General features: G+C 73.9%; 93 protein-coding genes, 1 tRNA gene and 1 pseudogene (1 of these 95 running past the window's edge). 34 read left to right on the top strand and 61 right to left on the bottom strand.

Features of this window, described 5'->3' with window-relative positions:
- Positions 1 to 480 (top strand): endo-1,4-beta-xylanase (locus Q0840_RS12880; protein ID WP_367183126.1); only part of this gene is annotated, 480 nt, incomplete at its 5' end.
- Positions 481 to 498: 18 nt separating this feature from the next.
- Here Q0840_RS12880 and Q0840_RS12875 read toward each other — a convergent pair.
- The 10 genes from Q0840_RS12875 to Q0840_RS12830 all read right to left on the bottom strand — a co-directional run bounded on the left by Q0840_RS12875 (position 499) and on the right by Q0840_RS12830 (position 9,880).
- Entirely contained in the window at positions 499 to 1,347 is an 849-nt protein-coding gene (locus tag Q0840_RS12875) for an SMP-30/gluconolactonase/LRE family protein (RefSeq protein ID WP_298459950.1), read from the bottom strand.
- A gap of 116 nt (positions 1,348 to 1,463) precedes the next feature.
- Positions 1,464 to 2,195, bottom strand: a complete 732-nt coding sequence (locus tag Q0840_RS12870; protein ID WP_298459949.1) for a 1-acyl-sn-glycerol-3-phosphate acyltransferase — start codon at positions 2,193 to 2,195, stop codon at positions 1,464 to 1,466.
- Positions 2,192 to 2,935, bottom strand: a complete 744-nt coding sequence (gene cmk / locus Q0840_RS12865; RefSeq protein ID WP_298459948.1) for a (d)CMP kinase — start codon at positions 2,933 to 2,935, stop codon at positions 2,192 to 2,194. The genes Q0840_RS12870 and cmk overlap by 4 nt, the downstream gene beginning before the upstream one ends.
- A gap of 14 nt (positions 2,936 to 2,949) precedes the next feature.
- Positions 2,950 to 4,071 (bottom strand): prephenate dehydrogenase, encoded by a 1,122-nt coding sequence (locus Q0840_RS12860; RefSeq protein WP_298459947.1) that lies wholly within the window; start codon positions 4,069 to 4,071, stop codon positions 2,950 to 2,952.
- Positions 4,068 to 5,411: a pseudouridine synthase gene (locus Q0840_RS12855; RefSeq protein ID WP_298459946.1), complete on the bottom strand. Its 1,344-nt coding sequence runs from the start codon at positions 5,409 to 5,411 to the stop codon at positions 4,068 to 4,070. Before Q0840_RS12855 ends, Q0840_RS12860 begins: the two co-directional genes overlap by 4 nt.
- On the bottom strand, positions 5,408 to 6,028 hold the full coding sequence (gene scpB / locus Q0840_RS12850; protein ID WP_298459960.1) for an SMC-Scp complex subunit ScpB: 621 nt from the start codon (positions 6,026 to 6,028) through the stop codon (positions 5,408 to 5,410). The genes Q0840_RS12855 and scpB overlap by 4 nt, the downstream gene beginning before the upstream one ends.
- Positions 6,029 to 6,087: 59 nt before the next feature.
- A complete protein-coding gene (locus Q0840_RS12845) occupies positions 6,088 to 6,867 on the bottom strand; it encodes a ScpA family protein (protein ID WP_298459959.1) in 780 nt (259 codons plus the stop codon).
- Positions 6,868 to 6,955: 88 nt separating this feature from the next.
- A complete protein-coding gene (locus Q0840_RS12840; protein WP_298459945.1) occupies positions 6,956 to 7,843 on the bottom strand; it encodes a ParA family protein in 888 nt (295 codons plus the stop codon).
- A gap of 166 nt (positions 7,844 to 8,009) precedes the next feature.
- Complete coding sequence (gene xerD, locus Q0840_RS12835; protein WP_298459943.1) at positions 8,010 to 8,951, bottom strand: site-specific tyrosine recombinase XerD; 942 nt, start codon at positions 8,949 to 8,951, stop codon at positions 8,010 to 8,012.
- Between the two features lie 11 nt (positions 8,952 to 8,962).
- Positions 8,963 to 9,880, bottom strand: coding sequence for a heme o synthase (locus tag Q0840_RS12830; RefSeq protein WP_298459942.1), 918 nt, complete (start codon positions 9,878 to 9,880; stop codon positions 8,963 to 8,965).
- A 457-nt stretch (positions 9,881 to 10,337) separates the two neighbouring features.
- On the opposite strand from Q0840_RS12830, the gene tkt reads away from it, so the two are divergent.
- The 8 genes from tkt to Q0840_RS12790 all read left to right on the top strand — a co-directional run bounded on the left by tkt (position 10,338) and on the right by Q0840_RS12790 (position 19,234).
- Positions 10,338 to 12,509, top strand: coding sequence for a transketolase (gene tkt / locus Q0840_RS12825; protein WP_298459941.1), 2,172 nt, complete (start codon positions 10,338 to 10,340; stop codon positions 12,507 to 12,509).
- Positions 12,510 to 12,570: 61 nt separating this feature from the next.
- Entirely contained in the window at positions 12,571 to 13,725 is a 1,155-nt protein-coding gene (tal, locus tag Q0840_RS12820) for a transaldolase (protein WP_298459940.1), read from the top strand.
- A 34-nt stretch (positions 13,726 to 13,759) separates the two neighbouring features.
- Positions 13,760 to 13,954: a hypothetical protein gene (locus Q0840_RS12815; protein WP_298459939.1), complete on the top strand. Its 195-nt coding sequence runs from the start codon at positions 13,760 to 13,762 to the stop codon at positions 13,952 to 13,954.
- Positions 13,951 to 15,492, top strand: a complete 1,542-nt coding sequence (gene zwf / locus Q0840_RS12810) for a glucose-6-phosphate dehydrogenase (RefSeq protein WP_298459938.1) — start codon at positions 13,951 to 13,953, stop codon at positions 15,490 to 15,492. Before Q0840_RS12815 ends, zwf begins: the two co-directional genes overlap by 4 nt.
- Before the next feature lie 101 nt (positions 15,493 to 15,593).
- Positions 15,594 to 16,514 carry a glucose-6-phosphate dehydrogenase assembly protein OpcA gene (gene opcA, locus Q0840_RS12805; protein WP_298459937.1) on the top strand — a complete coding sequence of 307 codons (921 nt, stop codon included), beginning with the start codon at positions 15,594 to 15,596 and terminating at the stop codon, positions 16,512 to 16,514.
- A complete protein-coding gene (gene pgl, locus Q0840_RS12800; RefSeq protein WP_298459936.1) occupies positions 16,511 to 17,275 on the top strand; it encodes a 6-phosphogluconolactonase in 765 nt (254 codons plus the stop codon). The genes opcA and pgl overlap by 4 nt, the downstream gene beginning before the upstream one ends.
- A gap of 178 nt (positions 17,276 to 17,453) precedes the next feature.
- A complete protein-coding gene (locus Q0840_RS12795) occupies positions 17,454 to 18,284 on the top strand; it encodes an MEDS domain-containing protein (RefSeq protein ID WP_298459935.1) in 831 nt (276 codons plus the stop codon).
- Entirely contained in the window at positions 18,281 to 19,234 is a 954-nt protein-coding gene (locus Q0840_RS12790) for an MEDS domain-containing protein (RefSeq protein WP_298459934.1), read from the top strand. The genes Q0840_RS12795 and Q0840_RS12790 overlap by 4 nt, the downstream gene beginning before the upstream one ends.
- A 36-nt stretch (positions 19,235 to 19,270) precedes the next feature.
- Here the strand turns inward: Q0840_RS12790 and Q0840_RS12785 are convergent, their stop codons facing one another.
- The 9 genes from Q0840_RS12785 to uvrC all read right to left on the bottom strand — a co-directional run bounded on the left by Q0840_RS12785 (position 19,271) and on the right by uvrC (position 28,705).
- On the bottom strand, positions 19,271 to 19,618 hold the full coding sequence (locus Q0840_RS12785; RefSeq protein ID WP_298459932.1) for an RNA polymerase-binding protein RbpA: 348 nt from the start codon (positions 19,616 to 19,618) through the stop codon (positions 19,271 to 19,273).
- Positions 19,619 to 19,670: 52 nt separating this feature from the next.
- Entirely contained in the window at positions 19,671 to 19,916 is a 246-nt protein-coding gene (gene secG, locus Q0840_RS12780; protein ID WP_298459931.1) for a preprotein translocase subunit SecG, read from the bottom strand.
- A 178-nt stretch (positions 19,917 to 20,094) separates the two neighbouring features.
- Positions 20,095 to 20,865: a triose-phosphate isomerase gene (tpiA, locus tag Q0840_RS12775; RefSeq protein WP_298459958.1), complete on the bottom strand. Its 771-nt coding sequence runs from the start codon at positions 20,863 to 20,865 to the stop codon at positions 20,095 to 20,097.
- 71 nt (positions 20,866 to 20,936) lie between these two features.
- Positions 20,937 to 22,136, bottom strand: a complete 1,200-nt coding sequence (gene pgk / locus Q0840_RS12770; protein ID WP_298459930.1) for a phosphoglycerate kinase — start codon at positions 22,134 to 22,136, stop codon at positions 20,937 to 20,939.
- 122 nt (positions 22,137 to 22,258) lie between these two features.
- On the bottom strand, positions 22,259 to 23,266 hold the full coding sequence (gap, locus tag Q0840_RS12765) for a type I glyceraldehyde-3-phosphate dehydrogenase (RefSeq protein ID WP_298459929.1): 1,008 nt from the start codon (positions 23,264 to 23,266) through the stop codon (positions 22,259 to 22,261).
- 241 nt (positions 23,267 to 23,507) lie between these two features.
- The gene (gene whiA / locus Q0840_RS12760; RefSeq protein WP_298459928.1) at positions 23,508 to 24,488 is read right to left on the bottom strand and encodes a DNA-binding protein WhiA; all 981 of its coding nucleotides are present in this window, start codon (positions 24,486 to 24,488) and stop codon (positions 23,508 to 23,510) included.
- Positions 24,489 to 24,523: 35 nt separating this feature from the next.
- Complete coding sequence (locus Q0840_RS12755; protein ID WP_298459927.1) at positions 24,524 to 25,594, bottom strand: 2-phospho-L-lactate transferase CofD family protein; 1,071 nt, start codon at positions 25,592 to 25,594, stop codon at positions 24,524 to 24,526.
- 13 nt (positions 25,595 to 25,607) lie between these two features.
- Positions 25,608 to 26,552 carry an RNase adapter RapZ gene (gene rapZ / locus Q0840_RS12750; protein ID WP_298459926.1) on the bottom strand — a complete coding sequence of 315 codons (945 nt, stop codon included), beginning with the start codon at positions 26,550 to 26,552 and terminating at the stop codon, positions 25,608 to 25,610.
- The gene (uvrC, locus tag Q0840_RS12745) at positions 26,549 to 28,705 is read right to left on the bottom strand and encodes an excinuclease ABC subunit UvrC (RefSeq protein WP_298459925.1); all 2,157 of its coding nucleotides are present in this window, start codon (positions 28,703 to 28,705) and stop codon (positions 26,549 to 26,551) included. Before uvrC ends, rapZ begins: the two co-directional genes overlap by 4 nt.
- Positions 28,706 to 28,760: 55 nt before the next feature.
- Between uvrC and Q0840_RS12740 the strand changes: the two genes are divergently transcribed.
- Positions 28,761 to 29,234, top strand: a complete 474-nt coding sequence (locus Q0840_RS12740) for an OsmC family protein (RefSeq protein WP_298459924.1) — start codon at positions 28,761 to 28,763, stop codon at positions 29,232 to 29,234.
- Between the two features lie 182 nt (positions 29,235 to 29,416).
- Here Q0840_RS12740 and uvrA read toward each other — a convergent pair whose 3' ends face one another.
- The gene (gene uvrA, locus Q0840_RS12735) at positions 29,417 to 32,410 is read right to left on the bottom strand and encodes an excinuclease ABC subunit UvrA (RefSeq protein ID WP_298459923.1); all 2,994 of its coding nucleotides are present in this window, start codon (positions 32,408 to 32,410) and stop codon (positions 29,417 to 29,419) included.
- A 102-nt stretch (positions 32,411 to 32,512) separates the two neighbouring features.
- On the opposite strand from uvrA, the gene Q0840_RS12730 reads away from it, so the two are divergent.
- Both Q0840_RS12730 and Q0840_RS12725 read left to right on the top strand, forming a co-directional pair.
- The gene (locus tag Q0840_RS12730) at positions 32,513 to 34,516 is read left to right on the top strand and encodes a glycoside hydrolase family 15 protein (protein WP_298459922.1); all 2,004 of its coding nucleotides are present in this window, start codon (positions 32,513 to 32,515) and stop codon (positions 34,514 to 34,516) included.
- Entirely contained in the window at positions 34,500 to 35,210 is a 711-nt protein-coding gene (locus Q0840_RS12725; protein ID WP_298459921.1) for an MBL fold metallo-hydrolase, read from the top strand. Before Q0840_RS12730 ends, Q0840_RS12725 begins: the two co-directional genes overlap by 17 nt.
- Positions 35,211 to 35,270: 60 nt before the next feature.
- Here Q0840_RS12725 and Q0840_RS12720 read toward each other — a convergent pair whose 3' ends face one another.
- Positions 35,271 to 36,452, bottom strand: a complete 1,182-nt coding sequence (locus Q0840_RS12720) for an acyl-CoA dehydrogenase family protein (RefSeq protein WP_298459920.1) — start codon at positions 36,450 to 36,452, stop codon at positions 35,271 to 35,273.
- Entirely contained in the window at positions 36,445 to 37,290 is an 846-nt protein-coding gene (locus Q0840_RS12715) for an aldo/keto reductase (RefSeq protein WP_298459919.1), read from the bottom strand. The genes Q0840_RS12720 and Q0840_RS12715 overlap by 8 nt, the downstream gene beginning before the upstream one ends.
- Positions 37,291 to 37,352: 62 nt before the next feature.
- On the opposite strand from Q0840_RS12715, the gene Q0840_RS12710 reads away from it, so the two are divergent.
- Positions 37,353 to 37,637 carry a YciI family protein gene (locus Q0840_RS12710; RefSeq protein WP_298459918.1) on the top strand — a complete coding sequence of 95 codons (285 nt, stop codon included), beginning with the start codon at positions 37,353 to 37,355 and terminating at the stop codon, positions 37,635 to 37,637.
- A gap of 21 nt (positions 37,638 to 37,658) precedes the next feature.
- On the opposite strand, the gene uvrB is transcribed toward Q0840_RS12710, so the two are convergent.
- From uvrB to Q0840_RS12675, 7 genes are all read right to left on the bottom strand, one after another.
- Positions 37,659 to 39,752, bottom strand: a complete 2,094-nt coding sequence (gene uvrB / locus Q0840_RS12705; RefSeq protein ID WP_298459916.1) for an excinuclease ABC subunit UvrB — start codon at positions 39,750 to 39,752, stop codon at positions 37,659 to 37,661.
- Between the two features lie 88 nt (positions 39,753 to 39,840).
- Positions 39,841 to 40,467, bottom strand: a complete 627-nt coding sequence (coaE, locus tag Q0840_RS12700; protein WP_298459915.1) for a dephospho-CoA kinase — start codon at positions 40,465 to 40,467, stop codon at positions 39,841 to 39,843.
- A 130-nt stretch (positions 40,468 to 40,597) separates the two neighbouring features.
- Positions 40,598 to 42,088: a 30S ribosomal protein S1 gene (gene rpsA / locus Q0840_RS12695; protein ID WP_298459914.1), complete on the bottom strand. Its 1,491-nt coding sequence runs from the start codon at positions 42,086 to 42,088 to the stop codon at positions 40,598 to 40,600.
- Positions 42,089 to 42,269: 181 nt separating this feature from the next.
- The gene (locus tag Q0840_RS12690; RefSeq protein WP_298459913.1) at positions 42,270 to 44,054 is read right to left on the bottom strand and encodes an ABC transporter ATP-binding protein; all 1,785 of its coding nucleotides are present in this window, start codon (positions 44,052 to 44,054) and stop codon (positions 42,270 to 42,272) included.
- Positions 44,055 to 44,058: 4 nt separating this feature from the next.
- Positions 44,059 to 45,003 carry an ABC transporter permease gene (locus Q0840_RS12685; protein WP_298459912.1) on the bottom strand — a complete coding sequence of 315 codons (945 nt, stop codon included), beginning with the start codon at positions 45,001 to 45,003 and terminating at the stop codon, positions 44,059 to 44,061.
- Positions 45,000 to 46,004, bottom strand: coding sequence for an ABC transporter permease (locus Q0840_RS12680; protein WP_298459911.1), 1,005 nt, complete (start codon positions 46,002 to 46,004; stop codon positions 45,000 to 45,002). The genes Q0840_RS12685 and Q0840_RS12680 overlap by 4 nt, the downstream gene beginning before the upstream one ends.
- 27 nt (positions 46,005 to 46,031) lie before the next feature.
- Positions 46,032 to 47,654: an ABC transporter substrate-binding protein gene (locus Q0840_RS12675; protein WP_298459957.1), complete on the bottom strand. Its 1,623-nt coding sequence runs from the start codon at positions 47,652 to 47,654 to the stop codon at positions 46,032 to 46,034.
- Between the two features lie 141 nt (positions 47,655 to 47,795).
- On the opposite strand from Q0840_RS12675, the gene Q0840_RS12670 reads away from it, so the two are divergent.
- Positions 47,796 to 48,602: a class I SAM-dependent methyltransferase gene (locus Q0840_RS12670; protein WP_298459910.1), complete on the top strand. Its 807-nt coding sequence runs from the start codon at positions 47,796 to 47,798 to the stop codon at positions 48,600 to 48,602.
- A gap of 101 nt (positions 48,603 to 48,703) precedes the next feature.
- On the opposite strand, the gene Q0840_RS12665 is transcribed toward Q0840_RS12670, so the two are convergent.
- From Q0840_RS12665 to polA, 3 genes are all read right to left on the bottom strand, one after another.
- Positions 48,704 to 50,362: a cation acetate symporter gene (locus tag Q0840_RS12665; protein WP_298459909.1), complete on the bottom strand. Its 1,659-nt coding sequence runs from the start codon at positions 50,360 to 50,362 to the stop codon at positions 48,704 to 48,706.
- Entirely contained in the window at positions 50,359 to 50,697 is a 339-nt protein-coding gene (locus Q0840_RS12660) for a DUF485 domain-containing protein (RefSeq protein ID WP_298459907.1), read from the bottom strand. The genes Q0840_RS12665 and Q0840_RS12660 overlap by 4 nt, the downstream gene beginning before the upstream one ends.
- Positions 50,698 to 50,850: 153 nt before the next feature.
- Complete coding sequence (polA, locus tag Q0840_RS12655) at positions 50,851 to 53,610, bottom strand: DNA polymerase I (protein ID WP_298459906.1); 2,760 nt, start codon at positions 53,608 to 53,610, stop codon at positions 50,851 to 50,853.
- Between polA and Q0840_RS12650 the strand changes: the two genes are divergently transcribed.
- Positions 53,609 to 54,028 carry a PaaI family thioesterase gene (locus tag Q0840_RS12650; RefSeq protein WP_298459905.1) on the top strand — a complete coding sequence of 140 codons (420 nt, stop codon included), beginning with the start codon at positions 53,609 to 53,611 and terminating at the stop codon, positions 54,026 to 54,028. The genes polA and Q0840_RS12650 overlap by 2 nt on opposite strands.
- Here the strand turns inward: Q0840_RS12650 and Q0840_RS12645 are convergent.
- A complete protein-coding gene (locus tag Q0840_RS12645) occupies positions 53,938 to 54,711 on the bottom strand; it encodes a GNAT family N-acetyltransferase (protein ID WP_298459904.1) in 774 nt (257 codons plus the stop codon). The two genes, Q0840_RS12650 and Q0840_RS12645, sit on opposite strands and share 91 nt — an antisense overlap.
- 319 nt (positions 54,712 to 55,030) lie before the next feature.
- On the opposite strand from Q0840_RS12645, the gene Q0840_RS12640 reads away from it, so the two are divergent.
- The 4 genes from Q0840_RS12640 to Q0840_RS12625 are packed head-to-tail and all read left to right on the top strand — an operon-like array spanning position 55,031 to position 59,225.
- On the top strand, positions 55,031 to 56,458 hold the full coding sequence (locus Q0840_RS12640; RefSeq protein ID WP_298459903.1) for a branched-chain amino acid ABC transporter permease: 1,428 nt from the start codon (positions 55,031 to 55,033) through the stop codon (positions 56,456 to 56,458).
- 13 nt (positions 56,459 to 56,471) lie between these two features.
- Positions 56,472 to 57,458, top strand: coding sequence for a branched-chain amino acid ABC transporter permease (locus Q0840_RS12635; RefSeq protein WP_298459902.1), 987 nt, complete (start codon positions 56,472 to 56,474; stop codon positions 57,456 to 57,458).
- Positions 57,448 to 58,437, top strand: coding sequence for an ABC transporter ATP-binding protein (locus Q0840_RS12630; RefSeq protein WP_298459900.1), 990 nt, complete (start codon positions 57,448 to 57,450; stop codon positions 58,435 to 58,437). Before Q0840_RS12635 ends, Q0840_RS12630 begins: the two co-directional genes overlap by 11 nt.
- Positions 58,434 to 59,225, top strand: coding sequence for an ABC transporter ATP-binding protein (locus Q0840_RS12625; protein ID WP_298459899.1), 792 nt, complete (start codon positions 58,434 to 58,436; stop codon positions 59,223 to 59,225). The genes Q0840_RS12630 and Q0840_RS12625 overlap by 4 nt, the downstream gene beginning before the upstream one ends.
- 154 nt (positions 59,226 to 59,379) lie before the next feature.
- Here Q0840_RS12625 and Q0840_RS12620 read toward each other — a convergent pair whose 3' ends face one another.
- From Q0840_RS12620 to Q0840_RS12600, 5 genes are all read right to left on the bottom strand, one after another.
- Positions 59,380 to 60,654, bottom strand: coding sequence for an ABC transporter substrate-binding protein (locus Q0840_RS12620; RefSeq protein WP_298459898.1), 1,275 nt, complete (start codon positions 60,652 to 60,654; stop codon positions 59,380 to 59,382).
- 206 nt (positions 60,655 to 60,860) lie between these two features.
- Positions 60,861 to 61,493 carry an ANTAR domain-containing response regulator gene (locus Q0840_RS12615; RefSeq protein WP_298459956.1) on the bottom strand — a complete coding sequence of 211 codons (633 nt, stop codon included), beginning with the start codon at positions 61,491 to 61,493 and terminating at the stop codon, positions 60,861 to 60,863.
- A 218-nt stretch (positions 61,494 to 61,711) separates the two neighbouring features.
- A complete protein-coding gene (locus Q0840_RS12610; RefSeq protein ID WP_298459897.1) occupies positions 61,712 to 63,247 on the bottom strand; it encodes an alpha/beta hydrolase-fold protein in 1,536 nt (511 codons plus the stop codon).
- A gap of 451 nt (positions 63,248 to 63,698) precedes the next feature.
- Positions 63,699 to 63,772: transfer RNA gene (locus Q0840_RS12605), tRNA-Leu, on the bottom strand.
- Between the two features lie 79 nt (positions 63,773 to 63,851).
- Entirely contained in the window at positions 63,852 to 64,835 is a 984-nt protein-coding gene (locus Q0840_RS12600) for a LacI family DNA-binding transcriptional regulator (RefSeq protein ID WP_298459896.1), read from the bottom strand.
- A gap of 224 nt (positions 64,836 to 65,059) precedes the next feature.
- Here Q0840_RS12600 and Q0840_RS12595 point away from each other — a divergent pair, with 224 nt between their 5' ends.
- The 6 genes from Q0840_RS12595 (at position 65,060) to Q0840_RS12570 (ending at position 70,497) form a co-directional block, all read left to right on the top strand.
- Entirely contained in the window at positions 65,060 to 66,118 is a 1,059-nt protein-coding gene (locus tag Q0840_RS12595; RefSeq protein ID WP_298459895.1) for a substrate-binding domain-containing protein, read from the top strand.
- Positions 66,119 to 66,265: 147 nt separating this feature from the next.
- On the top strand, positions 66,266 to 67,282 hold the full coding sequence (locus tag Q0840_RS12590) for an ABC transporter permease (RefSeq protein ID WP_298459894.1): 1,017 nt from the start codon (positions 66,266 to 66,268) through the stop codon (positions 67,280 to 67,282).
- Between the two features lie 113 nt (positions 67,283 to 67,395).
- The gene (locus tag Q0840_RS12585; protein WP_298459955.1) at positions 67,396 to 68,133 is read left to right on the top strand and encodes an ATP-binding cassette domain-containing protein; all 738 of its coding nucleotides are present in this window, start codon (positions 67,396 to 67,398) and stop codon (positions 68,131 to 68,133) included.
- On the top strand, positions 68,130 to 69,038 hold the full coding sequence (locus tag Q0840_RS12580; RefSeq protein WP_298459892.1) for a PfkB family carbohydrate kinase: 909 nt from the start codon (positions 68,130 to 68,132) through the stop codon (positions 69,036 to 69,038). The genes Q0840_RS12585 and Q0840_RS12580 overlap by 4 nt, the downstream gene beginning before the upstream one ends.
- Complete coding sequence (locus Q0840_RS12575) at positions 69,035 to 69,676, top strand: nucleoside/nucleotide kinase family protein (RefSeq protein ID WP_298459891.1); 642 nt, start codon at positions 69,035 to 69,037, stop codon at positions 69,674 to 69,676. Before Q0840_RS12580 ends, Q0840_RS12575 begins: the two co-directional genes overlap by 4 nt.
- Before the next feature lie 59 nt (positions 69,677 to 69,735).
- On the top strand, positions 69,736 to 70,497 hold the full coding sequence (locus Q0840_RS12570; protein ID WP_298459890.1) for a deoxyribonuclease IV: 762 nt from the start codon (positions 69,736 to 69,738) through the stop codon (positions 70,495 to 70,497).
- Positions 70,498 to 70,539: 42 nt separating this feature from the next.
- Here Q0840_RS12570 and Q0840_RS12565 read toward each other — a convergent pair whose 3' ends face one another.
- The 3 genes from Q0840_RS12565 to Q0840_RS12555 all read right to left on the bottom strand — a co-directional run bounded on the left by Q0840_RS12565 (position 70,540) and on the right by Q0840_RS12555 (position 73,489).
- Positions 70,540 to 71,058, bottom strand: coding sequence for a cyclopropane-fatty-acyl-phospholipid synthase family protein (locus Q0840_RS12565; protein ID WP_298459889.1), 519 nt, complete (start codon positions 71,056 to 71,058; stop codon positions 70,540 to 70,542).
- A 127-nt stretch (positions 71,059 to 71,185) separates the two neighbouring features.
- Complete coding sequence (locus Q0840_RS12560) at positions 71,186 to 72,865, bottom strand: MASE4 domain-containing protein (RefSeq protein WP_298459888.1); 1,680 nt, start codon at positions 72,863 to 72,865, stop codon at positions 71,186 to 71,188.
- A gap of 93 nt (positions 72,866 to 72,958) precedes the next feature.
- Positions 72,959 to 73,489, bottom strand: a complete 531-nt coding sequence (locus tag Q0840_RS12555; protein WP_298459886.1) for a DUF421 domain-containing protein — start codon at positions 73,487 to 73,489, stop codon at positions 72,959 to 72,961.
- 152 nt (positions 73,490 to 73,641) lie between these two features.
- On the opposite strand from Q0840_RS12555, the gene Q0840_RS12550 reads away from it, so the two are divergent.
- Complete coding sequence (locus Q0840_RS12550) at positions 73,642 to 74,289, top strand: alpha/beta family hydrolase (protein ID WP_298459885.1); 648 nt, start codon at positions 73,642 to 73,644, stop codon at positions 74,287 to 74,289.
- Between the two features lie 27 nt (positions 74,290 to 74,316).
- Here Q0840_RS12550 and Q0840_RS12545 read toward each other — a convergent pair whose 3' ends face one another.
- The 5 genes from Q0840_RS12545 to Q0840_RS12525 are packed head-to-tail and all read right to left on the bottom strand — an operon-like array spanning position 74,317 to position 80,968.
- Positions 74,317 to 75,984, bottom strand: coding sequence for an FAD-binding dehydrogenase (locus Q0840_RS12545; protein WP_298459884.1), 1,668 nt, complete (start codon positions 75,982 to 75,984; stop codon positions 74,317 to 74,319).
- Complete coding sequence (locus Q0840_RS12540; protein WP_298459883.1) at positions 75,981 to 77,267, bottom strand: cation:proton antiporter; 1,287 nt, start codon at positions 77,265 to 77,267, stop codon at positions 75,981 to 75,983. Before Q0840_RS12540 ends, Q0840_RS12545 begins: the two co-directional genes overlap by 4 nt.
- Before the next feature lie 58 nt (positions 77,268 to 77,325).
- Positions 77,326 to 78,030: a hypothetical protein gene (locus Q0840_RS12535; RefSeq protein ID WP_298459882.1), complete on the bottom strand. Its 705-nt coding sequence runs from the start codon at positions 78,028 to 78,030 to the stop codon at positions 77,326 to 77,328.
- A complete protein-coding gene (locus Q0840_RS12530) occupies positions 78,027 to 78,509 on the bottom strand; it encodes a hypothetical protein (protein ID WP_298459881.1) in 483 nt (160 codons plus the stop codon). The genes Q0840_RS12535 and Q0840_RS12530 overlap by 4 nt, the downstream gene beginning before the upstream one ends.
- Entirely contained in the window at positions 78,506 to 80,968 is a 2,463-nt protein-coding gene (locus Q0840_RS12525; protein ID WP_298459880.1) for a molybdopterin oxidoreductase family protein, read from the bottom strand. The genes Q0840_RS12530 and Q0840_RS12525 overlap by 4 nt, the downstream gene beginning before the upstream one ends.
- A gap of 313 nt (positions 80,969 to 81,281) precedes the next feature.
- On the opposite strand from Q0840_RS12525, the gene Q0840_RS12520 reads away from it, so the two are divergent.
- On the top strand, positions 81,282 to 81,830 hold the full coding sequence (locus Q0840_RS12520) for a copper chaperone PCu(A)C (protein WP_298459879.1): 549 nt from the start codon (positions 81,282 to 81,284) through the stop codon (positions 81,828 to 81,830).
- Between the two features lie 75 nt (positions 81,831 to 81,905).
- On the top strand, positions 81,906 to 82,331 hold the full coding sequence (locus Q0840_RS12515) for a PRC-barrel domain-containing protein (protein WP_298459878.1): 426 nt from the start codon (positions 81,906 to 81,908) through the stop codon (positions 82,329 to 82,331).
- Positions 82,332 to 82,368: 37 nt separating this feature from the next.
- Here the strand turns inward: Q0840_RS12515 and Q0840_RS12510 are convergent, their stop codons facing one another.
- The 6 genes and pseudogenes from Q0840_RS12510 to Q0840_RS12485 all read right to left on the bottom strand — a co-directional run bounded on the left by Q0840_RS12510 (position 82,369) and on the right by Q0840_RS12485 (position 89,106).
- Positions 82,369 to 83,592, bottom strand: a complete 1,224-nt coding sequence (locus Q0840_RS12510; RefSeq protein WP_298459877.1) for a YibE/F family protein — start codon at positions 83,590 to 83,592, stop codon at positions 82,369 to 82,371.
- A 121-nt stretch (positions 83,593 to 83,713) separates the two neighbouring features.
- A pseudogene (locus Q0840_RS12505) lies at positions 83,714 to 84,516 on the bottom strand (YcnI family protein).
- Between the two features lie 139 nt (positions 84,517 to 84,655).
- Positions 84,656 to 85,345 (bottom strand): hypothetical protein, encoded by a 690-nt coding sequence (locus Q0840_RS12500; protein WP_298459876.1) that lies wholly within the window; start codon positions 85,343 to 85,345, stop codon positions 84,656 to 84,658.
- A 105-nt stretch (positions 85,346 to 85,450) separates the two neighbouring features.
- Positions 85,451 to 87,793 (bottom strand): bifunctional diguanylate cyclase/phosphodiesterase, encoded by a 2,343-nt coding sequence (locus tag Q0840_RS12495; protein WP_298459875.1) that lies wholly within the window; start codon positions 87,791 to 87,793, stop codon positions 85,451 to 85,453.
- A gap of 165 nt (positions 87,794 to 87,958) precedes the next feature.
- Positions 87,959 to 88,210 (bottom strand): MoaD/ThiS family protein, encoded by a 252-nt coding sequence (locus Q0840_RS12490; protein WP_298459874.1) that lies wholly within the window; start codon positions 88,208 to 88,210, stop codon positions 87,959 to 87,961.
- The gene (locus Q0840_RS12485) at positions 88,207 to 89,106 is read right to left on the bottom strand and encodes an NTP transferase domain-containing protein (protein ID WP_298459872.1); all 900 of its coding nucleotides are present in this window, start codon (positions 89,104 to 89,106) and stop codon (positions 88,207 to 88,209) included. The genes Q0840_RS12490 and Q0840_RS12485 overlap by 4 nt, the downstream gene beginning before the upstream one ends.
- A gap of 69 nt (positions 89,107 to 89,175) precedes the next feature.
- On the opposite strand from Q0840_RS12485, the gene Q0840_RS12480 reads away from it, so the two are divergent.
- Positions 89,176 to 91,191 (top strand): PAS domain S-box protein, encoded by a 2,016-nt coding sequence (locus tag Q0840_RS12480; protein ID WP_298459871.1) that lies wholly within the window; start codon positions 89,176 to 89,178, stop codon positions 91,189 to 91,191.
- 81 nt (positions 91,192 to 91,272) lie between these two features.
- Positions 91,273 to 92,013, top strand: coding sequence for a response regulator (locus Q0840_RS12475; RefSeq protein WP_298459869.1), 741 nt, complete (start codon positions 91,273 to 91,275; stop codon positions 92,011 to 92,013).
- A gap of 36 nt (positions 92,014 to 92,049) precedes the next feature.
- Here the strand turns inward: Q0840_RS12475 and Q0840_RS12470 are convergent, their stop codons facing one another.
- Entirely contained in the window at positions 92,050 to 94,083 is a 2,034-nt protein-coding gene (locus Q0840_RS12470; RefSeq protein ID WP_298459868.1) for an EAL domain-containing protein, read from the bottom strand.
- Between the two features lie 76 nt (positions 94,084 to 94,159).
- Complete coding sequence (locus Q0840_RS12465) at positions 94,160 to 95,983, bottom strand: hypothetical protein (RefSeq protein ID WP_298459867.1); 1,824 nt, start codon at positions 95,981 to 95,983, stop codon at positions 94,160 to 94,162.
- Positions 95,984 to 96,138: 155 nt separating this feature from the next.
- Between Q0840_RS12465 and Q0840_RS12460 the strand changes: the two genes are divergently transcribed.
- On the top strand, positions 96,139 to 97,242 hold the full coding sequence (locus tag Q0840_RS12460; RefSeq protein WP_298459866.1) for a YihY/virulence factor BrkB family protein: 1,104 nt from the start codon (positions 96,139 to 96,141) through the stop codon (positions 97,240 to 97,242).
- Between the two features lie 23 nt (positions 97,243 to 97,265).
- Positions 97,266 to 97,703, top strand: coding sequence for a hypothetical protein (locus Q0840_RS12455; protein ID WP_298459865.1), 438 nt, complete (start codon positions 97,266 to 97,268; stop codon positions 97,701 to 97,703).
- A gap of 97 nt (positions 97,704 to 97,800) precedes the next feature.
- On the opposite strand, the gene Q0840_RS12450 is transcribed toward Q0840_RS12455, so the two are convergent.
- The 3 genes from Q0840_RS12450 to Q0840_RS12440 all read right to left on the bottom strand — a co-directional run bounded on the left by Q0840_RS12450 (position 97,801) and on the right by Q0840_RS12440 (position 101,299).
- Complete coding sequence (locus Q0840_RS12450) at positions 97,801 to 98,292, bottom strand: hypothetical protein (protein WP_298459863.1); 492 nt, start codon at positions 98,290 to 98,292, stop codon at positions 97,801 to 97,803.
- 161 nt (positions 98,293 to 98,453) lie between these two features.
- On the bottom strand, positions 98,454 to 100,289 hold the full coding sequence (malQ, locus tag Q0840_RS12445) for a 4-alpha-glucanotransferase (protein WP_298459862.1): 1,836 nt from the start codon (positions 100,287 to 100,289) through the stop codon (positions 98,454 to 98,456).
- Between the two features lie 236 nt (positions 100,290 to 100,525).
- Positions 100,526 to 101,299: a DUF2382 domain-containing protein gene (locus tag Q0840_RS12440; RefSeq protein WP_298459861.1), complete on the bottom strand. Its 774-nt coding sequence runs from the start codon at positions 101,297 to 101,299 to the stop codon at positions 100,526 to 100,528.
- A gap of 300 nt (positions 101,300 to 101,599) precedes the next feature.
- Here Q0840_RS12440 and Q0840_RS12435 point away from each other — a divergent pair, with 300 nt between their 5' ends.
- Positions 101,600 to 102,805, top strand: a complete 1,206-nt coding sequence (locus tag Q0840_RS12435; RefSeq protein WP_298459954.1) for an aminotransferase class I/II-fold pyridoxal phosphate-dependent enzyme — start codon at positions 101,600 to 101,602, stop codon at positions 102,803 to 102,805.
- Positions 102,806 to 102,864: 59 nt separating this feature from the next.
- On the opposite strand, the gene Q0840_RS12430 is transcribed toward Q0840_RS12435, so the two are convergent.
- The 4 genes from Q0840_RS12430 to Q0840_RS12415 form a co-directional block, all read right to left on the bottom strand.
- On the bottom strand, positions 102,865 to 103,662 hold the full coding sequence (locus Q0840_RS12430) for an amino acid ABC transporter ATP-binding protein (RefSeq protein WP_298459860.1): 798 nt from the start codon (positions 103,660 to 103,662) through the stop codon (positions 102,865 to 102,867).
- Complete coding sequence (locus Q0840_RS12425; protein ID WP_298459953.1) at positions 103,659 to 104,276, bottom strand: amino acid ABC transporter permease; 618 nt, start codon at positions 104,274 to 104,276, stop codon at positions 103,659 to 103,661. The genes Q0840_RS12430 and Q0840_RS12425 overlap by 4 nt, the downstream gene beginning before the upstream one ends.
- Positions 104,277 to 104,416: 140 nt before the next feature.
- Positions 104,417 to 105,208: a transporter substrate-binding domain-containing protein gene (locus tag Q0840_RS12420; protein WP_298459859.1), complete on the bottom strand. Its 792-nt coding sequence runs from the start codon at positions 105,206 to 105,208 to the stop codon at positions 104,417 to 104,419.
- A gap of 137 nt (positions 105,209 to 105,345) precedes the next feature.
- Positions 105,346 to 105,642 carry a hypothetical protein gene (locus Q0840_RS12415; protein WP_298459857.1) on the bottom strand — a complete coding sequence of 99 codons (297 nt, stop codon included), beginning with the start codon at positions 105,640 to 105,642 and terminating at the stop codon, positions 105,346 to 105,348.
- 138 nt (positions 105,643 to 105,780) lie between these two features.
- Between Q0840_RS12415 and Q0840_RS12410 the strand changes: the two genes are divergently transcribed.
- Positions 105,781 to 106,969, top strand: the 5' portion of a protein-coding gene (locus Q0840_RS12410) for a bifunctional diguanylate cyclase/phosphodiesterase (protein ID WP_298459856.1). 1,169 nt of this gene lie beyond the right edge of the window; the window shows 1,189 of its 2,358 coding nt (coding positions 1-1,189); the start codon lies at positions 105,781 to 105,783; its stop codon lies beyond the right edge, outside the window.

Here is a 106,969-nt window from a genome sequence, read left to right as displayed (position 1 = left end):
CTGGAGCGGTTCTCCCGGTACGGCCTGCCCATCCACTTCACCGAGTCCACCCTGCTGTCCGGGCACCTCATGCCACCACACATCAAGGACCTCAACGACTACCAGATCCCCTCCTGGCCGAGCACGCCCGACGGCGAGGCACGCCAGGCCGAGGAGATGGTCCGCCACTACCGCACCCTGGTCTCCCACCCGTCCGTGCAGGCCATCACCTACTGGGGCCTGACCGACGAAGGCGCCTGGCTCGGCGCCCCCGTCGGCCTCGTCCGCAACGACGCCACCCCCAAACCCTCCTACCACGCCCTGCACCGGCTCATCAAGAACGACTGGTGGCTCACCCCCACCACCCAGCGCACCGACACCCACGGCCAGGTACCAGTCACCGGCTTCCTCGGCGACTACCACGTCACCGCCGCCGGCGCCACCGGCAGCCTCACCCTCAGCACGGCCGGCACCACGACGGCCGAGGTGACCCTCGACTGATCGTCCGGGCAGTCGTCGTCAGCCGGCGAAGACCGCCACCGGTGCGCCGGGGACGCCGACGTCGGCGACGAAGACGGCGCCGGCTGCCGGTTCGGGGTCCGACAGGCCGTCCCGCGACGTGGTCACGAACAGCCGGTCGCGGTCCGGCCCGCCGAACGCGCATGCCGTGACCTGCCGGGCCGGCAGCTCGATCACCTGGTCGAGGCGCCCGTCCTGGGTGTACCGGTGCACGGCACCGCCCTGCCACAGGGCGACCCACAGACCGCCCTCCGCGTCCAGGGCCAGCCCGTCGGGCTGGCCCTGGACGGGGTCGACGTGCACGACCGGCCGGCGGTCGGTCAGCGCCGCCGACCCGAGGTCGTAGTCGAAGGCGTCGATGCGTCCGGTCGGCGTGTCGACGTAGAAGACGGTCGACCCGTCCGGGGTCCAGGCGATCCCGTTGGAGATGGTGACCCCGTCCAGCGCGCGGGTCACGGTCCCGTCCGGGTCGAACCGGTACAGCGCGCCCCGGCCCGGGGCGGCGTCGTAGGCCATGGAGCCGCAGAAGAACCGCCCCGCGGGGTCGCAGCCGCCGTCGTTCATCCGCACGTCCGCGTCCGTGAACGCCTCGTGCACGGGGCCGACGTGGCCGTCGGCGTCCACCACGACGAACCCTCGCTCGACGGCGACCACCATCCCGCCGCCCGCGCGCGGCCGGAAAGCCGCGGCGACGTCCCCGACGTGCCGCCGGGCGACGGTGCCCGCCGGCCCGAGGGTCAGGACGTCCCCGACCAGCAGGTCGACCCAGCGCAGCACGCCGGCGTCGGCGTCCCACACCGGACCCTCTCCGTGCCCGGCCAGTGGTTCGGTCAGCTGCTCGGCTCGCACGGCGCTCCTCACCCCCGGACCGCACACCTGCGCGAGGTCCCCCGCCGGTGCGTGGTCCCCTGGTCCGGGCGGTCCAGTATGGCGCGAGCCGCAGCCCGACCAGTCCCGATCCCGTGTCAGGCCGCGCCGCGTCGCCGGCGCCCGGCGAGGGAGGCCGCCCGGTTGGGGTCGTCCGTCGGCAGCACCAGCCCGGTCCGCTCCGACGCGGAGGCGACCAGCGCCGACAGCGCCGCCCGGATCGCCTCGTTCGCGTGCTCGACGGCCTCGCGCCCCGAGACGCCGGCGGTCCGCTCCAGGTGCAGCGGCGCACCGAACTGGACGACCAGGCGACGGCGCAGCCCCGGCACGTGCCCGACGCCCTCGCCGGTGCGGCGGGTGCCGAGCACCGCCACCGGCACGACCGGTGCCCGGCCGTTGACCGCGAGCCAGGCCACGCCCGCGTGGGCGCTGGCGGCGTCGCCGCGGCCCCGGTTGCCCTCGGGGAAGATCCCGACGGCGTCCCCCCGGCGCAGCACGGCGCTGGCCGCGGCCAGCGCCGGCCGGCCACCGGAGCCGTCGACCGGGATGTGACCCGACGCCCGCAGCACGACGCCGACCGGCCACCGGAACACGGCCTCCTTGACCATCATGTGCACGCCGCGGGGGGCGACCCCGACGACGAGCGGCCCGTCGACCACACCGGTGTGGTTGGCCGCCAGGATCACCGGACCGTCCGACGGCACCAGGTCGGCGCCCGTCACCTCGGCGTCCCAGACGCCGAAGGCGAGGAACCGCCCGATGTGGCGCGACCAGGCCGGGACGGACGGGACGTCGGCCCCCGGCGTCCGGTCGGGGTCGCGTCGGGTCACGGCCGCCGTCCGGTGACCCGGGCGACCACCTCGAGCACCGCGTCGACGGTCTGGTCCAGGTCCAGCTCGGAGGAGTCGACCGTCACGACCCCGTCGGCGGCGGTGCGGAACTCGACCACCGTGGAGTCGTCGGCGTCGCGGCGCAGCACGCCGTCGCGCGTGGCCTCCACCGCGGCGGCGTCGTCGGTGCCGTGCACCTCGCGGGCGCGCCGCGCCAGCCGGGCCTCCTCGCTCGCGGTGAGCAGCAGCCGGACATCGGCGTCCGGCGCGATCACGGTGGTGATGTCGCGTCCCTCGGCCACCACGCCGCGCCCACCGGAGAAGGAGTCCGGGCGCGACTCGGCGGCGATCGCGGCGCGCTGCAGCCGTCCGAGCTCCGCGCGCACCGCGAGGTTCGTCGCCACCGCGCTCACCTGGGCGGAGATCTCCTGGCTGCGGATGGGCTCGCCGACGTCGACGGCGCCCACGTGGACGGAGGGCGCCGCCGGGTCGACCCCCATGACCAGCGGCATGCGCAGCACCTGCGCGGTGACCTCGTCGGCGTCGTCCAACCGGACGCCCTGGTCCAGGCACCACCAGGTGGCGGCCCGGTACATGGCGCCGGTGTCCAGGTAGGCCAGCCCGAGCCGCTGGGCGGCGCGGCGCGACACGGTCGACTTGCCCGACCCGGACGGTCCGTCGATCGCCACGACCAGGGCCGGCGGGCCGGCGGAGAGGTCGGTGGGTGCGGGCGTGTCCATGTGGGTGTCCTCCATCAGCTCGCGAGCCGCCATCCTCGGGCGGCCAGCTCTCGTTCCAGGTGCTCGGCCCGGTCGGGCACGACGGACATCGCCGCCATGCCCATCGGGTGACGCGGGGAGTGCTCCATGCGCAGGTCCTCCAGGTTCACCCCGGCGTGCCCGACGTCGGTCAGCAGTCGCGCGAGCTCGCCGGGTGCGTCCGGGACCAGCACCGTCAGCACCCGGTACTCCCGGCGTGCCCCGCCGTGCTTGCCCGGGATCCGGGCGACGCCGGAGTTGCCGTGCGCGATCGCGGCGTGCACCGCGGCGAGCGAACCGGGCGCGACCGTCTCCGGACCGGTCGCCCGGTCGGCGAGCGCGAGCGCGTCGATCACCGCGTCCAGGTCCGCCCGCAGGCCGACCAGCACGTCCCGGACCGGCCCGGCGTTCGCCGCCAGGATCGACGTCCACAGCCGCGGGTTGCTGGCCGCGATCCGCGTCACGTCGCGCACGCCCTGCCCGGCCAGGGCGAGCGCCGCCTCCGACGCGCTGGTGAGCCGTCCCGCGACCAGGCTCGCGGCGACCTGCGGCACGTGCGAGACGAGCGCCATCGCGGCGTCGTGCTCCGCGGCGGTCATGGTGACCGGCACCGCGCCGAGGTCGGTGGCCAGCGTCCGCACGGCCAGCAGCGCGTCGTGCTCCGCCGGCTCGGCGATGACCCAGGGGCGCCCGACGAACAGGTCCGGCAGGGCCGCGACGGGTCCGGCGAGCTCGCGCCCGGCCATGGGGTGCGACCCGACGTAGCGGGTGAGGTCCGCGCCCGCCGCGTGGAGCTCGTCGAGGACGTAGACCTTGACGCTGGCGACGTCGGTCACCACGGCGCCCGGGTGCGCGGCGAGCTCGGCCAGCACGACGTCGGCCGTGATGTCCGGCGGGACCGCGACGACGACGAGCCGCACGGGCGCGTCGTCCGGCGCGGGCGTGCGGCCGGCTCCGAGGTCCCGGGCCAGCGCGAGCGCGGTGCGCGACGCGTCGTGCAGGACGACGTCCACGCCCCGGGTCGCCAGGGACAGGCCGATGCTCGTGCCGAGCAGGCCCGTGCCCACGACGCGCACCGGGCCGCGGGTGGCCACCGGTGCGCCGGACGGGTCCGTCACATGCCCACCTGGGTCATCAGGCTGCCGACCTCGGGCTTGCTCAGCACGCGGGTCTTGCCGGGCTTGAGGTCGCCGAGCCGGATGGGGCCGATCTGGGTCCGCACGAGGCGGTCGACGGGGTGGCCCACGGCGTCGAACAGCCGCCGGACGATCCGGTTGCGGCCCTCGTGCAGCACGATCTCGACGAGCGCCGCCTGCGGTGTGGAGTCGACGACCCGGTACCGGTCGACCTTGGCGACGCCGTCCTCGAGCTCGATCCCGCGCAGCATCTGCTGCCCGATGTGCGGGCCGACGCGACCCTCGACGTGCGCGAGGTAGGTCTTGGCGACCTCGTGCGACGGGTGTGCGAGCCGGTTGGCCAGCTCGCCGTCGTTGGTCAGCAGGATCAGCCCCTCGGTCTCGGCGTCGAGGCGCCCGACGTGGAACAGCCGCTCCTCGCGGTGCGCGACGAACTGCGCCAGCGAGGGCCGGCCCTCGGGGTCGTGCATGGTCGAGACCACGCCGAGCGGCTTGTTCAACGCGAGCGTGATGAGCGAGGCGTCGAGCTGGACCCGCATGCCGTCGACGTGGATGGCGGCGGTCTGCGGGTCGACCCGGACGCCGAGCTCGGTCACCGGGATGTCGTCGACCGTGACCCGACCGGCGGTGATGAGCTCCTCGCACGCGCGGCGGGACCCCAGGCCGGCCGTCGCGAGCACCTTCTGCAGGCGCACGCCGCCCTCGACGTGGACGTCCGGCAGGTCCTGCGCGGGCTGCGGGCGGCGCCCCCCCGGCCGGCGGGCCGGCGGCCACGCCGCACCCGGCCGCCCGGTCCCGGAGCGCGGTGCCCCGCCCGAGGGACCGCCCGCGCGGGACGACGACCCGGCGCCCCGGGCCGGCGACCCCGTGCCCCGGGCCGGTGACCCGCTGCGACCCGACGCGGGCGACCCGGGACGGGCGCCCCGGCCCTGACGCTCGGCGTAGGCGCGCTCGGCCTCGAAGGAGGGACGGCCCGGCGCGGCCGCGGGGCGGCCGCTGCCCGACCGGTCGCGGTCCGCGCGCGACGAGGCCTGCCGGTCGTCGGCGCCGCGCGACCGGCCGGCGCGGCCACCGCCGCCAGCACCGGAGCGCTCCGCGCCGTAGCCGGCTCCACCGGGCCCGCCCCCGCCGTACCCGGCTCCACTGGCCCTGCCCCCGCCGTACCCGGCTCCACCGGACCGGTCGGCGCCCGACCGCTCCCCGCCGGACCGGGCGCCACCGGTGCGCGGGGCGCCCGAGCGCGGACCTCCGGAGCCCTGGGTGGGACGGCCGGTGCCGCGCTGGCCGCGTGCGGGCCTGTCGGCGCCTGAACTGGTGCTCACTGGGGTTCTCCTGCTGCGTCGTCGACCCCGTCGAAGGAGTCCATGTCGGGAAGGTAGGGCGCGAGCGGGGGGAGGTCGTCGAGCGACCCGAGGCCCATCCGTTCCAGGAAGTATCCCGTGGTGCCGTACAGCACCGCACCACTGGACGGGTCGGTGCCGATCTCGGCGACCAGCCCGCGCGCCGAGAGGGTGCGCACGACCCCGTCCACGTTCACCCCGCGGACGGCCGAGACCTGCCCGCGGGTCACCGGCTGGCGGTAGGCCATGACGGCCAGGGTCTCCAGGGCGGCCTGGGTGAGCCGGGCGCTCTGGCCGTCCACGACGAACCGGCCGACCACGTCGGCGTACGCCGGCGCGGTGTAGATGCGCCACCCCCCGCTGACGGACCGCAGCTCGAACCCGCGCGGCCGACCGCCGGCTGCGCCGCGGTACTCCTCGGCGAGCTCGGCCAGCAGCCGCTCGACCTCCCCGGTGGGCAGCGCCAGGACCGTCGCCAGCCGGACCGCGGGGATGGGCTCGTCGGCGACCATGAGCACCGCCTCGAGCACCGAGAGCGCACCGCCCGGCAGGGCCGTGACGTCGAACGCGAGCTCGTCCACGGCGACGTCGGGCGGCACCTCGGGGCCGGCGGCGCCACCGACATCCGGGGTGACGTCCGTACTGCCGTCGGTGCCGCTCACGCGTGGTCCTCCTCGTCGAAGTCGTCGGACACCGTGACGTCCCCGTCGTCGGCGCCGGTCCACCGTACGGTGAGCTCGCCCAGCGGCGTGACCTGGTCGAAGGCCACCGCACCCTCCCGGAACAGCTCGAGCAGCGCGAGGAAGCGCACCACGACGACCGCGGTCGACCCGGCGTCGGCCACCAGGGCGCGGAACGAGGAGGCGCCGCCGCGGCGCAGCCGGTCCACCAGCAGCGCGGCCTGCTCGCGCACGGACACCGGCGGGGCGTGCAGGTGGCTGACGTCGACCGACGGCGGTCCGGCGCGGGGCGCGAGCGCGCGCGCCGCCATCGCGGCCAGCTCGTGCGGCCCGATCCGCCAGACGAGCTCGGGCAGCAGCGCCGCGAACCGCGGCTCGAGCTGGACCGTGCGCGGGAACCGCCGGCCCTCGGTCTCCAGCCGCTCGGCGATGCCCGCGGCGACCTGCTTGTACGCCCGGTACTGCAGGAGCCGGGCGAAGAGCAGGTCGCGCGCCTCGAGCAGCTCGAGGTCCTCGGCGTCCTCCACCTCACCCGCCGGCAGCAGCCGCGCGGCCTTGAGGTCCAGCAGGGTCGCGGCCACCACGAGGAACTCGCTGGCCTGGCCCAGGTCCCAGGTCCCCGTGCCGCCGGCCTCGGCGGCCCGGATGTGCGCGATGAACTCGTCGGTCACCTGCGCGAGCGCGACCTCGGTGATGTCGAGCTGGTGCTTGGCGATCAGGCCGAGCAGCAGGTCGAACGGCCCGGTGAAGTTCGTCAGGTGGACCCGGAACTGGGGTGTCCGGGAGCCGTCGGGCTCGGTCCCCGGTGCCGGGACGGCGACGCGGTCGGCGGTGCGGCCGGCCGCCCTAGGCGGCGTCGCCACGGGCGACGAGCTCTCGGGCCAGCTGGCGGTACGCGGCCGCGCCGGGGTGGTTGGGCGCGTAGGACGTGATCGGCTCGGCGGCCACGGAGGCGTCGGGGAACTTCACGGTCCGGCCGATCACGGTCTGCAGCAGCGTGTCGCCGAACGCCTCGTGCACGCGGGTGATGACCTCCCGGGAGTGCAGGGTCCGCGAGTCGTACATCGTGGCGAGGATGCCATCGACCTCCAGGCGCGGGTTGAGCCGGTCGCGCACCTTCTCGATCGTCTCGACCAGCAGCGCGACCCCGCGCAGCGCGAAGAACTCGCACTCGAGCGGGATGAGCACGCCGTGCGCGGCCGTGAGCGCGTTCACGGTGAGCAGCCCCAGCGACGGCTGGCAGTCGACCAGGACGACGTCGTACTCGTCGAGCACCGGCCGCAGCACCCGGGACAGCACGGACTCGCGCGCGACCTCACCGACCAGCTGCACCTCGGCCGCCGACAGGTCGATGTTGGCCGGGAGCAGGTCGAGGTTCTCGATCTCCGTGGTGCGCAGCACCTGCCGGATGTCCGCGTTCCGCTCCATCATGAGGTTGTAGACCGTCAGGTCGAGCTCGTGCGGGCTCGTGCCCAGGCCCACCGACGCCGCACCCTGCGGGTCGAAGTCGACGACCAGCACGCGGCGGCCGATCTCGGCCAGCGCCGCACCCAGGTTGATGGTGGTCGTCGTCTTGCCGACGCCACCCTTCTGGTTGCACATCGCGATCACCCGCGCGGGGCCGTGCGAGGCCAGCGGCGGCGGCACCGGGAAGTCGGGGAGCGGGCGACCCACGGGGTCCAGAGCGGGGGCGTCCGTGCTGGTGGACGATCCGGAGGGGGCCTGGCTGGTCACCCGCCCAACCTACCGCAGGGGTCCGGACCGCTCGTGCGCCGCCCGGTGCAGCGGGTGACCCACGCCGGCGGGTGGCGGGCCGGCGGGTGGCGGGCCGCCATCCGCCGGCCGACCGGAGCCGACCGGAGCCGGCTGGTGGCGGGCTGGTGACGGGCTGGTGACGGGCTCAGTGCAGCGCCCGCGGGTGCGCCGCGGCGTAGACCTCGCGCAACGTGTCCGGCGTGACCAGCGTGTACAGCTGCGTGGTCGTGACCGAGGCGTGGCCGAGCAGCTCCTGCACGACCCGGACGTCGGCGCCGCCGGCGAGCAGGTGGGTCGCGAACGAGTGCCGCAGCGTGTGCGGGGAGATGTGCGCCGCACCGGCGAGCCCGGCCCGCTCCGCCGCGGCGCGCAGCACCGCCCACGCGCTCTGCCGGCTGAGCCGGGCGCCACGGGTGTTGAGGAACAGCGCCGGGGTGCCGCGGCCGGCGGACGCCAGGGCCGGCCGCGCACGCACCAGGTACGCCTCGACGGCGTCGACCGCGTACGAGCCGACCGGCACCACGCGCTCCTTGCCGCCCTTGCCCAGCAGCCGCACGGCCGCGCGGCCCCGGGTGAGGTCGACGTCGTCGACGTCGAGGCCGACGGTCTCGGAGATCCGCGCCCCGGTCGAGTAGACGAGCTCGAGCATCGCGCGGTCGCGCAACGGCGCGGGACCGTCCCCGACGCCGGCCGCCTCGAGCAGCCGCTCCACCTCGTCGGTCGAGATCGCCTTCGGCAGCCGCCGCGGCTGGGCCGGCGGGCGCACCGTGCTGGCCGGGTCCGACCCGACCATCCCCTCCAGGGCGCAGAACCGGTGCCAGCCGCGCACCGCGACCACCGCGCGCGCGGCCGACGACGCCGACAGCGGTGCGCCGCCGTCGGACCCGGTCCGCAGGGCGATCACGAAGTCCTCGACGTCGGCCTCGGTGATCTCCGACGGCGCCGTGCGGCCACGCGCGCCCAGGTAGGTGACGTACCGGCCCAGGTCGCGGCGGTACGCGCCCAGGGTGTTGACCGACAGCCCGCGCTCGACGGTGAGGTGGGCGAGGTACTCCTGCACGACGCCGGGCAGGCCGCCTGAGGTCACCCGGGCCGGCCCTAGAACGGCAGGAAGGGGTCGACCGCCACCATGAGGAAGAGCAGCGTCAGGTACGTGATCGACAGGTGGAACAGCTTCATCTCGCCGAGCCGGACCGTGCCCGGGCGCTGGGCGCGGCGGTACATCGCGACGCACCCGGCCACGAACCACGCGCCCAGGGCCGTCGCGGCGACCGCGTAGACCCACGTCATCGAGGCCAGCGGGACGAGCACGAGGGAGCAGGCCACCATCGCCAGCGCGTACGCGACGACCTCGGTGGCGACCCGGCGGTCCCCGGCGACGACCGGGAGCATCGGCACGCCGGCGGCGGCGTAGTCCTGGCGGAACTTCATCGACAGCGGCCAGTAGTGCGGCGGGGTCCAGAAGAAGATGACCCCGAACAGCGCGACGGCGGCCCAGCTCACCGACTCGGTCACGGCGGACCACCCGATGAGGACCGGCATGCAACCCGCGATCCCGCCCCACACGATGTTCTGCGAAGTGCGGCGCTTGAGGATCATGGTGTAGCCGACGACGTAGACGGCGATCGCGCCCGCGGTCAGCATCGCCGCCACCGGGTTGACCACGAGCGCGAACCACGCCAGGGAGACCGCGCCCAGCACGAGACCGAAGACGAGCGCGTTGCGCGGTGACACCTCGCCGGTCACCAGCGGCCGGCGCTTGGTGCGGTTCATGAGCCGGTCGATGTCACGGTCGAGGTAGCAGTTCAGGACGTTCGCCGAGCCGGCCGCGGCCGCACCGCCGACCAGGGTCGCCAGCACGAGCCCCAGCGGCGGGAACCCGCCGGCGGCCAGGATCATCGTCGGCAGCGTGGTCACCAGCAGCAGCTCGATGATGCGCGGCTTGGTCAGCGCCACGTAGGCGCCGGCGACCGCACGGGCCCGGGCGAGGCCGCCGACGGGCTGCCGGGGGGACACGGGCCGTCCGGCGGGCAGACCCGACGTCGCCGGGGGTCGCGTCGCGGGCGTCCTGTCGATGGGGACCGAGCTGGGAGTGGGCACGCGCTGCGATCTTCCGTTCCTCGGGGCGGGCGGCCGGGCGGGGTGACCCGGGGCCGCGGCGGCCGGCGTGACCGACCGTGCTGCCCCGTCATGCTACGGCCCCCGCTCCTCCGGTGGCCCCCCGCGCGCCGGGCGGGGCTGTGATCTTGGTCCCGGCGACCGTCCGGCAGCGTCGCCACCCGCCGCCATCGCCGCCGTCATCGCCGACGTGAACCGCGGGCTGCACCGGTGCCACGTCCCGCTCTGCGGGCCACCCGGCCGCGATCCGCCGGGGTCGCTAGTCTCGATGTGGACGGCTGCACCGTGGCGTGCGGCCGCAGACGCACGCGAGGCGACGTCCCGGACCGAGGTGTCCGGGCAGGAAAGAGGTTCGGTGAACGCGTTCGACCCGGCTGTCCCGCTCCAGTGGTCCGATCTCGACCGGAAGGCGGTGGACACGGTCCGCGTCCTCGCGGCCGACGCCGTCGAGAAGGTCGGCAACGGCCATCCCGGCACCGCGATCAGCCTGGCTCCCGTGGCCTACCTGCTCTACCAGAACCGGATGCACCTGGATCCGTCGCAGCCGCACTGGCTGGGCCGTGACCGGTTCGTGCTGTCCGCGGGCCACTCGAGCCTGACCCAGTACATCCAGCTGTACCTGGCCGGCTACGGCCTGGAGATCGAGGACATCGCGGCGCTGCGGACCTGGGACTCCAAGACCCCGGGGCACCCCGAGTTCCGCCACACCACGGGCGTCGAGATCACCACCGGCCCGCTCGGCCAGGGTCTGGCCAGCGCCGTCGGGATGGCGATGGCCGCCCGGCGCGAGCGCGGCCTGTTCGACCCGGAGGCCGCCCCCGGCGAGAGCCCGTTCGACCACCAGATCTACGTCATCGCCTCCGACGGCGACCTGCAGGAGGGCGTCACCAGCGAGGCGTCGTCCATCGCCGGCACGCAGGAGCTGGGCAACCTGACCGTCCTGTGGGACGACAACCACATCTCGATCGAGGGCGACACCGACATCGCCTTCACCGAGGACGTCATGAAGCGGTACGAGGCCTACGGCTGGCACGTCCAGTTCGTGGACTGGACCCAGACGTCCGACGGCTCGCCGTACCACGAGGACGTGGAGGCGCTGAACGCCGCCTTCGACGCCGCAGCCGCCGAGACCACCCGCCCGTCGATCATCGGGCTGCGCACGATCATCGCCTGGCCGTCGCCGTCCAAGCAGAACACCCACGGCGCGCACGGCTCCAAGCTGGGCGGCGACGAGGTCAAGGGCCTGAAGGAGGTCCTCGGCTTCGACCCCGACACGGCGTTCGACGTCGACCCCGAGGTGCTCGCGCACACCCGCGCCGTCGCGGAGCGCCAGAGCGGGTACCGCCAGGAGTGGGACGCGAAGTACGCCGCGTGGCGTGAGGCCAACCCCGACCGTGCCGCGCTGCTGGACCGGCTCCAGGCCGGCGAGCTGCCCGACGGCTGGACGGACGCCCTGCCGACCTTCCCGGCCGGCAAGGCCGTGGCCACCCGCGCCGCGTCCGGTGAGGTGCTCTCCGCGCTCGCCCCGGTGCTGCCCGAGCTGTGGGGCGGCTCCGCCGACCTGGCCGGCTCGAACAACACCACCATGAAGGGCGAGCCGTCCTTCCTCCCCGCGCACCGGTCGACGCACGAGTTCGCCGGTGACGAGTACGGCCGCACGCTGCACTTCGGCATCCGCGAGCACGCCATGGGCGCGATCCTGTCGGGCATCGCCCTGCACGGCCCGACCCGGCCCTACGGCGGCACGTTCTTCACCTTCAGCGACTACATGCGCGGCGCCGTCCGGCTGGCCTCGCTGATGGGGATCGGCGTCACCTACGTGTGGACGCACGACTCCATCGGCCTCGGCGAGGACGGCCCGACCCACCAGCCGGTCGAGCACCTGTCGGCCGTCCGCGCGATCCCCGGTCTGGCCGTCGTGCGCCCGGCGGACGCCAACGAGACCGCGCAGGCGTGGAAGTCCATCCTCGAGCGGTTCGACGAGCCGGTCGCGCTCATCCTCACCCGGCAGAACGTGCCCACGTTCCCGCGCGGTGAGGACGGCTACGCGACGGCCGACGGGGTCGCGCGCGGGGGCTACGTGCTGCTCGACGCGAGCAACGGCGAGCCCGACGTCGTCCTGATCGGCACCGGGTCGGAGGTCCAGCTCGCGGTCGCCGCGCGCGAGACCCTCGAGGCCGAGGGAATCGCGACCCGCGTGGTGTCCATGCCGTGCCAGGAGTGGTTCACCGAGCAGGACGAGGCCTACCGCGAGTCCGTGCTCCCGACCGCGCTGCGCGCCCGGGTCTCGGTCGAGGCGGGGATCGCCATGTCATGGCACCGCATCGTCGGGGACGCCGGCCGCACCGTGTCGCTCGAGCACTACGGGGCGTCGGCCGCCTACGAGAAGCTCTACGAGGAGTTCGGGATCACGGCCGACGCCGTGGCTGCGGCCGCCCGTGAGTCCATCGCCGCCGCGCGCGGCGACGCGCCGACGTCGAACGCGGCCGGCGCTCCCACCGACAGCAAGGCCGGGGACCAGCAGTGACGGCCGGCACCTTCCCGGTGCCGGCACCGGACCACGACCGACAGACCCTCAGGAGGACGCTGTGACCGACACCGCCCGCGCCACCACACCGCTCGACACCCTGGCCGACGCCGGGGTCGCCGTCTGGCTCGACGACCTGTCCCGGGAACGGCTGCGGACCGGCAACCTCGCCGACCTCGTCCGGGAGCACCGGGTCGTCGGGGTGACGACGAACCCGTCCATCTTCGCCTCGGCCCTGTCCAAGGGGAACGCCTACGACGAGCAGCTCGCCGAGCTGGCCGCCGCCGGCACCGACACCGAGGCCGCCGTGCTCGCCATCACGAGCGACGACGTGCGCGAGGCCGCCGACGTGCTCAAGCCCGTGTACGACGAGAGCGACACCGTCGACGGCCGGGTCTCCCTCGAGGTCGACCCGCGCCTGGCCAAGGACGGCGACGCCACCATCGCCCAGGCGCGCGAGCTCTGGGCGAGCATCGACCGGCCGAACGCGTTCATCAAGATCCCGGCGACCCAGGAGGGCCTGCAGGCCATCGAGGACGCGATCGCGGACGGGATCAGCGTCAACGTCACGCTGATCTTCTCCCTCGAGCGGTACGGCAAGGTCATCGACGCCTACATGGCCGGGCTCGAGCGCGCGCACGCCTCGGGCCACGACCTCGCGCCGATCGGCTCGGTCGCGTCGTTCTTCGTGTCCCGGGTGGACGCCGCCATCGACCCCAGGCTCGACGAGCTGGGGACCGAGGAGGCCAAGGCGGTGCGCGGCAAGGCCGCGATCGCCAACGCCCGCCTCGCGTACGCGCTCTACCAGGAGCGCACCGCGACCGAGCGCTGGCAGAAGCTCGCGGCGCTGGGCGCCCGCCCGCAGCGCCCGCTGTGGGCGTCGACCGGTGTCAAGGACAAGGCCTACCCCGACACCCTGTACGTCGACGAGCTCGTCGTCGACGGCGTCGTGAACACGATGCCGGAGGCGACCCTCCTCGCGGTGGCCGACCACGGCGAGATCCGCGGCGACACCGTCTCGGGCACCAAGGCCGAGGCGGAGCAGGTCATCGAGCGGCTGCGCAGCCTCGGGATCGAGATCGACGAGGTGACCGAGGCGCTCGAGGCCGAGGGCATCAGCAAGTTCGAGGCCAGCTGGACCGAGCTGCTGTCGACGATCTCCGACGGCCTGGCCCGGGCCGCCGGCAGCGACAGCAGCCAGCAGGCGGGTCAGTGACGGCTCACGCCGCACCCGCACGCGCCCTGCGCCGATGACCGCGGTGCCCGGGACGGGTTCAGCGTCCCGGGCGCCGCGGTCACCCGCGGCCCTCCTCGCGGCCCCGGCCGCGAGGGACGCCGCCGTCCTGGCCGACCACGGCCGCCCCGTGCTGCGCCCGCACGTCACGGATACCACCGCTCCGACCCGGCTCGCCGCCCTCGTGGCCGCGGGCGAGGAGATCGCATGACACCCGCCACGGTGACCGCCGACCACAACCCGCTGCGCGACCCCCGCGACCGGCGCCTGCCCCGCATCGCCGGCCCGTGCGGCCTGGTGATCTTCGGGGTCACCGGTGACCTGGCCCGCAAGAAGCTCATGCCGGCCGTGTACGACCTGACCAACCGGGGCCTGCTGCCGCCCGGCTTCGCGCTGACCGGGTTCGCCCGCCGCGACTGGGACACCCAGGACTTCGCGCAGATCGTGCACGACTCGGTCAAGCAGTACGCGCGCACCCCGTTCCGCGAGGCCACCTGGCAGCAGCTCGCCGAGGGCATCCGCTTCGTGCAGGGCGAGTTCGACGACGACGAGGCGTTCGAGCGCCTCGCGACCACCGTCAGCGACCTCGACGCCGAGCGCGGGACGAACGGCAACCACGCGTTCTACCTGTCCGTGCCGCCCAGCGCCTTCCCGGTGGTCTGCCGCCAGCTGGCGAAGTCGGGGTTGTCCGAGTCGAAGCCGGACGCCTGGCGCCGGGTCGTCATCGAGAAGCCGTTCGGTCACGACCTGGCCAGCGCCCAGGCGCTGAACGACGTCGTCAGCGAGGTCTTCTCCCCCGACGACGTCTTCCGCATCGACCACTACCTGGGCAAGGAGACGGTGCAGAACCTGCTGGCGCTGCGCTTCGCGAACCAGCTGTTCGAGCCGATCTGGAACGCCAACTACGTCGACCACGTGCAGATCACCATGGCCGAGGACATCGGCATCGGCGGCCGGGCGGGGTACTACGACGGGATCGGCGCCGCCCGGGACGTCATCCAGAACCACCTGCTGCAGCTGCTCGCGCTGACCGCGATGGAGGAGCCGGTCTCCTTCGACGCCCAGGACCTGCGCGCGGAGAAGATCAAGGCGCTGTCGGCCGTCCGGCTGCCCAAGAACCTCGGTGACCACGTCTCGCGCGGCCAGTACACCGCCGGCTACCAGGGTGGGGAGAAGGTCGTCGGCTACCTGGAGGAGGAGGGCTTCTCCGAGACCTCCACGACGGAGACCTTCGCCGCGGTCCGGCTGGACATCGACACCCGCCGCTGGGCCGGGGTGCCGTTCTACCTGCGCACCGGCAAGCGGCTCGGCCGCCGGGTGACCGAGATCGCCGTGGTGTTCAAGCGCGCCCCGCACCTGCCGTTCGAGTCCACCGCGACCGAGGAGCTGGGCAAGAACGCGCTGGTGATCCGGGTCCAGCCGGACGAGGGCGTGACCCTGCGGTTCGGCGCCAAGGTCCCGGGCACCGCGATGGAGGTGCGGGACGTCACCATGGACTTCGGCTACGGGCACTCGTTCACCGAGGCCTCACCGGAGGCCTACGAGCGGCTCATCCTCGACGTGCTGCTGGGCGACCCGCCGCTGTTCCCCCGCCACGAGGAGGTCGAGCTGTCGTGGAAGATCCTCGACCCGATCACCGAGTTCTGGGCGGACGGCGGCACACCCGACCCCTACCGCGCGGGCACCTGGGGTCCCGCGTCGGCCGACGAGATGATGGCCCGCGACGGGCGCGCCTGGCGTCGACCCTGACGCGCCGACCGTGACCTGCCGAGCGCGACATGCCGACCCGACGTGCCGACCCTGACCGGACCGGCTCCCCGTCCCCTCTCCCCAGCCCGGAGGACCCCCGCGTGATCATCGATCTGCCCAGCACCACCACGAACGACGTCAACAAGCGGCTGGTCAAGCTCCGCGACGAGGGCGGCGCCGTCGCCCTCGGCCGGGTGCTGACCCTGGTGATCGACGTCGGCCGGCACGACGTCGAGGAGGCGATCGAGGCCGCGAACGACGCGAGCCGGGAGCACCCCTGCCGGATCATCGTCATCACCGAGGCCGCCGAGGGCGCGAGCGACGGGGGTCTCGACGCCCAGATCCGCCTCGGCGGCGACGCCGGCGCGAGCGAGGTGATCGTGCTGCGGCCCTCCGGTCAGCTCGTGCCCGAGGGGGACACGCTGGTCATCCCGCTGCTGCTGCCCGATGCCCCCATCGTCACGTGGTGGCCGTACGACCCGCCGCAGGACCCCGCCAACCACCCGCTCGGCCGGATGGCCCAGCGGCGCATCACCGACTCCACCGCGTGCGACGCACCGCAGGAGGTGCTGCGGCGCCTGGCCGAGGTGCACCGCCCCGGTGACACCGACCTCGCCTGGACGCGCATCACGCTGTGGCGCGGGCTGCTCGCCGCGGCGCTGGACCAACCGCCGTACGAGCCGGTCACGCGCGCCGTGGTGAGCGGCCAGTCGACGCACCCCTCGGTCGACCTGCTGGCGGCCTGGCTGGCCGAGGAGCTCCAGTGCCCGGTGGACGTCGAGCGCGAACCCGACGCCCAGGCGATCACGTGCGTGCGGCTCGAGCGCGAGGTCGGCGCGATCGTGCTCGACCGGCCGGACGGCAAGACCGCCGCGCTGCGCCAGCCCGAGCAGCCCGAGCACCGGATCGCGCTCCCCATCCGCCAGCTGCGCGAGTGCCTGGCGGAGGAGCTGCGCCGGCTCGACCCCGACGAGGTCTACGCCGAGACGCTCACCCGCGGCCTCCCCCGGGTGTCGCGGTGACCCGCGCCGTCGTGGTCCACCCCGACGCGGACCTGCTGGCCGAGGCGGTCGCCGCGCGGCTGCTCACCCGTGTGCTGGACCTGCAGTCGGTCCGGCGACCGGTGCACGTCGTGCTCACCGGTGGCACCGTCGGCATCAAGACGCTGGCCGCCGTCGCCCGCAACCCCGTGCGCGACGCCGTCGACTGGACCGGGGTGCACCTGTGGTGGGGTGACGAGCGGTTCGTGCCGGACGGCGACGCGGAGCGCAACGAGACGCAGGCACGCGACGCCCTCATCGACGCGCTCGGCGACGCGCTGCCCAGCCAGAACGTGCACCCGATCCCGGCGTCGGACGCCGGCGCGGCGACGCCCGAGCACGCCGCCGAGCAGTACGCCGCCGAGCTCGCGCGGTTCGCGTCGGCGGAGGCCGCCGACCTGGCGGTGCCCGCCTTCGACGTCGCGCTGTTCGGGATGGGCCCCGACGGCCACGTCGCCTCGCTGTTCCCCGGGCACGACGCGCTGGGGGTCACGGGCACCGCCGCCGTCGGGGTGCACGGCTCCCCCAAGCCGCCGCCGGAGCGCGTCTCGCTGACGTTCGACGCCATCCGGTCGGCGCGCGAGGTGTGGGTCGTGGCGGCCGGGGCCGAGAAGGCCGACGCCGTCGCCTCCGCGCTGGCCGGCGCCGCGGTCGACCAGACCCCGGCGGCGGGCGCCGTCGGGCACGAGCGGACGCTGTGGCTGCTCGACGCCGCCGCGGCGGCGACCGGCCAGGTCACCTGACGGCTGCCCCTCGTGCCCGTGGTACCACTGGTGCCAGTGGTGCCACTGGTGCCACTGGTGCCACTGGTGCCGCGATCCGGCGCCCCGTCCCTCTCGACGTGCGCCGCGGGCGCGCTCGGTGCGACGATTCGGGGAGCACCAGGCGATCGCACAGCGAGGCGGAGGGGACGGTGACCCGGTGCCTGCTCGATTCCTGACTGCACCGACGGGTCGGTCCCCCGGCGACCACGGATGCTGGCCGTTCCGCGGGATGGGCGACCTCGTGCGGGCCGCCCGCGACTACGTCTCCGAGGGCCTGGACCGCCACGAGCGGGTGGTGTTCTGCCGTCTCAGCCCCGACGGGATCCGCTACGGGGACGTGTCCGACGCCGCCGACGTGCGGTGGGGACCCATGCCCGACCTCCCGGTCACCGTGCCACTGACGACCGACCCCGACTGGCGGCCGTCCCAGGACCCGGTCGAGTCCTTGGGTCCCATGGTCGACGCCGCACTGGACGACGGCTACACCGGACTGCGGGTGCTGACCGACGCCACGGACCTGGCGCACGACCCCGTGTCCCGTGCGGCCTGGGTGCGCTCGGAGCACCTGATCGACCGCTACGCCCGGGACCATGCGCTGACGATCCTGTGCAGCTACGACGTCGAGGATCTCGGGGACGGGCCGGTCGCCGAGGTCGCGTGCGTGCACGCCCTGACCGGTGGGACGCCGTCGCCCTTCCTGCTGCACGCCACCGGCGGCGGGGGCCTGGGGCTGGCCGGCGAGGTGGACCGGGCCTCGGCACCCGCGCTCGGTCGTGCTCTCACCCAGGTCGCCGCCGCGCAGGTGCCGACGCCCCGGGTGCTCGACCTCACCGAGCTCGGGTTCGTCGACCACTCGGGCCTGGTCGCGATGCACCGCGCCGCAGCTGCCCTGGGGACGCGCCTGCACCTGGTAGGCGCGTCGCCGCTGGTCACCCGACTCGTCGATGTGCTGGCACTCGACGCGCTGGATCTGGGAGAGGTGTCATGACGGCGATCGCGCACGCGGACGGTGCCTTCCGGCATGACCTCGTCCTCCATGACGGTCCGGCGGAGCTCGTCGACCTCATGGTCCCGTTCGTCCGCGAGGGCGCGGCGGCCGGGGACCACGTGATCCTGCTGGGCGAGCCGGACTTCGTCGACGCGATCGCCTCGGCGGTGCCCGAGGCGCTGCTCGACATGATCGCCGAGCGGCCGGACGAACGGTTCCCGGCGCGGGACCTGCACCGCGCCCAGCAGACGCTGGGACGGCTCGACGGGTCGGCGGCCGGGGCCCGGATCGTCAACCAGATGCCGGCGATGACCGACCAGCAGTGGCTCGGCTGGCGGCGCTACGAGGCGGCGGCGAACGTCGCGCTGGCCCGCTTCCGGGCGTGGGGCAAGTGCGCGCACGACGTCGCGGCGCTCGACCCGCGCCGGCTCGCCGAGCTGCGGGCCCTGCACCCCTTCGTCCAGTCGGGAGCGGACAGCGTTCCGAACGCGGACTTCGACGGAGTCGGTGCCCGCGTCGACCGGTTCTTCGACGTCCCGCGCCACCCGGCGCTGGACACCGTGCCGACGCTGTCGATGCTGGCGCCGGCCGCCGGCGCCGCGCGCGGTGCGGTCCGCGACCTCGCGGTGCGCGCCGGGTTGTCGCCCACCGCCCAGGAGTCGGTCATCCTGGCGACCAGCGAGACGGTCACCAACGGCTGGGTCCACGGACGGCCGCCGGTCGTCCTGCGGGCCTGGGCGGGACCTGGCCGCCTGACCGTCGCCGTGTCCGACGGCGGCGCCGGGCCGGACCCCCTGGCGGGCATGGTCGCGCAGACGGCGCAGGCCGTGTCCGGTCGCGGCCTGTGGCTCGTCCACCTGCTGATCCCCGAGGTGCATCACCGTCGCGGCGAGGACGGCTACACCATCACCTTCAGCGTGGACTCCGGCACGGCCGTCACCGCCGGCTGACGGCCGGCCGGCTCGCGGGACGACCCGGTGGCGGGCTCAGCCGCCGCGCCGGGCGCGCAGGGCGGCGAGGGCCTCGTCGAGGATCGCCTCGCCGTCCTCATCGGTCCGGCGCTCCTTCACGTACGCGAGGTGCGTCTTGTACGGCTCGTTCTTCATCGGCGCCGGCGGGTTCGCCTGGTCCTGACCGGCGGGGTACCCGCACCGCGGGCAGTCCCAGGTCGCGGGCGCCTCGTGACCGGCCTCCTCGGCGAAGCTCGGCCGGGTCTCGTGCCCGTTCGCGCACCAGTAGGAGATCCGGACACGGGGAGCGCTGTCGCCGCGCTCCGCCTCGCCCATCGGTCCGGCGCCTACGCGCGAGCCACGGATGGCACTGCCACTCGCCACGGTCGTTCCTCCGGTGTGTGTCGGTCGGTGCGGTCGGTCGTCGGGCGGGCGGTCAGCCGGAGACGCGCTGGACCAGGCCCAGCAGGACGATGACCACGGCCCAGAGCACGGCCGTCATGACCGTGATGCGGTTGAGGTTGCGCTCGGCCACGCCGGAGCTGCCGATGTTGCTCGACACGCCACCGCCGAACATGTCGGACAGGCCACCGCCCTTGCCCTTGTGGAGCAGGACCAGCGGGATCAGCAGCAGGCTGGTCAGGACCAGCAGCAGCTGGAGGGTGATGCGCAGGGCGTCCATGGACGGTCGCTTCCTCACGGGCGGGGCGAGTCGGGCACGTGGCACCGGCGGCGCCGGGGTCAAGGGTAGGTGACGACCACCCGATCCGACGAACACGAACTCCGTGTCGGCGCAACCGGATCGGGTGGTCGGCACCCGCGGGGTCGACCTGTCGGTCGATCCGCCGGTCGACCGGCGGCTACGCGGCCGCGTGCGACTGGTAGCGCGCGATCTTCGCGAACTCCTCCGCGTCCAGGCTGGCGCCGCCCACGAGCGCGCCGTCGACGTCGGGCTGGGCCATGATCGACGCGACGTTCCCGGACTTCACCGAGCCGCCGTACAGCACCCGCACGGCGCCGGCGACGTCGGCGTCGTAGAGCTCAGCCAGGCGCGCGCGGATGGCGCCGCACACCTCCTGCGCGTCCTGGGGGGTGGCGACCTCACCGGTGCCGATGGCCCACACCGGCTCGTAGGCGATGACGACCTGCGCGGCCTGCTCGGCGGGGATCCCGGCAAGCGCGCCGTCGAGCTGGGCGAGCGTGTACGCGACCTGGTCCCCCGCCTGCCGGACGTCCAGGCCCTCCCCGATGCAGACGATCGGGATGATGCCCTGCCCGAACGCTGACGTCGCCTTGGCGTTGACCAGGGCGTCGTCCTCGCCGTGGTACTGGCGGCGCTCGGAGTGCCCGACGGCGACGTAGCTGACGCCGAGCTTGGCGAGGAACAGCGGCGAGATCTCGCCGGTGTACGCCCCGGTCGTGTGCGCCGAGACGTCCTGCGCCCCGTACTTCAGCTCGAGCTTGTCGGCGTCCACGAGTGTCTGCACGCTGCGCAGGTCCGTGAACGGGGGCAGGACGGCGACCTCGACGGCCGAGAAGTCGTGCTTGGCGTCCCCGAGCGTCCAGGCGAGCTTCTGCACGAAGTGCGTCGCCTGGTGGTGGTCGAGGTTCATCTTCCAGTTGCCCGCCATGAGCGGGGTGCGTGCGGAGGTGCTGGTGGCCACGGCGTGGCTCCTTACGTCAGAGGGTCAGATCGGGCGGGTCAGGCGTCGAGGACGGCGATGCCGGGCAGCGACTTGCCCTCGAGGAACTCCAGGCTCGCCCCACCACCGGTGGAGATGTGGCCGAAGGCCGCCTCGTCGAACCCGAGCCGGCGCACCGCCGCGGCCGAGTCACCGCCACCGACGATGCTGAAGCCGCCGCGGGTGCCCGCGTCCACCAGGGCCTGGGCGACCGCCCGCGTGCCGTCGGCGAAGGCGTCGAACTCGAACACGCCCATCGGGCCGTTCCAGACGATGGTCTTCGCGTCGACGATCTTGCTGGCGAACAGCTCGGCCGACGCCGGTCCGATGTCCAGCCCGATGCGCCCGTTGGGGATCGCGTCGGCGGCGACGACGTCGTGCGGCGAGTCGGCGGCGAACGAGTCCGCCACCACGATGTCGGTGGGCAGCACGATCTCGACGCCGGCCTCGGCGGCCTGGGCGAGGTAGCCCTTGACCGTGTCGATCTGGTCCTCCTCGAGCAGCGACGTGCCGACCGAGTGGCCCTGGGCCGCGAGGAACGTGAACACCATGCCGCCGCCGATGAGCAGCCGGTCGGCCTTCGTCAGCAGGTTCGCGATGACCCCGAGCTTGTCGGACACCTTCGAGCCACCCAGGACGACGACGTAGGGGCGCTCGGGCGAGTCGGTGGCCCGGCGCAGCGCGTCGACCTCCTTGAGCACGAGCCCGCCGACGGCGGCCGGCAGCACCTGCGCGATGTCGTACACCGACGCCTGCTTGCGGTGCACGACGCCGAAGCCGTCCGAGACGTACGCGTCGGCGAGCGAGGCGAGGTCGGCGGCCAGCGAGGCGCGCTCGGCGTCGTCCTTGGAGGTCTCGCGCGGGTCGAACCGGATGTTCTCCAGCAGCGCGACCTCGCCGTCACCGAGCGTGGCGACGGTCTCGCGGGCGGAGTCGCCGACCGTGTCCCGGGCCAGGTGGACCGGGGCGCCGAGCAGCTCGCCGAGGCGCGCCGCGACCGGCGCCAGGGAGTACTTGTCCTCGGGGGCGCCCTTGGGCCGGCCGAGGTGGGCGGCGACGACGACGCGCGCGCCGGCGTCGGCCAGGCGGCGCAGCGTCGGCACGGCGGCCTGGACCCGGCCGTCGTCGGTGATGGTGGTGCCGTCCAGCGGGACGTTCAGGTCGGCACGGACCAGCACGCGCTTGCCGCGCAGGTCGCCGAGGTCGTCGATGGTCTTCATGGGGTGTGTTCCGTCCGATCGGGTCGGGCACGACAAACGTCCGCGTGCCCGGCGACCTGAGGGCCGCCCTGGGCACGCGGACGCATGTCAGTGCTGGTCGAGCTGCAGCGGGTGCGGGGAGGTCAGAGACGCTCGCCCACGTACGACGTCAGCTTCACGAGGGTGTTGGAGTAGCCCCACTCGTTGTCGTACCAGGAGACCACCTTGACCTGGTCACCGATCACCTTGGTCAGGCCGGCGTCGAAGATCGACGAGGCCGGGTTGGTGACGATGTCCGAGGAGACGATCGGGTCCTCGGTGTAGACCAGGATGCCCTTGAGCTCCTCGCTCTCGGAGGCGGCCTTGATCGCGGCGTTGACCTCGTCCACGGTGACCTCCCGGCCGGCCGTGAAGGTCAGGTCCGTGGCGGAGCCGGTCGGGACCGGGACGCGCAGCGCGTAGCCGTCGAGCTTGCCCTTGAGCTGCGGCAGGACGAGCGAGACGGCCTTGGCCGCACCGGTCGAGGTCGGCACGATGTTGATCGCGGCGGCGCGGGCACGGCGCAGGTCCTTGTGCGGGCCGTCCTGCAGGTTCTGGTCACCGGTGTAGGCGTGGATCGTGGTCATCAGGCCACGCTCGATGCCGAACGCCTCGTCGAGCACCTTGGCCATCGGGGCCAGGCAGTTCGTGGTGCAGGACGCGTTGGAGATGATGTGGTGGTTCGCCGCGTCGTACTCGGTGTGGTTCACGCCGACGACGAACGTGGCGTCCTCGTTCTTGGCGGGCGCCGAGATGATGACCTTCTTCGCGCCACCATCGATGTGCGCCTTGGCCTTGGTGGCGTCGGTGAAGAAGCCGGTCGACTCGATGACGATGTCGGCGCCCAGCTCGCCCCACGGCAGGTTCGCGGGGTCGCGCTCGGCGAGCACGCGGAAGGACTTGCCGTTGGCGGTGATGGAGGTCTCGTCGTACGTGACCTCGCCGTCCAGCACACCGAGCACGGAGTCGTACTTCAGCAGGTGCGCCAGGGTCTTGTTGTCGGTGAGGTCGTTGACGCCGACGACCTCGATGTCAGCACCGGACGCCACGATGGCCCGGTAGAAGTTACGTCCGATGCGGCCGAAGCCGTTGATACCGACGCGGGTGGTCACAATGCCCTCCTCAGCACCGGCGCGAGCCGGCGCACACAGTTGCCTTGACGGACGTACACGCACCGCGCTGTGCGATCCCGGGGCCGGACGGGCACACGGGTGCCCGGTCTCGACCGCCGGATGGCATCGAGCCTATACCCCGGGAGCAGTGGCGGAGAGACCGAGGTCACCCCGCGGGCGCGTCTCCATGGTGTAAGGAACGCGCCGGTCACACACGGAAAACGCTGTCCGGCTGATGCGGTCAGAGGTCCAGCAGGTCGGCGCTCAGCCCGGCCTCGGTGTCGGGGATGCCGAGCTCGGCCGCCTTCTTGTCCGCGGTCGCGAGCAGCCGACGGATGCGGCCGGCGACGGCGTCCTTGGTCAGCACGGGGTCGGCGAGCTTGCCGAGCTCCTCCAGGGATGCCTGCTTGTGGGCGAGCCGCAGCTCCCCCGCCTCCCGCAGGTGCTCGGGCAGGTCGGGACCGAGGATCTCGAACGCCCGCTCGACCCGGGCGCCGGCGGCGACCGCCGCGCGGGCCGACCGGCGCAGGTTCGCGTCGTCGAAGTTGGCCAGCCGGTTCGCCGTCCCACGCACCTCGCGGCGCATGCGGCGCTCCTCCCAGACCATCATCGCGTCGTGCGCACCGAGCCGGGTGAGCATCGCGCTGATCGCGTCGCCGTCCCGGATCACCACCCGGTCGACGCCGCGGACCTCGCGCGCCTTGGCCGCGATGCCGAGTCGGCGCGCCGCGCCGACCAGGGCGAGGGCCGCCTCCGGGCCCGGGCAGGTGACCTCGAGCGAGGCCGACCGACCGGGCTCCGTGAGCGACCCGTGGGCGATGAACGCCCCGCGCCAGGCCGCCTCCGCCTCCCCCATGCCCCCGGACACCACCTGGGGCGGCAGCCCGCGCACGGGGCGACCGCGGTTGTCCAGCAGACCGGTCTGCCGCGCGAGCGACTCGCCGTCCTTGACCACCCGCACGACGTAGCGGCTGCCCCGCCGGATGCCGCCCGCGGACACGACGATGACGTCGCTGGTGTGCCCGTAGACCTCCGCGATGGATTGGCGCAGGCGCCGCGCGGCGATGCCGGTGTCCAGCTCGGCCTCGATGACGATCCGGCCCGAGATGATGTGCAGACCGCCGGCGAACCTCAGGGTGGCCGACACCTCCGCCTTGCGGCACGAGATCTTGTCGACCTGGAGTCGAGCGAGCTCGTCCTTCACCTGTGCCGTCAACGCCATGGGCGTCATCCTGCCATCCTCGCCACGGGGTCCGATCAGTGCGCGGGCGTCCCGACGTCGCCGAGGAAGTCGTCGAAGACGTCGCGGAACGCGGCCGCCAGTCGCAGCGGGTCGTGCCGCGGCGTGCCGTCGCCCGTCCTGACCTGCCGCAGCAGCAGGCGCGCCCCCATCGCCCGGGCCGCCTCCACCAGCGGGCCGACGTCCTCCACCGCACGCGGGTCCGCGACCACGGCGTCGATGCGCAGGTCGGGGGCGTGCTGGTGGAGCACCTGCAGGTGCTCGGTCGCCGTCATCCCGGCGGTCTCACCCTCCTCCTCCGGGGACAGGTTGAGCGTCACGCACCGCCGGGCCGACGTGCGGTGCAGCGCCGCGGCGATCTCCGGCACCAGCAGGTGCGGCAGCACGGAGGTGAACCACGAGCCGGGGCCGAGGACCACCCAGTCGGCCGCCTCGATCGCGGCCACCGCCTCCGGGCACGCCGGCGGGTCGGGCGGGACGAGGCGGACCTGCTCGATCCGACCCCGGGCGACCGCGACGGCGCTCTGCCCGTGCACCACCCGCCGACGCCCGGCCCTGGACGCGGCGTCGGCCGCGCCCGGGACGTCCGTGCCGCCGCCGACCGCGCGGGTCTCGCCGGCCCCGTCCGTCCCGTCGGCCTCGTCGGGTGCCGGGCCGAGGACGTCGGCCTCGATCGCGAGCGGGACCGCGGCCATCGGCAGCACCCGGCCGCGTGCACCGAGCAGCCGCCCGACCCAGTCCAGGCCGGCGACGGTGTCACCCAGCTGCTCCCACAGCGCGACGATCAGCAGGTTGCCGACGGCGTGCTGGTCCAGGTCGCCGCTCGAGCGGAACCGGTGCTGGAGCAGGTCGCGCCAGGTGCGCCCCCAGTCGGAGTCGTCGCACAGCGCGGCCAGCGCCATCCGCAGGTCGCCCGGCGGCAGCACACCGAGCTCGTCGCGCAGCCGGCCGGAGGAGCCGCCGTCGTCGGCCACGGTCACCACCGCGGTCAGGCGGTCGGACATCAGACGCACCGCCGACAGCGTCGCGGCCAGCCCGTGTCCACCGCCGAGCGCCACGACGGCCGGGCCCACCGACCCCGTGCTCACCGAGTCACCTCCGTCACTCCTTGCCGAGGTCGCGCGCACCGACGATCACGTGCTGGCCACGGGCGCGCAGCCTCGCGCCGATCGCCTCGCTGATCGCGACCGAGCGGTGCTTGCCGCCGGTGCACCCGACCGCGATCGTGACGTACCGCTTCTCCTCCTGCAGGTAGCCCGCGAGGATCGGCTCCAGCGCGTCGACGTAGCGGTCGATGAAGACCTGCGCCCCCGGCAGGCCCAGCACGTAGTCGCGCACCGGCGCGTCCCGCCCCGACAGGTGGCGCAGCTCGCTCACCCAGTACGGGTTGGCGAGGAACCGCACGTCCACGACGTGGTCGGCGTCCAGCGGGATGCCGTACTTGAAGCCGAACGAGAGCACGTTGATCCGCAGGGCGTCGTCCGCGCCGCCGGAGACGACCTTGCGGACCTCGCGCGCGAGGTCGTGCACGTTGAGCTCGGAGCTGTCGATGACGACGTCGGCCTGCTCGCGGATGTCCGCGAGCAGCCGGCGCTCGGCCGCGATCCCGTCGAGGATGCGGCCGTCACCCTGCAACGGGTGCGGCCGTCGGACCTGCTCGAACCGCCGGACCAGCGACTCGTCGGTGGCGTCCAGGAACAGCACGCGGTAGTCGGTGCCGGCGGCGCGCATGTCGGCGAGCACCTGGGCGAGGTCGGCGAAGAACTCCCCGCCGCGGGCGTCGACCACGGCCGCGAGCCGCTGGACACCCCCGCCCGGAGCGCCCCGCTGCATCATCCCGACCAGCGGGGTCAGCATCGTCGCCGGCAGGTTGTCCACCACGTACCAGTCGAGATCCTCCAGGACGGTGGCCGCCTTGGACCGCCCGGCGCCGGACATCCCCGTGATGATCAGCACCTGCGCGCTGTTCAGCCGGGGGGCGGGCGTGGTGGCCTCGAGGGCCGGGATCCCTCGCGGGACGGTCAGCGGATCGGGTTCGCCGGTCATCCCCCCAGCATGCCAGGCGACCCGGCGGTGGCCCCGGTGGGGGCGACGTCGGCCGGGTGGGCATCGGTCGGGACGGTGTCGGCCGGGGTCCCGACCGTGGGCGCCGGCGCCCCCGGCGCCACCGAGTCGGCCGCCGCGAGGGCGGCGACCACCGCCGCAGCGGTCCGGGCGCCCATGCCCGGCACCGTCGTGATCTCCTCCGCCGAGGCGGCCCGCAGCCGCTTGAGCGAGCCGAAGTGCTTGAGCAGCGCCCGGGACCGCGCCGGTCCGAGCCCGGGGACGTCGTCCAGCGCCGACGCCGTCATCCCCTTGGTGCGGCGGCGTCGGTGCGCGGTGATCGCGAAGCGGTGGGCCTCGTCGCGGACCCGCTGCAGCAGGTACAGCCCCTCGGAGCTGCGCTGCAGGATGACCGGGTAGTCCTCCCCCGGCAGCCACACCTCCTCCAGGCGCTTGGCCAGGCCGCACAGGGCGACGTCGTCGACCCCGAGCTCGGCGAGCGCGCGCGCCGCGGCGGCGACCTGCGGCGGTCCCCCGTCCACGACGACGAGGTTGGGCGGGTAGGCGAACCGCCGGGGGCCGTCACCCACCTCGGCGGGCACCTCGCCGCCGACCGTCGGGCCGTTCACGCCGACCGCCGCGAGGTCGTCGTCGTCGCCCGCGCCGAGCTCGAGGTCGCCGGTGGCGGTCCGGTCGGCGACGTACCGCCGGAACCGTCGGGTGATCACCTCGTGCATCGCGGCCGTGTCGTCGCGCGCCCCGTCCCCCTCGGGCCCGCGGACCGCGAACGTCCGGTACTCGCCCTTGCGGGGCAACCCGTCCTCGAACACCACCATGGACGCCATCTGGTGGGTGCCCTGGGTGGTGGAGATGTCGTAGCACTCGATCCGCAGCGGGGCGGTCGTCAGGTCCAGCGCCTCCTGGATCTCGCGCAGGGCCTGGCTGCGGGTGGTCAGGTCGCCGGCGCGCTTGGTGCGGTGCAGCGCCAGGGCGTGCTCGGCGTTGCGGCGGACCGTCTCGGCCAGCTCACGCTTGTCCCCGCGCTGCGGGACGCGCACGTCGACCCGGCTGCCGCGCAGGCCGCCGAGCCACGCGGAGACCTGCGCAGGGTCCGGCGGCATGACGGGCACCAGCACCTCGCGCGGCACGACGCCGGTGCGGGTCGCCGCCGCCGCGGGCTCGCCGCGCGAGCGGGACCCGTTGCCGGTCAGCGCGTCGTCCTCGGCGCCGTACACCTGCTGCAGGAGGTGCTCCACGAGCTCGGCGTCCGTGACGTCCTCGACCTTCTCCACGATCCACCCGCGCTGGCCGCGGATGCGCCCGTCGCGCACGTGGAACACCTGGACCGCGGCCTCGAGCTCGTCGCCGACGAGCGCGAAGATGTCTGCGTCGGTGCCGTCCTGCAGCACCACGGCGTTCTTCTCGGTCGCACGCTCGAGCGCGCCGATGTCGTCCCGCAGCCGCGCCGCCTGCTCGTAGTCCTGCATCGCGGCCGCCTCGCGCATGCGGTCGGTGAGCCGGCGGGTGAACTTGGCGGTGTCGCCGGCCATGAACGCGCAGAAGTCCTCGGCGAGCGCGTGGTGGTCGTCCGGGCTGATCCGCCCGACGCACGGCGCGGAGCACTTGTCGATGTAGCCGAGCAGGCACGGCCGGCCCTGCTGGTGGGCTCGCTTGAACACGCCCGCCGAGCAGGTGCGGACCGGGAAGACCCGCAGCAGCAGGTCGACGGTCTCCCGGATCGCCCAGGCGTGCGCGTACGGCCCGAAGTACCGCGTCCCGGGCCGCTTCGCGCCGCGCATCACCTGCACCCGCGGGAACTGGTCCCCCAGCGTGACGGCGAGGTACGGGTACGACTTGTCGTCGCGGTACTTGACGTTGAACCGGGGGTCGAACTCCTTGATCCAGGAGTACTCCAGGGCGAGCGCCTCGACCTCGGTGCCGACCACCGTCCACTCCACCGACGACGCCGAGGTCACCATGGACTGCGTGCGCGGGTGCAGGGCGGCCAGGTCCTGGAAGTAGCTGCCCAGCCGTGAGCGCAGGCTCTTGGCCTTGCCGACGTAGATGACGCGGCCGTGGTCGTCGCGGAACCGGTACACCCCGGGCTGGTCGGGGACCTGTCCCGGGGCAGGGCGATAGGTCGCGGGATCGGCCATGGGCACCAGTTTAGTTCTCGCCTCCCACCCGCCCGGACGTGGCTAGGTTGGGGCGATGGGAGTGCTGCACGCCTACACGGTCGACGTCCGCTGGACCGGGGCGGGCCAGACCGGCACCACCGGCTACACCGCGTACAGCCGGGACCACGAGGTGCGGGTCGAGGGACGGCCGGTGCTGCTGGGGTCGGCCGACCCCGCCTTCCGCGGTGACCCGTCGCGGCACACGCCCGAGGAGCTGTTCGTCGCGGCGCTGTCGCAGTGCCACCTGCTGTGGTTCCTGCACCTGGCGGCGGTCGAGGGCGTCGTGGTCGTCGACTACCGGGACGAGGCGACCGGGACCATGCGCGTCGAGTCCGCCGGGGCCGGGCAGTTCACCGAGGTCACGCTGCACCCGCGGGTGACCGTGCGCGGCGACGTCGACGAGACCCGGGTCGCGGCCGTGCACCAGCGGGCCCACGAGCACTGCTTCATCGCCCGGTCGGTCAACTTCCCGGTGCGCCACGAGCCGGTCGTGCACCGCGAGGCCTGACCGGCGCACCGACCCACCGAGCCCTCGGCCGGCACCAAACCGCCGCTGCCGGCGCCCGCGGGTGTCTGACCCACCGCGGCGACTCGGCATGGCACCCGAGGCGACGGGGCACGGCGCCCCCGGCGACTCGGCCGGCATCCGCGATGGCGCCGGCCCCGCCACCTCCCCGGCTCGCGGCCTCCTCAGCTCGCCTTGGCGGCCGCCCGGGCCTTGGCGCTGCGCGCCGGCGCCTTCATCGCGGTGGCGCCGTTCGCACGGCGGCCGCCGGACCCCTTGCCGGCCGCGGCGACGGGGACCTCCGGTTCGATGCGCAGCTGACCGGTCGGCACCGGGACGGTGTCCGCGAGCACCTCGGCCAGGAACCGGCCGGTGTGGCTGGCGGTGACGGTCGCCACGTGCTCGGGCGTGCCCTCGGCGACCAGCCGCCCTCCGCCGCTGCCGCCCTCGGGTCCCATGTCGATGACCCAGTCCGCGTTCTTGATCACGTCGAGGTTGTGCTCGATGACCAGCACGCTGTTGCCCTTGTCGACCAGGGACTGCAGGACCGCGAGCAGCTTGCGGATGTCCTCGAAGTGCAGGCCGGTGGTCGGCTCGTCCAGGACGTAGATGGTCCGGCCGTTCGACCGCTTCTGCAGCTCGGCGGCGAGCTTGACCCGCTGCGCCTCACCGCCGGAGAGGGTCGGTGCGGGTTGGCCCAGGCGCACGTAACCCAGCCCGACGTCGACGAGCGTGCGCAGGTACCGGGAGATCGCGGGGACCGCCGCGAAGAACTCGGCGGCCTCCTCGATCGGCATGTCGAGCACCTCGGCGACCGTCTTGCCCTTGAAGTGCACCTCGAGCGTCTCGCGGTTGTACCGGGCACCGTGGCAGACCTCGCACGGGACGTACACGTCGGGCAGGAAGTTCATCTCGATCTTCAGGGTGCCGTCACCCGAGCACGCCTCGCAGCGTCCGCCCTTGACGTTGAACGAGAAGCGCCCGGCGGTGTACCCGCGGACCTTCGCCTCGGTCGTCTCGGCGAACAGCCGGCGCACGTGGTCCCAGACGCCGGTGTAGGTGGCCGGGTTGGAGCGTGGCGTGCGCCCGATGGGGCCCTGGTCGACGTGCACCACCTTGTCCAGGTGCTCCAGCCCGGTGACCCGCTTGTGCCGGCCGGCGACCTGACGGGCGCGGTTGAGCTCGTTCGCCAGGACCGTGTACAGGATCGAGTTGACCAGCGTCGACTTGCCCGACCCGGAGACGCCCGTGACCGCCACCAGGGCGCCGAGCGGGAAGGCGACGTCGATCCCGGCCAGGTTGTGCTCCTTGGCGCCGATGACCTTGAGCTGGCGGCGAGGGTCGATGGCGCGGCGCTCGGCCGGCATCGGGATGCTGCGCCGGCCGGACAGGTACGCACCGGTCACCGACTCCTGCGACGCGAGCAGCCCCTCCAGGTCGCCCGAGTGCACCACCCGGCCGCCGTGCTCGCCCGCGCCCGGACCGACGTCGACGATCCAGTCGGCCACCCGGATGGTGTCCTCGTCGTGCTCGACGACGATCAGGGTGTTGCCCAGGTCCCGCAGGCGGGTCAGGGTCTCGATGAGCCGGCGGTTGTCGCGCTGGTGCAGCCCGATGCTCGGCTCGTCCAGCACGTACAGCACTCCGACCAGCCCGGAGCCGATCTGGGTCGCGAGCCGGATGCGCTGCGCCTCGCCGCCGGACAGCGTGCCCGCCGGACGCATGAGCGACAGGTAGTCCAGGCCGACGTCGAGCAGGAAGCCCAGGCGTGCCTGGATCTCCTTGAGCACCTGGGTGGCGATGGCACGCTCGCGCTCCCCCAGCACCAGCCCGTCGAGGAAGTCGCGGGCCTCACGGATCGGCAGCGCGCAGACCTCGGCGATCGAGCGACCGCCGACCCGGACGGCGAGCACCTCCGGCTTGAGGCGCGCGCCGTGGCAGACCGGGCACGGGACCTCGCGCATGTAGGCCTCGTACTTGTCCTTGCTCCACTCCGACTCGGTCTCGCCGTGCCGCCGGGTGATGAAGGTGATGACGCCCTCGAAGCCGGTCGAGTACTGCCGCTCCCGGCCCCACCGGTTCTTGTACCGGACCTTGACCTCGTGGTTCTCGCCGTGCAGCACCGCGTCCTTGGCGCGCTGCGGCAGCGCCCGCCACGGCACGTCCATCGAGAAGCCCAGGTCCTTGGCGAGCGCGGACAGCACACGCAGGAAGTACTCCGACGAGGTCTGCGCCCACGGCGCGACGGCGCCCTCGGCCAGCGACAGGTCCTCGTCGGGGATCACGAGCTCGGGGTCGACCTCGAGCCGGCTGCCGATGCCGGTGCACTCGGGGCACGCTCCGTACGGCGCGTTGAAGGAGAAGGTGCGCGGCTCGATCTCCTCGAGCGTGAGTCGGTGGTCGTTGGGGCACGCACGGTGCTCGGAGAACCGCCGCTCCCGCTCGGGGTCGTCGACGTCGGCGTCGACCAGCTCCACGGTCAGCAGCCCGCCGGCCAGGCCCAGCGCGGTCTCCACCGAGTCGGTGAGCCGGCGCCGGACGCCGTCGCGGGACACGAGTCGGTCGATGACGACCTCGATGTCGTGCTTGAGCTTCTTCTCCAGGGTCGGCGGAGCAGTCAGCTGGACCACCTCGCCGTCGACGCGCGCCCGGGCGAAGCCCTTGGACTGCAGCTCGGCGAACAGGTCCGCGTACTCGCCCTTGCGGCCGCGCACCACCGGTGCGAGCACCTGGTAGCGGGTGCCCTCGGGGAGTTCGAGCAGCCGGTCGACGATCTGCTGCGGCGTCTGGGCGGTCACCCGTTCGCCGCACACCGGGCAGAACTGGGTGCCGGCGCGCGCGAAGAGCAGGCGCAGGTAGTCGTACACCTCGGTGATCGTGCCGACCGTGGACCGCGGGTTGCGGTTGGTCGACTTCTGGTCGATCGACACCGCCGGGGACAGTCCTTCGATGAAGTCGACGTCGGGCTTGTCCATCTGCCCGAGGAACTGCCGCGCGTACGCGGACAGCGACTCCACGTACCGGCGCTGGCCCTCGGCGAAGATGGTGTCGAACGCGAGCGACGACTTGCCCGAGCCGGACAGCCCGGTGAAGACGATCAGCCTGTCCCGGGGGAGGTCGAGGTCGACGTTGCGGAGGTTGTGCTCGCGGGCCCCCTGGACCACCAGACGATCGTTCACCCGGTCAGTCTACGGCGACCCACCGACAAGCGTACGTGTGTTCGAACACACCCCTGGACCGCTCGGTCTGCCGAGCACCGCCGTCGGCGGCAGACTGGACCGATGACGCCCACCCCTCGCGCGACGTCGCCCGGACCGACCGACCCCACCGACAACACCCGTCCCGCGGAGGACCCCGTCGCGGGGTCGGACGCCGTCGCCGGCGTGTCCGGGGGCGGTGCCCCGCAGCCGGAGCCGCAGAACGCCGAGACCACACCGACCCCCCCGACGCCGATCGGGGACTACGCGGTGCTCGGCGACCGGCAGACCGCCGCGCTGGTCTCGCGGACCGGGTCGGTCGACTGGCTCTGCCTGCCGTCGTTCGACTCGCCCGCGTGCTTCGCGGCGATGCTCGGCACCCCGGACAACGGTCGGTGGCTGCTCACCGTCTCGGGCGCCACCGAGGTGACCCGCCGGTACCTGGACGACTCGTTCGTGCTGGAGACGACGTACGTCACCCCGACCGGACGGGCCCGGGTCGTCGAGTGCATGCCCATGGAGGACGACCGGGCCGACATGGTGCGCTGGGTGGAGGTCCTCGACGGGCACGTGACGGTCGAGCACGAGTGGATCGTCCGGTTCGCCTACGGCGCGGTGCGTCCGTGGGTGCACCGGGTCAAGGATCCCGAGGGCCACCCCGGCATCCGCGCCACGGCCGGGCCCGACTCGCTGCTGCTGCGCGGTGACCGGTTGCCGACGGCGGTCGCGAACGCGCACCGGGACGAGTTCCGGATGGACGCCGGCCAGACCCTGGAGCTGGTCGTCACCTGGACCCCCTCGTGGGCTCCGGTGCCGCCGCGGCTGCCGATCCTGGACCGGATCCGCGACACCCAGGCCGCCTGGAGCACGTGGGCCGAGCGTCGCCGGCACCGCGGCAGCCACGCCGAGGCCGTGGACCGGTCGCTGCTCGTGCTGCGGCTGCTCACCGACGCCGTCACCGGCGGGATCGTCGCCGCCCCCACCACGTCGCTTCCCGAGGACATGGGGGGCGAGCGCAACTGGGACTACCGGTACTGCTGGCTGCGGGACGCCGCGATGACGCTGGAGGCCCTGCTGGAGTACGGGTACCGGTCCGAGGCGACCGAGTGGCGCAACTGGCTGCTGCGCGCGGTCGCCGGCTCCCCCGAGGACCTGCAGATCATGTACGGCATCGACGGGCGCCGCGAGCTGCCCGAGCGCACCCTGCACCACCTGGCGGGGTACGGCGGCTCCCAGCCGGTGCGCGTCGGCAACGCCGCCGTCGACCAGGTGCAGCACGACGTGCTGGGCGAGGTCATGTGCGCCCTCGACCTCGCCCGCGCCGCCGGGCTGCCCGAGCACGCCCCGAGCTGGGAGCTGCAGCGGACGCTCGTCGACCACCTCGCCGACAGGTGGCGCGAGCCGGACCGTGGCATCTGGGAGGTCCGCGGGGACCTGCAGCACTTCACGCACTCCAAGGTCATGGCGTGGGCCGCGCTCGACCGCGCCGTCCGGGCGGTCGACGTCTACGGGCTGCACGGTCCCGGGGTCGACCGCTGGCGCGAGGAGCGCGAGGCCGTGCGTCGCGACGTCCTGGAGCACGGGTTCGACACCGAGCGGAACACCTTCGTGCAGGCCTACGGCGCCACGAACACCGACGCGTCGCTGCTGCAGATCGCCCAGGTCGGGTTCCTGCCGGCGGACGACCCCCGGTTCGTCGGGACGGTCGCGGCCATCCGCGAGGACCTCGAGGTGAGCGACGGGCTGGTGCACCGGTACCACACGCAGGCCACCGACGACGGGCTCGCGGGCGGCGAGCACCCGTTCCTGGCCTGCAGCTTCTGGCTCGCCGACGCGCTGGCCCGGATGGGCGACACCGCCGAGTCCGGACGCCTGCTCGAGCGGCTGATCGGCGTCGGCAACGACCTCGGCCTGCTCGCCGAGGAGTACGACGTCGACGGCGTCCGGATGATGGGCAACTTCCCGCAGGCGCTGTCGCACCTGGCCCTGGTGCGGGCCGTCTACAGCCACGACGAGGCCGTGCGGCGCGAGCGGGAGGGTGAGGACGCGGCCGAGGACCGGGCGGACACCCATGCCCTACGACGGTGACGTCCGGCCGGGCGGGCCCAGCGCCGTCCGGGAGCTCGACGAGGTGGTCATCCGCAAGGCGTCGGTGGGCCCCCTGGACAACAACGTGTACCTGGTCACCTGCCGGACGAGCCGGTCCCAGCTCCTGGTGGACGCCGCCGCGGACCCGGACCGCCTGCTCGAGCTGATCCGTGACGGCTCGGGGGCCGGCCGGCTGTCGGTGGTGGTGACGACGCACCGGCACGCCGACCACCACGGCGCGCTGGAGTCGGTCGTCGCCGTCACCGGCGCGACCACGGCCGCCGGGGCCGACGACGCCGCGGGCATCGCCGTCCCGACCCGGCGCCGGCTCCGGCACGGGGACGTGCTCACCGTCGGGCACGTGATGCTCGAGGTCATCGCGCTGCGCGGGCACACGCCCGGGTCCGTCGCGCTGGCCTACCGCGAACCGGACCGGGTGCCGGGCGAGGCGCCGTCCCGCAGCGAGGCCGTCCCGGGTCGGGTGCACCTGTTCACCGGCGACAGCCTGTTCCCGGGCGGCGTCGGGAACACCCAGCGGGACCCCGAGCGGTTCACCCAGCTCCTGGACGACGTCACCGAGCGGGTGTTCGACCGGTTCGACGACCGCACCAGGGTGTACCCGGGCCACGGCGCCGACACCACCCTGGGCGCCGAGCGTCCGCACCTGGCGCAGTGGCGGCTGCGGGGCTGGTGAGCCGCGGCGCCACCGCGCCAGGTGGGCAGGACGACTCCCGGGCCGTCCTGACCGAGGACGTCAGCCCGGGTCGACCGGTCCGAGCCAGGCGTTCGCCACGGTGGCGTGCGCCGACTCGGGGTCGGACGGGTGGAACAGACCGGCGAGCACGTCCCGGTACAGCCGGCCCAGCTCGCTGCCGGCGAAGTACGACGCCCCCCCGGCGACCCGGATGGCGTGGTCGACGACGACCCGGGCGTTCTCGGTCGCCCGGTGCTTGAGCCCGACGACGCGCGGGAACCACTGGGCCCCGTGGTCCACCCGCTCGTCGACGTCCCGGGCCAGGGCGTCGACCTGCGGCTCGATCCCGTCCTGCGCGATCGCGGCCTCCGCGACACGCCACCGGATGTCGGGGTCCTGCGCGAGCGTCCGGCCGCCGTTCTTCATCGAGGTCCGCCGGTGCGCCGCCTCGACGGCCAGCTCCACCGCCCGGCGGCCGATGCCGGTGTACACCGCGGCGAGCAGCACCTCGAAGACGGCGAACAGCGCGAACACGAAGGGGTCGCGGCTCGGCCCGGCGGGCAGCCGCCGGTACACCCACTGCGGGGGCGCCGTCGCGCCGTCGAGCACGGTGGTGCGGCTCTGGGTGGCGCGCATGCCCAGGGTGTCCCAGTCGTCGCGGACCTCGATGCCGCCGGAGTCCCGCGGGACGACGCCGTGCACGAGCAGCGGGGCGTCGGGGTCGGTGTCGTCGCGGCCGAACGTCGCCAGCCGCGTCCACACCGGTGACAGGGACGTGAAGATCTTCGTCCCGGTGTACCGGTACCCGCCGCCATCGACCGGCTCGGCCCGGGTCCGCGACCCGAACATGACCAGGTCGTTGCCGGGCTCGGAGTTGCCGAACGCGAAGATCTCGCCCCGGGCCGCCTCCTGCAGGACGAAGCGCATCGAGTCGTCGCCGCGCTCGGCCAGCGCGTGCGCGATGCCGGTCACCACCAGGTGCATGTTGACCGCCAGCGCCGTCGCGGGCGCCGCCGCACCGAGACGGATCTGCTCGGCAGCGACCTGCCGGAGCGTCAGGCCGGCCCCGCCGAGGTCGGTCGGGACGAACGCCCGCAGGTAGCCCGCGGCGGCAAGGTCCGCCAGGTCGTCGTGCGGGAAGAGGTTGTCCCGGTCGAGCGCCGCCGCCCGCGACCGGATGGTCGCGAGCAGGGCGTCGTCGAGCAGCGACGCGGAGCCCGGCCGGTGGTCGGCCTCAGACACCGAAGACCTCGGGGTCCGGGCCGATGCGCTCGCCCCGGTCCATCCCGGCCAGCGCGCGGTGGTCCTCGGCATCGAGGCTGAACCCGAACACGTCGATGTTCTCCGCGATCCGGGCCGGCGTGACGGACTTCGGGATGACGATGTTGCCCAGGTCGAGGTGCCACCGCAGGACCGCCTGCGCGGGGGTGACGCCGCGCGCCTCGGCGATCCGCTGGACCACCGGGTCGTCGAGCAGGCTGGAGTCGCGGCCGAGCGGCGACCAGGCCTCGGTCGCGATGTGGTTCTCCGCGTGGAACGAGCGCAGCTCGGGCTGCTGCAGCCGCGGGTGCAGCTCGACCTGGTTGAGCACCGGCACGACGCCGGTCTCCCCGATGATCCGCTCGAGATGGGCCGGGAGGAAGTTGGAGACCCCGACCGAGCGGATCGCGCCCTGCTCCTTCAGGTGCAGCAGCGCACGCCACGTGTCGAGGTAGAGGTCCTGGCCGGGGACGGGCCAGTGGATGAGGAACAGGTCCACCACCCCGAGGTCGAGTCGCGCCGCGGACCCCTCGAAGGCGCGCATCGTGGCGTCGTACCCCTGCTCGTCGTTCCACACCTTCGAGGTCACGTAGACCTCGTCGCGGGGCAGGCCGGACGCCCGGACGGCACGTCCGACGCCGGCCTCGTTGCCGTAGAGCTTGGCGGTGTCGATCAGGCGGTAGCCGGTCTCCAGGGCGGTGGTGACCGCACGCTCGGCGCCGTCGTCGTCCACCTTGAACACTCCGAAGCCGAGCTGGGGGATGGTGGTGCCGTCGATCAGCGGGATGGTCGGCACGGTCGTGGAGAGCTCGTCAGTCATGGCTCCACCCTCTCCCGGCGCCGCCGGCGCCGCGACCGGCGCCCGACTGCCAGGATGGCGCCATGACGATCTACGCCGTCCAGTACACCTACGACGACCGGACCGAACGCCGCGACGAGGTCCGGTCCGAGCACCGCGGCTACCTCGCCCAGCTCGTGGAGAGCGGGTCCCTGCTGTCGTCCGGGCCATGGGCCGACGGCGCCCCCGGTGCGCTGCTCCTCATGTCGGCCGACTCCGCTGCTGACGTCGAGCGGCTGCTGGACGCCGACCCGTTCACCCGGGAGGGCCTGGTCGCCGGCCGGGAGGTCCGGGCCTGGACGCCGGTGCTGGGTACCTGGGGCGCCTGACCGGTCACCGTCCGGCCGCCGTCACGCCGTCGCGGCGTGCATCTGGCGCAGCTCCTTCTTCAAGCCGGAGATCTCGTCGCGCAGCCGCGCGGCGAGCTCGAACTGCAGCTCGGCGGCGGCGGCGTGCATCTGGTCGCTGAGCTCCTGGATGAGGTCGGCGAGCTCGCTCGAGGCCGCTCCGACCAGGGCGGTGCGCCCGGTGGGCGACGTGGACCCCGGCGTCGGGGCCTTGCCGCGGGACGGCTTGCGGTAGCCGCCGGCCAGCAGCTCGGCGGTGTCGACGTCCTCCCGGGCCAGCATGTCCGTGATGTCGCCGATCTTCTTGCGCAGCGGGGTCGGGTCGATGCCGTGCTCGAGGTTGTAGGCGATCTGCTTCTCCCGGCGCCGTGACGTCTCGTCGATGGCCTGGGCCATCGCGGGCGTCATCTTGTCCGCGTACATGTGCACCTGACCGGAGACGTTGCGCGCGGCCCGGCCGATGGTCTGGATGAGCGAGGTGCCGGACCGCAGGAAACCCTCCTTGTCCGCGTCCAGGATCGCGACCAGGGAGACCTCGGGCAGGTCCAGGCCCTCCCGCAGCAGGTTGATCCCGACCAGCACGTCGAACTGCCCGAGTCGCAGCTCGCGCAGCAGCTCGACGCGGCGCAGCGTGTCGACCTCGGAGTGCAGGTACCGCACCCGGACGTCCTTCTCCAGGAGGTAGTCGGTGAGGTCCTCGGACATCTTCTTGGTCAGCGTGGTCACCAGCACGCGCTCGTCGCGCTCCACGCGCACCCGGATCTCCTCGAGCAGGTCGTCGATCTGCCCGGTCGTCGGCTTCACGACCACCTCGGGGTCGACCAGACCGGTCGGCCGGATGATCTGCTCCACCACGCCGTCGGCCATCGACAGCTCGTAGGTGCCGGGGGTCGCGGACAGGTAGACGGTCTGCCCGATCCGCTCGGTGAACTCCTCCCACCGCAGCGGGCGGTTGTCCATCGCGCTCGGCAGCCGGAACCCGTGGTCGACGAGGCTGCGCTTGCGGGACATGTCGCCCTCGAACATGGCGCCGATCTGCGGGACCGTCACGTGGGACTCGTCGATGACGAGCAGGAAGTCCTCGGGGAAGTAGTCGAGCAGCGTGTTCGGGGCGCTGCCGGCGTTGCGACCGTCGATGTGCCGCGAGTAGTTCTCGATGCCCGAGCACGAGCCGATCTGGCGCATCATCTCGATGTCGTAGGTGGTGCGCATGCGCAGCCGCTGGGCCTCGAGCAGCTTGTTCGCCCGCTCGAGGTCCTTCAGACGCTCCTCGAGCTCGTGCTCGATGGACGCGATCGCGCGCTCCATCCGCTCCGGTCCGGCGACGTAGTGCGTCGCGGGGAAGACGTGCACCTCCTGCTCGGACCGGATGACGTCCCCGGTGAGCGGGTGCAGCGTGGCGATCGCCTCGATCTCGTCCCCGAAGAACTCGATCCGGATCGCGAGCTCCTCGTACACCGGGATGATCTCGACCGTGTCGCCGCGCACCCGGAACGTCCCACGGGTGAACGCCAGGTCGTTGCGGGAGTACTGCATCGCGACGAACTGGCGCAGCAGCGCGTCCCGCTCGACCTGGTCCCCGACGGCGAGCCGCACCATCCGGTCCACGTACTCCTGCGGCGTGCCCAGGCCGTAGATGCACGACACGGAGGCGACCACCACGACGTCCCGGCGCGTCAGCAGCGAGCTCGTCGCCGAGTGCCGCAGCCGCTCGACCTCGTCGTTGATCGACGAGTCCTTCTCGATGAACGTGTCGGTCTGGGCGATGTACGCCTCGGGCTGGTAGTAGTCGTAGTAGGAGACGAAGTACTCGACGGCGTTGTTGGGGAGCAGCTCGCGGAACTCGGTCGCGAGCTGTGCGGCGAGCGTCTTGTTCGGCGCCATGACGAGCGTGGGTCGCTGGAGCTTCTCGATCAGCCAGGCGGTCGTGGCGGACTTGCCGGTGCCGGTCGCGCCGAGCAGCACGACGTCCTTCTCTCCCGCGTTCACCCGGTCCGCGAGCTGGCCGATCGCGGTCGGCTGGTCACCGGACGGCGTGTACTCCGAGATGACCTCGAACGGGGCGACGGTCCGCTGCAGGTCGGTCACTGGACGCATGTGTCAACCGTACGACCACCCACCCACACGCCGGACCGCCCGGGCCCCTCGAAGGGCCCGGTATCGCCCCCGGCGAACCCGGCCGCCGTCAGAGCCCGGCGTCGACCTCGGCCAGACGCTCCTCCTCGATCCGCGCCCACAGCGCGTCGACCTGCTCCCGCAGCGCCTCCACCGACCCGCTGCCGTCCAGGACGCGGTCCGCCACCGCGAGCCGGTCGCCCTCGGACGCCTGGGCGGCGACCCGCCGCTCGGCCTCCTCCCGGGTGAGCCCGCGGGTCTGCACGAGCCGCTGCACCCGCAGGTCGGCCGGTGCCTGCACCACGACCAGCAGGTGGAACGCCTCCGCCTGGCCGGTCTCCACCAGCAGCGGGATGTCGTGGACGACGACGGCGCCGGTCCCGGAGGCCGCGATCGCCGCCTCCCGCTCGGCGGCCAGCCGGCGGATGACCGGGTGGACGAGCGCGTCCAGCCGTTCACGCGCGGCGGTGTCGGCGAACACCAGCCGGCCCAGGGCGGCGCGGTCCAGCTCGCCGTCGGCGGCCAGCACGCCGGGACCGAAGGACTCCACCACCGCGTCGAGCCCGGCCGAGCCCGGCCGGACCGCCTCGCGCGCCAGCCCGTCGTGGTCGATCACCGCCGCGCCGTGCTCGGCCAGCCGGCCGGCCACGACCGTCTTGCCCGATGCGATCCCGCCGGTCAGTCCGATGCGCTGCATCGACCCATCCTTGCATCCGCCCCAGGGACGCGTCCGTGCACGCACCACGGCCACGGGCCGGCCACCGAGGTGACCGGCCCGTGGCCGTGGTGCTGGGGTCCGTGACCCGGTGCGCCGGGGCGCCCCGGGCTCAGGCCCCGGTGAGCTTCTCGCGCAGCGCGGCGAGAGCCTCGTCGGACGCCAGGGTGCCCCCGACCTCCTCGGCCGGCGGCGTCGAGGAGTAGCTCGACGCCGCAGCAGCGCCGCCCCCGCCGGCGGTGTCGCCGCCGCCGTTCGCGGCCTCGAGGTCCGCGCGCGCGGCCTCGGCGACCTGCTTGCGGTGCGCCTCCCAGCGCTCGTGGGCCTGCGCGTACTGCGCCTCCCACACCTCGCGCTGCGCCTCGAAGCCCTCGAGCCACTCGTTCGTGGTCGGGTCGAAGCCCTCGGGGTACTTGTAGTTGCCCTGCTCGTCGTACTCGGCCGCCATGCCGTACAGCGCCGGGTCGAAGTCGTCGCTGGTCGGGTCGACACCCTCATTGGCCTGCTTGAGCGACAGCGAGATCCGGCGACGCTCCAGGTCGATGTCGATGACCTTGACGAACACGTCGTCGTTGACCTGGACGACCTGCTCCGGGATCTCGACGTGGCGCACGGCCAGCTCCGAGATGTGGACCAGGCCCTCGATGCCGTCCTCGACGCGCACGAACGCACCGAACGGGACGAGCTTGGTGACCTTGCCCGGGACGACCTGACCGATGGCGTGCGTCCGGGCGAAGGCCTGCCACGGGTCCTCCTGCGTCGCCTTCAGCGACAGGGAGACACGCTCGCGGTCGAAGTCGACGTCGAGCACCTCGACGGTGACCTCCTGGCCGACCTCGACGACCTCGGACGGGTGGTCGATGTGCTTCCAGGACAGCTCGGAGACGTGCACGAGCCCGTCGACACCGCCCAGGTCCACGAACGCGCCGAAGTTGACGATCGAGGAGACGACACCGGGACGGACCTGGCCCTTCTGCAGCGTCTGCAGGAAGGTCGAGCGGACCTCGGACTGCGTCTGCTCGAGCCAGGCGCGGCGGGACAGGACCACGTTGTTGCGGTTCTTGTCGAGCTCGATGATCTTGGCCTCGATCTCCTTGCCGACGTACGGCTGGAGGTCGCGCACCCGGCGCATCTCGACCAGCGACGCCGGCAGGAAGCCGCGCAGGCCGATGTCGAGGATGAGGCCGCCCTTGACGACCTCGATGACGGTGCCGGTGACGACGCCGTCCTCCTCCTTGATCTTCTCGATCGTGCCCCACGCGCGCTCGTACTGCGCCCGCTTCTTGGACAGGATCAGCCGGCCTTCCTTGTCCTCCTTCTGGAGGACCAGGGCCTCGACCGCGTCGCCGACCTTGACGACCTCACCGGGGTCCACGTCGTGCTTGATGGACAGCTCACGGGAGGGGATGACGCCCTCGGTCTTGTAGCCGATGTCGAGCAGGACCTCGTCGCGGTCGACCTTGACGATGGTGCCCTCGACGATGTCGCCATCGTTGAAGTACTTGATGGTGGCGTCGATGGCGGCGAGGAAGTCCTCGGCCGAGCCGATGTCGTTGATCGCGACCTGCGGGGTGGCCGGCTTCGCGGGGGTGGAGATGGTCATTGAGTGATGTGCTCCGATGCGGACAAGGAGTAGTTCGGATGGGTACCTTCGGTGGGTCGACGTCGCGACCGACGTGCCGCCTGCCCGACAGGGCGCGCGGCACCGCAGACGATCTTACCCGCCTCCCCCGACAGGGCCAACCCGCGGGCGGGCCGGGGGTCGGCGGCGCGCCGACCCCGGCTCAGCCGGCGAGCCCGAGCTCCAGGCCGGCGCCGGGGATGGCGTCGATGAGCATCCGCGTGTACTCCTGCTGCGGGTGGTCGAAGACGTCGTCGGCCGCTCCCTGCTCGACGATGCGTCCGCTCTCCATCACGCAGACGTGGTCGGCGATCTGGCGCACGACGGCGAGGTCGTGGCTGATGAACAGGTAGCTGAGGCCACGGCGGTGCTGCAGCTCGGCGAGCAGGTGCAGGATCTGGGACTGCACGATCACGTCGAGCGCGGACACCGCCTCGTCGCAGACCACCAGGTCGGGGTCCAGGGCCAGGGCCCGCGCGATCGCGACCCGCTGGCGCTGACCGCCGGACAGCTCGGCGGGGTAGCGCCGCAGCAGACTCGGCGGCAGCGCGACGTCGGCCATCAGGGCGTGGATGCGGTCGCGGCGCTCGGCGGCCGAGCCGCTGCCGTGCGCCTTGAGCGGCTCCTCGATCGTCCGGTACACCGTGTAGAGCGGGTCCAGCGACGCGTACGGGTCCTGGAAGATCGGCTGGACCCGGCGACGGAAGCGGACCTGCGCGGCGCGGTCGGCGCCGCCCACAGGCTCGCCGTCGAACCGGATCTCGCCGGACGTCGCGGGCAGCAGGTCCAGCATCATCCGGGCCACCGTGGACTTGCCCGAGCCGGACTCCCCCACGATGGCGACCGTGGTGCCGCGCGGGATGGCGAACGAGACGTCGTCGACGGCGGTGAAGTCCGTGCCGCGGGAGAACAGCCCCTTGCCGCGCAGCGAGAACACCTTGGTCACGTGCGAGACCTCGACGATGTGGTCGGGGACGTCGAGGGCCACCGGCTGGTCGGCGACCGGAGCCGCGCGCGTCGCGCCCACCGGCCCGTCGTGCCCGCCGGTCATCGCGACGAGGTCCGCGGCGGCCTCGGTGTCGGCGCCGTGCTGCTTCGCGAGCTGGATCCGGCGTGACGCGAGCGACGGCGCCGCGGCGAGCAGCCGTCGGGTGTACTCGTGCTGCGGCGAGCGCAGGATCTCCAGGGCGGGGCCGGTCTCGACGACCTCGCCGCGGTACATCACCACGATCCGGTCGGCGCGCTCGGCGGCGAGCCCGAGGTCGTGCGTGATGAGCAGCACGGCGGTCCCCAGCTCGTCCGTGAGCTCGTCCAGCCGATCGAGGATCGTGCGCTGCACGGTGACGTCCAGGGCCGACGTCGGCTCGTCGGCGATCAGCAGCCGGGGACGGCAGGCCAGACCCATCGCGATCAGCGCGCGCTGGCGCATCCCGCCGGAGAACTCGTGCGGGTACTGCTGGGCGCGCCGGGCGGCGTCGGGCAGGCCCGCCTCCTCGAGCAGCTCCACGGCACGGGTGCGCGCGGCCGCACCGCGGGCCACCCCGTTGTCCTCCAGGGCCTCGACGATCTGCGCACCCACCCGCATGACCGGGTTGAGGTTCGACATCGGGTCCTGCGGGACCAGACCGATGTCGCTGCCGCGCAGGCGCGACGTCGTCCCGGCGCCCTGGGCGGTGAGCTCCTGGCCGTCGAAGACGATCCGCCCGCCGGTGACCCGGCCGTTCTCGGCGAGCAGCCCGATCACCGCGGCCGCCGTCGTCGACTTGCCCGAGCCGGACTCCCCCACGATCGCGACGGTCTCCCCCGGGAGCACGTCGAAGCTGGCGCCACGGACCGCCGTCGCCGGCCCGGCCTCCGTGGTGAAGGTGACCTCGACGTCGCGCAGGCTGAGCAGCGGCGTGGGCTGCGCGCCGGCGGCGGCAGCGCTGGGGACGGCTCGGCTCGTCACCGGCTCACCTCTTCCTCGTCTTGGGGTCGAGCGCCTCACGCAGCGCCTCGCCGAACAGGGTGAAGCCCAGGGCGGTGATCGCGATGCAGGCGCCCGGCCACAGCGCCAGCCGCGGCGCCACCTCGAGCTCGTTCTGCGCGGCGGTCAGCATGCGTCCCCACTCGGCGGTGATCGGCGAGCCGCCGCCGAGACCGAGGAACGACAGCGCCGCGGCCTCGATCACCGCGGTCGCCAGCATGAGGGTCGCCTGCACGATCACGGGGCCGACGCTGTTGGGCACGATGTGGCTCATCACGACGGTCCGCCGGCTCAGGCCGAGCGAGGTGGCCGCGAGAACGTAGTCCTGGTCGCGCTGGGCGAGCATCGACCCGCGCAGCAGCCGAGCGAAGATCGGCACCTGCACCACGCCGATCGCGATGACCACCGCGTTGGGTGACTGGCCGATCACCGCGGCGATCGACACCGCGAGCAGCAGCGACGGCACGGACAGCATGAGGTCCACCAGCCGCATCGTCACGGTGTCCACCCAGCCGCCGAACGCGCCCGCCAGCAGCCCGAGCAGCGCGCCGCCGGCCAGCCCGAGCAGGGTCGACAGCACCCCGATCAGCAGCGACGCACGCGCGCCCCAGATCAGCTTGCTGAGCAGGTCGCCGCCGTAGCGGTCCAGGCCCAGCGGGTAGGCGTCGGACGGCCCGGGGATGAACGTCGGCCGGATCTCGGTGCGCCCGGGCAGCGCCTGCGGGTCGTACTGGGCCAGCACCGGCGCGAGCAGCGCCACGGCGAGGAAGACCAGCACGATGACGGCGCCGATGATCGCGCCGGGGTTGCGGCGCAGGCGGCGCGCGGCGACCCGCCAGATGCTCGCGCCGGCGTCGTCCCCGGCCGGGTCGTGGTCCGGCGGGCCGGCCGTCGCGCCGACGATGGTCTGGGCGGTGGGGTCGGTGGTCATCGCACTCGCATCCTCGGGTCGATGAGGCCGTAGGAGACGTCGACCGCCAGGTTGGCCAGCGCGTAGACGACGGCGACGAACAGGATGAAGCCCTGCAGGACGGCGTAGTCGAGGCTGAAGATGGCCTCGGCCAGGAAGCTGCCGATGCCGTTGAAGGCGAACACCGTCTCGGTCAGCACCGCCCCGGACAGCAGCAGGCCGACCTGCAGACCGATCGTGGTGGCCACGGGGAGCATGGCGTTGCGCAGCACGACCCGTCGCCGCAGCCGCGGCGGGCGCAGGCCCTTGGCGCGCGCCGTGCGCACGTAGTCGGCTCCCTGCACCTCGATGACCGACGCCCGGGTGATGCGGGCGATGATCGCCAGCGGGATCGACCCGAGGGCCAGCGCGGGCAGGAACAGGTGCTTGAGGGCGTCCCAGGACGCGTCCCACTCGCGGGTGAGCAGACCGTCCAGCACGTAGAAGCCGGTGGGGTGGGTCGCGACGATGGTCGGGTCCTGGCGGCCCGCGGACGGGAACCACCCGAGCTCCACCGCGAACGCGTACTTGAGCAGGAACGCGAGGAAGAAGACCGGGATGGTGACCCCGAGCAGCGAGGCCACCACGGTGGTGTGGTCCAGCGCACGGCCCTGGTGGCGGGCGGCGAGGTACCCCAGCGGGATGCCGACGCCGACCGCGATGACCAGGGCGACGACCGTGAGCTCGATGGTGGCCGGGAAGCGGCCGAGGAACTCCTCGAGCACCGGCACCCCGGTCCGGGTGGAGACGCCGAAGTTGCCGGTCACGAGCTGGCCGAGCCAGGTGAGGTACTGCTCGAGCAGCGGCTTGTCGAACCCGTAGAGACGGTTGATGTTGGCGACCGCCTCCGGGGTCGCGCGCTCCCCCAGGAGGGCCGTGGCCGGCCCTCCCGGGAGCGCGCGCACCCACAGGAACAGCAGGATCGACAGTCCGAGCAGGGTCGGGATCAGCAGCGCGAGGCGCTGCAGGACGAGTCGGGCCATCGAACGGTGCTACTCCTCAGCCGTCGGTCAGCCGTTGATGGTGATGACGTTGTAGACCTCGTCCTGGACCGGCGAGGCGGGGTAGCCCTCGACCTCCGGGGCGAAGGCCAGCGAGGGCACCGGGTGCGCGAGCGGCACGCCGGGCAGCCGCTCCATGATCGCCTCGTTGGCGGCCTCGTACGCGGCGACCTGCTCCTCCTTGCTGGCCTGGTACCGCGCGTCGCCGATGGCCTGGAACAGCTCGGGGTCGGTGAAGCCCCACTCGTTGGACGGCTGGCCGAAGAAGACGCCGATGAAGTTGTAGGTGTCGTTGTAGTCACCGGTCCACCCGAGCAGGTGCAGGCCGTGCTCGGCGCCGCCCTGGATGCGGTCGAGGTACTCCGGGGACCACGGCTCGGGCACCGGGTTCACCGTGATGCCGACCTCCGTGAGGTCCGCGGCGATGGCCTGGTAGGTCTGCTCCGGCGTGGGCATGTACGGGCGCGACACGTTGGTCGGGTAGTTGAAGTCGATGGTCAGGTCGGACGCACCGGCCTCCGCGAGCAGCTGACGGGCACGCTCGGGGTCGTAGTCGTAGGTCGCGACGTCGTCGCTCCAGCCCTCGACCGTCGGCGGGACGAAGTTGGTCGCGACCTCGGTCCCCTCCGGCAGGGTCTGCGCGACCAGCGCCTCCTTGTTGATCGCGTGCGCGATCGCCTGCCGCACCCGCGGGTCGGCCAGCTGGGGGTTCGCCTGGTTCATCCCGAGGTAGAGCACGTTGAACGGTGCCCGGTTCACGATCTGGAACCCGTCCTGCTCCAGGCTCGCGACGTCGGCCGGCGCGACGAGGTCGTAGCCGTCGATGTCGCCGGCCTGCAGCGCCTGACGGCGGGCGGTGGCGTCGGAGATGACCGGGAACACCACGCGGCGGATCTGCCCCTGGTCGCCCCAGTAGTCCTCGTTGGCGGTGAGCACGACCTCCTGGTCGCGCGTCCACGAGTCGAACACGTACGGACCGGTCCCGGTCGGGTGCCCGGTCGCGTACTCCGAGAGCACGGGCGAGGCCTCGTCGCCGCCCACCTCGTCGGCGCTGTACTCCTGCAGCGCCGTCGGGGACTGGATCGAGAAGGCCGGCAGCGACAGTGCGGAGATGAACTCCGGCAGCGGGCTCGCCAGGGTGATGACGGCCGTGCTCTCGTCCGGGGCCTCGCAGCTCTCGTACTTGCCGCCCTCGGTGTCGGCGAAGCCGCCGTTCACCTTGCCCCAGTAGTAGGACAGGCTCTCGGACTGCAGGATGCCGGTGAAGTTGTTCCACCGGTCGAAGTTGAAGCACACGGCCTCACCGTTGAAGGGCGTCCCGTCGTGGAACGTCACGCCCTCCTTGAGGTCGAACGTGTAGGTCAGGCCGTCGTCGCTGACCTCCCAGTCCTCGGCGAGCAGCGGTGCCGGGTCGGCGGTGCCGGGCACCGTCCCGACCAGGCCCTCGAAGATCTGGCGCGCCACCCGGAAGGACTCGCCGTCGTTGACGAACGCCGGGTCGAGGCCGGCGGGGTCGGCCGAGGCGGCGAAGATGAACGTGTCCCGCATGTCGTCGCTGGACGCCGTCGTGCTGTCCGAGCCCTCCGCCGTGTCACGATCGCTCGCGGCGCACGCGGTGAGCGCCAGCGCCATCGCGACGCCCGCGCCACCGACCTTCAGCCAATTCCTCACAGGGATCACCCTCCATAGACGCGCCTGGGACCGCTGACCTGCAGCAGAGAGCCGAGGTTAGACCATTCAGGTCACGTGGCCGTCACGCGACAAACTGGGCGCATGACGCACCACCGCCTGGGTTCGGCCGGCTTCCGCGACGTGCCCGACGACGTCGGCGGCGGCGCCGGCCGGGGCTGGTGGGACGCGAACGCCCAGGAGTACCTGACCGAGCACGGCGACTTCCTCGGGCCGGCGGACTTCCGGTGGTGCCCCGAGGGGCTGCGCGAGGCCGATGTCCGGCTGCTCGGCGACGTCCCGTCGCGCGACGTGCTGGAGGTGGGTGCGGGCGCGGGGCAGTGCACGCGGTGGCTGCGCTCGCAGGGGGTGCGGGCCGTGGCGACCGACGTGTCCGCGGGGATGCTCCGGTCGGGACGGACCCTGGACGCCCGCACCGGCGTGGTGGCACCGGCCGTGCAGGCCGACGCCCGGGCGCTGCCGTTCGCCGACCGCTCCTTCGACGTCGTGTTCACCGCATTCGGGGCGCTGCCCTTCGTGCCAGACACGGCCCGCGTGCACGCGGAGGTGGCCCGCGTCCTGCGGCCGGGCGGTCGGTGGGTCTTCGCCGTGACGCACCCGATCCGGTGGGCGTTCCCGGACGACCCGTCCGAGCACGGCCTGACCGCGATCCGGTCCTACTTCGACCGGCGGCCGTACGTGGAGACCGACGACACGGGCGCCGTCGTGTACGCCGAGTACCACCGCACGGTGGGTGACCACGTCGCCGACGTGGTCGGGGCCGGCTTCGTGCTCGAGCGGCTGGTCGAGCCGCCGTGGCCCGCGGGGCACACCCGCACGTGGGGTGGTTGGGGTCCGGTGCGCGGCAGCCGGCTGCCCGGCACGGCCATCTTCTGCACCCGGCTGCCGTAGCCAGCGGGGACCGTCACGACGCGGCGGCGCCCGCGCCCGCCGGGTGGCGGACGCGGGCGCCGTCGGGTGCCGCTGCTCGGACCGGGCTCGGTGGACCGGGGTCAGTGGTGCAGGACCGCCTTCTCCGAGCCGGCGCCGGTCAAGGAGCGGACCTCCATCTCGGCGAACTTCTCCGGCGACTCGTCCCTACGGCCCAGCTGCGTGCCGATCCACCCGAGCAGGAACGCGAGCGGGATCGAGACGATCCCGGGGTTCTCGAGCGGGAACACCGAGAAGTCGACCGAGGTGTCCTTGATCATGGACAGGCTCGCTCCGTCGGGGCCGACCTTGCCGGACACCACCGGCGACAGCGCGATGAGCACGATGCAGGAGATCAGCCCGCCGTACATGCTCCACAGCGCCCCGGTGGTGTTGAACTTCTTCCAGAACAGCGAGTAGAGGATCGTCGGCAGGTTGGCGCTGGCCGCGACGGCGAACGCGAGCGCGACCAGGAAGGCGATGTTCTGCCCCTGGGCGAAGATCCCGCCCACGATGGCCAGGATCCCGATGACCACGACCGTGATGCGGGCGACCCGCACCTCGCCGTCGGGGTTGACCTCCCCGTGCTTGAGGACGGACGCGTAGATGTCGTGCGCGAACGAGGCCGCTGCCGTGATGGTCAGCCCGGCGACGACCGCGAGGATCGTCGCGAACGCCACGGCCGCGATGATCCCGAGCAGGATCTCCCCGCCGAGGGCGAACGCCAGCAGCGGAGCTGCCGAGTTCACCCCGCCCGGGGCGGCGAGGATCGTGTCCGCGCCGACCAGCGCTCCGGCGCCGTACCCGAGCACCAGGGTGAACAGGTAGAAGATCCCGATGAGCCAGATGGCCCAGACCACCGAGCGGCGCGCCTCCTTGGCGGTGGGCACCGTGTAGAAGCGCATGAGCACGTGCGGCAGGCCCGCCGTGCCGAGGACGAGCGCCAGGGCCAGCGACAGGAAGTTGAGCTTGGTCAGCGCGCTCGCCCCGTACTGCTTGCCCGGCTCGATCAGGGCCTCGCCGCCCTCGCCGAAGCGGTCGACGGCGCCCTGCATCACGTCGGACAGGTTGAACCCGAACTTCGCCAGCACCCACACCGTCATCACGGCGGCTCCGGCGATGAGCAGCACCGCCTTGATGATCTGCACCCAGGTGGTGCCCTTCATCCCGCCGACGAGGACGTACAGGATCATCAGCGCCCCGACGACCGCCACCACCAGGCTCTGCCCGGCCGCCGAGGAGATGCCGAGCAGCAGCGCCACCAGGCCGCCGGCGCCGGCCATCTGGGCGAGCAGGTAGAAGAAGACGACGGCGAGGGTCGCCAGTGCGGCCGCCATCCGCACCGGACGCTGCTTGAGCCGGAAGGACAGCACGTCGGCCATCGTGAACTTGCCGGTGTTGCGCAGCAGCTCGGCGACGAGCAGCAGAGCCACCAGCCACGCGACGAGGAACCCGATCGAGTACATGAAGCCGTCGTAGCCGTTGACGGCGATCGCGCCGGCGATCCCGAGGAAGCTCGCGGCCGACAGGTAGTCCCCCGCGATCGCCGTGCCGTTCTGCGGACCGGTGAAGGACCGTCCACCGGCGTAGTAGTCGGCCGCGGTCCGGTTGTTCTTCGACGCCCGGAAGACGATGACGAGCGTCACCGCGACGAAGGCCGCGAAGATCCCGATGTTGACGGCCGGGTTGCCGACCTCGGTCGCCTCGGCGGCCGCCTGGAGCGTCCCCCCGTTGCGGCTCACAGGTCGCGCCCCTCGATCTGCTGGCGGAGCTCGTCCGCGATGGGGTCCTGGTGGGTGTTCGCCCAGCGGGCGTACACCATCGTGATGACGAACGTCGACACGAACTGCCCGAGGCCGATGACCAGGCCGATCGTGATGTTCCCGGAGATCCGGGTGCCCATGAACTCCGGCGCGTACGCCGCGAGCAGCACGTACAGCAGGTACCAGGCGAGGAACAGGGCCGTCATCGGGAAGACGAACGACCTGAACCGGCGCCGGAGCGCCTGGAACTCCGGGGAGCGCTGCACACGCTCGTAGTCGGTCTCCGCATCGGGCGGATGCGCCAGCTCGGACATGAAGCCTCCGGGTCACCAGAGGTGGCCGCGTTGCCACCGCGCACACTGTGGCGCACGCCACGGCCGCCGTGCGGGCGAAACGCCGTCCGAGCTGGCGGATCCGCCGCTGCGGACACCACCCCGCTGCCGACACCACCCCCGTGACCGGGTGGGTCAGTGGCCGGCCTCGTGCCAGCTGTGCCCGGCGCCCACCGACACGTCGAGCGGCACGGAGAGGTCCGCCGCGGCGCCCATCTGCTCGCGCACCAGCGCCTCGACCTCGTCGCGCTCCCCCGTGGCCACCTCGAGCACGAGCTCGTCGTGCACCTGCAGCAGCAGGCGGGACCGCAGTCCCCGACGGGTCAGCTCGCGGTCGACCCCGAGCATCGCGACCTTGATCAGGTCGGCCGCGCTGCCCTGGATGGGCGCGTTGAGCGCCATCCGCTCCGCCACGTCGCGCCGCTGCCGGTTGTCGCTGGTCAGGTCCGGCAGGTAGCGACGCCGACCCAGGATGGTCGCCGTGTACCCGGTCGCGCGGGCCTCGTCGACCACGCCCGTCAGGTAGTCGCGCACCCCGCCGAACCGGGAGAAGTAGTCCTCCATGAGCCCGGCGGCCTCGCCGACCGCGATGTCGAGCTGCTTGGACAGCCCGAAGGAGGACAGCCCGTAGGCGAGGCCGTACGACATCGCCTTGATCTTCGAGCGCATCTCACTGGTGACGTCCTGGGTGGCGACGCCGAAGACCCGCGACCCGACGTAGCGGTGCAGGTCCTCGCCCGAGCGGAACGCCTCGATCAGCGCCTCGTCCCCGGACAGGTGCGCCATGATCCGCATCTCGATCTGGCTGTAGTCGGCGGTCAGCAGCGTCTCGTACCCCGACCCCACCACGAACACCCGCCGGATCCGGCGACCGTCCTCGGTGCGGATCGGGATGTTCTGCAGGTTCGGGTCGGTGGACGACAACCGCCCGGTGGCCGCGATCGTCTGCATGAAGGTGGTGTGGATCCGCCCGTCGTCGGCGACCGACCGCAGCAGGCCCTCGACCGTCTGCCGCAGCCGGATGGCGTCGCGGTGCGCCAGCAGGTGCTGGAGGAAGGGGTGCTCCGTGCGGGCGTACAGGTCCGTCAGCGCGGCGGCGTCGGTCGTCCAGCCGGACTTGATCTTCTTCGTCTTCGGCATGCCGAGCTGGTCGAACAGGACCTCCTGCAACTGCTTGGGCGAGCCGAGGTTCACCTCCCGGCCGATGGCCGCGTAGGCGTCGGCGGCCTCGCTGGCCACGATCCCGCCGAAGTACCGCTCGAGCTCGGCGAGGTGGTCGGTGTCCGCCGCGATCCCGGTCCGCTCCATCCGGCCGAGCACGTCGACGAGCGGCAGCTCGACGTCGGCCAGCAGCCGGGTGGCGCCGCGCGCGTCGAGCTCATCGGTGAGCAGCTCGGTCAGGTCCGCCACGGCCGCGGCCCGCACCGCGGCCCGCCGGACCTCGTCGCTGCCGTCGAGCGCGAGGTCGAGCGACCCCTGGTCGCCCGACCCGGCGGCGTCGGCGGTCAGCTCGCGGCGCAGGTAGGAGAACGTCAGCTCGGCCAGGTCGTAGCCGCGCCGGTCCGGCTCGCACAGGTACGCGGCCAGCTCGACGTCGAACGTCACCCCGGCCAGCGTCAGGCCGCGAGCGGCCAGGGCGTGCCACGCCGACTTGGCGCCGTGGACGGTCAGCTCGACGTGCGGGTCGGAGAGCCAGGCGCCGAGCGCCGCCTCGTCCTCGGGCGTGATTTCGGCCAGGTCCACGACCGTCCCGACCCCGGCGTCGTCCACGATCGCGACGGTCCACGCGTCACCGCCGGACGGCGTGCCCTTGCCTCGGACGTCGACGGCGACGCGGCCCGCGGCGCGCGCCCCCAGCCACGGGCCGAGCGCGCCGACGGCGGGGGTCTCCAGCGTCAGCTCACCGGCCTCGACGGGCTCGGGCGGAGCCTGCTCGGCCATCACCATCGCGAACATCCGCTCGCGCAGCACCCGGAACTCGAGGGCGTCGAACACCGTGAGCATCGCGTCGCGGTCCCACGGCTGGACCGTGAGGTCCAGGGGGGTCAGCGGCAGCTCGACGTCGGTCAGCAAACGGTTCAGCCGGCGGTTGAGCAGCACCTGGTCGAGGTTGTCCCGCAGCGACGCGCCCGCCTTGCCGGTGATCCGGTCCACGTGCGCGACGACGCCCGCCAGGTCGCCGTAGGTCGTCAGCCACTTCGCCGCCGTCTTCGGCCCGACCCCGGGGATGCCGGGCAGGTTGTCGCTCGACTCCCCGACCAGGGCGGCCAGGTCGGAGTAGCGCTCGGGGCCGACCCCGTAGCGCTCGGTCACCGCCTCGGGCGTCATCCGCCACAGGTCGCTCACGCCCCGGACCGGGTACAGGACGGTCACGTGCTCGGTGACGAGCTGGAACATGTCCCGGTCGCCGGAGCTGATCAGGACGTCCATCCCGGCGCCCAACGCCTGGGTGGTCAGCGTCGCCAGGATGTCGTCGGCCTCGACGTTCGCCTTCTCCAGGACCGGGATCCGCATCGCACCGAGCACCTGGCGGATCAGTGCGACCTGACCGCGGAACGGCTCCGGCGTCGCGTCGCGCGTGCCCTTGTACTCGGCGTACTGCTCGGTCCGGAAGGTCGAGCGCCCGGCGTCGAACGCGACGGCGACGTGCGTGGGCGCCTCGTCGCGGAGCAGGTTGGCGAGCATCGAGGTGAAGCCGTAGACCGCGTTCGTCGGCTCGCCGTTGACCGTGGAGAACTTGTCCACCGGGAGCGCGAAGAACGCCCGGAACGCCATCGAGTGGCCGTCGACGAGCAGCAGGCGCGGGCGGACGGTGGGGTCGACAGCGGGCTGGTCGTCGGTCGGTGTCGCGGCGCCTGGCTGGTTGTCACTCACGGGTGCCAACCTATCCGCCATGACCGACACGGACGCCCTGGCCGACCTCCGCGCGCGCAGCCGCGGCACGCTCCTCGACCGGATGGGGATCGAGCTGCTCGAGGTGGGTCCGCAGCGGGCGGTGGGCACCATGCCGGTGGAGGGCAACACCCAACCGTACGGCCTGTTGCACGGCGGCGCGACGGTCGTGCTCGCCGAGACGCTCGGGTCCCTGGCTGCGGTGGCCCACGCCGGAGCGGGACGGGCCGCGGTCGGCATCGAGGTGAGCGCCACCCATCACCGCTCCGCCCGCAGCGGGTTGGTGACCGGGACCGCGACCGCCCTGCACCTGGGTCGGGCGACGGCGTCCTACGAAATCGTGGTCGTCGGCTCCGACTCGCGCCGGCTCGCGACCGCCCGCTTGACGTGCATGCTGATCGACGACCGCCGCGGCGACTGATCGGCGGTCACCGCGGTGGCGACGGGCTCCCGGTCCGCGCCCGGGTCGGCGCCGACCTGGCGCGCGGCGAGCCGCTCGGGCAGCTCGCGCAGGTCCACCGGTCCGCTGGTCGCGGACCGGACCTGACGGCGGCGGGCGATGAGGTCCTCCAGCCCGCGACCGGTGCTGCGGCGGGACCCCGTGCGGACCGGGTCGGCGGCCAGGCGGCGCTGGAGCACCTCGGTGGTGACCACCCGGTGCGCGGCCGCCGGCGCGAACCCGAGCCGGGCCAGGAACCGCTGCACGCCGCGGGAGCCGGGCAGCGGCACCGCGAAGACCTGGTCCGCCCCGGCGTCGTCGGCCACGGCGAGAGCGGCCGTGAGCAGCGCGTGACCCAGGCCACGACGGCGCCGGGACCGGCTGACGTAGAGCGCCTCGACGTGGAGGCTGACGTCCTCGGTGAACGGGCTCGGCCCGACCACGCGGGTCAGCAGGAGCCCGGCCAGGTCGCCGTCGACGTGCCCCACCATCGCGTGGCCGCCGGGGGTCGCCAGGAGCGTGCCGAGCTGGTGCCGCAGGCGGTCGGCGTCGTTGCTGCACAGCTGCGCACCGACGGCAGCCTCCGCGCGGGCCTCCAGGCAGAGTCCGACCAGACCGTCGAGGTCCTCGGGCATCGCCTCACGCACCTGCACACCTGGACGCACGGGGACCGCCTCCTGTTGATCGGCTAGCACGGCCGCGCTCCCCCGGGCGCATCCGACGCACGCAACGATGATGACAAGTCCATAACGGTTCTGCGCGCCGAACGGTGCCGAGCCTAGGGCCTGCGGGGCAGCAGTGAATCACTCCAGAAGGTGACCCGAGCACGCCGCGGCCCCGCCCGAGCGCGGCGGGTGACGTAGCCGACACAATCCGCCCCTATCCTCCTCGTACTCGCCGGACGCCGCCTGCGCCCGCCGAGGTCGAACACCTGTCAACCGATCGCTCCCCACGACCGGACGGAGGTCCCCGGTGCGTCCACACGTGACCACGGACCGATCCTCTCGAACGGGCGCAGTGCTGCTCGCGCTGCTGCTCGCCGCACTCGCCACCCTGGGCGCGCTCCCAGGGTCCGCGGCGCCGGCCCGGGCCGCGATCGCCGAGTGCATGGCCGACGCCTCGACCGGGTGCGTCAACGGCACCCTGCGCACCGCGGCCGGCGAGCCCGCCGTCGGTGTCGCCGTCACGGTCGAGGGACCCGCCGGCGAGGTCACCGTGACCTCCGGCCCCGAGGGCCGCTGGTCGGCGCCCGTCGACGAGGCCGGTGACTACACGGTGACGCTCGACGAGTCCACGCTCCCGCCCGGCCAGACGCTGCGCGACCCCGCCGGCAACCCGCGGGTGGTGACCGTGCGGCTCGGCGCGGCGGCGGGTGCGCTGTTCCCGCTCGGGCCGCCCGCCGACGGCGCAGGTGAGGGACCGGACGCGCCGGCACCCGATCCCGGCGACGAGTCGGTCGACACCGGCGGCGCGGGCGGCGAGCCGGGGCTGGACACGTCGGCCACCGGCTCGACCAGCGGCGGCGGGGTGACCTGGGAGCGCGTGGCGCAGCAGGCGCTGGCCGGGATCGTGTTCGGCACCCTGCTGGCGCTGGCCTCCATCGGCCTGTCGCTGATCTTCGGCACGACCGGGTTGAGCAACTTCGCGCACGGCGAGCAGGTCACGCTCGGCGGGATCATGGCCTACCTGGGTGTGCAGACCCTGGGGCTGCCGCTGGTCGTGGCGGGTGCGCTCGCCGTCGTCGTCGCCGGGGCGTCGGGGTGGCTCCAGGACAAGTTCCTGTGGCACCCGCTGCGCTCCCGGCGGGTCGGGATGACCCAGCAGCTCATCGTCACGATCGGCCTCGCCATCGCCCTGCAGTACACGTACCAGTTCTTCTTCGGCGCGAGCTCGCTGCGCATCGTGACCGCCACCCCCGAGTCCATCCGGTTCGGCGGGGTGTTCATCACCCGCACGTCACTCGTCTCGGTGATCATCGCCGCCGTCGTCCTGGCGGGGGTCGCCTACTTCCTGGTGGCCACCCGGACCGGACGGGCGACGCGGGCCGTGTCGGACAACCCGGCGCTCGCCGCGGCGTCCGGCATCTCGGTCGAGCGGATCATCCGGATCGTCTGGACGTTCGGCGCGGCGCTCGCCGGTCTGGGCGGGGTGCTGATGGGGCTGTACCTGAACGCGACCGCCTGGAACATGGGCGGCACGCTGCTGCTGCTCATGTTCGCGGCGGTGACGCTCGGCGGCCTGGGCACCGCGTTCGGCGCGCTCGTCGGGTCGCTGGTGATCGGGCTGCTGGTCGAGATGTCGAACCTCGTCATCCCGTCCGACATGAGGTATGCCGGGGCGCTGGTGGTCCTGATCCTCATCCTTCTGTTCCGTCCACAAGGCATCCTCGGCCGCGCCGAGCGCATCGGATAGCGAGGTCTCACCCATGGACTGGACCCGGATCCTCACCAACGTCGTGGGCGAGCTCGTCGCCCCCACCACGGCCGCGTACGCCCTCGCCGCGATCGGCCTCAACGTTCACTTCGGCCTGACCGGCCTGCTGAACTTCGGCCAGGCGGGATTCATGCTCCTGGGCGCCTACGGCTTCGCGATCTCGACCATCGCGGGCTGGCCGATCTGGGCAGCGCTGCTGGTCGCGATCGCGTGCGCGGTCGTCTTCGGCCTCGTCCTGGGGATCCCCACCCTCAAGCTGCGCGGCGACTACCTCGCGATCGTCACCATCGCGGCCGCCGAGATCGTGCGCATCATCGGGCGCTCGACGGCCCTGACCGACCTCACCGGCGCGTCCTCGGGCCTGCGCGGGAACAGCTACAAGGAGTCGTTCCAGGCGCTGTCGCCGTTCCCGGACGGCAACACCGCCATCGGCCCGCTGGAGTACTCCAACAACTCCTCGAACTCGTGGTGGATCCGGATCGTCGGCTGGGTGCTGGTGGCCCTGGCCTGCCTGCTGGTGTGGCGGCTGAAGAACAGCCCGTGGGGCCGCGTGCTGAAGGGCATCCGTGAGGACGAGGACGCCGTCCGGTCGCTGGGCAAGAACGTGTACGCGTACAAGATGCAGGCGCTCGTGCTCGGTGGGGTGATCGGCGCGGTGGCGGGGATCATCTACGTGCTGCCCCGAGCGGTCCAACCGGACTCCATGGGGCGTCCCATGACGTTCTTCGTGTGGACGATCCTGCTGCTCGGCGGGGCCGCCACCGTGTTCGGCCCGGTGCTCGGGTCGATGATCTTCTGGGGCGCGCTGCTGCTGATCAAGTCGGTCATGCGGTCGACGGTCCCGGCCGAGGTCATGGGGACCCAGCAGATCGAGCAGTTCGGCTGGATCGTCGTGGGCGTCACGCTCATGCTGCTGGTGATCTTCCGACCGCAAGGGATGCTCGGCGACAAGAAGGAGCTGGCGATCAATGCCCACTGACCGCAGCCACCGCCAGCCCGACGAGGCCGGCGCCCCCACGACGCACGGCGCGACGGCCGTGGCGGTCCCCAGCCGCGCGGACGAGCTGCGCGACCGGTTCGCCGGCCTGGACCGCGTCCCGGGCGTCCCCAAGCCCGACCCCATCGTCGTCGCCGACCACGTCACCCGGCACTTCGGTGGCATGACCGCGGTCGACGTCGACCACCTCGAGGTCGAGCGTGGCGCGATCACCGCGCTGATCGGCCCCAACGGGGCCGGCAAGACCACCCTGTTCAACCTGCTCACCGGCTTCGACAAGCCGAGCACCGGCACCTGGACGTTCGAGGGCCGCTCCCTGTCGGGGACCCCGGCGGCGAAGGTGTCGCGGTCCGGGATGGTGCGCACGTTCCAGCTCACCAAGGCGCTGAGCCGGATGACCGTGATCGAGAACATGCGGCTGGGCGCGACCGGGCAGCCCGGCGAGAACCTCGGTGCAGCGCTCATCCCGGGGCTGTGGCGGTCCCGGGAGCGAGAGATCACCGCGCAGGCCGAGGAGCTCCTGGCGCGGTTCAAGCTGGACACCAAGCGCGACGACTTCGCCGGCAGCCTGTCCGGCGGCCAGCGCAAGCTGCTCGAGATGGCCCGGGCGCTGATGAGCAAGCCGACGATGGTCATGCTGGACGAGCCGATGGCCGGGGTGAACCCCGCGCTGACGCAGTCGCTGCTCGGGCACATCCAGTCGCTGCGGGACGAGGGCACCACGGTGCTGTTCGTCGAGCACGACATGCACATGGTCCGGCACATCTCGGACTGGGTGGTGGTCATGGCCGAGGGCCGCATCGTGGCCGAGGGTCCGCCGCAGTCGGTGATGAACGACCAGGCCGTGATCGACGCCTACCTCGGCGCCCACCACGGCACCGACCTCGGCGACGACTCGCTGCTCGACGAGGCGGAGCCCGCGCCCGGCGCGACCGACACCACCCCGGAGGGGACGCGATGACGACCGAGGCGACCGACACCACGCACCGGGGCGCGCCGGCCGGTGAGCCGCTGCTGGCCGCCGTCGACCTCGTCGCGGGCTACCTGCCCGGCGTCGACATCCTGGGCGGGTGCAACCTCGTGGTGCACCCCGGCGAGCTGATCGGGATCATCGGGCCCAACGGCGCCGGCAAGTCCACCCTGCTCAAGGCGCTGTTCGGGCTGGTGAGCGTGCGGTCCGGCTCGGTGGTCCTGGACGGGGAGGACATCACCAACCACCGCGCCGACTCCCTCGTGCGGCGCGGGGTCGGGTTCGTCCCGCAGAACAACAACGTGTTCCCGTCGCTGACCATCGAGGAGAACCTCCAGATGGGGCTGTTCCAGGCCCCCAAGCGCTTCGCCGAGCGGTTCGACTTCATCGTCGACCTGTTCCCGAGCCTCGGGGACCGGCGCAAGCAACGTGCGGGCTCGCTCTCCGGCGGCGAGCGGCAGATGGTGGCCATGGCCCGGGCGCTCATGATGGACCCGTCGGTGCTGCTGCTCGACGAGCCGTCGGCGGGGCTGTCCCCGGTGCGCCAGGACGAGACCTTCATCCGCACCCGCAAGATCAACAAGGCCGGCGTGTCGATCGTCATCGTCGAGCAGAACGCGCGGCGCTGCCTGCAGATCTGCGACCGGGCGTACGTCCTGGACCAGGGGCGCAACGCGTACTCCGGCCCCGGCCGCGAGCTCATGCACGACCCCAAGGTGATCGAGCTCTACCTCGGCACGCTGGCCACGGACGTCGAGGAGGCGGACAAGCGCGGCTGAGCGCGCTGCACCCCACCACGCACGCCCGCACAGGCGCGCGGCCGACGGGCGGGCGGGTGGCTGCGGGCGGCGTGCAGGTCGGCGTGCGAGGGAGCACGCCGAAGGGCCCGGTCGGGATCCGTCCCCGACCGGGCCCTTCGGCGTGACGGCGGGCCTAGAGCTCGCCGGGGACCTCGGACACCCAGGTGTAGGTGTTGTCCGGGCCGTACTGGTAGATGCCGATCAGTGCGGCCGAGGGGTCGTTGTCCTCGTTGAACGGGCCGGCACCGGAGACCGCCGTGTAGTCGATGTCCTCGCCGTCGCGGATCAGCTCGGCGCACTCGGCGAAGCCGGAGCACTCCGTGCCGCCGTCCGCCCCGGAGACCGCGGCCAGGTTCTCCTGGATGGTCGGCCCGTCGGTGCCCTCGCCCCGGACCGCGGCGAGGGCGGACAGGATGACCGCGTCGTACGACTCGGCCGAGTAGGCGAAGTCGGTCAGGTCCGGGTCGACCTCGAGCAGGCGCTCGCGGAACTCGCCGGCGGCGTTGGCGCCGGGCAGCGTGCCCTTGGAGCCCTCGAGCACGCCCGCCTCGAAGTCCGAGCTGTAGTCGGCGAGGTTGCCGTCGACGAAGTAGAGCTTGGAGGTGTCGAACCCGGCCGCGGCCAGGGCCGGCACCAGCAGCTTGGTCTGGTCGAACGAGATCACGACGAGTGCGTCCGGGTTCGTCGCCAGTGCCGCCGTGACCACGGAGGCGATGACGTCGTCGGACGCGGGGTCGAACTCCTGTCCCGGGTTGCCGTAGACGACGGTGCCGCCCGCGGCCTCGTACGCCTCCTTGGCCTGGTCGCGCAGCGTGATGCCGTAGTCGTCGTTGAAGACGAGGAAGCCCACGGTGGCGTGGCCGTCCTGCGCGAGGAGGTTGCCGAGCGCGCGGCCCTGCAGCACGTCCGACGGCGCCGTCCGGAAGTAGTACGGGTCGTACCCGGACAGCTGGGTCGAGGTGTTCGCCGGGGAGATCTGCACGATCTCGGCGCCGGTGATGTCGTCGACGACGTTGAGGGTCACCGACGACGAGGCGGCACCGATGATCACCGACACGTCCTGGCTGATCAGGTCGGTGACCGACTGCGTCGCGACCTCCGCGTTCTCGGCGTCGGAGGAGTCGGCGTGGATGATCTCGACGTCCTGGTCGAGCACGCCGCCGGCCTCGTTGATCTCCTGGACCGCCAGGTCGACGCCGGCGATCTCGGGCGGGCCGAGGAAGGCGAGCGAGCCGGTCACCGGCAGCAGCGAGCCGATGACCAGCGGCTCACCGCTCGCGGTGGTCTCCTCACCCGTGGCCGGGTCGGTGTCCGTGCCGCCGTCGTCGTTGCCGGCGCACGCCGTCAGGACCAGGGCGACCGTGCCCGCGAGGGCCGCGGCGCGCACTGCGTGGGTCGAACGCTTCATTCGGGGTACTCCTCTGCTGAGTACTGCTCGGCTCGGGCCGCGCAGACGGCGGTCCCGGACTGTTGGCGGAAACGTACCCGGTCGATGTGTCCACGATGTGACGCCGACCATCTCACGCCGCGTCGTTGCGGACTTGTGACCAAACGGCGCGAGCCCGGTCCCCCGTCCGGGGGACCGGGCTCGGCCGGTGTGCGAGCGCGACGGTGTCAGCTGCCGCCGCCGACCTGCTCGATGACGGCGTCGGCCACCTCGCGCATGGTCAGGCGACGGTCCATCGAGGTCTTCTGGATCCAGCGGAACGACTCCGGCTCGGACAGGCCCATCTTCGTCATGAGCAGGCCCTTGGCGCGGTCCACCCGCTTGCGGGTCTCGAACCGCTCGGCGAGGTCGGCGACCTCGGACTCCAGGGCGGAGATCTGGGCGTAGCGGGAGATGGCGATCTCCAGCGCGGGCAGCAGGTCCGCCGGGCTGAACGGCTTGACGACGTAGGCCATCGCGCCCGCGTCCCGGGCCCGCTCGACGAGCTCGGTCTGCGAGAAGGCGGTCAGCAGCACGACCGGGGCCAGGTGCGCCTTGCCGATGCGCTCGGCGGCCGAGATCCCGTCCAGGACGGGCATCTTGACGTCCATCACGACCACGTCGGGCCGCAGGTCCGTGGCGAGCTGGACCGCGGTCTCGCCGTCGCCGGCCTCGCCGACGACGTCGAACCCGGCCTCGCGCAGCGTCTCGACGACGTCCATGCGGATGAGGGCCTCGTCCTCGGCGACGACGGCGCGGCGTGCGGGACGCTCGGCCCTGGCCGGGGCGGCGTCGGCCGGCTGGTCGAGCAGGGGCGGCAGGTCGAGCGGCACGGCGGGTGTCGCGCTCTGGTCCGGGTCGCTGGTGGTCACCGGCACACCTTAACGGCGTGCACCGACCCGGCACGTGAAGTCCCACGTCGCGTGTGCCACACCGTGGCCCCCTCCGTCGCCCCGCCGCGGTGGCACCGCGGACGCAGCAGACGCCGGCCGCCGTCGGAGGATCCGACGGGGGCCGGCGCCGCTGCGTCCGCGGTCGGCTACTGCCAGTGCTCGACGTTGACGGTGATCTTCTCGGCGGCCCCCACGAGCTCGGCGGCGTCGGCCTCGCTCACCCGCCCGGCGGTCGCCAGACCCTCGAGCTGGACGACGAACCCGTGCAGCGGCGCGTCGACCATGCTGGTGCGGCCCATCGCCATCAAGCGGGCGGCCTGGTCGAGCTTGACCGTCAGGGACCGGCGCAGCCCCGCGTTGAGGGTCGTGCCCGCGACACCGGCCCGCAGGTCGTCGATCTCACCGAGGACGAAGACCTCGGGCTTCCACAGGTAGTCCCGGGCGAAGATCGTGAAGAGCTGGTTCCACGCGTTGAAGTCGTGCGCGCCGGCGACCACGACGTTCTGGATCATGGCGTCGTCCAGTGCGTCGACGCGCGCCGGATCCGGCAGACCGAAGTCCCACGCCCCGCCGCCGAACATGATGTACGGCACCGCCAGGTTCGGCGTCGTGTCGTCCAGGCGGACACCACCGCTCCAGGGGCCGTAGAAGCCGAAGAGCGTCGGGTCGTGGTTGATGATGTTCTGCGTGACGATGCTGCCGAGCGACAGCCCCGCGAACGCCCGGTCGATCGGGTCCGTCGAGACGTTGTAGCGCGATTCGACGAAGGGCAGGACGATCTCGCGCAGGTTGGGGTACCCGGCCGCGCCGTCCCCGAGGTAGTTGATGTTCGTCGTCACCACGACGGCGGGCTCCGTGAGGCCGTCCTGGAGGAGGTTGTCCATGATGACCGGGACACTGCCGATGTTCATCCAGTCGGACTGGTCCTGCCCACCGCCGTGCTGCATGTAGATGGTCTTGTAGGGCTCGGCCCGGTCGGCGTCGTACCCGGGCGGCAGGTACACGCCCAGGGTGCGGGTGGTGCCGCCGATCTGGAACGGCACGTAGCTCCAGCTGCCATGGGCGCCGTCCGGCCGGGGGTTCTCGATCTGCCGCGCTGCGAGGGGCTCGTAGGCCTGCCGCTGGGGGTCGTACGGCACGTTGACCCTGTTGAACGCCCGTCGGGCGGTGCCGGTCAGGCCGTCCGGGGCGTAGATCGGCGAGTTCGCCGGATCGGTGACCCACAGGGCGGTGTCGCCGTCGACGTAGAACCAGTACTGATTCGCCCCAGCGGCCAGGGGGACGTCGGTGACCCAGTACCCGTCGCCGACCTCGGTCATCTCCACCTCGTACGCACCGCCACCGCGCATGAGCCCGGGCCGGTACTCCCAGGGCGAGTAGACGGTGGGATCGGTGCGATCGGCCCAGTTGCGCAGCATGATGTCGGCGACGAACCGCACGCTGGTCGCGTCCGGGTCGTGCAGGACGAAGTGCCCGGTGTACCCCGTCGGGGAGTCCAGGTCCCGGACCACGGTCGGACCCGGGGTCAGGTCCACCTCGTCGGCCATGGCCACGCCCGGCGACAGGCTCACCACCATCGCGAGCCCCAGCACCACGCTCGCGATGCCCGCCGCGAACCGGTCGCGATGGCCGGCACCGCCGCTGACACCGCCCGCCGACCGTCTGTGCCTCAACCTGCTCATCACGTTCTCCCTTGAACGGCTGATGGGTACCGGGAGGCACCCGCGACGGCACGCTACGGCATTCTTTACGACGTCGTAAAGAGCCAATCGAAAGCCCGGCGTAAATGCCGCGCAAAAGGGCGCGACCGGGCACGTGCGGGGATTCACGCAGGGCACGGAAAAGCCGTTCCGAGCCAATTTCTTCCGGTCGGCGCCGGACGACCGCCGCGACGGCGCCAAGGCTGACCGCCGCGACGGCGCCCACCGCTGTGCGGTGTGACGATGCACTGATCGTTAAGGCGAGAGGCCGGGGAGCGCAAGGGTTGGCCGCCCACGATCATCGGCGGGGCCGGATACGGACGCCGGCTCGACCGTTCCGGCGGGCGCCGCGCGCCCGGAGCGGCGGGGTCGTCGCGGCACCGAAGCTCCTGCTGCGGGTCGTCGCTGCACCGCAGGTCGAGCCGCGGGTGGGTGCCCCGAGTGGGATTCGAACCCACACTGGATCGGGTTTGAGCCGAACGCCTCTGCCGGTTGGGCTATCGGGGCCTGCACCGCGCGGGCGCGGTGCGTGGGCCAGGTTAGCGGGTGCGGCGGCGCACCGAGGCAGGCGCCGTCCGCCGCCCCGTCAGGCGGGCGGGCACCCGCAGGACTCGCGGTGCCGGACCTGCGCCGGGACGCGGACCGCACGCGGCTCGGGCGCCGTGCCGGCGATCCGCTCGAGCAGCAGCTCGACGGCGAGGCGGCCGATGCCGGCCGCGTCCTGGGCGACGGTGGTCAGCCGGGGCGAGAAGACGTCCGCCCACTCGAAGTCGTCGAAGCCGACCAGGGCGACGTCGTCGGGCACGCGGACCCCGCGGTCCCGCAGCAGCCGCATGGTGGCGATCACCATGGTGTTCTGTGCCGCCACGACGGCGGTCGGCGGCTCGGCGAGCCCCAGCAGCGTCCCGACGGCCGCGTACGTCGTGCCGGCGTCGGACCCGCCGGGCACGACGAGCTCCGGCCGATCGGCCAGACCCGCCCGACGCAGTCCCAGCCGGTAGCCCTCCAGGCGCTCGGCGGTGGTCGTCAGCCCGGCCATGCCGCAGACCATCGCGATCCGGCGGTGACCGCGGTCGGCGAGGTGCTGCACGAGCTCGGCCATGGGCTCGGCGTTCTCGGTGCTCACGGAGTCGAACCGCGGGTCCGGCGAGCGGTCCACCAGCACCGTGGGCAGCCCGCTGCGGGCCAGGCGGTCCAGCGCCGGTCCGGCACCGGCCGACGGCGCGAGGAGCAGACCGTCGAGCTGGCGTCCGCGCAGCGCCGCGATCACCCGGCGCTCGGTCTCGGCGTCCTCGTGGGTGTCGGCGAGCAGCAGGGTCAGGCCTGCCTCGCTCGCCGCCTCCTCCATGGCGTGCACCACCTCCCCGAAGTACAGGTTGGTGAGCGCCGAGATGGCGACCCCGATCTGCTGCGACCGCGACCGCACCAGCGAGCGGGCCTGGTGGTTGGGCACGTAGTCGAGGGCGTCCACCGCCTCCAGGACGCGGCGGCGCGTGTCGTCGGCGACCACCCGCGTCGCATTCAGCACGTGCGACACCGTCGTCGCCGACACGCCCGCCGTCCTCGCCACGTCGCTGATCGTGACCACGTCCGACCGTCCCCTCGCGCACCACGGGCTCACCCGGCGGGCAGCCACGACCGCCGCCGCACCCGGGCCGGCGGGGCGAACCGGGCGCGCACAACGATTGCGCAAACGTATGCGCAAACGCTTGCGCGGCGCGAATCCCCGCTGCTTCACTCGGCCGTACCACCAACCGGTGTGATGAGACACAGTGGACGCGAAGGGGCGTACCCATGAGCTCGACCTGGCGCACCAGCACACCCGCCCGTCGGACCATCCGCCGTCGCACGGCCGCGGCCGCGGCGATCGCCGCGCTCGCCCTCGGCGTGAGCGCCTGCGGGGACAGCGGCGACGACGGCGACGACCCGGCCGGCGGCGAGACCTCCGCGGCCGAGGACATCAGCATCGGCCTGATCACCAAGACCGAGACCAATCCCTTCTTCGTCACGATGCGGGAGGTCGCGAGCGAGTACGCCGAGGAGCGTGGGGTCGAGCTCACGGCGCTGGCGGGCGAGTTCGACGGCGACAACGAGGGCCAGGTGCAGGCGATGGAGAATCTCATCGCCCAGGGTGTGGACGGAATCATGGTCACGCCCAACAACTCCACGGGCGTGCTCGGCGCGATCGAGCAGGCCCGTGCTCAGGGCATCGTCGTCGTGGCACTCGACACGGCCACCGACCCCGAGGACGCCGTCGATGCGACGTTCGCCACCGACAACCTCGAGGCCGGACGTCTGCAGGGCGCGTACGTCCGCGCCGTCCTCGGCGACGCCGAGCCGCGCCTGATCATGCTGGACGGCACGGCCGGCGGGACGGTGGACACCTTCCGCCACGACGGCTTCCTCGAGGGCTTCGGCATCGAGGAGGGCGACCCCGCGATCGTCGGCATGGAGAACACGCAGGGGGACCAGAACACCGCCCAGACGGCGATGGAGAACCTGCTGCAGCGCAGCCCGGACGTCAACGCGGTCTACACGATCAACGAGCCCGCGGCGCGCGGCGCCTACGCGGCGATCGACGCGGCCGGACTGACCGACCAGATCACGATCGGCTCGATCGACGGCGGCTGCCAGGGCGTCCAGGACGTCGCCGACGGCCGCTACGCGGCCACGGTCATGCAGTTCCCCGCCGAGATGGTCCGTCAGGGCATGGACGCGATCATCGAGGCCGCCGAGGGAGGCGACGCCCCGTCGGGCTTCGTGGACACCGGCAGCGTGGTCATCACCGACGAGCCGGTGGAGGGCATCGAGTCGCAGGACACCGCCTGGGGCCTGGAGAACTGCTGGGGCTGACGCCGGCGACCCGGGCGCGCCCCGCCCGCGTCCAGCAAGCCCCACCGGGCGGCGGACGGTCCCCTGGCCGTGCGCCGTCCGGTGGCTCCCCGATCCCGCCGCGTCCCGCCGTGTCCCGCCGTGTCCCGTGTCCCGAGGAGGACCGCGATGACCACCACCGCCACCGACCCGCCCACCACCCCACCGGCGCCCGCCGACTCCGCGCGACGTGAGGCGCTGGGCCGCGCCCTGCGGACGCCGGTGCTCGGACCGCTCGCCGCGCTCGTCGTCGCGGTCGTGATCTTCTCGGTCACGACCGACACCTTCGCCACGGCGGGGAACGCCTCGCTCGTGCTGCAGCAGTCCATCGTGATCGGCACGCTGGCGCTGGGGCAGACGCTGATCATCCTCACCGCGGGCATCGACCTGGCCAACGGCGCCATCGCCGTGCTGGGCACCCTGGTGATGGCCAAGCACGTCGTGGGCGGGGGCGACCCGCTGACCGCCCTGCTGCTGGGCGTGGTCGCGACGGTCGTCCTCGGCACGGTCAGCGGTGTGCTCGTGACCCGGCTCGGCCTGCCACCGTTCATCGTCACGCTGGGCATGCTGACCGTGACGTTCGCCCTGGCGCGGCTGTACGCCGAGTCGCGCAGCTACCCCGTGGGTGACCAGCTGCTGCGGTTCTGGGGCCAGGGCACGACCGTCGCGGGCGTCCGGCTCACGTGGGGGACGTTCCTGCTGATCGGCATCTTCGCCGTCTTCTGGTACGCGCTGAGCCGCACCGCGTGGGGCCGGCACGTGTACGCCGTCGGCAACGCCCCGGAGGCGGCGCGCCTGACCGGGATCAAGACGCGCCGCACCATCCTGTCGGTGTACGTCGCCGCCGGGGCGCTGTACGGCCTGGCCGCCTGGCAGGCCCTGGGACGCATCCCCAACGCCGACCCCAACGCGTACCAGACGGCGAACCTGGACAGCATCACGGCGGTCGTCATCGGCGGCACGAGCCTGTTCGGAGGCCGCGGCAGCGTCGTGGGCACGTTGATCGGCACGCTCATCGTCGGTGTGCTGCGCTCCGGGCTGACCCAGGCCGGGATCGACAACCTCTACCAGGACGTCGCGACCGGGATCCTGGTGATCGTCGCGGTCTCCCTGGACCAGGCGTCACGCCGGAGGGCGGCACGATGAGCGAGCGGGAGCGGGGCCGCAGGCAGTCCACAGCCGCACCGGGACCGTCCGGCGGTCCGACACCGGTGCTCGAGGCGCGCGGGCTGTCGAAGTCGTACGGCCACGTCGAGGCGATGGTCGACGCCGACTTCGACCTGCTGCCCGGGGAGGTGCTCGCCGTCGTCGGCGACAACGGCGCGGGCAAGTCGACGCTGATCAAGGCGCTGTCCGGCGCCGTCGCACCCGACCGCGGCGAGATCCGGCTCGACGGCGAGCGGGTGAGCTTCCGCTCCCCCATCGAGGCGCGCGCCCGGGGCATCGAGACCGTCTACCAGGACCTCGCGGTCGCCCCGGCGCTGGACATCGCCTCCAACCTGTTCCTCGGGCGGGAGATCCGGCGCTCGGGCGTGCTGGGCTCGGTGTTCCGGATGGTCGACGCCGCCGCGATGCGCGCGGAGGCACAGCACCAGCTCGACGCCCTCGGCGTCCGGATCCCCGACGTGCGGCAGCCGGTGGAGAGCCTGTCCGGCGGCCAGCGGCAGAGCGTCGCGGTGGCCCGCGCCGCGGCGTTCGGAACCCGCCTGGTGATCATGGACGAGCCGACGGCCGCGCTCGGCGTACGCGAGTCCGGCATGGTGCTGGACCTCATCCGCCGGATCAGCGCCCGCGGCCTGCCGGTCGTGCTCATCTCGCACAACATGCCCCAGGTGTTCGACATCGCCGACCGCATCCACGTGCACCGGCTGGGCCGCCGCGCCGCCGTCCTGAACCCGCGCGACCACACGATGAACGACGTCGTGGCGGTGATGACCGGGGCCGCGGACCCCGAGTCGCTCGGTGGCGGGACACCCGCGGCGCGGGAGCCGCGGTGACCGCGACCCACGCCGGTGCCCCGCCCCGGGGACTGTTCGTCGGGCTCGCCACGGTCGACGTCGTGCAGCGGGTGGAGCGTCCGCCCGGCCCGGACGAGAAGGTCGTCAGCAGCCGGGCCGACGTCGCCGCGGGCGGGCCGGCGACGAACGCCGCGGTCACGTTCGCGGCGCTGGGCGGGCGGGCGACGCTGCTCACGGTGGTCGGCGGGGGCCCGCTGGCGGCTGTCGTCCACGGGGACCTGGCCGAGCACGGCGTCGTGCTGCGGGACGTCGGGGACGCCGCGCAGCACCGCCCGGCCCTGTCGTCCGCGACGGTCGTGGACCGCACCGGCGAGCGGTCCGTCGTGTCCCGGAACGCCGCCGGCGTCGCGGTCGACCCGCCGTCCGACCTGGCACGCATGGTCGCCGACGCCGACGTCGTGCTGCTCGACGGCCACCACCCCCGGCTTGCGACCGCCGCCGCGGCCGCCGCGCGCGACCGCGGGATCCCGGTCGTGCTGGACGCCGGCAGCTGGAAGCCGGTGCTCACCGATCTGCTGCCGGTCACCACGGCCGCCGTGTGCTCGGCGGCGTTCCGGCTGCCCGACGGCGCCGCGCCGGGGGCCGCGCTGCTGGCCGCAGGCCCGGACCTGGTCGCGGTGTCCGCCGGTGGACGGCCGCTGCGCTGGTGGCGGAAGGGGGCCAGCGGCGAGGTGCCCGTGCCGTCCGTGCGGACCCGTGACACCCTCGGCGCCGGGGACGTGCTGCACGGTGCGTACGCCTTCGCGGTCGCCGCCGGTCATGACGTGGCGGCGGCGCTCGGACCGGCGGTCGCCGTGGCGTCCCTCAAGGTCGGCCACGTCGGCCCCCGGTCGTGGCTGTCCGACCCGCTGCTGCCCACCCTCGTCCCGGAAGGGTCCCGATGAACCAGGACGGTGCCGTGCCCGACGGCGATGAGCTCGACCCGGCGCTGCTGGACCGCGCCCGGTCGCTCGCGCGCAGCGGACGTCGACGGCTGCTCGGGATCACCGGTCCGCCGGGCGCCGGCAAGTCCACCCTGGCCCAGGCGCTCGTGGCGGCGCTGGGTGACGACGCCCGCCTGGTCGGCATGGACGGCTTCCACCTCGCCGAGGCCGAGCTGCACCGGCTCGGCCGGCACGGACGCAAGGGGGCGCCGGACACGTTCGACGCCGGCGGGTACGCCGCGCTGCTGCGACGCCTGCGGGCCGCGGACGAGCCGGTCGTCTACGCCCCGTCGTTCGACCGGTCCCTGGAGGAGTCCATCGCCGGTGCGGTCCCCGTGCCCCGGTCGGTCCCGCTCGTCGTCACCGAGGGCAACTACCTGCTCGTGGACGACGGCGCCTGGGCCGCGGTGCGCCCGCTGCTGGACGAGTGCTGGTATGTCGACCCCGACGAGACCGTCCGGATCGAGCGCCTGGTCGCCCGGCACGAGCTGTTCGGCCGCAGTCCTCAGGCCGCGAGGGACCGGTCGCTGGGCTCGGACCAGCGCAACGCCGAGGTGGTCGCCGCGACCCGCGCGCGCGCCGACCTCCTCGTGCGCTGACGGCATCGCTCGCGGGGGCCCGATACCCTGGCGCGGGTCCGACCGAGAGGGAGTGGAACGTGGTGCTGATCGGCGCCCATGTGCGCGGCGACGACCCGGTGGCGGCTGCCGGCGCGGTCCGTGCGCAGTCGGTCCAGCTGTTCCTGGCCGACCCGCAGGGCTGGAAGAAGCCGGTGCCCCGCGACGACGCCGACGCACTCCTGAACTCGGGCCTGGGGATCTACGCGCACGCGCCGTACCTGGTCAACGTGGCGTCGACCAACAACCGGATCCGCATCCCCAGCCGGAACATGATCGCCCAGCACTCGGCCGCCGCGGCCTCGCTCGGTGCGCGGGGGCTGGTGGTGCACGGCGGCCACGTCGGGGACGGCGACGAGATCGCCGTCGGCATCGACAACTGGCGCAAGACCTTCGCCCGCGCCGAGTTCGGTGTCCGGATCCTGGTGGAGAACACCGCCGGCGGGGAGAACGCGTGTGCGCGGACCCTGGAACGGATCGCGCTGCTGTGGGACGCGATCGGCGGGTACGACGTCGGCGTGTGCCTCGACACCTGCCACGCGTGGGCGGCCGGTGAGGACCTGGAGACGGTGGTGGACCGGCTGCGGGCCATCACCGGCCGGATCGACCTCGTGCACGCCAACTCCTCCCGGGACCCGCACGGCTCAGGCCGTGACCGGCACGCGAGCTTCGCGACCGGCGAGATCCCGCCAGAGCTCATCGCGCACGTCGTCCGGGAGGCCGGCTGCGACGTCATCGTCGAGACGCCCGCCGAGGGGCAGGAGCAGGACATCGCCGTCCTGCGCGAGGCACTGGCGACCTGACCGGCCGCGGGGCGTCACGGCCGGGCGGGCCCCGGGTGGGCGTCACGGCCGGGCGGGCCCCGGCCGACCGGTGACGCACACGACGCCGTCGACCACCTCGGTGACGACCGTGAACCCGGCCGACGCCAGCGCCCCGGCGGCCCGGGCGGCTGCCAGCCGGTCCGCGGCACCGTCGGGCGGGTCGGCGAACAGGTGCACGACGCCGTCGTCGGCGACGAGGTCACGCAGCCGGGCGACCTCGGCGTGCGCCGGGTCGGTCCAGAACACGTTCACGTCGATCGCGAAGACCTGGTCGAAGGTGCGGCCGTCGCCGTGGAAGCCGGCGAGGTCGCGGTGCTGGAGGTCGGCCCGCCCCACCTCGAGGTAGCTGGCCAGTCGCTTCTCGGCCCGGGCGATCGCCGTGGCCGACCGGTCGAGACCGGTGATGTGGCCGTCGGTGAGCTCCCGGCAGATCAGGGCCATGGCGACGCCGGGGCCGGGCCCGACCTCGAGCAGCCGGGCGTCCGGCGCGGGCGCGAGCCGGTCGACGGCGACCCGGATCCGTCGCGGCACCGGGGTCACCACAGGACCACCTCCCACCTCGTCACCGCGCTCGCGCCCCCCTCACGGTCGCCACCCGGCTGCCTGCCGGCATCTCGAGCGTGGCATGGTCCGGCGTCGCCGGCGGCCCGGCGCGTCGCCGGGTCGGTCAGCCCGGCGAGCCGCCGGCACCGTCCGGCATGCCGGGCACGACCGCGAGGACGTACGCCGTCGTCGGTGCGTCGGCTGCCTCCGCGCGGACCTGGTGCACCCCGCGGTGGCCCTGCGTCGGGACGGTGGGCGCACCGGGCAGCGTCACGAGGAAGCTGGCGCTGGCCACGTCGTACCGGGCGTCACCGCCGTGCGCACGGGCCAGGTCGCGGACGATCGACAGCCCCAGCCCGGTGCCGCTGACGCCGACGGTGTCGGCGCGGGAGAACCGCTCGAACAGGTGCGGCACGAAGTGCGCGGGCACGCCGTCACCGGAGTCGGTGACCCGGAGCTCGACGAGGCCGTCCACGACCGGGCCGGCGGACACGAGCACCGGAGCCCGGCCGTACTTCTGCGCGTTGCGCAGCAGGTTCGCCAGGATCTGCTGCACCCGCAGCGGGTCCGCGACCAGGACCGGCGCGTCGACCCGAGGGGGCTGCACCCGCACGTCGAGCTCCGGGATGCTGGCTGCTGCCTCCCGCAGCTGCGCGTGCGCGTCGAGCGGGACCGGCGCCACGGTCAGCGTGCCGTGGTCACCGGCGGCCACGGTCAGCAGGTCCTCGGTGAGCAGGGTGAGCCGCCGGGTGAGGACGCCGCACCGGCCCAGCATCCGGTCGACCTCGCCCGGGGGCAGCGCCGAGCCCATCTCGTCGATGATCTCCAGGTATCCGTGGATGCCGGCGAGCGGGCCGCGCAGCTCGTGGGACACGACGGCGGTGAGCCGGTCACGCAGGGCGTTCGCCTCGCGCAGGTCCCGGTTGTTGGCGTCGAGGCGCACGGCGTGGTCGCGGACCCTGCCGTACAGGACGGTGAGCTCGCGGAGCATCGAGGCGAGCACGACGAGTGCTGCGGTCAGCGCGAGCGCACGCGCCCCGTACCAGCCGACCGTGAACCGCTCACGCGCCAGGAGCGTCAGCAGCACGTCCCCGCAGCAGGCTGTGACGGCGACGAGCGCCCACGCCTCGAGCCCACCGGTGCGCCGACGGCGCAGGACGCCGACGAGGCCGACTCCCAGCGCGACGAGGTCGACGGCTGCGATCCAGGGGCCGAAGCGCGTGGTCAGCGGTCGGTAGTCGCCGTCCACCATGACCACCGGCATGCGGTCGGCCCCCACGGTCACCAGGGCGACGACCGCGGCGACGCCCACGACGACCACGCCCGCGGACACGACCGCGCGCCGGGTGCGTCCGGTGGCGTGCGCCAGTGCCCGGTGGACCGATCGGGGCCACGGCGCCAGGGCCGCGCCGATGAGGACGGGCATGCCCACGTGCCAGGCCGTCCACAGCCACGGGGCGCTGCTGGGGGTCGCGCCGAGCAGCCCGTTCGGCGCGATCAGCCCCGGGAAGACCAGCGCGTGCGGGACGACGACCGCGGCCGACCACACGTACGCCCAGGACAGCGCGAGCAGGCGCGGGCTGCCTCCGGCGCGGTACTGGGTCACGAGCAGCACCGCGGTCAGCACGTCGCACAACCACACCACCGCGAGGAAGGCGGGCAGGAAGGCAGGTATCGGGCCCAAGGCGACCGGGGAGACAGCGAGCAGGGCCAGCGTGACCACGGGGACCGCGGCGGCGACCACCACGGCTGCCCGACCGGCCCGGACGACGGGAAGGGCGGGAGGCGCGGCGGGGGCTGTCACGGGCATCCCATCGGCACCGCACCGCCCGCGATGAGGCGGACGACCGCAGCTCCCCCGGGCGCGGCCGCGCGTGCGGTCGGAGGGGGGCGAGCGTCACCGGCTGCCGGCGCGGGCGGCGGCGACGTCGGCGACCAGCCACGCGTCCACCTCGCCGCGCCGCAGGACGCTGACCGCGCCGTTGCGCTCGAGCACGACCATGCCGACGTCGTCCAGCCGCCGGACGCCGGCCAGCCGCAGGCGCTGGCGCAGCTCGTCCTCGGAGACGTGCGCGCGGCGCAGCGCCGACGTGTCGATCCGGCCCTGGTCGACCAGCAGGACCGGGGACCGGTTGACCCAGCGGTCGAACCGCCGGTTCTGCCGCAGGACGCCCAGGCTGCCCTGCATGACGAAGAACGTCACGAGGGCGACCACGCCGATCAGCAGCGTCGGCGACTCGAGCAGGACGGTGCGGCCGAGGATCGCCCCCAGGGCCACCACGCAGCCCACATCGAACCCGGACATGGCCGCCAGGCTCCGCTGCCCGACGACCCGGATGAGCACCACCAGCGCCAGGTAGATGCCCACGGTGGTCAGCACCACCCGCGCCACCTCGTCCCACGACGCACCGAGCTGTGCGATCACCATGCCTCCGACCCTCGTCGCGCCCCGCCCGCCGGTGCGCACGTCATGGTGCCCCGCCCCGGCCGTGCCCCGCACCGCGCGCGTGGCGTCGGTGTGGGCGTCGGTCGGCGCCGGTCCGCCCCGGGCGTCCGCGGCGTGTCGGTACGGTGGCGGGCATGGGGACGTCGGTGGCCCGGGTCGTGCGGGTGCCCACGCGGCACGGCGACGCCGTCGTCCACCTGCACGAGGCGGCGCAGCCGCGCGCGGTGCTCGCGCTCGGGCACGGCGCAGGCGGCGGTGTCGAGGCGCCCGATCTGGTGGCGGTGACCGCCCGGGCCGTCGACGACGGCGTCACCCTCGCCCTGGTCGAGCAGCCGTACCGGGTCGCCGGGCGCCGCGCGCCGCCGCGGGCGCCGACGCTGGACGCCGCCTGGACGGACGTGGTGGCGCACCTGCGTCGTGACCCGGCTGCCGTGGACCTGCCGCTGGTCGTGGGCGGCCGCTCGTCCGGGGCCCGCGTCGCCTGCCGGACGGCGGCGGCGACCGCGGCGGTCGGGGTGGTGTGCCTGGCGTTCCCGGTCCGGCCCCCGACCCGTCCCGGCGGCACCGAGCGGCCGAGCCGCCTGCCCGAGCTCGATGCGGTGGACGTGCCGGTGCTCGTCGTGCAGGGGGCGCGGGACCCGTTCGGGATGCCGCCGCCCGGACCGCGCCGCACCGTGGTCACCGTGGCCGGGGACCACGCGCTGCGCGGCGACCTGCCGGCGGTCTCCCGGGCGGTGGGTGACTGGCTGGCCGTCCTGCTCGGCCGGTGGGCCGCGCGTTGACGAGCGGCTGGTCGGGCCACCAGCCGGTCAGCCCGCAACCGCAGCCGCCCGGCCCGCGACCCGGCCGCTGAACAGGCAGCCGCCGAGGAAGGTGCCCTCCAGCGATCGGTACCCGTGCATGCCGCCACCGCCGAACCCGGCGACCTCCCCGGCCGCGTACAGCCCCGGCACCGGGACGCCGTCGGTGCCCAGCACGCGGCCGGACAGGTCGGTCTGCAGGCCCCCCAGCGTCTTGCGGGTGAGGATGCGCAGCCGGACGGCGATCAGCGGTCCGGCCGCGGGGTCGAGCAGCCGGTGCGGCGCGGCCGTCCGGATGAGACGGTCCCCGAGGTAGCGACGAGCGTTGTGGATCGTCATCACCTGGGCGTCCTTGCTGAACGGGTGCGCGATCTCGCGGTCGCGGGCGACCACCACCCGCTCGAGCTCGGCGGCGTCGACCAGCCGGTCCCCGGTCAGCGCGTTCATCCCGACGACGAGCTCGCGGAGCGTGCCCGCCACCACGAAGTCCTCCCCGCGGTCGAAGAAGGCCTGGACCGGCGGCGTCGGTCCGGGCCGCACCCGGTCGAGCACCTGACGCACGCTGCGACCGGTGAGATCCGGGTTCTGCTCCGAGCCGGACAGCGCGATCTCCTTCTCCGCGATCGCGGACGTCATCACGAACCACGACCAGTCGTGCCCCGTCGCGGTGATCGCCTCCAGCGCGCCCAGCGTGTCCGCCCCCGGGAAGTGCGGCGCGGGCAGACGACGCCCCCGCGCGTCCAGCCACAGCGACGACGGGCCGGGCAGGATCCGGATGCCGTGCCGGTCCCACACCGGCGCCCAGTTCGCCACGCCCTCGGTGTAGTGCCACATCCGGTCGCTGTTGACCACCCGCCCGCCCGCGCGCTCGGTGATCGCGAGCATCCGGCCGTCGACGTGGGCCGGGACACCCGTGAGCAGCCGCTGCGGCGGCGGGCCGAGCCGGGCCGGCCAGGCCGCGCGGACCAGGTCGTGATCGGCGCCGATGCCGCCGGCGGCCACCACGACCGCGCCGGCCCGCAGGGTGAACTCCCGCACGGCCTCCCGTGAGCTCGCGGTCCCGCGCGGGACCGCGCTCGGCTCCAGGACGACGCCGCGCACGCCGTCGACCCGACCGTCGGTGGACGTCAGCGCGTCCACCCGGTGGCGGAACGCGACCCGCACCCGGCCCGACGCGACCGCGTCGCGCACCCGGCGCACGAACGGCTCGAGCAGGCCCGGTCCGGTGCCCCACGTCAGGTGGAACCGGGGCACCGAGTTGCCGTGACCGTGGGCGAGGCCACCGCCACGCTCGGCCCACCCGACGACCGGGAAGAACCGCACCCCGAGCCCCCGCAGCCACGCGCGCTTCTCGCCGGCCGCGAACTCGACGTACGCCCGCGCCCACCGCTGCCCCCAGTGGTCGGCGCCGGCCGGGTCCGCGACGTCGCGGTCGAACCCGGCCGCCCCCTGCCAGTCCTGCCAGGCCAGGTCGAACGAGTCGCGCACGCGCAGGCGCCGCTGCTCGGGCGAGTCGACGAGGAACAACCCGCCGAACGACCAGTACGCCTGCCCACCCAGCGCCTGCGCCGGCTCCTGGTCCACGAGCACCACGGTGCGTCCGGCGCGGGCCAGCTCGACCGTCGCGACCAGTCCGGCCAGCCCGGCCCCGACCACCACGACGTCGGCGTCGGTCACCGCCCGCTCCGGTCGGGGCTCGCGCTGTCGCTGCCGGGGCTGTCGCTGCTCGGGCTGTCGCTGCTGCCGTTTCCCACACCCGCCCGGCCCGCACGCACGTAGGCCAACCGCCCCGGGGTCGCGCTCACCCCGAACGCCACCACGCTCGCCGCGACGGCGAGCGTCCCGCCGGCGAACAGCCGCGGGTCGTGCACGCCCTCGTGCATGCTGTAGGCGACGTAGAAGATCGCGCTGACACCCACCGGGCCGAACCAGCCGACGAACGCCGCGTCGCGACGGTCCAGGCCCAGCGGTCGTCGCAGCGCCAGCACGACCGGCAGCCGCCGCACCAGCAGCACGCCGAGGACGAACACGACCGCGGGCCACCCGAGCGCGGCCCACTCCCGCCAGGGCAGGACCGCGCCCAGCAGCACGAACAGCGGGATCACGGCGTACCGGTTGACCGCCTCGTCCACCTGGTCCTGGGCGCCCCGGTCACCGGTGCCGACGCCGCGGTTGTAGGCGAGTCCCGCCACGAACGCCGCAAGGACCCCGTCGGCCTGCGCCACCCGCGCCAGGCCGAGCGCGGCGATCGCGAGCAGCAGCGTGAGCACGAGCCGTGGCCCCGATGCCAGGTCGTCCTGCTTCGTGGTCCAGCGCAGCCCGATCCCGGTCAGCACTCCGAGCACCACGCCGATCGCCGTCGCCGCGGCCACCTCCCACAGGAGCCTGCCGGCCACCTCCAGCGGACCGGCCGAGGGGAGCGCGACGGCCAGCGCGACGCCGACGAGCGGGAGGGCGAGCCCGTCGTTCGCGCCGCTCTCGCCCGTGAGCATCCGTCGCAGCCGGGCGGGCAGGTCGCGCTCGGCGGGGTCGCCGGTCACCACGGACGCCGCGAGCACCGGATCGGTGGGGCACAGGCAGGCGCCGAGGACGGCGGCCAGGGTGACCGGCACGCCCAGCAGCAGGGCTGCCGCGCCCGACAGGACCGCCATCAGCGGCATCACCACGGCGAGCAGCAGCACGACCGGGCCGACGACGCGGCGCAGGTCCGTCAGCGGGTAGCGCAGCGCGGCCGCCATCACCGACCACGCCAGCAGCAACCGGGACCCCTCGAGCAGCAGCCCGTCGCGGGTCGCGTCGTCCAGCTCGACCAGTCGCAGCGCGACGGGGCCCACCAGGACGCCGAGCAGCATGCCGATCAGCGGTTCGCTCAACGGCAGCTCGCGCAGCTTGCGGCTGGTGAGCGCGAGCACGACCGTCACGACGCCGATCAGTGCGTACAGGGCGTGCAGGTGCTCCATCGACGTACTCCTCCTCCTGTCGGTCTGGCGCCCGGCGTGGACGGGCGCGGCGGTGGACCTACAGCTGCTTGCGCACGCCGGGCTCGTGCGTCACCGCGCGCAGCTCGTCGCTGACGGTGCCGGTCATCACGTCGCTGCCGGCTCCTCGCCGCAGGACCGGCAGCACGGTGCGGTGCTGGGCGTCCTCGAGCTCGAACCCGAGCGCCGCGTACAGGGCGGCTGCGGCCAGCACGAGCCCGGTCACCCCGGCGACCGTGTACCAGGTCGGGTCACCGGTGATCTCGGCGATCCCGGTGAGCGCGAAGCGGCAGGCGCTGAGGCCCATCACGCCCGCCGCGGCGAGCTTCTCCCCCGCGGCCGCCGTCGGGACGAGCATGGCCAGCGCGGCGGCCACGAACAGCACCCCCAGCCCGGCCGACGACGAACCGGGCGGTGAGGTGGACGTGGCCAGGCCCGCCGCCGCCCACGTGCCCGCGAGCACGCCCATGCCGGTGCCGGCGACAGGGTCGCGGGCGAGGAACCCGTACGTCGACGCGATGAGCTGGACGGGGACGGTGAACGCGAGCACGCCGAGCGCGACGACCCGTCCCTGCTCGGGAGCCAGCCAGCCCAGCTGGAGCGCGCTGAAGCCGGTGGTGGCGACCAGCAGGCCGAGGAAGCCCAGCGGCAGCGGGGTGCCGATGGGGCGGACCATGATCCGCGCCACCGCCATGTGGTCGTCGGCGCCGGAACCTCCTGCGGAGCCGCGCGGTGCGGCGCTCAACTGACCAGGATCTGGGTCGCGGTCTCCTTGAGCTTGCCGTTGGCCCAGCGGACCTGGCGGAGCGTCTGCGGGTGGCACCGCTTGGTGACCTCCAGCAGCTCACCCTGCTTGGCTCCTTGCGCGCCCTGGGCGAGCAGCTCCCAGTCGACCGACACGCCCGACGCCTTCATGTACACCGTGCGCAGGTCCCGCAGCAGCAGCAGCTCGGGCGCGCTGTCACGGCCCAGGACGTCGCTGGTCCGCTCCCAGACCTTCTCCATGAGCGCCGGCTCGCCCTGCGGCTCCGGGTCCAGGTCCTCGCCGTAGTCGCGGGCGATCGTCGCGATCTCGGTCACGTGGTGCTGGGACCACGCGGCGATGTCGCGGCCGATGTAGAAGATCTCGTGGTCGACCTTGTGCCGGTCCGCCACGGTGAGCAGCTCGTGAGCCAGGTCGTTCTCCGACCGGTGCAGCTCACGCAGGGCCAGTCCGAGCTTCATCGCAACCCCTCCGGGACGATCGTCAGGTCTTCGTCGGACAGTGCGTCCGGCCCCCCACGGGTCGGCGGGACGCCGCCGGTCACGGGTGCGGAGCCCGTCGTCGTCGGTGCCGGTGCCGGTCCGTCCGCGTCGCGGACCTTGCGGACCGACGCGGCCGCCGTCTTGAAGATCGGCTGCTTGGAGCAGGCATCCCACTCGGTGACGGTCAGCTCGTTCGCCGCCCGGCCGTGGTCGTCCGGCTCGTGCCCGCCCTCGGTGTCCCAGTACCCGTAGTGGAACGGCAGGAACACCACCCCGGGCCGGATGCCGCACACCCGGACCTTCGCCTCGACCGACCCCCGTGCGGTCGCGATCTGCGCGAGGTCGCCCTCGGCGAGACCGAACAGGTCGGCGTCGTGGGACGACATCTCCACCCAGACGTCGGGCGCCGCCGCCTGCAGCTGCGGGGCGCGACCGGTCTTGGTGCGGGTGTGGAAGTGGTAGAGCGTGCGCCCGGTCATGAGCTGCAGCGGGAAGTCCTCGCTGGGGATCTCGTGCGGGGGGATGTACTCGCACGCCTTGATCACGGCCTTGCCGGTCGGGTTGAGCGCCTTGTACTCCACCGGGCTCAGAGGCGCGCCGGTCACGAGGTCCCGTCCGTAGCTCTCGCAGTACTCCGGCTGCGCCCAGAACTTGCCGTCGGCGTAGATCCGCTCGGTGCCGTCGGGGTTCTCCTCGTTGCAGGGCCACTGGATCCCGCTGCCGCCGCGCAGCTTGTCGTAGCTGAGCCCGGTGTAGTCGCACGGGCGCCCGCGGGTGCACTCCTTCCACGCCTCGAACGCCGACTCCGGGTCGTGCCACTTGACCAGCGGGTCGCCGTCCTTGTCCGACAGCCCCATCCGGTGCGCGAAGTCGATGAAGATGTCCAGGTCCGGGCGGGCCTCGCCGGGGGGATCGACCGCCTTCTCGGACAGGTGCACGGTGCGGTCCACGTTGGTGAAGGTCCCGGTCTTCTCGCCCCAGGTGGCCGCCGGCAGCACGACGTCGGCCAGCTGGGCGGTCTCGGACAGGAAGATGTCCTGCACGACGAGGAACAGCCGCTCCTGGGACAGGATCGAGCGGATCCGCCGCAGCTCCGGCAGGGACACCGCCGGGTTGGTCGCCTGGACCCACATCATCCGGATCGAGCCGTCCTCGACGTACCGCATCATCTGCATGGCGTGCGTGGGGGGCGAGTAGTGCGGGATCTGCATCGGGTCCAGGTTCCACACCCGCGCCAGGTCCTGGATGTGGGCGTCGTTCGACCAGTTGCGGAACGCCGCGAGGTCCCCGTCGGCGCCGCACTCGCGGGTGTTCTGCGCCGACGGCTGCCCGTTCATCTGCAGCAGGCCGCAGCCGGGCTTGCCGAGCATCCCGCGGATGATGTGCAGGTTGTTGACCTGCACCGCGGCGGCCGTCGCCTGGTTGGCCTGGTAGAAGCCCTGCAGCACGGAGGAGAGCAGTCGCTCGGCCGTGCCGATCAGCCGCGCCGCCTCGTGCAGCTGCTCCACCGGCACGTCGCAGATGGTCGACACGCGCTCCGGCGGGTAGTCCTGGAGCCGCTCCCGCAGCTCGTCGAAGCCGACCGCGTGCGCCTCGACGTAGGCCTCGTCGTACCAGCCGTTGGCGATCACGAGGTGGAGCAGGCCGTTCATCAGCGCCACGTTCGTCCCCGGGCGGGGCGCGAGGTGGACCGTCGCGGCCCGCGCGACCGGCGTCTCACGGGGGTCGACGCACAGCACCTGCGGCGGGTTCGGTCCGGCCAGCCGGTCCAGCACCCGGGTCCACAGGACCGTCTGGGTCTCCGCCATGTTGTGACCCCAGAGCGCGATCACGTCGGCGTGGTCGACGTCGGTGTAGGAGCCCGGCTGCCCGTCGCAGCCGAAGGACTCCTTGAGCGCCGCCGCAGCCGTGGCGGTGCACAGCCGGGTGTTGCCGTCGACGTGGTTGGTGCCGATGCCGCCGTGGGCGATCAGCCCCATCGTGTAGTACTCCTCGAGGAACAGCTGGCCCGTGGTGTAGAAGCCGATGGCGCTGGGTCCCTGCTCGGCGAGGAGCCGCTGGGCGTTGGCGACCATCAGGCCCATCGCCTCGTCCCACGACGCCTCGACGAGCTCGCCGTCCTTGCGCACGAGCGGCCGCGTCAGCCGGTCCGGCGAGGCGTTCGCCTGCCAGCCGTACAGGTCCTTGGGGCCCAGCCGACCGTGGTTCACCCGGTCCTCGACCCGTCCCCGGACCCCCACCATGCGCCCGTCCTTGACCGCGATGTCCAGACCGTCGCCGTTGGAGTGCAGGATGGTCGCGGACTGCACCCAGCGGTCGACGTCGTCGGCGGTGACACCGTCCTCCAGGTAGGTGTCCACGCGTGCCGGCCACGTCTCCCCCGGGCCGTACGGCGTTCGGGTCCCCCAGGGTTCGGCGATGCGGTCCGTCCTCGACATCTCGGCTCCCGTGCTCTCGGTGCAGGCGTTGTCGTCGACCGAGGCAACTCTTCCTCGCCGTCCCGCGCAACCCGGCACGGCCGCGGACGCAGGACCGCGGACGCAGGACCGGCGCGGCGCCGTGATGCTGTGCGGTTGCGATCCCGGCGCGAAGGTGAAGACTTGGCAAAGTTGCCTGGACAGAACAGGACGTGGCGGCGGTCGGACCGACGGCGGCGCCGGGCACGCGGCGCGTGGATCGGACCGCCCGCGACCCCCGCCACGGACGATGCCCACCACGGACGATGCCCACCACAGACGAAGGCGGACCACCATGACGGCACCCCGACCGGCCGGCTCCCTGCGACACCGCGCGACGGCGCGGCGCCCGCGCGCGCGACGCCCGCGCGCGCGACGCGCCGTCGGCGTCGTCGGCGTGCTGGCCACCGCCCTGACCCTCGGTGCATGCGGGCGAGGCCAGGAGTTCGTGGAGAACAACCCGCCGGGCGCGAACGTCACGGTGAACGACATCTCGGTGCGGTACGCGCACCTGGAGGACCCCGACACCCCGGGGACCGGGTACGTGCCGGGCGACGACGTCCCGCTGTACCTGTGGCTGCAGAACGAGTCGTCGCAGGACGCGACGCTCGTGGAGGTCTCCAGCGAGATCGCCTCGGGCGTCACCCTGGAGGGCGCCCAGCCGCCCGTCGAGCTGCCCATCGGCACGCTGGTCGAGATGGGACCGGACGACCCGCACTTCGTGCTCGAGGACATCACGACGCAGATCCGTGGCGCCGAGCTGGTGCCCGTGACGCTGACCTTCTCCGACGGGGCCAGGGTCGAGATCATGGTCGAGGCCGTCGAGGTCGGCGCGATCGACTGACCGGCGGCGGGCCACAGCAGTGCGCGGCCGGCCCCGGCCGCGCCGGGCGGGGACGCCAGGACGGGAGACCTCACGATGACGAACCAGGACGACAGCCACGGCAGCAGCGCGCTGGTCCGGCTCGGCGACGCGGGCCTGACCGTGCCACGCGAGCAGGACGTCCGCGGGCTGGCCGTGGTCGACCGCGACGGCGAGGACATCGGCACGGTCGACGAGCTGCTCGTCGACGAGGGCGAGCACCGCGTGCGGTTCCTGGAGGTGGGATCCGGCGGCTTCCTCGGGATCGGTGAGGAGAAGCGGCTCATCCCGGTCGACGCGGTCAAGGCGATCGACGAGCGGGTGCACGTGGACACCACACGGAGCCTGATCGCTGCCAGTCCCCCGTACGACCCCGACGTCGCCCGGGCCTCGCCCGAGGACTTCTTCGGCGGGCTGTACGGGTACTACGGCGTCGCGCCGTACTGGGGTCCGGGGTACGTGTACCCGGCGATGCCCTGGTAGCACCCGGGCCGCTCACCGCCCAGCGGGCAGCCCGGTGCTACGTCCGACGAGCGACGGCGGCGTGCTGCGCGCCATCCCGCGGCGCGCCGTCCGGGTCGCCCCCCGGCGCTGGGTCGAGCACGCCGTGGGCGGCCGACCGCACCGCGGTGGCGGCGATCGCCGTGGTGACCGGGATCGCCAGCACGAGCCCGATCGACCCGACCAGGGTGCGCGCGACCTCCTCGGCGATCTCCCCGCTGGTCAGCGACTGCAGGATCGGCCGGTCGGAGATGCTGACCAGCAGCACCAGCGGCAGGCTCGCGCCGAGGTAGGCGAAGACGATGGTGTAGACCGTCGACGCGATGTGGTCGCGGCCGATGCGCATGCCCCGCCCGAACAGCTCCGACCAGGAGGCCCGCGGGGAGCCCGCGTGCAGCTCCCAGACGGCCGACGCCTGGGTGATCGTCACGTCGTTGAGCACCCCGAGCCCGGCCAGCACCATGCCGCACAGCAGGACAGCCCGCAAATCGGTCAGCGGCGCGGACGACTGCAGGTCCAGCGCGTACTCCCCGGACAGGCCGGTCAGGTGCGCGGCGTCGCCGGCCCAGGCGGCGAGCCCCGCCGTCACCACCAGGCCGACGAGGGTGCCGACGAGCGCCGTCGACGTGCGGGTCGAGAACCCGTGGGCGAGGTACAGCACCACGAACATGATCGCCGACGACGTCACGAGCGCGACCGGCAGCGCGGGACGGCCCTCGAGCAGCGCGGGCAGGGTGAAGGTGCCGAGCACGGCCAGCGAGACGCCGAGGCCGACGAGCGCGGCCAGCCCGCGCCAGCGCGCCACGAGCACCACCCCCACGGCGAACAGCACCGCGAGCACCGCGAGCGGCGGGCCCCGGACGTGGTCGACGAACACGTACGGCGTCCCCTCCGCGGCCGCCTCGGCCACGTACGCCACCGTGATCCGGTCGCCCGGGGCGACCTGCGACAGGTACTCCGGCGGCACGAGCACCCACACCTCGGTGCCGTCCCCGAGCGTCCCGCGGACCTGGTCGGCGGCGTCGGGGGCCGCGGCGTCCACCGCCTCGACCGTCACCCGGTGGAAGGTCATGCCCGGCGCGGTGGTCTCCAGCACCGGCCGCTCCTGCGCCCGGGGCCACAGCACCGCACCGGCCACGACGGTGGCGAGCAGGGCCGGGATCAGCACGGCGGCGAAGATGGCCCGGGCGCGCCGGCGCACCGGGCGGACGGCGGGACGGTGGTCGTGGCTGTGCGTGGTCATCGGGGCCAGCATCGGCGAGCGTGCCCGCCGTCGGACGCCGGACACGCCGCACCGCGGCCGTGCCCGTGAGGTGCCACCGGCACTCGCCGGCACCTCACCGGCACGGTCGCGGCGGGTGACCTCAGGCGGTGCGGTCGGCCGGGCCCGCCGGACGACGGCGCCGCACCACCGCGACGAGCAGCGCGGCCAGCCCGAGGGCGAACCCGGCTCCGCCGAGCCACCGGGCGGCGTCGTCACGCGCCGGGGCGTCCGTCCCCGACGACGCGCCGGGCGCCGTGGCCGAGGACGCGCCGTCGGACGCCCCCGAGGCCGGCTGGGCGGAGTGGCCGGGCCCGTCGTCGGCCGCCGCCGTGGTCACCAGGACGGGGGCCGGGTGCTCGGGCTCGACGCCGTCGGGCAGCGGCTCGTCGTCCCACGCCACGGTCTCGCCGTCGGAGAGGGTCTGGACGGCGGGCAGCAGCACCTCGGTCCCGGCGTCGGGCAGCGGCCCGACGGACAGCGAGAAGTCCTGGTACTGGCCGGGGCCGACCTGCGTGCCGGGCTCGGCCGTCCAGACCACGGCGAGCGGCGCCTCGGTCAGCGTGGCCCGTCCCGGGTGACCGGCTCCGGGAGTGCGCCGCGCTCCACGACGGCGGTCCAGCCGGGCATGGGCGTGGTGCGGACCGAGGTCAGCGGGGTGTCGGTGGGCAGCTCGACCCGCAGGGCGGTGGTGCCGGCCGTCTCGGACTCGGTGGGCACCCGGAACGTGAGCACGGTGAAGCCACCGGCCGAGGTGCTGTCCGGGACGACGCGCACGTGCGCGTGCGCGCCCGGCGCCGTGGCCAGCAGCAGACCGGTCGCCGTGGCGGCGACCAGCCCGACGCGCGCCGTCCGGGACGTGACGTGGAGGGTGGTGTGGCAGGTGGTGCGGGGCAGTGCAGGCATGGCAGGACGTCCTTCGACTCAGGGGGTGCGGGCGGACGCCACCGCGCGCGCCGGAGGGCGCGCGGGAGGGGGGCGGGAGGGGGCGATCCGCCGGGGCGATCACCGCGGCCGCTCCGTGGCGCCGCCGAGCCGGACAGGCTCAGCCGAGCGGGCGGAGGACGGCGCCGCACAGGGTCGGCGGTCCACGCCGGGGTCTGCCGCGCGCCTGGACCCGGACCGCCGGCGGGACCGCCGGAGCGGGCGCGACCGACCACGCCGGACGACCACGCAGCGGGGGCAGGGCCAGCACCACCCCGGACCGCAGCGGCCACCACACGGTGAGAGCCGCGGCCGCGGCCGCTCGGACGGCACGGTCACCCTGCGCCATCACGACCGCGGTCACGGCGGTCGCCACCAGGTGCGCCAGCGCCATGCGCAGCTCCGCGCCCCCGTCGGCCCCGCCGTGGTGGACGTGCACGGGGACGGGCACCGGCACCGGCACCGGCACGGGGGAACCGCACACCGGCATCACCGTGTGCGCCCCCGCGGGTGCGCACGCGGCGAGGGGTGGGGAGGCCGGGGCGAGGCTCCAGCCGGCGGTCACCGCGAGCAGGGCGTGCGCCGCGTACTGGCTCGCGCCCAGGACGGCGAGCACGGCGCCGGTCGACAGCCGTCCGCGGGCCAGCACGACGGCCACCGCAGCGAGGGCCACCAGCAGCAGCCCGATGGCGCCCGGGGTCGGGACCGCCCCACCGCCGACGACGTGGCCCCCGACCGCCGCGGTCGCCATCGCCCCGACGACGGCCCCGGTGCGGCGCAGGCTGACCCGCCGCTCCGAGCCCTCGTCCATGCCGCCACTGTAGGTGCGCGTCCGTGGACGCAGCGTCGACCACGCGGCCGGTCCTGCGCGGCCGGGGCCGGTCGCGCGGCGGCCCGGCCTGCCCGGTCGCCCAGCTCAGGCCGGGCGCGTCAGCACGTGGTCGTGGCCGCCTGCGGTCCACAGCGGGGCCCGCGCGTGGTGCGTCCGCCACCAGGCGACGAGCTCGGCCGCGGGCACCGGCCTCAGGTACAGGAACCCCTGGGCGGCATGGGCGCCGGCGTCGACCAGCACACGGTGCTGCTCCGGGGTCTCGACCCCCTCACCGACCACCTCGAGGCCGAGCCGGCGGCTCATCCGGACGATCGCCTCGATGGCGGCGAGGTCCGCCTCGCACCGTCCGGCACCCGCGACGAACGACCGGTCGATCTTGACGATGCTGGCCGGCAGGGTGCGCAGCGTGGTGAGCGCTGCGTAGCCGGTGCCGAAGTCGTCGACCGCGACGCGCACGCCGAGCGAGGCGAGGTGGTGCAGCCGCGCGAGCGCGTCCGGCGCCTCCAGGATCGTGCTCTCGGTGATCTCCAGGACGAGGTCGTCGGGCGCGAGCCCGGACGACCCGAGGGCGCCGCGGACCGTGCCGAGGAGGGCGTCGTCGGCCAGCTGGACCGGCGACACGTTGACGTGGACGGCGAGCGTGAGTCCCTCGGCGCGCCACGCGGCGGCGTCGGCGCACGCCTGGCGCACCACCCAGGCACCGATCCCGTGGATGGCTCCGGTGCGCTCCGCCTGGCTGATGAACTCCGCCGGTCCGAGCAGGCCGCGGGCGGGATGCCGCCACCGCACCAGCGCCTCGACCGCACGGCATCCGCCGTCGCTCAGGTCGAGGACCGGCTGGTAGTGGAGCTCGAGCTCGCCCCGGCCGGCGGCGGCCGCGAGCTGCCGGGCGAAGACGGCGGCGCCGTCGGTGACGGTCGCGGCGGGCCGGTACACGTGGACCGCGCGCTTGCCGTGCGCCTTGGCCGCGTACATCGCGATGTCGGCGTGCTGGAGCAGCTCCTCCGGGGAGCCGGCGTCGCGGGTGTGCGCCACGCCGACGCTCGCGGCGACGAACGTCGGGCGTCCGTGCAGCACCACGGGGCGGCACAGCACGGCCAGCAACCGCTCGGCCATCCGGCGCGCCTCGTCGGGGTCGGTCCCCGGCAGGACGATGGCGAACTCGTCGCCGCCGAGCCGGGCACGGACGTCGCCAGGGCGGGTCGCCTCCACCAGCCGGCTCGCCACCACCTGCAGCAGCAGGTCGCCGGCCGCATGGCCCTGGCCGTCGTTGACGTGCTTGAAGTCGTCCAGGTCCAGGAACAGCAGCGAGGCACCGGCGCCGGACGTGACCACGTCCGCGAGCGTGCGCTCGAACGCGGACCTGTTGGCCAGCCCGGTCAGGGCGTCGGTGCTCGCCTGGACGACCAGCGCCTCCCGCGCAGCACCGTTGCGCACCGCGAGCGCCACCTGGTTGACCAGCGCCCGGGCGGCCAGGACACCGTGGTCGCCGACCGAGCCGTGCGAGCCGTGCGAGCCGTGCGAGCCGACCAGCATCCAGCCGGTCCCGCCGAGCTCCGGCAGCGGCAGCACGGCCCAGTGGCACGAGGCACCGGCGTACTCGTCCAGCCGGACGGCGCGTCCGGCCGCGTCCGGCCCGACGACGTCGAGAGGCACCCGGGCGGGCAGGTGGGGCAGCTCACCGGTCGACCCGCGGACACGAAGCGCCGCACCGTCCTGCGTCACCGCGAGGATGCGCAGCCCCGGGGTGGCGTCGCAGATCTCGGCCGCGGCGATCCAGGCGCGCCGGTAGATCGCCTCCTGGTCGCTCTCGGCCAGCAGGTCGGTGCTCAGCGCGACCAGCGCGGCGTCGCGGCGGGCGGCGAGCTCGCGGTCACGGATGCTGACCGCGAGCTCGCGCAGCACGGCGACGGTGAGCAGCATGAGGGGGTAGGAGCCCAGGACGGCGGGGGCGTCGGCACCGGGCGAGCCGCCTGCGACGGCCGCCGCGGCGCCGAGGCCGACGGACAGCCCGACGATGTGCAGCAGGACGCGGGCGTACGCGCGCCTCGCCGAGCCGTACAGCGAACGGAACCACAGCGCCGCGAACACGAAGCCGAGCGCCTGCCCGGGGACGGGCGCCACCGTCACGAAGGCGGCGAACGCGACGGTGTCGACCAGGTCGCCGGTCACGGTCGCCCGGGCCCTGCGGTAGCCGTGCCACCAGGAGGCCGCCAGGACCAGGCAGGACGCCGTCGCGACCACCGCGCCGACCGGCGTGGCGGTGACGACGGTCGGCGGCAGGGTCATCGCGAGGGAGACCAGGCCGAAGACGAGGAACAGCCACCGGGTGCCCTCGACCGCTCCGGCCGGACGCGTGGGCAGCCGTGCGCGCAGGACCGCCGGCAGCCGCGACACGCGGGCGGTCAGGCGGGTGGGCAGAGACATCGGGGCTCCCCCACGGTGACGTCGGCGCACCCCGGTGGCGCGCACTGGCGCCCTATCGGCAGTCGGAGGCCCCCGTGCAGTCATCACCGCCCACGCCGCCCTATCGGCGCATGGAGCGCGTCCAGCGGCACCGGCGTGCCGCGGGTGCCGAGCCGCCGGACCGGGTCAGCCCCCCGCGAAGGGGGGCAGGACGTCCACCGTCACGCCGGGCGGCACCGGGCTCGCGTCGTCCACCAGCCGACTGCCGGCGGCCAGCAGCGAGCAGCGCCCGAGCACGCGCCCGAGCTCGGGCCCGTGCGCGGCGACCATCGTCGCGCGGAGCTCGCCCGCCGTGCGCGCCGCGGCGTCGTCCAGCGTCTCCGAGGCGACGCCGGCGGCCTCCGCGGCCGCGGCGAAGTAGCGGACCGTGACGCTCACGCCTCGCTGCCCTCGCGCCACTCCTCGACCAGTCGCGCGACCGTCTCGGCCGTCACCCCCAGGGCGGCGCGGTCGCCGGTGCCGGCGCCGACGGCGCACCCCATGAGGAACGTCGTCAGCGGCACCGCCGGCCGAGCCACGGTGTGGGCCACGTCGCGCGTCAGGTCCAGCACGAGGTCGCGGTCGAGCACCTCGGCGTCGACGCCCAGGGCGCCGGCCACGCGCGTGACCCATCGGTCCAGGTCGTCGGGGGTCTGCGCGGTCATGGGGTCCCTCCTCGCCAGCACGGTCTCGAGCGTCGCGACATCGTGCCACGTGTCGGCGTCGGCGCTGTGCCCGGCCGGGTCGGCCACGTCGACCATCCGCAGCCGTCGGAGCAGCCGCCGCAGCGGCATCCCCCGGACGCCCTCGGCCGCGTCCAGCGCGGCCACGGCGCGGCGTAGCGCGGCGTCGCGGTGCAGCGCCACCGGCTGCGCGCGGCCGTCGCGGACGAGGTGGGCGCCGTCGGCGTCGGGGTGGGCGTCGAGCGCGGCCCACAGCGCCGGCACCGCGGCGGCAGCCTGCGGCACGTCGCACGCGAGCACGAGGACGTGCCGGTCCGGGTCGGCGTCCGACGCCGTCCGCGCACCCCGCAGTGCGGCCAGGCCGGCGTGCAGGCCGGCGACCGGGCCGCCGAGCGGTGGCTCCTCGAGCACCGTGGTGACTCCCGGCCGGGCCAGGTGCGGCGGTCCGACGACGACGACCCGGCGCGCCCCGACGGTGGCGTCGAGCGCGCGGTCGAGCAGGGTGCGCCCCGCCACGCCCAGCTCGGGCTTGCTCACGCCGCCGAGCCGGCGTCCCTCACCGCCGGCCAGCACCACCGCGTCGAACCCGCCCCGCACCCGGCCCCCGCTCATGGCCCGCAGCCTAGGCTCCGCGGGTCGCTGCGCAGGTCGGCACGGGGCGTGACCGCGTACGGTCGTGCGGTGCCGTCCGAGCTGCCGTCCGAGCTGCCGTCCGAGCTGCCGTCCGAGCGAGCGACCACCGTGGTGCTGATCGACGACGCCCCGGAGGTGCGCGCCCTGGTCCGCACGCAGCTGCGGCTCTCGGGGCGGTTCACCGTGGTGGGCGAAGGGGCCGACGGGCACGACGCCGTGGCCCTGGCCGGCTCACGGCGCCCGGCCCTGATGCTGCTGGACGTGTCGATGCCGGGCATGGACGGGCTCGCGGCGCTCCCCCGGGTGCTGGCGGCGTCGCCGGGCACGCGGGTCGTGCTGCTGTCCGGGTTCGGCGACCCGGAGCTCGCCGCGCGGGGCCGCGAGCTCGGGGCCGTCGCGTTCGTGGAGAAGTCGGTCGCCCCCGACCGCCTCCCCGGCGCGCTCGCGGCGATCCTCGACGACGGGCGCGACCCGGGGCGCGACCCGTCATCGACGGCTGAGGAGGTACCCGCCGACGAGGTCCCCGGGGGCGGCGACGGCGCCGGTGACGGCCTGCGCGGCGACCTCGAGCGGTTCCAGGAGGTGTTCGAGCAGGCCGCCATCGGGATGGCCACGATGACGCTCACCGGCCGCCTGGTCCGCGTGAACCGCGCGCTCGCCGACCTCCTGCAGCGTCCGGTCGACCAGCTCGTCGGGACGGACTGGGCGGACCTCGCCACCGGGCCGGGGGCGGACGCGGTGCGCCGGGCCCCCCGGACGCTGGACGCCGGCGCGGTGCCCGTCGTCCAGGTCGAGCACGACGTCGCCGACGTCGTCCCCCGCCGGGTCGTCGCCGCGACCGTCGCCGTCGTCCGGGGCGAGCACGGCCGGCCGCTGTACCTGCTCCTCCAGGCTCAGGACGTCACGGCGCAGCGCATGGCCGACGAGCAGCTGCGGCAGAGCGAGGAGCGCTTCCGGCTGCTGGTCGAGGCGGTCGAGGACTACGCGATCTTCATGCTCGACCGCCACGGGAACGTCGCGAGCTGGAACGCCGGTGCTCAGCGGATCAAGGGGTACTCCGCCGAGGAGGCGATCGGCCAGCACTTCCGGCGCTTCTACCCCGCCGACCGGCAGGCCGAGCGGCACCCCGAGCACGAGCTGGAGATCGCCCTGCGCGAGGGCCACTACGAGGAGGAGGGGTGGCGGGTCCGCAAGGACGGCAGCACCTTCTGGGCGAACGTCGTCATCACGGCCGTGCACTCGGGCGGACGGCACGTGGGCTTCGCCAAGGTGACCCGTGACGTGACCGAGCGTCAGCACGCGGGACAGCAGCGCGAGGCCGCCGCGGCGGCACTGGCCACGGCCAAGGAGGAGCTGGAGACCATGAACGCCCGGCTGCTGCGGGCCGCCGAGGACCAGCAGCAGTTCCTCGCCGTCACGGCCCACGAGCTGCGCACCCCGGTCACGGTGCTAGGCGGCTCCGCCGACATCCTCGCGCGGCACTGGGAGCACCTGGCCGACGACGAGCGCAGCGAGATCGTCGACGGCATGACCGCGAGCGCCGCCCGGCTGCGCCGCCTGCTCGGGGACCTGCTGACCGCCGCGCGCCTCGAGGCGGGCGCGGTCACGCTCACCCCTGCCCGCGTCGCCGTGGACGACGTGCTGGCGAGGTCGTCCGCCGCCGCCCGAGCCACCGGGGGCGCGGGCGGCCCGGGCGAACCGGTCGACGTCCGGGTGGACGGCGAGCCCGGGCTGACGGTGCTCGCCGACCCGGACCGCTTCTCCCAGGCCGTCGACAACCTGGTCGGCAACGCGCTGCGGCACGGCGCCGCGCCGGTCCGGGTCGCAGCGGTCGCCGACGGTGACCGGGTGGTGGTCCGGGTCCGCGACAGCGGACCCGGTGTGCCCGCCGCGATGGTGCCCCGCCTCTTCGACCGGTTCGCGACCGGCGCCCGGCGCGGCGGCACCGGGCTGGGCCTGTTCATCGTCCGCGAGCTCGCCCGGGCCCACGGCGGCGACGCCTGGTACGAGCCGGGCGCCGAGGGCGCCGGGGCCGTGTTCGCCGTCTCCCTGCCGAGGGGCTGAGCCGTGCCGTCGAAGGTCCCGGGCGGGCACGCGGAGCGCTCCCCAGCGCCGGACCCGCCGGTCGGCGATAGCCTGCCCGTCGTGGTGACCAGGGTCGTCCTCGTCGACGACGTACCTCAGGTGCGTCGACTGGTGCGCACGGCGCTGCGCTTCTCCGGGGGATTCGAGGTGGTCGGCGAGGCCGGCGACGGCTCCGAGACGCTGCGCCTGGTGGGCGAGCTGCAGCCGGACATCCTCGTGCTGGACCTCGGCCTGCCCGACATCGCGGGCCGCGACGTCCTCACCCGCGTCCGGGAGAAGTCCCCGGCGACCAGGATCGTGGTCTTCTCCGGCATGGCGGACCCGCCCGACCGCGAGTGGATCGACCAGCGCGTCGCGGGCTACGCCGTCAAGGACGCGGACCTGGACCTGCTCGTCGACCTGCTGCGCACCGTCCGCGACCAGCGCGACGTCGCCGTCTGCGACCTCCCGCGCGACCTGATCAGCGCCCGCGAGGCACGCCGCTTCCTGCGCGCGACGCTGGAGTCGTGGGACATGACCGCCGCCGAGGACGCCGCCCAGCTCGTCGTCAGCGAGCTCGTGACCAATGCGGTCACTCACGCCGAGAGCGCGTGCCAGCTGCGTCTGTCCCGCACCGCCGCGGGACTGCGGGTCGAGGTGGTCGACGGCGGCGCCGGTACACCCGACCCGCAGCCGCCGAGCATGACCGGGCTGCACGGCCGGGGCATGCACATCATCGCGGCGCTCGCGGTCGCCTGGGGGACGGAGCTGCTCGACGCCGGCGGCAAGGTCGTGTGGGCGGAGCTGACGCCCGACTCCTGAGCCGATCTCGTCCGCGTCTGCGTCCGCGTCCGGGCCTCAGGCGAGGGCGTCCGACGTCGCGACGTGCCGTCGGGCCGGGGTGCCGGCCGGTGGGGTGCCCTGCGGGGCCATCGGCCCCGCAGGGCGTCCTGGCCGCGGCGTGGGGACGGTGCCACGCGGCGCGGGGACGGTGCCACGCGGCGCGGGGACGGTGCCACGCGGCGTGGGGACGGACCCCGTGACGAGGGCCGGCCGCGAGTCGGCCGGCAGCGGTGGCGCCGGGACCGCCGCCGCGGGCACGGCCCCGGACGTCCGCGGCGCGCTGTCGACGTCGCGATCCGTCCGCAGGCGGTCCAGCAGCTCGGCGTGCGGCAACGGTGCGGACCACAGGTAGCCCTGCCCCTCGTGGCACCCGCGGTCGCGCAGCCAGTCGGCCTGGTCGGCGGTCTGCACGCCCTCGGCGACCACGTGCAGCCCCAGGGCGGCCGCGAGCGCGAGGATCGACGTGACCAGCGGTGCCTCCGACTGCGGCCCGCCCACCACGGCCACGAACGACCGGTCGATCTTGAGGATGTCGAACTGCACCTGACCCAGCCGTGCCAAGCTCGCGTAGCCGGTGCCGAAGTCGTCCATCGCGACCCGCACCCCGTGCGCGCGCAGCGCACTCAGCGTGCCCAGCACCACGGGGGACTCGAGGTCGAGCAGACCCTCGGTGATCTCGATGACCAGCGCGCTCGCCGGCAGGCCGGACGCGTCGAGCGCAGCCCGGACGCGGGTGAGGTACGCCGGGTCGGCGAGCTCGGGGCCGGACACGTTCACGGCGACACCGCGCGGCCCGCGGGCGCCCCTGGGCCACCCGGCGGCGTCGTGCAGGGCGCGGTCCAGCACGAAGGAGCCGAGGTCGACGATGGCGCCGCTCAGCTCGGCCTGGGGGACGAACTCGTCCGGTGGGACGAGACCGCGCTCGGGGTGACGCCAGCGCACGAGCGCCTCCGCGGCGACGACCCGGCCGGTGCGCAGCTCGACCACGGGCTGGTAGTGGACCTCGAGGCGACCGTCGGCGATGGCGGCTCGCAGCGCGGTCGCGTCCGCCATCGCCCCGGCGTGGTGGCGGGTCGTGCCCCGGCTGGTGCGCTTGGCCAGGTACAGCGCGGTGTCGGCGCGGCTGATCAGCATCGACGCCGAGTCGCCGCGCTCCCACTGCGCCGTGCCGGCCGAGCACGTGACGCCCGGCGGCAGCTGTCCGCGGACCCGCTCGACGACCTCGCGCGCGCTGAGCTCCGCCCCCGCCGGGGCGAGCACGACGAACTCGTCGCCCCCGGTGCGGGCCACGACCGCGCCGGCCGGGACCACTGCGCGCCAGGTCCGGGCGACCGCCTCGAGCAGCAGGTCCCCGGCCGCGTGACCGCCGCGGTCGTTGACGGCCTTGAAGTGGTCGAGGTCGACGACGGCGAGCGTGGGCGCGGCTCCCGTCCGCTCCGCGCGGCTCATCATCTCGCCGAGCCGCTGGTCCAGGCCCCGCCGGTTGAGCAGCCCGGTCAGCGGGTCCACCTCAGCGGCCGCCGTGGCCCGGACCTGGCGACCGGCGAAGACCCCGACCAGGACGACCACGCCGGCGGTCATCGCGGTCGCGGCGGTGCTGACGTCGGGGACGCGGGACAGGGCCAGCACGACGCCGACCACCGACAGCACCCCGTGCACCGACGCCGCCAGCCAGGAGGTCATGGTGAAGACGTTGACCACGATGAGCAGGTACAGCAGCGCGATCGCCATGGCGACGGTGCCGCCCCCGGACACCAGCACGCCGACCGAGATCATCGCCCACGCGCCCAGCAGCACCGCCTGGTGGGCGACCGGCCACAGCCGCCCGCCGACCAGGACGATCACGGCGCCCATCCCGACCGCGACGGTGGCCAGGGCGCGGATCGCGCCCGCGCCCGCGTCAGGCCCGTCGCCGACCAGCGTCACCAGCCACGCGAGTGCGCCGCCGCCGGCGAACATGAGCCCGGTGGTCGCCGCGACGGTTCGCCGGCCCACACCGCCGGGTGGGCGCGTGAAGGCGGCCCAGGACGTGCTGCGACGGATGGACATGCCGGTGTGATCGGCCGGCGGCGTCCCGCGGTGACCGTCCCCGCCGAGGTTCAGCCGGTCGGCCGCACGGCCCGCGTCACTGGTAGGTGACGAGGTCGGGCACCGGCGCGACCCCCTGGACGGTCTGCGCGGGCGTCAGCATGGGCAGGTCCTCGTCGATGAAGTTCTTCCAGCCCCACCACACCCCGGCCGGGGCGTCGGCGTGCAGCGTGCGCCAGGTGGCCTGCTTGGCGGGCTGGCTGCCCTGCCCGTCGGCGTGGATGACCATCGCGAGCTCCGGCCGGCTCATGTCGATGGCCTCCCGGTCGGGCAGCATGTCGAGCCGGAACTGATGCAGCACGAACATCTTGGGCGGCAGGCCGTTGTCCCGCGTCAGGTCGGCCAGCCACTGCACGACCGAGTTGACCTCGGCGGCGCCGACCGAGCCGATCCGCTGCAGCGGCCGCTCGTCCGGGCCCAGGCGCCACTCCGGGTCCAGGGCGAGCCCGACGTGCGGCAGCCGGAGCAGCTCCTCGTACTGCCTGGCCTGCGTGAGGAAGTCCGAGCGCCCCGGCTGCAGATCCAGCATGACGTACACGCCCGCCGCGCCGGCCGCCTCGACCCACGGCCGCAGCACGTCGACCGGTTGCTCGTTGGAGAAGTTCCCGTCCGAGCCGGCCGAGCCCGCCGCGACGGTCGCGATCATCTCGAACATGGGCACCACGGTCCGGTCGGTCAGACCGTCGTACTGCGCCGCGGTGGCCTGCGCCCGCTGGATCGACGCCTGCGCGCCCTGCTCGCCGAGCAGACCCAGGCCGGACGTCACCGGGCTGCCGTAGAGCGCGACGAACTGGTGGCCCGGGAACAGCACCTGTCCCCCGCCGGGAAGCTGGAAGCCCGTGCGCGCCGACCGGATCTTCCACTCCAGCGCCGGCTCCGCGCCGAGCGCGGCGCCGATCGCCAGCACCTGCGTGGCCGTCGAGGCGTTCAGCGCCCCGATGGCCACGGCCGACGCCTGCGGGTTGGGCCGGTCGGCGGGCACGAGGTGCACCGGGACGCCGGCCGCCCGCGCCGTGGCGACCGACGCGAGGTCGGCGGGATCGTCGACGGCGAGTGCCACCACGTCGTCCAGCGGCGCGTCCCGGACCACCGCGGCCAGGTCGCCGGGTGATCCGGTGGCTGACGCGGGGGGTGACGCCGGGCCCGCGCCCTTCGGCGTCCCGGCGGGCGACGGAGCGGGTGTGCCCGGCGCGAGGGCGGCGACCTCCGCCGCGAAGCCGGCCGGGTCGGCGGTGCCGGCGGGGCCGGCGGGGTCCAGGGTCAGCCCCGTCGCCGCGGCGAGGGCCGGCGCCGTCGGCTCGCTGCGCACGACCGTGCGGTCGCCGTCCGGGGAGTCAGCGGCGTCGGCGTCGGCGAGGTCGCCGGTGAAGCCGGCGACCTCGCCGACCACCACCACGGTGCGCACACCCAGCCGGTCGAGCTCGTCGGCGAGTGCACCGTCCGACGCCGCCGCGGTGGCGTCCGAGGTGGCCGCCGTGCCGTCGGGCGCGGGCTCCTGGCCGACGAGCAGCGGGACGCCCAGGGCGACCGAGGCGTGCGCGGCGAGCCGCTGCACGTCCGGCCGCCCGGTGGGGACGACCACGGCGACCGCCGAGGAGTCGAACAGCGACTGGCTGGTCCGGATGGCCGCCTCGGCGTCCGTCGCGGCACCGACCACGGTCAGCTCAGCGCCCGGCGCGGACGTCGCCGTCCGCAGCGGCTCGGGCGACGGGGACGCGCTCGGCCGGGCGTCGCCGCCGCCGGTCGACGTCGACCCCTGCCAGGAGCAGCCGGTGACGGCCAGCAGGCCGGCCACCACGAGCGCGGCGGTGCGGGTGCGTGGTCGCGGGCGGGATGCAGCGGGTGGCGGGGCCATGATCATCACTCCACGCTAGTTCACGGCCGGGGCACGCCCGCCGGGGCCCCGGCGGTGCCCCGGGGCGCGACGTCCGGCAGGGTGGAGGTCACGAGGCCGTGCCCGACGCACGTGCCTGACGCACGTGCCTGACGACGCCCGACCCCGAGGGAGGTGCCCGCATGGCTCACAGCGCCGCCCCGCCGGACCCGAGCACACCCGCACGGGTGCGGGCCTTCCTGCGGCACTACGTCGCCGAGGTCGTCGACGACCGCGTGCCGGGGCTCGCCGCCGAGACGGCCTTCTTCGTCGTGCTCGGCATCTTCCCCGGGCTGCTGATCGCGGCGAGCCTGCTGGGCGTGCTCGACGTCGTCGTCGGGGAGGACCTGGCCGAGCAGGCCCAGGTGCGGATCGTCGACGCGGTCGACCTGGTGCTGACCGAGGAGGCCTCCGGCGCCCTGGAGACGGTCGAGGGCCTGTTCCAGAGCCGTGGCGGGGTCCTGACGGTCGCGACCCTCGGCGCGCTGGTGACGGTGTCGGGCGCGTTCGCCGTGGTCATCAACGCGCTCAACCTCGCCTACGACTCCACCGAGCGTCGCAGCTGGATCCGCCGACGCCTGCTCGGCATGCTCATGGGCCTGGTGACGGTGGTCGTGGTCGTCCTCGCTCTCGCGGTGCTCATCATCGGCCCGCTGCTGGGGCGCGGTGAGGCCCTGGCCGACGCCATCGGCGCCGGCTCCGCGTTCACCTTCACCTGGAACGTGCTGCGGGTCCCGCTCCTGGTCGTGGGGGTCGTGGCGTGGACGGCGACGCTCTTCCACTACGCGCCCAGCCGGCGCACGCGGTGGCGGCACGCGGTTCCCGGCGCCGTGCTCACCGCTCTGCTGTGGGTGCTGGCCAGCGGCGGCTTCCACCTGTACCTGCAGCTCGCGGCTGGCACGAACCCCGTCCTGGGTGCCTTCGGTGGCGGCGTGATCGTGATGCTGTGGGTGTACCTGCTCAGCCTCGCGCTGCTGCTGGGTGGCGAGCTCAACGCCTCGCTGCACGGCTGGCGTCGGGGCGACCGCGGCGACACGGATCGGGCCCCCCGCGGCGACCCCGCCCCGAGCCCGGATGACGGTGAGGACGCCGGTGAGGATGCCGGTGAGGACGCCGGTGAGGACGCCGGTGAGGACGGCGACGACGAGCGGCCCCGCCCTGCCGAGCGACCGCCCGAGCATCCTGGCGAACCCTCCCAAAACGGGCATACTGGACGGACGCCTCGTCGGTCGAGGGGGCGGACGTGACGGCGCACCGCCAGGAGGCTGACGTGTCCACTTCCACCGATCTCACGACCGCCCGGTCGGCCCGGACCGGGACCCTCCTGCGGGTGCTCGGGGCGATCACCCTCGGCTTCTCCGGGTACCTGCACCTGCGGATCGCGCTGGACCGTCCGCCGCTGTTCGGCGACGGGGAGGTGACGCTCAGCGGCCTCTTCGTCGCCCAGGCGGTCGCCGCCGCCGTCGTGGTCGTGTGGGTGCTCGTGCGCGGCGACGTGCTCGCCTGGCTCGCCTTCGCCGCGGTCGCGGCCGGCTCCCTGGTCGCCCTGCTGCTCAGCGTCGTGGTCCGGATCCCGTCCATCGGCCCGCTGCCGGTCATCTACGAGCCGCTGTGGTACACCGACAAGTACCTCGCCGCCATCTCCGCAGGACTTGCGGTGGTGGTCGCCCTGGTGGCGCTCGCGCTGCTGCGCCGTCGAGCTCGCTGAGCCGTCGGCGAGCTGGGCCGGCGGCCGGCACGACACAGGCCCGGACGGACGTCCGGGCCTGTGCGCGTGACGACTGCCGATCCGGCTGCGGATCGGGTCAGGCGGTCACCTCGAAGGTCCCCGTCATCGGCGGGTGCGGGTCGCAGGTGTAGGTGTACTCGCCCTCCTCGAGGGTCACGTCCCAGGTGACGTCCTCGACCTCGGGGACCGACGTGCTCTCGTCGACCCCTCCCCCGGTCAGGTGGAAGTTGTGCATCGCCGCCGGGTCGGTGACCTGGATGGTGTAGTCGCCGGCCGGAAGGGACGTCACCGGCTCGCCGTCCTCGGTGGTCAGCGAGATCTCGAAGGCCTCGGGGTCCGCCTCGGTGCCCACCATCGCCAGCAGCACCGTCGCCTCCCCCGTGCCCGCGGTGGCCGGCTCGGAGGCATCCGCGGTCGGGGTCTCCTCGTCGGTCGCGGCCTCCTCGTCGGTCGGGACCGCCGCCTCGACGGACTCCTCGACCTCCCCGGCGATCTCCTCGGGCTCACCGCTGCACGCGGTGAGCAGGGCCAGAGATGCCAGGACGACGCCCAGTGATTGCTTCCTCATGTGCCGAGCCCTTCGCTCAAAAGGTTGAGGGGGCAACCTTCTTGCCTGACGGCGCTCTGCGCAAGCACCGTCTCGTGAGCAGACCGACGCGCCGTCGTGCCGCGCGGTCCGGGCTGCGGGCGCTGGCGGGTGGCGGAGGGCGGCCACGGGGCCCGTTGAGCTCAGCCGGCGACCGCGCGGCTGCGCCGGGCGTCCAGGATCGCCGCCACGTCGCGGGCGAGCGGCTCCTCGAGCAGGTCCTCGACCGGCCGGGGCAGCGCCAGGCACCAGTTCGGCCAGGCGGTCACGGTGCCGGGCATGTTCGGCCGCTCGGCGACGGCGCCGGCGTCGTCGAGCGAGGCGAGGACCACCCGGGCCGCGCAGTCGGAGAGCCGCGAGTACTGGGCCCGCACCGCGCGCGCCACCTGGTCCGGGCCGACGGGCTCGGACAGGTCCACGCCGGCCACGCCCGCGAGCTCGCGCCGCACCGACTCGAGCTGCTCGAAGTTCGCGGACTTGCCGATCCGTCGCAGGTCGTCGTTGTCCGACCCGGTGAGCGTCCCGGCGATCGTGGCCTGGTCGTGCGTGGAGGAGGCTCCCATCGCCGGCTCGGGGAACTGGTCGACCGGCAGCCGCAGGGCGGCCCGGTACCCGAGCATGCCCTGCTCGGCCATCGTCTCCCGGACGCCGTCGGCGACGGTGCCCATGTCCTCCCCGACGACCCAGGCGCCGGCGCGGTCGGCCTCGAGCCGCAGGACGGCCAGCAGCGCGTCGACCGGGTAGTGCACGTAGACGCCGTCGGCGGGGTGCGCACCCTGCGGGACCCAGTACAGCCGCCACAGCTGCATCACGTGGTCGATGCGCAGCGCACCGGCGTGGGCGAGCGCAGAGCGGACCATGGCGACGAACGGGCCCAGGTCGGCCGCGACGAGACCGGCCGGGTTGACCGCCGGCAGGCCCCACTTCTGGCCGTCGAGGTTGTGCCGGTCCGGCGGGCAGCCCACCTCGTAGTCGAAGCAGACGATGTCCTGGTGCACCCAGGCGTCGGCCGAGGAGGAGTCGAAGCCCACGGCCACGTCCGCGACCACGGTCGCGCCGGCCGAGCACGCCGCGCCGAACTGCACGTCGGCGACCCACTGCGCCCAGCTGAAGAACGCGACCCGCTCGGCCTGCTCGGCCGCGAGCTCGGCCGCCCCGGCGGGCGTGCGGTACTGCTCGGGCCAGGACGGCCAGTACGCCGTCGCGAACCGCTCGGCGAGGACGCACCAGGTGGCGAAGCGGTGCAGGTCCTGGCCGCCGGCGGCCACCCACACGTCGTGCTCGAGCGGCAGCCGGTCGCGGGTGGCGGCCCAGATCCGCTCGAGCGCGGTGCGCTTGAGGACCCAGACGGTGTCGCGGTCGATGAGCCGCTGGCCGTTGAGCGCACGGGCCCGCTCCGCGAGGTCGCCGAGGTCGACGTCGGCGGCCCCGGGGACGTCCTCCACGGCGATGTGCAGCAGCTGCAGCCACTGCCGGGAGGCCGGCGAGTACGGCGAGGACTGCTGGACCGGGCACGGCGCCGCGGCGTGCACCGGCGAGATGAGCACGGACCCGGCTCCGGCGGCCCGGGCGGACCTCGCGACGCGGGCCAGGTCGTCGAAGTCGCCGATGCCCCAGGACCGGCGCGAGCGGGCGGCGTAGAGCTGCACGGCCCAGCCCCAGCCGCGCTCGGGCTGCGGGAAGCGCGCGGGGGCGCTGATCACGAGGCGGGACGCGCCGTCGTCGGTCCGCAGGCGGTAGTAGCCCGCCTCGGGGCCGATCCCGTTCGCGTCGCCGAGGACGACGCCGTCGAGGTTCTCCAGACGCCCGGTCAGGTCGGCGCAGGGCTCGCCCGGGCAGCAGACCAGCGGGGACGCGGGGACGCCGGCGCCGGTGACCGACGCCGCCACCACCGCACGGGTCTGCGGGTTGAGCTCCTGCAGCGCGCCGTGCGCGTCCACGTAGGTCGCCGGAACGACCTCAGGAAGTGTCAGGGTCATCGCGTGATCTCCGTGTTGCAGCAATGGGAATCCCGCGGTGGGACTTCCCGGGAAGTTAACCCGGCCCGGGGCGCATATCAAACACCGGTCCGGCTTTTCACCCAGCGGCCGCCGGGTGCCGCGGCCACCGTGTGGTGCCCGCGACGACCCGTCTCGGTCACGCGGCCCATCGACGTGGCGGGGTGCGGATTGAGCGTTTCGTCCCGCCCGGCCGTGGCGCGGCGTGGCGCCGGGGGTCAGCGCCGGTCGTCGCGGGTCCGGGGTTCGCCCTCCGTGGGGACGTCGACGACCTCGGCCTCGGCGCCGGGTTCGGCCGGGTCGTACTCGAGCCGGACCTTCTCCCGGCGGACCGGCACCGTCACCTCCTTCTGCTCGGTGACCGTGTAGCGGCGCATCCGCACCCGCTCGGTGGGCACCTGCTCGGTGCCGACCACCCGCAGCTGCTCCTCCGAGCGCACCATCGAGTCGTCGTCCACCGACCCGTCGCCGCGCGCCTCGTGCACCTCATGGCGTCGCGCCTCGGCGGCGGGCAGTGCGGCGCCGGTGGTCAGCTCCGCCGGCACCGGGCCGGCCGCCGCCAGCTCGCCCCGAGGTGGGATGGGGTCGGGGGTCGGCACGGGGCGGGCGACCCGCAGGGAGTCGTCCCGGGCCTGCGACCCCCGGTCGTCGGCCCCCTCGACCTCGTCGTCGTGCACGAGGCCGTAGTGGCGGTACAGCGCACGCTCCTCGTCCGGCGAGAGCCGGCCGCCGGCCGACTCGGGGCGGGGGGCGTGCTTGACGTCGTCCTTGCTGTAGGGCACGTGGATCTCGTCGCCGCGGGTCACCGCCCCGATCAGTGGCACGAAGGACTCCGCCCGGCCGAGCAGCCCGGTGTGGACCGTCACCCAGGCCGGCTCCCCGCTGACGGTGTCCAGGAAGACCTCGCCCATGGCACCGATCCTCGACCCGTCCGCGGCCAGGACCGGTGTGTCGGTCCCGAGCAGTCGCTGGATGTCCTCGGTGGTGATCATGGCGGTGTCCCTCCGGTGCGCTTCGGCGCCACGGGCCTCCGTGACGGGTTCGTGCGGACGGTGACGGACCGCCGTGCTGCCCCACCGTGGGGTGGGCGGCTGCGGTGCGAGCCCCCGTGCTGGTGCTGGTGCTCGTGCCCGTGTTCGACGGTAGGGACGGCGCACCGGGCTCGCAACAGGGGCCCCGCGTACGCTCGCCGTGTGCAACCGTCCCAGCCGCCCCCGTCGTCGCCCGCGCCAGCGCCTGCGCGTCCGGTGCCGCCGTCGGAGCCGTGGCGCCGTGTCGCCCGCGGGGTCGGCCTGCTGGACGCTGCGGGCGGCGTCCGGTCCACGGTGTTCGCCGAGATGACGGCACTCGCCCGGCGCACCGGCGCACTCAACCTCGGCCAGGGCTTCCCGGACGACGACGGTCCCCGGTGGATGCTGCAGGCCGCCGCCGACGCCGTGCTCGGTGCACCGCACGGTCCGCCCGGCCTCAACCAGTACCCGCCCGGGCCGGGCCTGCCCGGTCTGCGCCGGGCGGTGGCGACCCACCAGCACCGTCACTACGGGTTGGCGGTGGACGCCGAGCGCGAGGTGCTGGTGACAGCGGGCGCCACCGAGGCGGTGGCCGCCGCGGTGCTCGCGCTGGTCTGCCCGGGCGACGAGGTGGTCACCCTCGAGCCGTTCTACGACGCCTATGCGGCGGTCGTCGCGCTGGCCGGCGGCGTCCACCGGACGGTGCCGCTGCGTCCCGGCCCGGACGGGTTCGCCGTCACCGAGGCCGACGTCCGGGCGGCGTTCTCGCCGCGCACTCGCCTCGTCCTGGTCAACACCCCGCACAACCCCACCGGCACCGTGCTGACGACCACGGAGCTCGGCTGGCTGGCGGCGGCGGCCCGGGAGCACGACGCCGTCGTGGTCACCGACGACGTCTACGAGCACCTGACCTACGACGGTGCGCGGCACGTCCCGCTGGCGACGCTGCCCGGCATGGCCGGCCGGACGCTGACGGTCTCCTCGGCCGGCAAGAGCCTGTCCGTGACCGGGTGGAAGGTGGGCTGGGTGCACGGGCCCGAGCACCTGGTCACCGCGGTGCGCACGGTCAAGCAGTTCCTCACCTACGTCACGCCCGGTGCGTTCCAGCATGCCGTGGGCCTCGCCCTGGCCGACGACGACGGCCGCACCGCCGCGTACCTCGACGGCCTGCGCGCCTCGCTGGTGCAGCGTCGCGACCGGCTGGCCGACGGCGTCCGGGCGGCCGGGCTCGTCCCCGCGCCCTCGCGGGGCACCTACTTCCTGCTGGCCGACGCCGCGCCCGCCGGGTTCGACGACGGCGCGGAGCTGTGCCGGCTGCTGCCCGAGCGTGCCGGCGTGGTCGCCATCCCGGTGACGGCGTTCTGCCACCCGGGCAGCGCGACCGCGACCGCGCTGCGCTCGTGGGTGCGGTTCACCTTCGTCAAGGACGTCGCGACCACGACCGAGGCGGTCCGGCGGCTGGAGGCCGCCCAGCTCTCGCGCCGGTAGCCACCCCGGGCGACGGCCCGAGCGCCTCACGCGGGTGGGGCGCCGACAGCGGGCGACGCCTACAGCGGGTCGAGCAGCCGGTGCAGGAACTGCCGGGTCCGCGGCTCGCGCGGGTCGGTGAGCACCTGGGCCGGCGCCCCGCGCTCCACGACGACGCCGCCGTCGAGGAAGAGCACCTGGTCGGCCACGCCTTGGGCGAAGCGGATCTCGTGCGTCACCACGACCATCGTCCAGCCCTGGTCGGCGAGGTCCTTCATCACCGCCAGCACCTCCCCCACCAGCTCGGGGTCCAGCGCCGACGTCGGCTCGTCGAACAGCATGAGCCGCGGCTGGATGGCGAGCGCCCGGGCGATGCCCACCCGCTGCTGCTGCCCGCCGGAGAGCTGGAACGGGAACTGGTCGGCCTTGTCCGCCAGCCCGACGCGCTCGAGCAGCGCGAGGGCGTCGGTGCGGGCCTGCTCGCGGGCCCGGCGCTGGACGGTCACCGGGCCCTCCATGACGTTCTGGATCACCGTCATGTGCGGGAACAGGTGATGGCTCTGGAAGACCATGCCGCTCTGGGACCGCAGCGTGCGGACCGTCCGCTTGTCCACCGGGCGGGCGAAGTCGACCTCGCAGTCGGCGACGCGGACGACCCCGGCCTCGGGGACCTCCAGCGCGTTCAGGCAGCGCAGCGCGGTCGTCTTGCCCGAGCCGGACGGTCCGATCAGCACGGTGACCGATCCGCTCGGCACCGCGAAGTCCATGCCTCGCAGGACGTGCAGCTCGCCGAACGACTTGCGCAGGTCCCGCACCTCGACCAGGGGGCGACCGCCGCCGGTGGCGGGCCGTCCGACGTGCTCGACGCTCGTGCTCATGACGTCACGTACCTTCCCAGCCGAACCTCGGCGCGCGACTGCACGACCGACAGCACGAAGCAGACGACCCAGTAGAGGATCGCCGCGACCGTGTAGAGCGTGAAGAACTGGAACGTCGGCGCCGCGATCTCCTGGGCCTTGCGCAGCAGCTCCGTGACGAGGATGGTCGAGGCCAGCGAGGTGTCCTTGACCAGCGAGATCAGCGTGTTGGACAACGGCGGGACCGCCACCCGGGTCGCCTGCGGCAGGACGACCCGCCGCAGCGTCGTGAACCCGTCCATGCCGATCGTGGACGCCGCCTCCCACTGACCCCGCGGCACCGCCAGGATGGACGCCCGGATCACCTCGGACGCGTACGCACCGACGTTGAGCGTGAACGCGATGACCGCGCTCGGGAAGGCCCCGATGGTCAGACCGAGGCTCGGCAGGCCGTAGAAGATGATGAACAGCTGCACCAGCAGGGGTGTGCCCCGGATCACCGACACGTACGCCCGGGCGACGCCGGACAGCACCCGGCTCTTCGACAGCCGCATGAGCGCGACCACCAACGCCAGGGCGAGCCCCAGCACGAAGGTGATCGCGGTGAGCGGGATCGTCCCGTGGACGAGCCCCATGAGCAGGGGGACGAGCGAGTCGCCCACGAGCTGCCAGTCGATGCCTTCGCCCACGCGCCGACCCTAGGCCCGCACGCCGGGCGGCACCCGGCGAGCCGCCACCGGCCGGCACCGACCCGGGTACCGGCTCAGGCGCCGCCTCACTGGGTCACGTCGGCGCCGAACCACTTCTGGGAGATGTCGGCGAGGGTGCCGTCGGCCCGCAGCGTGGCGAGGGCCTCGTCGACCTGGGCGGTGAGCTCGGAGTCCTGGACGAAGGCGAACGCCTGCTCGGTGCCGGTCTCGAGCTCGGCCGCGATCTCGATGTCGGTGTCACCGGTCGTCTCGAGGTAGTTGAGCACCGCGAGGTTGTCGTTGACCGTGACGTCGACGCGCTCCTGCTTGAGCAGGGCGACCGCCTGGGTGAAGCCCTCGACCGCCTCGACCTGCGCGCCGGCCTCGGTCACGACGTCGGCCCAGTTGCTGGTGGCCGACTGCGCGGACGTCTTGCCGGCGAGGTCCGCCGGTCCGGAGACCGACTCGTCACCGGCCCGCGTGACGATGGCGCCGGTGGACACGGTGTACGGCTCGGAGAAGTCGTAGATCTCCTCGCGCTCGGGCGTGACCGACACCTGGTTGGCGACGACGTCGTACCGGCCGGCCTCCAGGCCCGCGAAGATGGCGTCCCACGGCACCTCGGAGAACTCGACCTCCATGCCGAGCTCGTCGGCGACCGCGGTGATGACGTCGACGTCGTACCCGGTCAGGTCGTTGCTCGCGGTGTCGTGGAAGGAGAACGGGGAGTAGGTGCCCTCGGTCCCCACGCGCAGCACGCCGGCCTCTCCCGTCGCGGCGCCGGACTCGGCGGGCGAGACGGCGTCGTCGGCGCTGCAGCCGGCCAGGGCGAGGCCGGCTCCGGCGAGGACGGCGATGGTGGCGCGCTTGCTGAACATCGAGGGCTCTCCTGGGTGTCTCGTCGGCGGGCGACGCGCCCGCACCAGAACCAACAGCACCCGGTCGGCGATGTTCCCGCGGGACGCGAGCCCGCGGTGTGACCTACGCCGCGGTGGGACCTGCGCCGCGGTGGGAGCTACGCCGCGGTGAACAGCGGACGCAGCGCGGCGATGACGTCGAGCCGGTCGACGCCCTTGACCCCCGCGACCAGCGCGACGCACACGTGGGCGAGCTCGAGAGCGCCGTACGCCACCGCGGAGGCACCCACGTCGGACGACGGCCCGCCGGGCGACGTGGCGTCGCCGGTCACCTCGTCGAGGCGCGCGAGGGCGACCGGGATGGCGTGCGCCGAGGCCTCGTGGTCGTCGGGGTCGAGCGCGACCAGGGCGTCGAGCAGCGCGCTGGCCACGTCGTGGTGCTGCTGGATGGTCACAGATCGACCATAGGGGACATCTCGCCCGCGGCCGGCGGCGTCGGCGACGCGCCACCCGGTCGGGCGAACCCGCGCGGGCGGGGACGCCCGGACGGCCGACGGCGCCTCACCCGGCCGGGTGGCTCATCGCCGCCGCGGATGCACCGATGGGGCCTCGTGCACCTCGTCCGCCCGCGCCGCCCCGGCGCCCGGCCCCCGGCCGCTGCCGTCGCCGTCCTGGCGTCGGCCGTCGCCTGCGCCGGCGTGGCCGCGGTCGCGCCCGGGACCGCGGCGGACCTCGGCCGGGACGGGCTCGCCCTCGCGGTGCTGGTCGGCGCCGGCGTGGTGCTCCGGGCCCGCGCCCGGGCGGACGCCGCCGGCGACGGGGCCGAGCACGACCTGTGGTCGTGGCTGTCGCGTGCCCTGGCCGTGCTCGCGGCGGGCGCGCTGGGCCAGCTGGTGGTCGACGCGGCCGCCCCGTCCGGGCTGGTCCGCACCGGCTGGGGTCCCACGGTGCTGGGCGTCGCGGCGCTGGGGGCGACCCCCTGGGTGTACCAGGGGCTGATCCGCTGGAACCGGTACCGCACCCTGGTCGCGGACCCCGGCGACTGGCTCAACGGGCTCAGCGCCGTGCTCGCCCTCGTGGCGGCGGCGAACCTGGGCCTGATCTGGGTGGGCAGCGGCCTGGTCGGGCTGCCGTGGTGGGTCCTGCAGGGATCGTTGCTGCGGATCTCCGCCGCCCTCATGCTGCTCGGCACCACCCTGACGATCGCGTCCCTCGGCGGGCTGCAGCGCGACCCCCGCGTGTGGGGCGTCGCAGCGGCGCTCGCGGCCGCGGCCGCCGGCGAGACGGCATTCCTGGTCGCCGGCGCGCAGCCGGACGCGGCCGGGCGCCCGCTGCTGGGCTGGGTGCTCACCGCCGCCCTGCTCGTGGTCTGCACGCTGCGCGCCCCGGTCGTGGCCGCACCGAGGCAGGCGACCCCGCAGGCCCCCACCATCGGCGCCTTCGTCGTGCTGCTGGCGAGCGTCACCGTCCTCGTGCTCACCAGCGAGCGTGCCTCCCGGGCCGCGCCCGCAGGACTGGGCGGGCAGGCCGCGTACGCCCCGATGGCCTTCGCGGTGGCCGCGGTGATCGGTGTCAGCGTGCGCGTGGTCCACCTCATCCGGGACCTCGCGCTGCTCGCCCAGACCCGCCTCGAGGCGCACACGGACGAGCTCACCGGCATCGCCAACCGGCGCGCCCTGACCCAGCGCCTGCACGACGCCGTCGCCCGCCAGCAGGTCCTGTGCCTGCTGGTGCTGGACGTCGACCGCTTCAAGGAGGTCAACGACCGCTACGGCCACGCGA

The sequence above is a fragment of the uncultured Cellulomonas sp. genome (assembly GCF_947494015.1).
Taxonomy (GTDB): Bacteria; Actinomycetota; Actinomycetes; order Actinomycetales; family Cellulomonadaceae; genus Pengzhenrongella.
Note: the sequence above shows the minus strand (reverse complement) of the source record. Positions and strands in the feature narration are given on the sequence as shown.

Excerpts from the sequence above, each read along its gene's own strand:
- cmk (WP_298459948.1), bottom strand. The coding sequence starts at position 2,935 with ATGGACACGCCCGCACCCACCGACCTCTCCGCCGGCCCGCCGGCCCTG.
- Q0840_RS12815 (WP_298459939.1), top strand. The coding sequence starts at position 13,760 with ATGACCGCGGTGCCCGGGACGGGTTCAGCGTCCCGGGCGCCGCGGTCA.
- zwf (WP_298459938.1), top strand. The coding sequence starts at position 13,951 with ATGACACCCGCCACGGTGACCGCCGACCACAACCCGCTGCGCGACCCC.
- Q0840_RS12790 (WP_298459934.1), top strand. The coding sequence starts at position 18,281 with ATGACGGCGATCGCGCACGCGGACGGTGCCTTCCGGCATGACCTCGTC.
- secG (WP_298459931.1), bottom strand. The coding sequence starts at position 19,916 with ATGGACGCCCTGCGCATCACCCTCCAGCTGCTGCTGGTCCTGACCAGC.
- tpiA (WP_298459958.1), bottom strand. The coding sequence starts at position 20,865 with ATGGCGGGCAACTGGAAGATGAACCTCGACCACCACCAGGCGACGCAC.
- pgk (WP_298459930.1), bottom strand. The coding sequence starts at position 22,136 with ATGAAGACCATCGACGACCTCGGCGACCTGCGCGGCAAGCGCGTGCTG.
- whiA (WP_298459928.1), bottom strand. The coding sequence starts at position 24,488 with ATGGCGTTGACGGCACAGGTGAAGGACGAGCTCGCTCGACTCCAGGTC.
- rapZ (WP_298459926.1), bottom strand. The coding sequence starts at position 26,552 with ATGACCGGCGAACCCGATCCGCTGACCGTCCCGCGAGGGATCCCGGCC.
- uvrC (WP_298459925.1), bottom strand. The coding sequence starts at position 28,705 with ATGGCCGATCCCGCGACCTATCGCCCTGCCCCGGGACAGGTCCCCGAC.
- Q0840_RS12740 (WP_298459924.1), top strand. The coding sequence starts at position 28,761 with ATGGGAGTGCTGCACGCCTACACGGTCGACGTCCGCTGGACCGGGGCG.
- Q0840_RS12730 (WP_298459922.1), top strand. The coding sequence starts at position 32,513 with ATGACGCCCACCCCTCGCGCGACGTCGCCCGGACCGACCGACCCCACC.
- Q0840_RS12725 (WP_298459921.1), top strand. The coding sequence starts at position 34,500 with ATGCCCTACGACGGTGACGTCCGGCCGGGCGGGCCCAGCGCCGTCCGG.
- Q0840_RS12715 (WP_298459919.1), bottom strand. The coding sequence starts at position 37,290 with ATGACTGACGAGCTCTCCACGACCGTGCCGACCATCCCGCTGATCGAC.
- Q0840_RS12710 (WP_298459918.1), top strand. The coding sequence starts at position 37,353 with ATGACGATCTACGCCGTCCAGTACACCTACGACGACCGGACCGAACGC.
- uvrB (WP_298459916.1), bottom strand. The coding sequence starts at position 39,752 with ATGCGTCCAGTGACCGACCTGCAGCGGACCGTCGCCCCGTTCGAGGTC.
- coaE (WP_298459915.1), bottom strand. The coding sequence starts at position 40,467 with ATGCAGCGCATCGGACTGACCGGCGGGATCGCATCGGGCAAGACGGTC.
- rpsA (WP_298459914.1), bottom strand. The coding sequence starts at position 42,088 with ATGACCATCTCCACCCCCGCGAAGCCGGCCACCCCGCAGGTCGCGATC.
- Q0840_RS12685 (WP_298459912.1), bottom strand. The coding sequence starts at position 45,003 with ATGACCACCGACCCCACCGCCCAGACCATCGTCGGCGCGACGGCCGGC.
- Q0840_RS12680 (WP_298459911.1), bottom strand. The coding sequence starts at position 46,004 with ATGGCCCGACTCGTCCTGCAGCGCCTCGCGCTGCTGATCCCGACCCTG.
- Q0840_RS12675 (WP_298459957.1), bottom strand. The coding sequence starts at position 47,654 with ATGGCGCTGGCGCTCACCGCGTGCGCCGCGAGCGATCGTGACACGGCG.
- Q0840_RS12670 (WP_298459910.1), top strand. The coding sequence starts at position 47,796 with ATGACGCACCACCGCCTGGGTTCGGCCGGCTTCCGCGACGTGCCCGAC.
- Q0840_RS12660 (WP_298459907.1), bottom strand. The coding sequence starts at position 50,697 with ATGTCCGAGCTGGCGCATCCGCCCGATGCGGAGACCGACTACGAGCGT.
- Q0840_RS12650 (WP_298459905.1), top strand. The coding sequence starts at position 53,609 with ATGACCGACACGGACGCCCTGGCCGACCTCCGCGCGCGCAGCCGCGGC.
- polA (WP_298459906.1), bottom strand. The coding sequence starts at position 53,610 with ATGGCGGATAGGTTGGCACCCGTGAGTGACAACCAGCCAGGCGCCGCG.
- Q0840_RS12635 (WP_298459902.1), top strand. The coding sequence starts at position 56,472 with ATGGACTGGACCCGGATCCTCACCAACGTCGTGGGCGAGCTCGTCGCC.
- Q0840_RS12630 (WP_298459900.1), top strand. The coding sequence starts at position 57,448 with ATGCCCACTGACCGCAGCCACCGCCAGCCCGACGAGGCCGGCGCCCCC.
- Q0840_RS12625 (WP_298459899.1), top strand. The coding sequence starts at position 58,434 with ATGACGACCGAGGCGACCGACACCACGCACCGGGGCGCGCCGGCCGGT.
- Q0840_RS12620 (WP_298459898.1), bottom strand. The coding sequence starts at position 60,654 with ATGAAGCGTTCGACCCACGCAGTGCGCGCCGCGGCCCTCGCGGGCACG.
- Q0840_RS12610 (WP_298459897.1), bottom strand. The coding sequence starts at position 63,247 with ATGAGCAGGTTGAGGCACAGACGGTCGGCGGGCGGTGTCAGCGGCGGT.
- Q0840_RS12595 (WP_298459895.1), top strand. The coding sequence starts at position 65,060 with ATGAGCTCGACCTGGCGCACCAGCACACCCGCCCGTCGGACCATCCGC.
- Q0840_RS12590 (WP_298459894.1), top strand. The coding sequence starts at position 66,266 with ATGACCACCACCGCCACCGACCCGCCCACCACCCCACCGGCGCCCGCC.
- Q0840_RS12585 (WP_298459955.1), top strand. The coding sequence starts at position 67,396 with ATGGTCGACGCCGACTTCGACCTGCTGCCCGGGGAGGTGCTCGCCGTC.
- Q0840_RS12575 (WP_298459891.1), top strand. The coding sequence starts at position 69,035 with ATGAACCAGGACGGTGCCGTGCCCGACGGCGATGAGCTCGACCCGGCG.
- Q0840_RS12555 (WP_298459886.1), bottom strand. The coding sequence starts at position 73,489 with ATGGTGATCGCACAGCTCGGTGCGTCGTGGGACGAGGTGGCGCGGGTG.
- Q0840_RS12550 (WP_298459885.1), top strand. The coding sequence starts at position 73,642 with ATGGGGACGTCGGTGGCCCGGGTCGTGCGGGTGCCCACGCGGCACGGC.
- Q0840_RS12540 (WP_298459883.1), bottom strand. The coding sequence starts at position 77,267 with ATGGAGCACCTGCACGCCCTGTACGCACTGATCGGCGTCGTGACGGTC.
- Q0840_RS12530 (WP_298459881.1), bottom strand. The coding sequence starts at position 78,509 with ATGAAGCTCGGACTGGCCCTGCGTGAGCTGCACCGGTCGGAGAACGAC.
- Q0840_RS12525 (WP_298459880.1), bottom strand. The coding sequence starts at position 80,968 with ATGTCGAGGACGGACCGCATCGCCGAACCCTGGGGGACCCGAACGCCG.
- Q0840_RS12520 (WP_298459879.1), top strand. The coding sequence starts at position 81,282 with ATGACGGCACCCCGACCGGCCGGCTCCCTGCGACACCGCGCGACGGCG.
- Q0840_RS12515 (WP_298459878.1), top strand. The coding sequence starts at position 81,906 with ATGACGAACCAGGACGACAGCCACGGCAGCAGCGCGCTGGTCCGGCTC.
- Q0840_RS12510 (WP_298459877.1), bottom strand. The coding sequence starts at position 83,592 with ATGACCACGCACAGCCACGACCACCGTCCCGCCGTCCGCCCGGTGCGC.
- Q0840_RS12500 (WP_298459876.1), bottom strand. The coding sequence starts at position 85,345 with ATGGACGAGGGCTCGGAGCGGCGGGTCAGCCTGCGCCGCACCGGGGCC.
- Q0840_RS12495 (WP_298459875.1), bottom strand. The coding sequence starts at position 87,793 with ATGTCTCTGCCCACCCGCCTGACCGCCCGCGTGTCGCGGCTGCCGGCG.
- Q0840_RS12485 (WP_298459872.1), bottom strand. The coding sequence starts at position 89,106 with ATGAGCGGGGGCCGGGTGCGGGGCGGGTTCGACGCGGTGGTGCTGGCC.
- Q0840_RS12470 (WP_298459868.1), bottom strand. The coding sequence starts at position 94,083 with ATGTCCATCCGTCGCAGCACGTCCTGGGCCGCCTTCACGCGCCCACCC.
- Q0840_RS12465 (WP_298459867.1), bottom strand. The coding sequence starts at position 95,983 with ATGATCATGGCCCCGCCACCCGCTGCATCCCGCCCGCGACCACGCACC.
- Q0840_RS12460 (WP_298459866.1), top strand. The coding sequence starts at position 96,139 with ATGGCTCACAGCGCCGCCCCGCCGGACCCGAGCACACCCGCACGGGTG.
- Q0840_RS12450 (WP_298459863.1), bottom strand. The coding sequence starts at position 98,292 with ATGAGGAAGCAATCACTGGGCGTCGTCCTGGCATCTCTGGCCCTGCTC.
- malQ (WP_298459862.1), bottom strand. The coding sequence starts at position 100,289 with ATGACCCTGACACTTCCTGAGGTCGTTCCGGCGACCTACGTGGACGCG.
- Q0840_RS12440 (WP_298459861.1), bottom strand. The coding sequence starts at position 101,299 with ATGATCACCACCGAGGACATCCAGCGACTGCTCGGGACCGACACACCG.
- Q0840_RS12430 (WP_298459860.1), bottom strand. The coding sequence starts at position 103,662 with ATGAGCACGAGCGTCGAGCACGTCGGACGGCCCGCCACCGGCGGCGGT.
- Q0840_RS12425 (WP_298459953.1), bottom strand. The coding sequence starts at position 104,276 with ATGGGGCTCGTCCACGGGACGATCCCGCTCACCGCGATCACCTTCGTG.
- Q0840_RS12420 (WP_298459859.1), bottom strand. The coding sequence starts at position 105,208 with ATGTTCAGCAAGCGCGCCACCATCGCCGTCCTCGCCGGAGCCGGCCTC.